This window comes from Paenibacillus sp. J22R56 (genome assembly GCF_056269375.1).
Genome location: NZ_JBWDNV010000014.1, coordinates 57,672 through 169,259, shown reverse-complemented (window position 1 = coordinate 169,259; position 111,588 = coordinate 57,672). Strand labels below are relative to the sequence as shown.

At 46.3% G+C, this 111,588-nt stretch carries 118 protein-coding genes, 9 tRNA genes, 1 rRNA gene and 1 pseudogene (1 of these 129 cut by a window edge); 104 read left to right on the top strand and 25 right to left on the bottom strand.

Annotated features, from left to right (window positions below; translation table 11 throughout):
• The 11 genes from AC0YNT_RS28740 to AC0YNT_RS28690 all read left to right on the top strand — a co-directional run.
• Positions 1 to 99: ribosomal RNA gene (locus AC0YNT_RS28740) — 23S ribosomal RNA — on the top strand; the annotation flags it as partial.
• 84 nt (positions 100 to 183) lie between these two features.
• Positions 184 to 258: transfer RNA gene (locus AC0YNT_RS28735), tRNA-Glu, on the top strand.
• Between the two features lie 14 nt (positions 259 to 272).
• Positions 273 to 348 (top strand) — tRNA-Val (locus tag AC0YNT_RS28730).
• A gap of 18 nt (positions 349 to 366) precedes the next feature.
• A tRNA-Met gene (locus AC0YNT_RS28725) sits at positions 367 to 443 on the top strand.
• A 29-nt stretch (positions 444 to 472) separates the two neighbouring features.
• Positions 473 to 549 (top strand) — tRNA-Asp (locus AC0YNT_RS28720).
• Positions 550 to 566: 17 nt separating this feature from the next.
• Positions 567 to 642 (top strand) — tRNA-Thr (locus AC0YNT_RS28715).
• 22 nt (positions 643 to 664) lie between these two features.
• A tRNA-Leu gene (locus tag AC0YNT_RS28710) sits at positions 665 to 751 on the top strand.
• Between the two features lie 3 nt (positions 752 to 754).
• Positions 755 to 829 (top strand) — tRNA-Gly (locus AC0YNT_RS28705).
• A 9-nt stretch (positions 830 to 838) separates the two neighbouring features.
• A tRNA-Arg gene (locus AC0YNT_RS28700) sits at positions 839 to 915 on the top strand.
• 19 nt (positions 916 to 934) lie between these two features.
• Positions 935 to 1,011, top strand: a tRNA-Pro gene (locus AC0YNT_RS28695).
• A gap of 107 nt (positions 1,012 to 1,118) precedes the next feature.
• Complete coding sequence (locus tag AC0YNT_RS28690) at positions 1,119 to 2,108, top strand: Gfo/Idh/MocA family protein (RefSeq protein ID WP_475807700.1); 990 nt, start codon at positions 1,119 to 1,121, stop codon at positions 2,106 to 2,108.
• Between the two features lie 52 nt (positions 2,109 to 2,160).
• On the opposite strand, the gene AC0YNT_RS28685 is transcribed toward AC0YNT_RS28690, so the two are convergent.
• Positions 2,161 to 2,649, bottom strand: a complete 489-nt coding sequence (locus tag AC0YNT_RS28685) for a YecA family protein (RefSeq protein WP_243865581.1) — start codon at positions 2,647 to 2,649, stop codon at positions 2,161 to 2,163.
• A gap of 188 nt (positions 2,650 to 2,837) precedes the next feature.
• Between AC0YNT_RS28685 and AC0YNT_RS28680 the strand changes: the two genes are divergently transcribed.
• The 5 genes from AC0YNT_RS28680 (at position 2,838) to AC0YNT_RS28660 (ending at position 8,122) form a co-directional block, all read left to right on the top strand.
• Positions 2,838 to 4,076: an aminopeptidase gene (locus tag AC0YNT_RS28680; RefSeq protein WP_475807699.1), complete on the top strand. Its 1,239-nt coding sequence runs from the start codon at positions 2,838 to 2,840 to the stop codon at positions 4,074 to 4,076.
• A gap of 53 nt (positions 4,077 to 4,129) precedes the next feature.
• Positions 4,130 to 4,399 (top strand): YqkE family protein, encoded by a 270-nt coding sequence (locus tag AC0YNT_RS28675; RefSeq protein ID WP_475807698.1) that lies wholly within the window; start codon positions 4,130 to 4,132, stop codon positions 4,397 to 4,399.
• A gap of 185 nt (positions 4,400 to 4,584) precedes the next feature.
• Entirely contained in the window at positions 4,585 to 5,208 is a 624-nt protein-coding gene (locus AC0YNT_RS28670; RefSeq protein ID WP_475807697.1) for a ribonuclease H-like YkuK family protein, read from the top strand.
• Positions 5,209 to 5,374: 166 nt separating this feature from the next.
• On the top strand, positions 5,375 to 6,106 hold the full coding sequence (locus tag AC0YNT_RS28665) for a metallophosphoesterase (RefSeq protein WP_475807696.1): 732 nt from the start codon (positions 5,375 to 5,377) through the stop codon (positions 6,104 to 6,106).
• Positions 6,107 to 6,247: 141 nt separating this feature from the next.
• The gene (locus AC0YNT_RS28660) at positions 6,248 to 8,122 is read left to right on the top strand and encodes an ATP-binding protein (RefSeq protein ID WP_475807695.1); all 1,875 of its coding nucleotides are present in this window, start codon (positions 6,248 to 6,250) and stop codon (positions 8,120 to 8,122) included.
• A 46-nt stretch (positions 8,123 to 8,168) separates the two neighbouring features.
• Here the strand turns inward: AC0YNT_RS28660 and AC0YNT_RS28655 are convergent, their stop codons facing one another.
• The 3 genes from AC0YNT_RS28655 to AC0YNT_RS28645 all read right to left on the bottom strand — a co-directional run bounded on the left by AC0YNT_RS28655 (position 8,169) and on the right by AC0YNT_RS28645 (position 10,132).
• Complete coding sequence (locus AC0YNT_RS28655) at positions 8,169 to 8,405, bottom strand: NHLP leader peptide family RiPP precursor (protein WP_475807694.1); 237 nt, start codon at positions 8,403 to 8,405, stop codon at positions 8,169 to 8,171.
• A gap of 75 nt (positions 8,406 to 8,480) precedes the next feature.
• Positions 8,481 to 9,413, bottom strand: a complete 933-nt coding sequence (locus tag AC0YNT_RS28650) for a class 1 isoprenoid biosynthesis enzyme (protein WP_475807693.1) — start codon at positions 9,411 to 9,413, stop codon at positions 8,481 to 8,483.
• Positions 9,414 to 9,439: 26 nt separating this feature from the next.
• Positions 9,440 to 10,132 (bottom strand): hypothetical protein, encoded by a 693-nt coding sequence (locus AC0YNT_RS28645; protein ID WP_475807692.1) that lies wholly within the window; start codon positions 10,130 to 10,132, stop codon positions 9,440 to 9,442.
• Between the two features lie 321 nt (positions 10,133 to 10,453).
• Between AC0YNT_RS28645 and AC0YNT_RS28640 the strand changes: the two genes are divergently transcribed.
• Complete coding sequence (locus AC0YNT_RS28640) at positions 10,454 to 11,020, top strand: hypothetical protein (protein ID WP_475807691.1); 567 nt, start codon at positions 10,454 to 10,456, stop codon at positions 11,018 to 11,020.
• A 21-nt stretch (positions 11,021 to 11,041) separates the two neighbouring features.
• Here the strand turns inward: AC0YNT_RS28640 and AC0YNT_RS28635 are convergent, their stop codons facing one another.
• Positions 11,042 to 11,914 (bottom strand): SDR family oxidoreductase, encoded by an 873-nt coding sequence (locus AC0YNT_RS28635; RefSeq protein ID WP_475807690.1) that lies wholly within the window; start codon positions 11,912 to 11,914, stop codon positions 11,042 to 11,044.
• Positions 11,915 to 12,141: 227 nt separating this feature from the next.
• Here AC0YNT_RS28635 and efeO point away from each other — a divergent pair, with 227 nt between their 5' ends.
• The 6 genes from efeO to AC0YNT_RS28605 all read left to right on the top strand — a co-directional run bounded on the left by efeO (position 12,142) and on the right by AC0YNT_RS28605 (position 18,733).
• Positions 12,142 to 12,999 carry an iron uptake system protein EfeO gene (gene efeO / locus AC0YNT_RS28630; protein WP_475807689.1) on the top strand — a complete coding sequence of 286 codons (858 nt, stop codon included), beginning with the start codon at positions 12,142 to 12,144 and terminating at the stop codon, positions 12,997 to 12,999.
• Positions 13,000 to 13,003: 4 nt separating this feature from the next.
• Positions 13,004 to 14,296 carry an iron uptake transporter deferrochelatase/peroxidase subunit gene (efeB, locus tag AC0YNT_RS28625; RefSeq protein ID WP_475807688.1) on the top strand — a complete coding sequence of 431 codons (1,293 nt, stop codon included), beginning with the start codon at positions 13,004 to 13,006 and terminating at the stop codon, positions 14,294 to 14,296.
• Between the two features lie 18 nt (positions 14,297 to 14,314).
• On the top strand, positions 14,315 to 16,150 hold the full coding sequence (locus AC0YNT_RS28620; RefSeq protein WP_475807687.1) for an FTR1 family iron permease: 1,836 nt from the start codon (positions 14,315 to 14,317) through the stop codon (positions 16,148 to 16,150).
• A gap of 43 nt (positions 16,151 to 16,193) precedes the next feature.
• Positions 16,194 to 16,391 (top strand): hypothetical protein, encoded by a 198-nt coding sequence (locus AC0YNT_RS28615; RefSeq protein ID WP_475807686.1) that lies wholly within the window; start codon positions 16,194 to 16,196, stop codon positions 16,389 to 16,391.
• 176 nt (positions 16,392 to 16,567) lie between these two features.
• The gene (locus AC0YNT_RS28610; RefSeq protein ID WP_475807685.1) at positions 16,568 to 17,959 is read left to right on the top strand and encodes a glycoside hydrolase family 26 protein; all 1,392 of its coding nucleotides are present in this window, start codon (positions 16,568 to 16,570) and stop codon (positions 17,957 to 17,959) included.
• A 69-nt stretch (positions 17,960 to 18,028) separates the two neighbouring features.
• Entirely contained in the window at positions 18,029 to 18,733 is a 705-nt protein-coding gene (locus tag AC0YNT_RS28605; protein ID WP_475807684.1) for a hypothetical protein, read from the top strand.
• Between the two features lie 50 nt (positions 18,734 to 18,783).
• On the opposite strand, the gene AC0YNT_RS28600 is transcribed toward AC0YNT_RS28605, so the two are convergent.
• Positions 18,784 to 19,629: a lipase family protein gene (locus AC0YNT_RS28600; protein WP_475807683.1), complete on the bottom strand. Its 846-nt coding sequence runs from the start codon at positions 19,627 to 19,629 to the stop codon at positions 18,784 to 18,786.
• A 437-nt stretch (positions 19,630 to 20,066) separates the two neighbouring features.
• Between AC0YNT_RS28600 and thrS the strand changes: the two genes are divergently transcribed.
• Entirely contained in the window at positions 20,067 to 21,980 is a 1,914-nt protein-coding gene (gene thrS, locus AC0YNT_RS28595) for a threonine--tRNA ligase (protein WP_475807682.1), read from the top strand.
• A gap of 4 nt (positions 21,981 to 21,984) precedes the next feature.
• Here the strand turns inward: thrS and AC0YNT_RS28590 are convergent, their stop codons facing one another.
• Entirely contained in the window at positions 21,985 to 23,130 is a 1,146-nt protein-coding gene (locus AC0YNT_RS28590; RefSeq protein WP_475807681.1) for a magnesium transporter CorA family protein, read from the bottom strand.
• A gap of 164 nt (positions 23,131 to 23,294) precedes the next feature.
• On the opposite strand from AC0YNT_RS28590, the gene AC0YNT_RS28585 reads away from it, so the two are divergent.
• Complete coding sequence (locus tag AC0YNT_RS28585) at positions 23,295 to 23,864, top strand: hypothetical protein (RefSeq protein WP_475807680.1); 570 nt, start codon at positions 23,295 to 23,297, stop codon at positions 23,862 to 23,864.
• 45 nt (positions 23,865 to 23,909) lie between these two features.
• On the opposite strand, the gene AC0YNT_RS28580 is transcribed toward AC0YNT_RS28585, so the two are convergent.
• Together AC0YNT_RS28580 and AC0YNT_RS28575 are read right to left on the bottom strand one after the other, a co-directional pair.
• Positions 23,910 to 25,169 carry an NAD(P)/FAD-dependent oxidoreductase gene (locus tag AC0YNT_RS28580; RefSeq protein ID WP_475807679.1) on the bottom strand — a complete coding sequence of 420 codons (1,260 nt, stop codon included), beginning with the start codon at positions 25,167 to 25,169 and terminating at the stop codon, positions 23,910 to 23,912.
• Between the two features lie 25 nt (positions 25,170 to 25,194).
• Positions 25,195 to 26,058 (bottom strand): AraC family transcriptional regulator, encoded by an 864-nt coding sequence (locus AC0YNT_RS28575; protein ID WP_475807678.1) that lies wholly within the window; start codon positions 26,056 to 26,058, stop codon positions 25,195 to 25,197.
• 186 nt (positions 26,059 to 26,244) lie between these two features.
• On the opposite strand from AC0YNT_RS28575, the gene AC0YNT_RS28570 reads away from it, so the two are divergent.
• The 4 genes from AC0YNT_RS28570 (at position 26,245) to AC0YNT_RS28555 (ending at position 30,784) form a co-directional block, all read left to right on the top strand.
• On the top strand, positions 26,245 to 27,414 hold the full coding sequence (locus tag AC0YNT_RS28570) for a galactokinase (RefSeq protein ID WP_475807677.1): 1,170 nt from the start codon (positions 26,245 to 26,247) through the stop codon (positions 27,412 to 27,414).
• 58 nt (positions 27,415 to 27,472) lie between these two features.
• Positions 27,473 to 28,459: a UDP-glucose 4-epimerase GalE gene (gene galE / locus AC0YNT_RS28565; protein ID WP_167282452.1), complete on the top strand. Its 987-nt coding sequence runs from the start codon at positions 27,473 to 27,475 to the stop codon at positions 28,457 to 28,459.
• Positions 28,460 to 28,495: 36 nt separating this feature from the next.
• Positions 28,496 to 30,085, top strand: a complete 1,590-nt coding sequence (locus AC0YNT_RS28560) for a UDP-glucose--hexose-1-phosphate uridylyltransferase (protein WP_475807676.1) — start codon at positions 28,496 to 28,498, stop codon at positions 30,083 to 30,085.
• Between the two features lie 231 nt (positions 30,086 to 30,316).
• Positions 30,317 to 30,784, top strand: coding sequence for a hypothetical protein (locus AC0YNT_RS28555; protein ID WP_441896270.1), 468 nt, complete (start codon positions 30,317 to 30,319; stop codon positions 30,782 to 30,784).
• A 229-nt stretch (positions 30,785 to 31,013) separates the two neighbouring features.
• Here the strand turns inward: AC0YNT_RS28555 and AC0YNT_RS28550 are convergent, their stop codons facing one another.
• Positions 31,014 to 31,241 carry a DUF1128 domain-containing protein gene (locus AC0YNT_RS28550; RefSeq protein ID WP_167282458.1) on the bottom strand — a complete coding sequence of 76 codons (228 nt, stop codon included), beginning with the start codon at positions 31,239 to 31,241 and terminating at the stop codon, positions 31,014 to 31,016.
• A gap of 160 nt (positions 31,242 to 31,401) precedes the next feature.
• Between AC0YNT_RS28550 and yyaC the strand changes: the two genes are divergently transcribed.
• From yyaC to AC0YNT_RS28445, 21 genes are all read left to right on the top strand, one after another.
• Entirely contained in the window at positions 31,402 to 31,938 is a 537-nt protein-coding gene (gene yyaC, locus AC0YNT_RS28545) for a spore protease YyaC (RefSeq protein ID WP_475807675.1), read from the top strand.
• A gap of 21 nt (positions 31,939 to 31,959) precedes the next feature.
• A complete protein-coding gene (locus tag AC0YNT_RS28540; protein WP_475807674.1) occupies positions 31,960 to 32,790 on the top strand; it encodes an alpha/beta fold hydrolase in 831 nt (276 codons plus the stop codon).
• A gap of 20 nt (positions 32,791 to 32,810) precedes the next feature.
• Positions 32,811 to 33,455 (top strand): DUF6483 family protein, encoded by a 645-nt coding sequence (locus AC0YNT_RS28535; RefSeq protein ID WP_167282462.1) that lies wholly within the window; start codon positions 32,811 to 32,813, stop codon positions 33,453 to 33,455.
• Between the two features lie 33 nt (positions 33,456 to 33,488).
• Positions 33,489 to 34,685, top strand: coding sequence for a class I SAM-dependent methyltransferase (locus AC0YNT_RS28530; RefSeq protein WP_475807673.1), 1,197 nt, complete (start codon positions 33,489 to 33,491; stop codon positions 34,683 to 34,685).
• A gap of 97 nt (positions 34,686 to 34,782) precedes the next feature.
• Complete coding sequence (locus AC0YNT_RS28525; RefSeq protein ID WP_475807701.1) at positions 34,783 to 36,462, top strand: histidine kinase N-terminal 7TM domain-containing diguanylate cyclase; 1,680 nt, start codon at positions 34,783 to 34,785, stop codon at positions 36,460 to 36,462.
• A 152-nt stretch (positions 36,463 to 36,614) separates the two neighbouring features.
• Complete coding sequence (locus tag AC0YNT_RS28520) at positions 36,615 to 37,700, top strand: HD-GYP domain-containing protein (protein ID WP_475807672.1); 1,086 nt, start codon at positions 36,615 to 36,617, stop codon at positions 37,698 to 37,700.
• Between the two features lie 88 nt (positions 37,701 to 37,788).
• Positions 37,789 to 38,139: a hypothetical protein gene (locus AC0YNT_RS28515; RefSeq protein WP_475807671.1), complete on the top strand. Its 351-nt coding sequence runs from the start codon at positions 37,789 to 37,791 to the stop codon at positions 38,137 to 38,139.
• A gap of 176 nt (positions 38,140 to 38,315) precedes the next feature.
• Positions 38,316 to 39,188: a YitT family protein gene (locus AC0YNT_RS28510; RefSeq protein ID WP_167282472.1), complete on the top strand. Its 873-nt coding sequence runs from the start codon at positions 38,316 to 38,318 to the stop codon at positions 39,186 to 39,188.
• Between the two features lie 22 nt (positions 39,189 to 39,210).
• Positions 39,211 to 40,257 carry a thiamine-phosphate kinase gene (gene thiL, locus AC0YNT_RS28505; protein ID WP_475807670.1) on the top strand — a complete coding sequence of 349 codons (1,047 nt, stop codon included), beginning with the start codon at positions 39,211 to 39,213 and terminating at the stop codon, positions 40,255 to 40,257.
• A gap of 16 nt (positions 40,258 to 40,273) precedes the next feature.
• Positions 40,274 to 40,774 carry a tRNA (adenosine(37)-N6)-threonylcarbamoyltransferase complex ATPase subunit type 1 TsaE gene (tsaE, locus tag AC0YNT_RS28500; protein WP_475807669.1) on the top strand — a complete coding sequence of 167 codons (501 nt, stop codon included), beginning with the start codon at positions 40,274 to 40,276 and terminating at the stop codon, positions 40,772 to 40,774.
• On the top strand, positions 40,761 to 41,561 hold the full coding sequence (gene tsaB / locus AC0YNT_RS28495; protein ID WP_475807668.1) for a tRNA (adenosine(37)-N6)-threonylcarbamoyltransferase complex dimerization subunit type 1 TsaB: 801 nt from the start codon (positions 40,761 to 40,763) through the stop codon (positions 41,559 to 41,561). The genes tsaE and tsaB overlap by 14 nt, the downstream gene beginning before the upstream one ends.
• A complete protein-coding gene (rimI, locus tag AC0YNT_RS28490) occupies positions 41,558 to 42,052 on the top strand; it encodes a ribosomal protein S18-alanine N-acetyltransferase (protein ID WP_475807667.1) in 495 nt (164 codons plus the stop codon). Before tsaB ends, rimI begins: the two co-directional genes overlap by 4 nt.
• Positions 42,046 to 43,092: a tRNA (adenosine(37)-N6)-threonylcarbamoyltransferase complex transferase subunit TsaD gene (gene tsaD / locus AC0YNT_RS28485; protein ID WP_475807666.1), complete on the top strand. Its 1,047-nt coding sequence runs from the start codon at positions 42,046 to 42,048 to the stop codon at positions 43,090 to 43,092. Before rimI ends, tsaD begins: the two co-directional genes overlap by 7 nt.
• Positions 43,093 to 43,743: 651 nt before the next feature.
• Positions 43,744 to 43,887 (top strand): hypothetical protein, encoded by a 144-nt coding sequence (locus AC0YNT_RS28480; RefSeq protein WP_475807665.1) that lies wholly within the window; start codon positions 43,744 to 43,746, stop codon positions 43,885 to 43,887.
• 99 nt (positions 43,888 to 43,986) lie between these two features.
• Complete coding sequence (locus tag AC0YNT_RS28475) at positions 43,987 to 45,528, top strand: 2-isopropylmalate synthase (protein WP_475807664.1); 1,542 nt, start codon at positions 43,987 to 43,989, stop codon at positions 45,526 to 45,528.
• 477 nt (positions 45,529 to 46,005) lie between these two features.
• Positions 46,006 to 46,734 (top strand): ATP-binding cassette domain-containing protein, encoded by a 729-nt coding sequence (locus AC0YNT_RS28470; protein ID WP_167282487.1) that lies wholly within the window; start codon positions 46,006 to 46,008, stop codon positions 46,732 to 46,734.
• Between the two features lie 46 nt (positions 46,735 to 46,780).
• Entirely contained in the window at positions 46,781 to 46,999 is a 219-nt protein-coding gene (locus AC0YNT_RS28465) for a hypothetical protein (RefSeq protein ID WP_167282489.1), read from the top strand.
• Positions 47,000 to 47,029: 30 nt separating this feature from the next.
• Entirely contained in the window at positions 47,030 to 47,950 is a 921-nt protein-coding gene (locus AC0YNT_RS28460) for a polyprenyl synthetase family protein (protein ID WP_475807663.1), read from the top strand.
• A 128-nt stretch (positions 47,951 to 48,078) separates the two neighbouring features.
• Positions 48,079 to 48,252 (top strand): competence pheromone ComX, encoded by a 174-nt coding sequence (gene comX, locus AC0YNT_RS28455; RefSeq protein ID WP_167282493.1) that lies wholly within the window; start codon positions 48,079 to 48,081, stop codon positions 48,250 to 48,252.
• A gap of 43 nt (positions 48,253 to 48,295) precedes the next feature.
• On the top strand, positions 48,296 to 50,689 hold the full coding sequence (locus tag AC0YNT_RS28450; protein WP_167282495.1) for an ATP-binding protein: 2,394 nt from the start codon (positions 48,296 to 48,298) through the stop codon (positions 50,687 to 50,689).
• A complete protein-coding gene (locus tag AC0YNT_RS28445) occupies positions 50,667 to 51,323 on the top strand; it encodes a response regulator (protein ID WP_475807662.1) in 657 nt (218 codons plus the stop codon). The genes AC0YNT_RS28450 and AC0YNT_RS28445 overlap by 23 nt, the downstream gene beginning before the upstream one ends.
• 252 nt (positions 51,324 to 51,575) lie before the next feature.
• On the opposite strand, the gene AC0YNT_RS28440 is transcribed toward AC0YNT_RS28445, so the two are convergent.
• Complete coding sequence (locus AC0YNT_RS28440; RefSeq protein WP_475807661.1) at positions 51,576 to 53,504, bottom strand: ABC-F family ATP-binding cassette domain-containing protein; 1,929 nt, start codon at positions 53,502 to 53,504, stop codon at positions 51,576 to 51,578.
• 138 nt (positions 53,505 to 53,642) lie between these two features.
• Between AC0YNT_RS28440 and AC0YNT_RS28435 the strand changes: the two genes are divergently transcribed.
• The 6 genes from AC0YNT_RS28435 (at position 53,643) to tatC (ending at position 57,376) form a co-directional block, all read left to right on the top strand.
• Entirely contained in the window at positions 53,643 to 54,239 is a 597-nt protein-coding gene (locus AC0YNT_RS28435) for a 5-formyltetrahydrofolate cyclo-ligase (protein WP_475807660.1), read from the top strand.
• Positions 54,240 to 54,258: 19 nt separating this feature from the next.
• Positions 54,259 to 54,726, top strand: coding sequence for a cyclic pyranopterin monophosphate synthase MoaC (gene moaC / locus AC0YNT_RS28430; protein ID WP_475807659.1), 468 nt, complete (start codon positions 54,259 to 54,261; stop codon positions 54,724 to 54,726).
• Positions 54,727 to 54,762: 36 nt separating this feature from the next.
• Positions 54,763 to 55,254: a MogA/MoaB family molybdenum cofactor biosynthesis protein gene (locus AC0YNT_RS28425; RefSeq protein ID WP_167282503.1), complete on the top strand. Its 492-nt coding sequence runs from the start codon at positions 54,763 to 54,765 to the stop codon at positions 55,252 to 55,254.
• A complete protein-coding gene (locus AC0YNT_RS28420) occupies positions 55,251 to 56,270 on the top strand; it encodes a molybdopterin-binding protein (protein ID WP_475807658.1) in 1,020 nt (339 codons plus the stop codon). The genes AC0YNT_RS28425 and AC0YNT_RS28420 overlap by 4 nt, the downstream gene beginning before the upstream one ends.
• A 37-nt stretch (positions 56,271 to 56,307) precedes the next feature.
• Positions 56,308 to 56,529 (top strand): twin-arginine translocase TatA/TatE family subunit, encoded by a 222-nt coding sequence (tatA, locus tag AC0YNT_RS28415; RefSeq protein ID WP_167282505.1) that lies wholly within the window; start codon positions 56,308 to 56,310, stop codon positions 56,527 to 56,529.
• A gap of 106 nt (positions 56,530 to 56,635) precedes the next feature.
• A complete protein-coding gene (tatC, locus tag AC0YNT_RS28410) occupies positions 56,636 to 57,376 on the top strand; it encodes a twin-arginine translocase subunit TatC (RefSeq protein WP_167282646.1) in 741 nt (246 codons plus the stop codon).
• A gap of 70 nt (positions 57,377 to 57,446) precedes the next feature.
• On the opposite strand, the gene AC0YNT_RS28405 is transcribed toward tatC, so the two are convergent.
• Positions 57,447 to 58,688: a glucose-1-phosphate adenylyltransferase gene (locus AC0YNT_RS28405; RefSeq protein ID WP_475807657.1), complete on the bottom strand. Its 1,242-nt coding sequence runs from the start codon at positions 58,686 to 58,688 to the stop codon at positions 57,447 to 57,449.
• Positions 58,689 to 58,963: 275 nt separating this feature from the next.
• Here AC0YNT_RS28405 and glgB point away from each other — a divergent pair, with 275 nt between their 5' ends.
• Both glgB and glgA read left to right on the top strand, forming a co-directional pair.
• The gene (glgB, locus tag AC0YNT_RS28400; RefSeq protein ID WP_475807656.1) at positions 58,964 to 60,994 is read left to right on the top strand and encodes a 1,4-alpha-glucan branching protein GlgB; all 2,031 of its coding nucleotides are present in this window, start codon (positions 58,964 to 58,966) and stop codon (positions 60,992 to 60,994) included.
• Complete coding sequence (glgA, locus tag AC0YNT_RS28395; RefSeq protein ID WP_475807655.1) at positions 60,991 to 62,421, top strand: glycogen synthase GlgA; 1,431 nt, start codon at positions 60,991 to 60,993, stop codon at positions 62,419 to 62,421. The genes glgB and glgA overlap by 4 nt, the downstream gene beginning before the upstream one ends.
• Before the next feature lie 51 nt (positions 62,422 to 62,472).
• Here the strand turns inward: glgA and AC0YNT_RS28390 are convergent, their stop codons facing one another.
• Positions 62,473 to 64,221, bottom strand: a complete 1,749-nt coding sequence (locus AC0YNT_RS28390; protein ID WP_475807654.1) for an alpha-glycosidase — start codon at positions 64,219 to 64,221, stop codon at positions 62,473 to 62,475.
• A 46-nt stretch (positions 64,222 to 64,267) separates the two neighbouring features.
• On the bottom strand, positions 64,268 to 65,071 hold the full coding sequence (locus AC0YNT_RS28385) for an SDR family oxidoreductase (protein ID WP_475807653.1): 804 nt from the start codon (positions 65,069 to 65,071) through the stop codon (positions 64,268 to 64,270).
• Between the two features lie 152 nt (positions 65,072 to 65,223).
• On the opposite strand from AC0YNT_RS28385, the gene AC0YNT_RS28380 reads away from it, so the two are divergent.
• The 4 genes from AC0YNT_RS28380 (at position 65,224) to groL (ending at position 69,228) form a co-directional block, all read left to right on the top strand.
• Entirely contained in the window at positions 65,224 to 66,408 is a 1,185-nt protein-coding gene (locus AC0YNT_RS28380) for a YhgE/Pip domain-containing protein (protein ID WP_475807652.1), read from the top strand.
• A gap of 26 nt (positions 66,409 to 66,434) precedes the next feature.
• Positions 66,435 to 67,025 carry a TetR/AcrR family transcriptional regulator gene (locus AC0YNT_RS28375; RefSeq protein WP_475807651.1) on the top strand — a complete coding sequence of 197 codons (591 nt, stop codon included), beginning with the start codon at positions 66,435 to 66,437 and terminating at the stop codon, positions 67,023 to 67,025.
• A 219-nt stretch (positions 67,026 to 67,244) separates the two neighbouring features.
• Positions 67,245 to 67,526 carry a co-chaperone GroES gene (gene groES / locus AC0YNT_RS28370; RefSeq protein WP_167282519.1) on the top strand — a complete coding sequence of 94 codons (282 nt, stop codon included), beginning with the start codon at positions 67,245 to 67,247 and terminating at the stop codon, positions 67,524 to 67,526.
• A gap of 67 nt (positions 67,527 to 67,593) precedes the next feature.
• Complete coding sequence (groL, locus tag AC0YNT_RS28365) at positions 67,594 to 69,228, top strand: chaperonin GroEL (RefSeq protein ID WP_475807650.1); 1,635 nt, start codon at positions 67,594 to 67,596, stop codon at positions 69,226 to 69,228.
• A gap of 97 nt (positions 69,229 to 69,325) precedes the next feature.
• Here groL and AC0YNT_RS28360 read toward each other — a convergent pair whose 3' ends face one another.
• The 4 genes from AC0YNT_RS28360 to AC0YNT_RS28345 form a co-directional block, all read right to left on the bottom strand.
• Positions 69,326 to 70,510 (bottom strand): tyrosine-type recombinase/integrase, encoded by a 1,185-nt coding sequence (locus tag AC0YNT_RS28360; protein ID WP_475807649.1) that lies wholly within the window; start codon positions 70,508 to 70,510, stop codon positions 69,326 to 69,328.
• Positions 70,511 to 70,616: 106 nt separating this feature from the next.
• A complete protein-coding gene (locus AC0YNT_RS28355) occupies positions 70,617 to 71,000 on the bottom strand; it encodes a hypothetical protein (protein ID WP_475807648.1) in 384 nt (127 codons plus the stop codon).
• Complete coding sequence (locus tag AC0YNT_RS28350; RefSeq protein WP_475807647.1) at positions 70,990 to 71,577, bottom strand: ImmA/IrrE family metallo-endopeptidase; 588 nt, start codon at positions 71,575 to 71,577, stop codon at positions 70,990 to 70,992. Before AC0YNT_RS28350 ends, AC0YNT_RS28355 begins: the two co-directional genes overlap by 11 nt.
• Before the next feature lie 119 nt (positions 71,578 to 71,696).
• Positions 71,697 to 72,062: a helix-turn-helix domain-containing protein gene (locus AC0YNT_RS28345; RefSeq protein WP_475807646.1), complete on the bottom strand. Its 366-nt coding sequence runs from the start codon at positions 72,060 to 72,062 to the stop codon at positions 71,697 to 71,699.
• 162 nt (positions 72,063 to 72,224) lie between these two features.
• Between AC0YNT_RS28345 and AC0YNT_RS28340 the strand changes: the two genes are divergently transcribed.
• From AC0YNT_RS28340 to AC0YNT_RS28285, 12 genes are all read left to right on the top strand, one after another.
• Positions 72,225 to 72,500, top strand: a complete 276-nt coding sequence (locus tag AC0YNT_RS28340) for a helix-turn-helix domain-containing protein (RefSeq protein WP_475807645.1) — start codon at positions 72,225 to 72,227, stop codon at positions 72,498 to 72,500.
• A 1-nt stretch (position 72,501) separates the two neighbouring features.
• Entirely contained in the window at positions 72,502 to 72,843 is a 342-nt protein-coding gene (locus AC0YNT_RS28335; RefSeq protein WP_475807644.1) for a helix-turn-helix domain-containing protein, read from the top strand.
• 15 nt (positions 72,844 to 72,858) lie between these two features.
• Positions 72,859 to 73,164 (top strand): hypothetical protein, encoded by a 306-nt coding sequence (locus tag AC0YNT_RS28330; RefSeq protein ID WP_475807643.1) that lies wholly within the window; start codon positions 72,859 to 72,861, stop codon positions 73,162 to 73,164.
• A gap of 138 nt (positions 73,165 to 73,302) precedes the next feature.
• Complete coding sequence (locus AC0YNT_RS28325) at positions 73,303 to 73,800, top strand: helix-turn-helix domain-containing protein (RefSeq protein ID WP_475807642.1); 498 nt, start codon at positions 73,303 to 73,305, stop codon at positions 73,798 to 73,800.
• A 381-nt stretch (positions 73,801 to 74,181) separates the two neighbouring features.
• On the top strand, positions 74,182 to 74,934 hold the full coding sequence (locus AC0YNT_RS28320) for a DnaD domain-containing protein (protein ID WP_475807641.1): 753 nt from the start codon (positions 74,182 to 74,184) through the stop codon (positions 74,932 to 74,934).
• On the top strand, positions 74,921 to 75,295 hold the full coding sequence (locus tag AC0YNT_RS28315; protein ID WP_475807640.1) for a hypothetical protein: 375 nt from the start codon (positions 74,921 to 74,923) through the stop codon (positions 75,293 to 75,295). The genes AC0YNT_RS28320 and AC0YNT_RS28315 overlap by 14 nt, the downstream gene beginning before the upstream one ends.
• Positions 75,261 to 76,655: a replicative DNA helicase gene (dnaB, locus tag AC0YNT_RS28310; protein ID WP_475807639.1), complete on the top strand. Its 1,395-nt coding sequence runs from the start codon at positions 75,261 to 75,263 to the stop codon at positions 76,653 to 76,655. The genes AC0YNT_RS28315 and dnaB overlap by 35 nt, the downstream gene beginning before the upstream one ends.
• Positions 76,656 to 76,678: 23 nt before the next feature.
• Complete coding sequence (locus AC0YNT_RS28305) at positions 76,679 to 76,951, top strand: hypothetical protein (RefSeq protein WP_475807638.1); 273 nt, start codon at positions 76,679 to 76,681, stop codon at positions 76,949 to 76,951.
• Positions 76,948 to 77,079 (top strand): hypothetical protein, encoded by a 132-nt coding sequence (locus AC0YNT_RS28300; RefSeq protein WP_475807637.1) that lies wholly within the window; start codon positions 76,948 to 76,950, stop codon positions 77,077 to 77,079. Before AC0YNT_RS28305 ends, AC0YNT_RS28300 begins: the two co-directional genes overlap by 4 nt.
• Positions 77,080 to 77,106: 27 nt before the next feature.
• Positions 77,107 to 77,475 (top strand): hypothetical protein, encoded by a 369-nt coding sequence (locus AC0YNT_RS28295; protein ID WP_475807636.1) that lies wholly within the window; start codon positions 77,107 to 77,109, stop codon positions 77,473 to 77,475.
• A gap of 188 nt (positions 77,476 to 77,663) precedes the next feature.
• The gene (locus AC0YNT_RS28290) at positions 77,664 to 78,053 is read left to right on the top strand and encodes a hypothetical protein (protein WP_475807635.1); all 390 of its coding nucleotides are present in this window, start codon (positions 77,664 to 77,666) and stop codon (positions 78,051 to 78,053) included.
• A gap of 249 nt (positions 78,054 to 78,302) precedes the next feature.
• Complete coding sequence (locus tag AC0YNT_RS28285; RefSeq protein ID WP_475807634.1) at positions 78,303 to 79,496, top strand: glycosyltransferase family 4 protein; 1,194 nt, start codon at positions 78,303 to 78,305, stop codon at positions 79,494 to 79,496.
• Between the two features lie 803 nt (positions 79,497 to 80,299).
• On the opposite strand, the gene AC0YNT_RS28280 is transcribed toward AC0YNT_RS28285, so the two are convergent.
• Complete coding sequence (locus tag AC0YNT_RS28280) at positions 80,300 to 80,491, bottom strand: hypothetical protein (RefSeq protein ID WP_475807633.1); 192 nt, start codon at positions 80,489 to 80,491, stop codon at positions 80,300 to 80,302.
• 95 nt (positions 80,492 to 80,586) lie between these two features.
• Here AC0YNT_RS28280 and AC0YNT_RS28275 point away from each other — a divergent pair, with 95 nt between their 5' ends.
• The 21 genes from AC0YNT_RS28275 to AC0YNT_RS28175 all read left to right on the top strand — a co-directional run bounded on the left by AC0YNT_RS28275 (position 80,587) and on the right by AC0YNT_RS28175 (position 98,077).
• A complete protein-coding gene (locus AC0YNT_RS28275; RefSeq protein ID WP_475807632.1) occupies positions 80,587 to 81,144 on the top strand; it encodes a tyrosine-type recombinase/integrase in 558 nt (185 codons plus the stop codon).
• A gap of 271 nt (positions 81,145 to 81,415) precedes the next feature.
• Positions 81,416 to 81,700 (top strand): HNH endonuclease, encoded by a 285-nt coding sequence (locus tag AC0YNT_RS28270; RefSeq protein ID WP_475807631.1) that lies wholly within the window; start codon positions 81,416 to 81,418, stop codon positions 81,698 to 81,700.
• A 91-nt stretch (positions 81,701 to 81,791) separates the two neighbouring features.
• On the top strand, positions 81,792 to 82,151 hold the full coding sequence (locus AC0YNT_RS28265) for a P27 family phage terminase small subunit (protein WP_475807630.1): 360 nt from the start codon (positions 81,792 to 81,794) through the stop codon (positions 82,149 to 82,151).
• 11 nt (positions 82,152 to 82,162) lie between these two features.
• Complete coding sequence (locus tag AC0YNT_RS28260) at positions 82,163 to 83,881, top strand: terminase large subunit (RefSeq protein ID WP_475807629.1); 1,719 nt, start codon at positions 82,163 to 82,165, stop codon at positions 83,879 to 83,881.
• Positions 83,882 to 83,886: 5 nt separating this feature from the next.
• Positions 83,887 to 85,080 (top strand): phage portal protein, encoded by a 1,194-nt coding sequence (locus AC0YNT_RS28255; protein ID WP_475807628.1) that lies wholly within the window; start codon positions 83,887 to 83,889, stop codon positions 85,078 to 85,080.
• Positions 85,073 to 85,645 carry an HK97 family phage prohead protease gene (locus tag AC0YNT_RS28250; protein WP_475807627.1) on the top strand — a complete coding sequence of 191 codons (573 nt, stop codon included), beginning with the start codon at positions 85,073 to 85,075 and terminating at the stop codon, positions 85,643 to 85,645. Before AC0YNT_RS28255 ends, AC0YNT_RS28250 begins: the two co-directional genes overlap by 8 nt.
• Positions 85,645 to 87,048, top strand: a complete 1,404-nt coding sequence (locus tag AC0YNT_RS28245; protein WP_475807626.1) for a phage major capsid protein — start codon at positions 85,645 to 85,647, stop codon at positions 87,046 to 87,048. The genes AC0YNT_RS28250 and AC0YNT_RS28245 overlap by 1 nt, the downstream gene beginning before the upstream one ends.
• Positions 87,049 to 87,053: 5 nt before the next feature.
• The gene (locus tag AC0YNT_RS28240; protein ID WP_475807625.1) at positions 87,054 to 87,212 is read left to right on the top strand and encodes a hypothetical protein; all 159 of its coding nucleotides are present in this window, start codon (positions 87,054 to 87,056) and stop codon (positions 87,210 to 87,212) included.
• A 15-nt stretch (positions 87,213 to 87,227) separates the two neighbouring features.
• Complete coding sequence (locus tag AC0YNT_RS28235) at positions 87,228 to 87,506, top strand: hypothetical protein (RefSeq protein WP_475807624.1); 279 nt, start codon at positions 87,228 to 87,230, stop codon at positions 87,504 to 87,506.
• Positions 87,503 to 87,808, top strand: coding sequence for a phage head closure protein (locus AC0YNT_RS28230; protein ID WP_475807623.1), 306 nt, complete (start codon positions 87,503 to 87,505; stop codon positions 87,806 to 87,808). The genes AC0YNT_RS28235 and AC0YNT_RS28230 overlap by 4 nt, the downstream gene beginning before the upstream one ends.
• A complete protein-coding gene (locus AC0YNT_RS28225; RefSeq protein ID WP_475807622.1) occupies positions 87,801 to 88,193 on the top strand; it encodes an HK97 gp10 family phage protein in 393 nt (130 codons plus the stop codon). Before AC0YNT_RS28230 ends, AC0YNT_RS28225 begins: the two co-directional genes overlap by 8 nt.
• A complete protein-coding gene (locus tag AC0YNT_RS28220) occupies positions 88,190 to 88,525 on the top strand; it encodes a hypothetical protein (protein ID WP_475807621.1) in 336 nt (111 codons plus the stop codon). Before AC0YNT_RS28225 ends, AC0YNT_RS28220 begins: the two co-directional genes overlap by 4 nt.
• Before the next feature lie 4 nt (positions 88,526 to 88,529).
• Positions 88,530 to 89,108: a major tail protein gene (locus tag AC0YNT_RS28215; protein WP_475807620.1), complete on the top strand. Its 579-nt coding sequence runs from the start codon at positions 88,530 to 88,532 to the stop codon at positions 89,106 to 89,108.
• A 6-nt stretch (positions 89,109 to 89,114) separates the two neighbouring features.
• Positions 89,115 to 89,483: a hypothetical protein gene (locus tag AC0YNT_RS28210; RefSeq protein WP_475807619.1), complete on the top strand. Its 369-nt coding sequence runs from the start codon at positions 89,115 to 89,117 to the stop codon at positions 89,481 to 89,483.
• Between the two features lie 177 nt (positions 89,484 to 89,660).
• Positions 89,661 to 92,090 carry a phage tail tape measure protein gene (locus tag AC0YNT_RS28205; protein ID WP_475807618.1) on the top strand — a complete coding sequence of 810 codons (2,430 nt, stop codon included), beginning with the start codon at positions 89,661 to 89,663 and terminating at the stop codon, positions 92,088 to 92,090.
• The gene (locus AC0YNT_RS28200) at positions 92,083 to 92,922 is read left to right on the top strand and encodes a phage tail domain-containing protein (RefSeq protein WP_475807617.1); all 840 of its coding nucleotides are present in this window, start codon (positions 92,083 to 92,085) and stop codon (positions 92,920 to 92,922) included. The genes AC0YNT_RS28205 and AC0YNT_RS28200 overlap by 8 nt, the downstream gene beginning before the upstream one ends.
• 10 nt (positions 92,923 to 92,932) lie before the next feature.
• A complete protein-coding gene (locus AC0YNT_RS28195) occupies positions 92,933 to 93,202 on the top strand; it encodes a hypothetical protein (protein WP_475807616.1) in 270 nt (89 codons plus the stop codon).
• Entirely contained in the window at positions 93,203 to 94,636 is a 1,434-nt protein-coding gene (locus AC0YNT_RS28190; RefSeq protein WP_475807615.1) for a hypothetical protein, read from the top strand.
• Positions 94,637 to 94,674: 38 nt separating this feature from the next.
• Positions 94,675 to 96,729 carry a phage tail spike protein gene (locus AC0YNT_RS28185; protein ID WP_475807614.1) on the top strand — a complete coding sequence of 685 codons (2,055 nt, stop codon included), beginning with the start codon at positions 94,675 to 94,677 and terminating at the stop codon, positions 96,727 to 96,729.
• 225 nt (positions 96,730 to 96,954) lie between these two features.
• Entirely contained in the window at positions 96,955 to 97,443 is a 489-nt protein-coding gene (locus AC0YNT_RS28180; protein WP_475807613.1) for a phage holin family protein, read from the top strand.
• The gene (locus AC0YNT_RS28175; protein WP_475807612.1) at positions 97,424 to 98,077 is read left to right on the top strand and encodes a glucosaminidase domain-containing protein; all 654 of its coding nucleotides are present in this window, start codon (positions 97,424 to 97,426) and stop codon (positions 98,075 to 98,077) included. Before AC0YNT_RS28180 ends, AC0YNT_RS28175 begins: the two co-directional genes overlap by 20 nt.
• A gap of 44 nt (positions 98,078 to 98,121) precedes the next feature.
• Here the strand turns inward: AC0YNT_RS28175 and AC0YNT_RS28170 are convergent, their stop codons facing one another.
• The 5 genes from AC0YNT_RS28170 to AC0YNT_RS28150 all read right to left on the bottom strand — a co-directional run bounded on the left by AC0YNT_RS28170 (position 98,122) and on the right by AC0YNT_RS28150 (position 101,916).
• Positions 98,122 to 98,964, bottom strand: coding sequence for an SGNH/GDSL hydrolase family protein (locus tag AC0YNT_RS28170; RefSeq protein WP_475807611.1), 843 nt, complete (start codon positions 98,962 to 98,964; stop codon positions 98,122 to 98,124).
• Positions 98,965 to 99,218: 254 nt separating this feature from the next.
• The gene (locus AC0YNT_RS28165) at positions 99,219 to 99,842 is read right to left on the bottom strand and encodes a hypothetical protein (protein WP_475807610.1); all 624 of its coding nucleotides are present in this window, start codon (positions 99,840 to 99,842) and stop codon (positions 99,219 to 99,221) included.
• A gap of 285 nt (positions 99,843 to 100,127) precedes the next feature.
• On the bottom strand, positions 100,128 to 100,517 hold the full coding sequence (locus AC0YNT_RS28160) for a YhjD family protein (RefSeq protein WP_475807609.1): 390 nt from the start codon (positions 100,515 to 100,517) through the stop codon (positions 100,128 to 100,130).
• Positions 100,518 to 100,575: 58 nt separating this feature from the next.
• On the bottom strand, positions 100,576 to 101,433 hold the full coding sequence (locus tag AC0YNT_RS28155; protein WP_475807608.1) for an ATP-dependent DNA ligase: 858 nt from the start codon (positions 101,431 to 101,433) through the stop codon (positions 100,576 to 100,578).
• 252 nt (positions 101,434 to 101,685) lie between these two features.
• Positions 101,686 to 101,916: a helix-turn-helix domain-containing protein gene (locus tag AC0YNT_RS28150; protein ID WP_475807607.1), complete on the bottom strand. Its 231-nt coding sequence runs from the start codon at positions 101,914 to 101,916 to the stop codon at positions 101,686 to 101,688.
• A gap of 138 nt (positions 101,917 to 102,054) precedes the next feature.
• Here AC0YNT_RS28150 and AC0YNT_RS28145 point away from each other — a divergent pair, with 138 nt between their 5' ends.
• The 4 genes from AC0YNT_RS28145 (at position 102,055) to AC0YNT_RS28130 (ending at position 105,706) form a co-directional block, all read left to right on the top strand.
• A complete protein-coding gene (locus tag AC0YNT_RS28145; protein WP_475807606.1) occupies positions 102,055 to 102,387 on the top strand; it encodes a hypothetical protein in 333 nt (110 codons plus the stop codon).
• A 180-nt stretch (positions 102,388 to 102,567) separates the two neighbouring features.
• Positions 102,568 to 102,924 carry a hypothetical protein gene (locus AC0YNT_RS28140; protein WP_475807605.1) on the top strand — a complete coding sequence of 119 codons (357 nt, stop codon included), beginning with the start codon at positions 102,568 to 102,570 and terminating at the stop codon, positions 102,922 to 102,924.
• An 85-nt stretch (positions 102,925 to 103,009) separates the two neighbouring features.
• A complete protein-coding gene (locus AC0YNT_RS28135) occupies positions 103,010 to 103,273 on the top strand; it encodes a hypothetical protein (RefSeq protein WP_475807604.1) in 264 nt (87 codons plus the stop codon).
• A gap of 15 nt (positions 103,274 to 103,288) precedes the next feature.
• Positions 103,289 to 105,706 carry a hypothetical protein gene (locus tag AC0YNT_RS28130; protein WP_475807603.1) on the top strand — a complete coding sequence of 806 codons (2,418 nt, stop codon included), beginning with the start codon at positions 103,289 to 103,291 and terminating at the stop codon, positions 105,704 to 105,706.
• 309 nt (positions 105,707 to 106,015) lie between these two features.
• Here AC0YNT_RS28130 and AC0YNT_RS28125 read toward each other — a convergent pair whose 3' ends face one another.
• Positions 106,016 to 107,236, bottom strand: a complete 1,221-nt coding sequence (locus tag AC0YNT_RS28125) for a site-specific integrase (protein WP_475807602.1) — start codon at positions 107,234 to 107,236, stop codon at positions 106,016 to 106,018.
• 50 nt (positions 107,237 to 107,286) lie between these two features.
• On the opposite strand from AC0YNT_RS28125, the pseudogene AC0YNT_RS28120 reads away from it, so the two are divergent.
• The 5 genes and pseudogenes from AC0YNT_RS28120 to AC0YNT_RS28100 all read left to right on the top strand — a co-directional run.
• Positions 107,287 to 107,475: pseudogene (locus AC0YNT_RS28120) on the top strand (helix-turn-helix domain-containing protein); the annotation flags it as partial.
• 519 nt (positions 107,476 to 107,994) lie between these two features.
• Complete coding sequence (locus AC0YNT_RS28115) at positions 107,995 to 109,146, top strand: collagen-like protein (RefSeq protein WP_475807601.1); 1,152 nt, start codon at positions 107,995 to 107,997, stop codon at positions 109,144 to 109,146.
• Between the two features lie 451 nt (positions 109,147 to 109,597).
• The gene (locus AC0YNT_RS28110) at positions 109,598 to 109,924 is read left to right on the top strand and encodes a hypothetical protein (protein WP_475807600.1); all 327 of its coding nucleotides are present in this window, start codon (positions 109,598 to 109,600) and stop codon (positions 109,922 to 109,924) included.
• 812 nt (positions 109,925 to 110,736) lie between these two features.
• Entirely contained in the window at positions 110,737 to 111,138 is a 402-nt protein-coding gene (locus tag AC0YNT_RS28105; protein WP_475807599.1) for a GntR family transcriptional regulator, read from the top strand.
• On the top strand, positions 111,135 to 111,588 hold the start of the coding sequence (locus AC0YNT_RS28100; RefSeq protein WP_475807598.1) for a DUF5808 domain-containing protein. The gene runs 632 nt beyond the window's last position; only the first 454 of its 1,086 coding nucleotides appear in the window; the start codon lies at positions 111,135 to 111,137; its stop codon lies off the right edge, out of view. Before AC0YNT_RS28105 ends, AC0YNT_RS28100 begins: the two co-directional genes overlap by 4 nt.

Here is a 111,588-nt window from a genome sequence, read left to right as displayed (position 1 = left end):
TAGTAAGACCCCTTGAAGACGACGAGGTTGATAGGTTCGGGGTGGAAGCACAGCAATGTGTGGAGCTGACGAATACTAATCGGTCGAGGGCTTATCCTAAAAGACTTATGAGTAGTTCATAAGCATTGCTTAAGGAATTCATTCATTCGCATCCAGTTTTCAAGGTTCAAATCTTGATAGCTAGGCCCGTTGGTCAAGTGGTTAAGACACCTCCCTTTCACGGAGGTAACAGGGGTTCGAGTCCCCTACGGGTCACCAATTTACACTTATATGGAGGCTTAGCTCAGCTGGGAGAGCATCTGCCTTACAAGCAGAGGGTCGGGGGTTCGAACCCCTCAGCCTCCACCATAGAAGTTTTAGTAATGCCGCGAGGTGGAGCAGTCCGGTAGCTCGTCGGGCTCATAACCCGAAGGTCACAGGTTCAAATCCTGTCTTCGCAACCAATCTTTTGGACAAGAGCCGAAAGTAGCATGGAGCTGTGGTGTAGTGGCCCAACATGCCTGCCTGTCACGCAGGAGACCGCGGGTTCGAATCCCGTCAGCTCCGCCATTTTTACCAAATATTATGCCGGTGTAGCTCAGTTGGTAGAGCAACTGACTTGTAATCAGTAGGTCGTGGGTTCGACTCCTATCGCCGGCACCATTTTTACAACTTTAATATGCATGCGGTCGTGGCGGAATTGGCAGACGCGCTAGATTCAGGTTCTAGTGGTGTAACAGCCGTGGAGGTTCGAGTCCTCTCGACCGCACCATATGCGGAAGTGGCTCAGCGGTAGAGCATCGCCTTGCCAAGGCGAGGGTCGCGGGTTCGATTCCCGTCTTCCGCTCCATATTTTTTTGCGGCCTTAGCTCAGCTGGATAGAGCGTTTGACTACGAATCAAAAGGCCAGGAGTTCGAATCTCTTAGGCCGCGCCATTTTTTCTTAATTGAATAACGGGATGTAGCTCAGCTTGGTAGAGCACCTGGTTTGGGACCAGGGGGTCGCATGTTCAAATCGTGTCATCCCGACCATTTCAATTCATTAGAAGTCAGCAGACGTACTTGATACGTTAGGCAGGCTTTTTTTTAGTTTATCGGCAAAATGGGATTTTATTAACGAAAGAAGAGGTGAAACCATAATGCTGCGTATTGGTATTATTGGCTCAAACTTTATCACGGAAACTTTTATGGATGCTGCTCGTCAGGTCGATAAGGTTAAGGTAGCGGCATTATATTCTCGTTCGGAGGAACGTGCTAAGGAATATGCAGCTGCTCAGGATATTCCACATACCTTTACCAATCTGGAAGCGATGGCGCAAAGTGATTTAATCGATGCGATTTACATAGCTAGTCCTAACTCGTTGCATGCGCAGCATGCGATTGCGTTTATGAACCATGGCAAACATGTATTATGTGAGAAGCCGATTGCTTCGAATGCTGCAGAAGTACAAGCCATAATCGAAGCGGCGAAAGCGAATAATGTGCTGCTCATGGAAGCGATGAAATCGACACTTGTTCCTAATTTTGACGCGGTACGTGAGAATCTGCATAAGATTGGGAAAGTACGCACGTTCTTCGCATCATTTTGTCAGTATTCGTCACGTTATGATAAATATAAAGCAGGAGAAGTATTAAATGCATTCCTGCCAGAGCTCTCAAATGGCTCACTGATGGACATTGGAACGTACTGCATTTATCCGCTTGTTGTATTGTTTGGCAAGCCGGATAGTGTGAAAGCAAGCGCGGTGATGCTGGAGTCAGGTGTTGACGGTAAAGGGAGTCTTATCTTGAATTATGGCGATATGGAAGCAGTGCTGCTCCATTCGAAGATTTCGAACTCGAATATGCCAACAGAAATTCAAGGTGAAGAAGGCAATATGATTATCGAGCGAATCAGCCAGCCTTCGAGCGTTCGTATTCAATATCGCGATGGTCGTGAAGAAGAGAATGTTAGCAGAGATCAGGTGAGCAATTCGATGGTCTATGAAATTCAATCGTTTGCTGAGTTAGTTGAACGTGGTGAGCTTGAATCGCCAATTAACTCTTTTGCAAACTCTCTTACGGTTATGGAAATTATGGATGAGGCTCGTAGACAAATCGGACTTATTTTCCCGGCTGATCAGAAATAAATGGATAAAAAAACAGGCTGTTCCGGAGTAAACTCCAGAACAGCCTGTCCCATTATTGTGCGACTTGCTCGTTGCTTTGTTCCAACTGCTGCATAAGGAATGCAGATAGTTCTTGGTAACGCTTCGTGATGGTTGAAGCAGATACTTCGTATTTGTCGGCAAGCTCGTTCTTAGATTTGCCGGATTCGGTAACCTCACAGACCATATATTCCAACGCGGCACAAAATGCGCCTGATTTACGATACGTTGGTTTCGTCATATTCGTGAAATCATGCCAGATCATAACGGCCATCGCGATATGGTTAGGCTTGTAATCCTGTTTCATGGAAGCAATCACTTCATGTGCGAGTTCTGCGTATTGTGGATTAGCCCACGTGGATTCGTGGTCAACCAAATGCACCAGCTCAGCTTCTGTAAAATGACGAATAGCATTGGAGGCTTTACTTGTTCTAGCCGATTGTTCGTCCTTGGACATGCAGCATTTTTTATATTTCAAGCCGCTGCCGCAATGACATTGATCATTTCTACCTAGTTTAGACATAATAGCTCCTTCATGCGAAAATCTTTTATGCAAGAGTACATTCCTATATAATAACATAAAAAGAGGGATGGAAAAACGAAAAACCTACATTTTCCATTCCTAGCCCCAGTGAAGTTCCAATATTCATAGGCCTGGGGCGGTAAGTGAACAATAAAATTATACATATCCAGAAAGGTGTGGAGTGAGCAATGACTAATGAAACATTCAAAAGCAATCTGACGAAGTATGCTGAACTAATCGTAAGAGTAGGCGTAAATGTACAGCAGGATCAAGAGGTTTTTATCACAGGAGCTGTTGAACAGGCAGATCTCGTTCGACTCGTTGCCGAGCAGGCCTATTTGGCTGGAGCAAGCAATGTACATGTGGATTGGACAGATGACAGATTGTCCCGCCTGAAATATGAGAAAGCAGCAGACGAGGTGTTTACGCGTTATCCAGAATGGGAAACAGCGAAGCGGAATTCTTTTGTAGAGCGTAATGCAGTATTTATCTCCATTGTCTCTTCGAACCCTGATCTGCTAAGTGGAATTGATTCGCAGCGGATTGCCAACTTCCAGAAGGCTGCAGGCCAAGGATTACAGCAGTTCCGTAGAGCTGTTCAGTCCGACAAAGTAAGCTGGACTGTCGTGGCTGCTGCAGGCAAAGCTTGGGCTTCTAAAGTATTCCCGAATACTTCAGAGGAAGAGTCAGTTAACTTGTTATGGGAAGCGATCTTTAAAGCGGTTCGTCTGCACGCAGCAGACCCTGTAAAAGCGTGGGAGGAGCATAACGCAACACTCCATTCCAAGGCAGAGGCGCTGAATGAGAATCATTTTACGAAGCTGCATTATACGGCTCCTGGCACCGATCTCACGATCGAGCTTGCAGATAAACATATTTGGGTGGCAGCAGGCAGTGAGAATCAGAACCATGTCTCCTTTATGGCGAACATGCCGACTGAGGAAGTATTCACAGTGCCTCTGAAGACCGGCGTAAACGGTCATGTATCCAGCACGAAGCCACTTAGCTATGGCGGTAATATTATCGACAACTTTAAGATTACATTCGAAGCAGGGCGTATCGTTAAGGTTGAGGCGGAGCAAGGGCAGGAGATTCTTCAGAAGCTGGTTGATACAGACGAAGGCTCACATTACCTAGGTGAGGTGGCTCTTGTACCTCATGAATCCCCGATCTCGCAATCGAATATTTTGTTCTACGAAACCTTGTTTGATGAGAATGCGTCAAACCATCTGGCGATTGGCAGTGGTTATGCTTTTAATATTGAGGGCGGTAAAAAGATGTCCCCGGAAGAGCTTGCCGAGAATGGCGTTAATGCCAGCATCACACATGTTGATTTTATGATCGGTTCGGCTGTGATGGATATCGACGGTATCAAGGCAGATGGCACGGTTGTGCCAATCTTCCGTAAAGGCAACTGGGCATTCTAAGCTGAGCATGCTATAATGTTCGGCAATGAATGGTTTCCAAGGAGATGACAGCAATGCCGAAAAAGAAAAATACAGCTAAAAATCATCGAGCTAGTTCCACCCCACAGCAGGAGCAAGGAACTACGCTAAAGGATTTGCTTGGCGCAGATGTGCTGCAGAAGCTGAAACAGCAATCTGACGAGATGAAGGCGGCTGAGGAGCAACGTAAGCAAGAGGTTAGAGCGCAGGCCGAGGAAGCCCGTAAAAAGGAACAGAAGCGGCTTGAGAGTGATATGGGTTACTTGCTGGAGAACAGCAAGCAGGATTGGCGGAAATTTAAATAAGAATCAATAGGAAATAGCCCCTGAGCTGCATACATTGCGGTGAAGGGGCTATTTTTCTTGTGCCTTGACCGTGCCACATTCGTGCTTGTTCACATATAACATTAATAATAAAATACAACTCCTTCTGCATACTCATGGGTATAGAGAGATGGAATTTAGGCGATTGCTGATAAGAAAGGGCTGAAATGTACATTGTACAGGTGACGATGATGAGAAAAAATCAATCGAATAAACGGCTCCTTCTACCGGAAGAGCTGAGGTTCCAGAACGTGACGGAGAACAGGCTGACCATTCAAGAGGTATATGATCGCATTTTGAAATTTATGGCGAGTGATCCACGGGCGGCGTATCATTTTGTAATTGGAACAGACAGCCAAGGGTTCAACGGATATACGAAGTTCGTAACAGGCATTATTATTCGGCGTATGGGAAAAGGTGCATGGGCCTGCTACCGGCAGGTAGTGGTGCCGCGTGAGCTGACCTCGCTGAAGGAGAAGCTGACGATGGAAACGGCGTTATCCCAGGAAGTAGCCTACTACTTCGTGGAAGGAGCTATTCAGCAGATGGAGGAGCTGCTGCTGCCTTTTGTATACCAAGGGGCATCACTTGATCTGTTTATCGATATCGACGCAGGTACAGAGCCTACAATTAATAAGACATACCTCTATGTAGACGAGATGATTGATCGGGTGAAAGGAATGGGCACGTATGCGGCCAGAGTGAAGCCGGATTCGTATGCTGCGTCAGCTTATGCCAATCGTCATACCAAAAAACCTGTCCATTTCAAAAAAAGACAAGAACTCGTATAAAGGAACATATTTTGCTCAAACACAAGGTAAGGTGCAGCTTGTATAAGCGCCGGACAAGTTGATAGTAGAAGAGCCGCAGGCCATTAGACCTGCGGTTTTTTTCGTGAGGAAGGTTTTTCCCTGTAGCTGTAGAATTCAAATACGTATAGGGGAAGGATGGGATGTCATGGGGAAGGAAAGAACGCTTGTTATAAGTGATATTCATGGCTGCTATGATGCTTTTAACAGGCTGTTGGAACGGGTGAATTACGAACCTGTAAGTGATCAGCTGATTTTGTTAGGAGATTTTGTCAGCAAAGGGCCGGATAGTAGGCAGGTAGTTGAGCAGGCATTCCATATGGTCAGAGATGACGGGGCAATCGCAATCCAAGGCAATCATGATGAACGTTTCGTAGATATTGTCCGTAACAAAACCAAAGATGCGAGGGACAAGTTCTTTCGTCATGGCGGTCGCCAAACCGTATACAGCTATTTGAGAGGACTCGATATGACAGGCAGCGAAGAGGATCTGCTGGCCAGGCTTAGAGAGACGGTTCTGGAGCTTTACCCGCATCATGCCGATTTTCTGGAGGAGCTTCCTTATTACTTCGAAGATGAACAATATATTTATGTGCATGCGGGTCTTAATCCGAAATATCCGAATTGGAAGGACCAGCCGAAGAGGGATTTTCTATATATTAAGGATTCCTTTCATAAGGAAGATACAATGGTTGATAAAGTCGTTGTATTCGGCCATACGAAGACGGTTGATTTGCATGGACGAGCAGATGTCTGGTATGGAAAAGGCAAGATTGGCATCGATGGTGGATGCGCGAGCGGCTTACAGTTGAATGCGCTTGAAATTATTAATAGCAAAGTCAGAGCGATATCGGTACCGGCAAGAAGAGCGGTAATATAAGGTGAAACAGAAGAGCGGAGATCCCGCTCTTTTTTTATGTAAGAAATTTAATTTCCAATGAATTGAAATGAAGGATTTGATCGAAATATGTCGAACTAGTGAGCATTAAGAACTATTTTCCAAATTCTGAGGTGTAAAGAAATGAAGGCAGTTATGAAGTATGCAATGTTCGCTCTTATATTCCTAGCAGTAATCACTTCATTGCGCCCAACAGTCACCTATGCGAATACAGATGAGGTTAAATCTGAGAACCAGATTACTGAATGGCAAATTAGTCCGGGGACGGATGATGAAGGAATGATCCCTCCAGACGAGGGCTGGATCACGGTTAAGAATGGAGCAGCACCTGAATTGCCGAAAGGGACAACCTCGTTATGGGTAAAGGTCGATCTGCCTGTTATTACGGAATCGCACGCAGGACTGCTTGTTGACAAAGCGTATGCTCAAAATGTCATTGTCTACGTTGATGGCAAGGGTGTTTATGAAACGACAAGAGATCATTCGTACGATGTGAATCGTTTTGTTATTCCGTTGGGGCATTCCACTGATGAAACCCTTTATGTTTATCTTTATAATGAAACAGGTAATATTGGGGTTACTGGCCTTGTTCTTGGTGACTATGAGAAGCTCTACCGTACGATGCTATTAAAAGAACTTGATAATATCATTCTTGGAGCAGCTTTTATTTTCATAGCTGCCCTAATGTTTATTTGTATGATCTTCCTGAAGAAAGTCCAGGTAGCAGGTTGGAAGTCACTTAGCTTAATTATCTTATCTATTGGGTTTATGTTAATTTTCTACTCCCCGTTTTTGTATACGGTGAATGATAAGTATGGTTTAATCTATGCGACTGGCTTTGATCTGGCATCAAATCTATTTTTACCTGCTTTATTCTTCTTTATGGAGACACTCTTTGGCAGAGGCAAATATTCATTGATCCGTATTTTTAAATATTATGCCTTGTACTCGGTACTCCTGTCGTCTATTGGTTTATTTTTGAACATTCTTACGGACAATGCTTTTTACTCTTTATACTACTCCATATCGACGGTCATGTTTGCTCTTGGTGTTGTCGGAGGCAGCCTGATTCTAATTGGAATTTTAGTCGTTTACAGTTTTAAGAAGCAGAAGGAAGCCTTTATTCTTTCTGCTGGCCTTGGTTTCTTTATCTTGTTTACGGTGGCAGACATCATACAGTATTATTCCCAGTCGAAAAATTATGAGTTCGTATATTGGAAATGGGGAATTGTGTGCTTTGTATTCTCCTTAGTGGTTATGCTGGGCAGACAGATTGTTATCAGCTTCGAAAAGGTTGTAACCTATTCAAGGCAGCTTGAAATCTATAATAATGAGCTTCAGCGCTCAGAGAAAATGGACATAATCAGTCAGCTCGCTGCTTCAGTTGCACATGAGGTGCGAAATCCATTGCAGGTTACACGTGGATTTTTACAGCTTCTGGAAGAAAAAAGCAACAGCAACAAAGAGAAAAATTATATGTTGTTGGCCATTAACGAGCTTGACCGGGCATCGGAGATTATTACGGACTTCCTCACCTTTGCCAAACCACAGCTTGAACATGTGACAGTATTAAATATTGCAAATGAATTTAAACATATAGGAACTATCCTAATTCCCTTAGCGAATTTACAGGGAGGTCAGCTTAAACTGAACGTTCCCGAGAATTTACAGATTCAAGGTAATTCTTCGAAATTTAAACAAGCATTTATTAATATGATCAAGAACAGCATCGAGGCGTTAAATGGTGACGGGGAAATAGAAATCAACGGCTATATGGAGGAGAACCGGGTTATCATTTGCATAAAAGATAATGGAGAGGGTATGACGGAGAACGAACTCGCCAAATTAGGAGAGCCCTATTATTCCAATAAGACAAAAGGAACTGGCCTTGGACTCATGGTTACTTTCAGCATAATTGAAGTAATGCAAGGAGAAATTGAGTTCAAGAGCAGCAAAGGGGTAGGGACAGAAGTTGTTGTTACATTCCCAGCAGCTTAAATAAAAACCCACTCCAGGATGGAGTGGGTTTTTTCATATGTTTCAATTACCAAGAAGGGAATTCTACTGCTGATGTGGCTTTCATTGCGGAAGGTTTTGGCGGAATAACCAGGTAGGCATGCTCTGGTGTTTCTTCAACGGCAGTAACCTCAATGCTCTCTGGAATATCTACGCCAAAAGCGTCTTTAATAGCTGATTTAGGATCTTGAAGTAACTGTTGCATGAATGCATCGTCTTCCCAAGCTTTTTGAATAATTTGATCCCGAGTAATTTGATTCGACAAAATAACCCCTCCAACTATGCTATAATAATACCACTTGAGTACTAGGAGTATAGCATAATTATTGGTTAATTTATACTAATTTTTCTGATTATTCGACAAAATATAATCAAATCCGCCTAGTAATAAAGACTTCTTTTTTTGTTCCACCTTTTCGGCATAGGAGGCAATGCCTTCGTGTATCAATTGGCTGAAAGATAGGAGTGGATTTAAGCGAAGCGGGCTATTAAATAGATGGTCCAGGACTGCCTTACTGCGATTACAATAAGGCAATAGAAGGCCACGATCATAGATGTAAGCTTTAACTTCTAGCACTTGAAGCGGGTGTGCTGATGCCTTCTTGAACTGAATCATCGACAACAGACAGTTGTAATTCCCCTCTTTCAAGTCATCCTCCCAATCGCTCAAATCATCAGCCATCTGGAGAAGAACGAGACTATAATCCACAAGCTTCTCTACCTGCTCAATAAGTTCTGATTGCTCAGCCAGCAGAAGTACACCTGTGCTTGCTAATTTGAGAGGAGCAGCTTTCTTTGCTATTTTCACAATATCTGTCAAAAAGTAGTCGTGCTTATCTTCGTTGACGACAGTCTGTGCCCATTCATTGACATATTGGTAACGATAGCTCCAAAAAGGCGAGTCAGCGGAAAATAGCTCCCGGAGGATCGCCTCTAGCTCAGCATGGCATAAGTGAGCGAGAGCAAGCTGCTCTTTCCAAGCCGAGGGGGCTTCATCCATTACATCATCCTGCAGAAAATAATAGAGCATGTTGAATACATTAGCGATGGCTAGACTACGGCATTGTTCTACTGGGATGGAGACTGCTTCATTAACCCAATAAGGCAGTAAATAACAGATGTAGTTTTTCGAACTGTCCGGTTTAAATACATCGAATTTATCCAAATAAGTTAACCCCGACTGCCTAAATGGTTCAGGGAAATTCGCTATTCGCTGCCTAGTTTCGGAGAAGACGATGTGAAGCTCGGATACATACGGTTCATAATAATTCATCTGCACGTTCCCCATTTGTTAGTTAATTACTTATCACTTTTCATAATCTCCATCAAAGCAATAATCTTAACGGAGTTAAACTCCTCTGTTGATAGCCGGTTGAGCAGTGTTTCTTTGATAGACTTCTTCTCCTCGGGCGTTAAGCCATCCTTCGCTTTATCCGCTAATCCTGTCAGTTCTTTCATAGAAAACTTGCTTAGCAGCAAGTCAGAGGCCTCGTCCTTTGTCTTGACGACAAGCTGATCATTTTCTGACGGCTTGTCCATTACTGTATCTGTTGTTTCATTTGTTTTGCTTGTTGAGGAGTGGTTCGTTTTACCAGATTGTCCCGCAGCTTTGTCACTGTCTTTGACAGTGGCAGGAATGGAGCCTTGAATCGCCTCGACCGCTTTTTTATCAAAATATTTGGAGTTGTCGGCAATAATTTTCTGAACTGCAGGATCATTCTTTAACGACTCTACTTCATCAGTGGTCAAAATTTGATCGGCCATTTCATTCATCATCTTGTTCGACAAATAATGAAACCCAATCTTATAGCCGGCGAATCCAATAACACCAATCACAATAATAATGGTCAGCAGCCGAGTCCATATGACTGTACTCTTCTTGATCGGCTTTCTTGAACTTCCAGGGTACTTGACCCAGGTTCTTCCGTCTTTGGTTCTGTACTTATGAATACCAACAAGCTGGAGGGGGGTGTTTACTTTTTTGAATTCCATGTTTATAGCAATCTCCTTCATATCCTGGGTGTAATGTGCCTTATTATACCATAATTCAGGAGGATACTAGAAATCGGGTTAGTACCAAATACTCATCATGAGCAACGTAAGAACTATAGAGAGTTTATTTACACTTATCTTCGGAATTGTTAAGTTATGGTTGAGAGATCCTGTTAATTCCATTAAAATAAAAGGAGAGATTAGTTAGAACAGGACCAAGGTCGTGGATAAGGACTGTACCTCAGAAGGTTATGAAGCCATGGCTCCTGCATTAAAGTTAGATATAGTAGCGTTACTTCTTTAATGTGGAGGTTATTAGGCATGACAAGTGAGTTGGAGGTTTACGTTGTCCTAACGGATACCGGAACGTTGTTTACGAGAACGATTAAGTGGTTTACGAAGGATGCGCTTAATCATGCATCTATTGCGTTTGATAGCGGTTTGAATGAGGTGTATAGCTTTGGCCGCAAAAATCCTCAGAATCCCTTTTTCGCAGGCTTTGTGAGGGAGAATATGCGAGGGGAGCTATTCGAGCAGGCTACATGCGCGTTATATCGTTGTCGGATTCAACCGGCCGCTTATGCGAAGATGCGCAGTGTCATTGCCGATATGGACCGAAACAGTGACCAGTATCGCTACAATTTGATAGGTGTCATTGGAGTAATGTTTAACATGCAGTTGATTAAGAGGGATTACGCTTATTTTTGCTCGGAATTTGTAGCATCGGTATTTGAGAAAAGTGGTGTTGATCTCGTAAATAAATCTTCTTTTCTCGTGAGGCCGGGCGATCTGGAGAATACGCCAAAGCTGGAGCTTATCTATGAAGGACGGCTCCAGAACTTATTAAACAATCGAATGGATGACGAAATAGGAAAGCGCCTTGCGTAAACTTCGCAAGGCGCTTATTTTTTACCCGTTTACGATTTCGCCGCCATTAATATGGAGGAATTGGCCGGTTACATAGCTGGAATCTTCAGCAGCCAAATAGACATAAGCAGGGGCAAGCTCATATGGCTGACCTGCGCGTTTCATTGGTGTATCTGAACCAAAGGTGGATACCGTCTGCTCGTCGAAGCTGGCGGGAATAAGCGGAGTCCAGATCGGGCCGGGGGCTACGCCATTTACACGTATACCGCGGTCAACAAGATTGGCAGCAAGTGCTCTTGTGAAGGAAACAATGGCGCCTTTTGTAGCAGAATAATCAATTAAGGTCGGATTACCTTTATATGCTGTAATGGATGCTGTGTTGATAATAGAGGAGCCTTGCTTCAGATGGGGAAGGGCGGCTCTTGTGAGATAGAACATGCCAAATACATTTGTTCGGAACGTCTTCTCAAGCTGCATGGCGGTAATATCCTCTAGACGCTGCTGTACATGCTGCTCGGCTGCGTTGTTAATCACAATGTCTAGTTTGCCGAAGGTCATCACCGTATGGTCAACGGCATGGCGGCAGAATGCCTCATCGCCAAGATCACCATGGATGAGCAAGCATCGCCTTCCCGCTTTCTCAATCTCCTGCTGAACAACCTTCGCATCTTCATGCTCATTATAATAGACAATGCTGACGTCACAGCCCTCAAGGGCGAAAGCTACGGCTACTGCTCTGCCGATTCCACTGTCGCCGCCAGTAATAATGGCTGCTTTATTCGCTAGCTTGTTCGCTGATTTATATTGTTCGGATTTATAGACGGGAAGCGGATTCATCTCTGCTTCTATGCCCGGCTGCTTGTTCTGGTGCTGTGGCGGGAATACCGCTTTTTTGTTGCTGGATGATTGTGACACAGGGTAAAGCCTCCTTTTTGAATACCATTCTTAGCTATTAGTGTGGGATGTTGGGAGGTCTGCTATACACTATGCATGAGCGGATGTGGAGGATTAGGCGGAAGCCTGTCTATTCAGAGAGCAGTAAACAAGACAATATTCTAATTGACAATGATTATCATTATGAATATACTCATTGGTAGTTCATTAACGAATTACATATTATTTGGATGAGGGGTTATCTAATCATGAGGATCAAATTAGCAGCCGTTTTACTGGCCAGCACAGTTGTAGTTGCAGGATGCGGCTCAAATAACAATAATCAAGCGAATCATGCAAAAGAAGCGTCGACCAATACGGAGCAATCAGCGTCGAAAGTAGAGAATTGGGATGAAATTACGGGTAAATACCGCGACTTCGCCTTGGATCAGACGGATAAGCTTGTAGCGGAGACTGATAAATTTGTTCAGGCTGTTAAAACAGGGGATGTAGAAACAGCAAAATCGTTGTATGCCCCAACACGTATGTACTATGAAAGAATTGAACCTATTGCGGAAGCGCTAGGTGATTTGGACCCGAACATCGATGCCCGCGAGAATGATGTAGAAGAGAAGGACTGGCGCGGATTCCATCGCATCGAGCAGGCTCTATGGGTGAATAACATGACATCAGGTGCAGAAGATTATGCTTCCCAGCTACTAGATGATACGAAGACCCTTCGTGCCTTAATTGAAACGGTAGAGGTAGAGCCAAGCCTTCTCGTGACTGGCGCGGTGGAACTGCTGAATGAAGTATCCTCCTCGAAGGTAACTGGTGAAGAAGAGCGTTACTCGCATACGGATCTGTATGATTTCGCGGCAAATGTGGAAGGCGCGAAAAAAATCTATGAGCTGCTTCAAGCAGAATTGAATAAACAAGATGCTGACCTGGAAGGACAAATCGGAACAAGCTTTGCTAATCTGGAACAAGCGCTTGCTGTATACAAGAGTGGTGACGGTTATGTTTCCTACCTCGATCTGAAAGAGGAAGATACGAAGAAGCTGAGCCAGCTGCTTGATGCCTTGGCTGAACCATTGTCGCAAATGGGAACAATCCTGGGAGCCTAAGAAAATGACAAAAGAAAAGAATAAGGACATTGCTGGAGACAGCATTCTGGAGAAACCAATTAGCCGCAGAGATATTCTGCGGCTGGCTAGTGTTGGCGGCGCCGGGCTATTACTTGGCGCTTCAGGCGTTGGAGCGATTCTTGGCGCGACAGGCAAGACTGCCCTAGGTGCAGCTAAACAAAGTGACCAAGAGGATATGATTGATTTTTACGGCAAGCATCAATCGGGTATCACGACACCAGCACAGGATTTTCTTATGTTCGCTGCCTTTGATCTGACCACAGATTCAGTCGATGATGTGCGGAAGCTGTTTAAGGCATGGACGGTGGCTTCTGCTGCAATGGCGAAGGGAATCCAGATTGGCGAGAATAATGAGAACTTGAATCTCCCGCCCTCCGATACAGGAGAAGCGGCTGGACTTAATCCGTCTAGAACAACGATAACGTTTGGTGTGGGGCCAACTTTCTTTGATTCGAGATTTGGTCTGGCAGCTAAACGGCCTGCGGCTCTAGTTGATTTACCGGCATTTGGCGGCGATGAGCTTCGTGAGGAATGGTGTGGCGGCGATATTGGTGTACAGGTGAACGCCAATGATATGCAGATTGCCTTTCACGCGATTCGTAATCTTGCCCGTATCGCAAGAGGAAAGGCTGTATTGCGCTGGACACAGGAAGGCTTCCAACGTACCAGCGGGTCAGATCCAGCGGGCGCGACACCACGTAATTTGATGGGCTTTAAGGATGGTACGGGTAATCCAGATGTGAAAGACGAATCGTTAATGAATGACGTTATCTGGGCGCAAAATGGAGACGGCACATCATGGATGGCTGGCGGGAGTTATATGGTTGTCCGCCGTATTCGTATTCGTGTAGAAGTATGGGACCGATCCACACTTGGAGATCAGGAAGCGACATTTGGCCGGCATCGTGGAAGCGGCGCACCAATTGGATCAAAGAATGAGTTAGATCCAGTTGACCTGAACAAGAAGGATGACAATGGCAAGCCGCTTATTCCTGTTCATTCCCATGTTGCATTAGCGCGGGGAGACGGCTCGATTAAAATTTTGCGAAGATCGTATTCGTATTCAAGTGGTATGGATAACCGTACGGGACAATTTGATGCGGGGCTCTTATTTATTTGTTATAACCGCGATACACGAAAACAGTTTATACCGATGCAGCAGAAGCTTGGACAAAATGACGCTTTAAATGAATATATCGTCCATAATGGCAGTGCCGTATTTGCTTGTTTCCCGGGTGTACGTGAAGGCGGCTATATCGGTGATACGTTATTGTAGAAGGGAAGATTGACTTGAATGGCAGCAACATATAAGGGCATAACGAGTTGCCTTCGTATCGTTTTTCTTTTCTCTGCCGTGTGGTTTGGACTTGGAGCCGGGGCAACCTCTGTTATGTTCGGTTTCAGTCAGGCAGTATATGCAGCCGAAGCGGGAGCAAGCAATCAGCTTGATAAGCTGCTTCCGCTCGTTGGCGGGGCACTGGCTGCTGCCGGGCAAGGTGACTGGCAGGATGCTAAGGATCATATCAAACAGGCTGAGGAGAGCTGGGAGCAGCTGAAGACAAAGACATCAGTGAACTCTGCAGATGTATCCTCATCGTTAGCACATGCAACAGAAGCACTTGACCAAGCAGCAGATAAGCCGGATGAAGCCAAAGCGTCTTTATCTGCATTAGCTAAAGCATTCAATACATTTGTGAAAAGCGAGAAAGCAGCGGAAGCGCCGGTCTTGTCTGGTAAAGACGCGGCAGCAAGCTTGCTGCCGCTGGCGGAAAAGCTGCTTAGCAGCATTCAAGGCGGGCAGTGGAAGCAGGCGAATGCCATCTACAAACAAATCAACGACAGTTGGCCGCCAATTGAGCAGTCGATCCGCAGCGAGAATTTTAACGTTTATGGCAAGCTTGAGACAGACATGAGCATGATTCGAATTGCGCTTCAAGCGGAGCCCCCGCGGGCGGAAGATGCACAGGCGCATACGACTACCTTCATTTCCCTCATTCAGGATTACAAAGATGGGAAAATCGCAGCCTCGTCTAGCGATTCTTCTTCTGATGACCTGACGATTGCTGACTTAATTAGCATGCTGAATCAAGCATCCAAAGATATAGCTGCGAGCCATTATGGTGAAGCAGATGGGCAGATGCAGTCGTTCATCAGCAGCTGGCCATCAGTTGAAGGACAGGTGCAGATCCGCTCAGCAGCAGCTTATCAGGATATCGAGATTAAAATGACCGACGTCTCAAAATATCTGCTTGCCGCCTCGCCGTCACCGGATAAGGCTGAGGTTGTTATTGAGCAAATCCGTAACCGGCTGGAGCCAATGACCTCAGAGGCTAAGTATACGGCATGGGATGCAGGAATGATTTTGCTGCGGGAAGGGCTTGAAGCGATTCTCGTCTTAGCTGCCCTGCTTGCCTACCTGAAGCGCACAGACAATCAGTCGAAAAATATTTGGGTATGGTCGGGTGTATGGACCGGTCTGCTCTTAAGTATCGGGTTAGCAGTTGTGTTAACAACGGTTATTGCAGAAGCAACAGCGGGCAGTACTCGTGAAGCGATGGAGGGGATTACCGGCCTTGTCTCTGTACTGCTGATGCTTTCCGTTGGCAACTGGCTCCACAAGAAGTCAAATTTGCAGGCTTGGAACAAATTTATTGATGATCGTATGAGCAATGCTCTGGCGAAAGGCAGCTTGTGGTCATTGTTTATTGTCTCTGGTCTAGCGATCCTGCGTGAAGGAGCCGAAACGACGATCTTTTATATCGGAATGGCAGGTTCTATTGATCCGATTCAAATGATTCTTGGGATAGTAGTAACTTTCGTGCTCCTGCTGATCATTGGCTTTGCCATCATCCGATTTAGTGCTAAACTGCCAATTCGGCCGTTCTTCCTTGTTGCTTCAGCTTTAATCTATTATTTGGTTGTCCGCTTCCTCGGCGAAAGTATTCACTCTCTCCAGGTTGCCTCGTGGCTGCCAGCTCATTCGTCGGGATCTCTCACGACTATTAGTTTCTTAGGTATCTACCCAACTTGGGAGACGACAATTCCACAGCTTTTGGTGCTTGTAGTCATTCTGACGCGAGTCAGCATCATACAACTTCGCAAAGTACCAGCCCGGGGGCTTGCCGATTGACGTAACACTTGGTATGCTGAGTACAATAAAGCGAGGTGATCATATGTCCGCCAATGAACATAATGAAGCTCAGGAGCAGGCAAAGCCGCTTACACAAGCTGAGCGTGCGAAGCAGCTGCTTCAACAGAAGAAACAAGGGAAAAACGGAGTTACCGGTCAAAATCATTCAACGACCACGCAGGCTATGAAGAGCCAAAACACTAAAAAAGTAAACAACCAACGTAAAAAAATGGGCGTTTAATGAAAACATGCAGAGGCTGTCTCCGCTAGTCAACTTTTGACTAGAGGAAGACAGTCTTTTTCATTCGTTTAGATACGTATATTTGCCTCTCCTTTGCCTAATCCTGTGAATAAGAAGAGGGGGAGGTTCCGCTGCTGAGCTATTGGTTATCGAATCGCCGCAAGCTGATTGGGCTTATGCTGGCATGCGCATTTCTCTGCATGATGGAGGGAGCGGGCAGCGCTGCCAGTCTGCATCGCCCACCTGCTGATGCAAGTGTATATGCGGCTGCGGAGGGGGAAGATGTAAGCTATTCGGAGTGGACGATTCATGTCACATCCACGCATCCGAATTATACGCTTGGGAAAATAGAGCCTGTAAGAGGCGCTTATTTGGGAGCGTATGTGCTGCAAAATCCACTGATTCATAACAGTATGGCGGAATTCAACCAAGCCACGGGCAAAACACATGCCAGCTTTTTCAAATATGTTGGTTATGGAGAGCCGTTCCCTTCCGAATGGGTGAAAGAAGTGAAGGCTGAAGGCGCCTTCCCGCATATTGCCTGGGAGCCAAATCATGGCTTGGCAGAAGTAAAGGATGATGCCTATTTGCGAGGCTTTGCTGATGCCGCACGTGAGGCGAATGTGCCACTTTTTCTCCGGTTTGCTTCTGAGATGAACGGGACATGGACGAATTACAGCGGGGATCCGGATCTCTATATAAAAACCTGGCGTATGGTGCATGACATCTTCGAAAAAAGAGCGCCAAAGACGGCAATGGTCTGGACGGTGCTGAATGTACCTGAACGACCTATTGAGGCTTATTACCCGGGTGATGATTACGTCGATTGGGTTGGTCTTAACATCTACAATGTTAGGTATCATAATGGAGATATCCGGCAGCCATCCGAATTCGAGGACCCTTTACAGATGATTGATTATGTCTATAACCGATTTAGCCGGACTAAGCCGATTCAGCTATCGGAGTTTGGCGTTACCCATTTCACAACGACCGATGGGATAAAGGATATTGAATATGCCGCTTCAAAAATAAAACGGTTATACGCCAATCTGTCGGAGCTTTATCCGAGGGTGAAGGCGGTGTTTTATTTTGATGTGAACAATATTACAGAACAAAACGAGACACGACGTATCAATGATTATTCCATAACAAATGAACAGCAGCTTAAGGATGTTTATCAACAGGTCATCTCCAGTTCGTATTATTTAAGCAGCCTGTCCGAAGAAGCTGGAGGAACACGGGCCAAAGTGACCCAGCCTTTCACTTACCGGGGACATGTGTTCGAACAGGATGGGGAGCTGTACGTGGATGAAGCTTTTTTCAGTCAGATCCTGCAAGCTGATGTGGAGATGCTCGAGGACGGGACTGTTCAATTAAGCAGATGGGACGGGGAGATGGTAAGAGTGGCGCGTGTGCCTTTCCTTCCGCATAAAATATGGAGCGGTTACAAAATAAACGGTTTATTCCCTTTGTGGCGGGAAATTAATGCACTGCCTTTGTTGACGGTTTCCCAAGAACTTGGCTATCAGATAAACTGGAATGGAATTCACATCTATATTCAGGAATGAAATCGCTTGTCCCCCCGCATAATGAAAGTACACAATTCCATTAACACAGCATGAACGGAGGGATGAATCATGACAGCGATCAGCGGCTCTTCCATACGGATTTACCTGCTTGCTGGCGTTGCAACGACCAAAGGCTACTTTGATGAATGCCGGAATGAGCTTGACCGAATGTTTCGGGCGGACGGGCGTGAGCCAATTATTCACATTCTGCACCCTTATGGAGACGCCAGCCGTAATCTTTACCGGCAAATTGTCGAGGTTGGCACTGACTTAACAAATCGGATGTCCATTGGACGGATAGGCGGACGCGCCGCATTTCAGCAGGTGAAGGAAACGATGCAGGGCGAAGATGAACCGATGTTGTTTATCGGGCATAGCGGGGGCGGAGCAGCCGCTTATCAAGCAGGAAAAATGCTGCATCAACAGCGTTTGAACCGGAACTTCCGTATTGTACAGGTTGGCTCGCCGCGGATTCCGATTCATCCTGAGCTGAGGGATAAGGTATGTTTCTTCCATTCCGTTGATAAGGAAGGGAAGCTTAGCGATCCAATCAGCCGGATTGGAACCTGGGGAGGCTGGACATCAGAAGGCTCATCTGTTCCGCACTGGAACCGGTATAAATATTCTCCTGCTATTGTTGAAGGGATTCCGTTAATCGGCGGACATGCCCATTATTTCAGCCATCAGACACCTTATGTCGATCAGGATGAAGTATGTAATTTGGATAAAACCATTAATCGGGTACGCAATTGGCTTCTGCAGTCCTGGTCCTAATCTGTTTAATCACAGAGCAAAACTCCGCTTCATATGCGGAGTTTTGTTTGTTATCCAGGCAATGGACACCAGCCGGGCGGCTCCGAGCAGATCGCTGTTGCAAATTGTGGTTCCTCGCTGCATAAATCGGCAAAGTAGCTGCTTAAGATATGGTTGCCGGAGACAGAGCCCATCCGGAAGGCACGTTTGACTTCGCCTTTTACATGCATATAGTAATAAGTCTTATTTGTATCCGGTGACTGGTATACGAGCGGCGGCAAGTGAGGAACGATATCAAATTCATTTTGCAGCCGCCAATGGGTCTCAACGGTATTGTTATAGAGCCGGATGAATCGTGGATCGCCAACACGCGGAGCACCAAAGGTGTAGACAATAGGTGCGGTGAAAGCTGTATTAACAGCGATATCAAGTGCAGCGAGCGTTGCGAGTGCTCCTCCAAGGCTGTGGCCGGTAATAAATAACGGTTTATCTGGTGGCAGCTGATTGACGAGATCCAATACCTGCGAACGGGCCGAGGTATAGATATCGGTAAAACCTTTATGGGTTTGCCCGGCATTTTTAACCGGACGATAGGTAGTTTGTTGGGCGATGAAGTCGGACACCCAGTCAACAGCCGAGCCAGAACCGCGGAAAGCAAGTACGGAGGAACGCTCGGATTGCAGCACAAAGCCAAATCGGTGTTCGGAATCGCCATAAGCTTTAGCCGAGAAGTCCCCAACTAGATGATAATCACGTGGAACAAGAAAAAGACCATCCTTATTCTCAAATTGGGAGTAAGTCTGTCCAGCAATACCGGCTAGAAAAATAGCGATGCGGAGATCAAATTGCTGCGGTTGGCCTTGTCTCATTGGCCGTGGGAGTGAAGGTGTATTACTCCTTCTCGTTGTTTTTGCCATTTCCGATATCCCTCCGCTCTTTCCATGGGCTGATTATGTATAGTATGTTTGGGCGTCTCTAAGGGTAACTAGTTCCTATTGACTTTTGAAAATAAAACGATGTAGTATATTACTAATTTCATACACAGGCAATGACCAAAGACATGATCGCGATCACAATAGCCGCTCAGAGAGAGAAGCCCTGGCTGTAAGCTTCTTCGGTGACATGGCGTAGATTACCCCTTTGCAGCTGTGACGTTGAACCCGTAATTCCTGAACGGAATACGGCAGTAAGTGATCGCCGATTCATCCTCGTTAGCGGATTCCAATGAAGCATCCTCGTGCCTAATGCACAGGATGGAATTAGGGTGGAACCACGAGCAGAACGCACTCGTCCCTTGCAGGGAGAGCTGCGTTTTTTTGCGTTCACAAAAATCATGAGAAATGGAGGAGCAAAGATGGAGATTCATGTTGTAAGGCCAGGCGGAACAAATGGGAGGTATGTGCAAGGCACAACGATTGCGCAAATTGCAGAAACAGTGGATGCCAATTGGAAAAAAACGATAGTAGCGGGGGCAATCAACGGAACGATCACCGATTTGACTGAGCCGGCCAGCGATGGCAGCAGAATCGACCTGATTGCTCTGGACAGTCCGGAAGGGCTTCAGATCTACCGTCATAGTACGGCTCATGTATTAGCGCAGGCGATCAAACGCTTATATGGCGGCAAGGCTGTAAAGCTTGGGATTGGACCTGTCATCGAAGATGGTTTTTATTACGATATGGAGCTTGCAGAGCCTCTTTCGACCAATGACCTTGAAGCAATTGAACAGGAAATGAGCAGAATCATTCAGGAGAACCTGCCAATCACACGTAGAGTGATTAGCAGGGAAGAAGCGATCTCCTTATTCACAGAGCGCGAGGAACCGCTGAAGCTGGAGCTCATTCAAGAATTGCCAGATGATGAGGTTATTAGTATCTATGAGCAAGGGGAGTTTATAGATTTATGCCGTGGACCCCATATGCCTTCAACTGGGCGAATCAAGGCATTTAAGCTGCTTAGTGTAGCGGGAGCTTACTGGCGTGGCGATTCGAATAATCCAATGCTGCAGCGTATTTACGGCACTGCATTCTTGACTAAATCAGAGCTTGCAGACTATTTGTATCAGCTGGACGAAGCGAAAAAACGCGATCACAGGAAGCTGGGCAAAGAGCTTGAGCTGTTTATGTTCTCGGAGGAAGCGCCGGGTATGCCGTTTTATTTGCCTAAAGGTATGGTGCTGCGTACCGCTTTAGAGAACTTCTCTAGAGAGCTGTTGAATCTTAATGATTACGAAGAGGTACGCACTCCACTCATGATGAACAAGCGGATGTGGGAGCAGTCGGGGCATTGGGATCATTACAAGGACAATATGTATTTCACTAAGGTGGATGAGGCTGAATTTGCCTTAAAGCCCATGAACTGTCCGGGGCATATGCTCATTTTTAAAAATGCTCTTCGCTCCTATAGGGAGCTGCCAATTCGGCTGGCAGAGTTCGGACAAGTGCATCGACATGAGCTCTCGGGGGCATTAGGCGGCATGATGAGGGTACGGACGTTTTGCCAGGATGATGCGCATTTGTTTGTCCGGCCGGATCAGATTGAAGTGGAAATCGGAAAAGTGATAGCTTTAATCGATGAGGTTTATAAGGTGTTTGGTTTCTCCTATTCCGTGGAGTTGTCGACTCGACCAGACGATTATATGGGTTCGGATAAGCTGTGGGATGCAGCTGAGCAGTCGCTGCAGAACGTGCTTGAAGCCCATGGCATGCATTATCGGATTAACGAAGGGGACGGGGCCTTTTATGGACCAAAAATCGATTTTCATATCGTGGATGCGTTAAAGAGAAGCTGGCAATGTGGTACTATCCAGCTTGATTTCCAAATGCCAGAGAAGTTTGATCTATCCTATATTGGAGAAGACAATAAGAAGCAGCGGCCGGTTGTTATTCATCGTGCGGTATATGGCTCGCTTGATCGATTCATTGGCATTCTGATTGAGCATTACAGCGGGGCATTTCCGATCTGGCTGGCTCCGGTTCAAGCGAAGATTCTCCCCGTTTCGGAGTATGAGCTTGATTATGCGTTACAGGTAAAAGCGGAGCTTATCCGTACAGGGGTTCGTGTGGAGGTAGATACGCGCAGCGAAAAGCTGGGCAACAAAATTCGGATAGCCCAGCTTGAGAAAGTGCCATATATGATTGTTGTTGGGAAAAAGGAGCAGTTAGCAGGAAATGTGTCCGTCAGAAAACGCGGCGAAGCGGATGCAGTGATGATGCAGGTATCTGATTTAGTGGAGGATATTATGGAACAACTCCACCATCGCAGATGAGTAATTAAACGGATTTGGTCCGTTTCTTACGCGACAGTGTTGAAATATCCAGTTCTATATCGCTCTTGGCAGGCTCTTCAAGCATCAGAATGCGTGCATGCTTCTTTTTATTAGATTCACGTCCGGTAAGCAGATCGCCGGTCCAGCCTTTTCGCCACAGCCATAAATAGATGAGCAGCGTAATGATTAACACGACGACGCACATACCGATAAAGCCAAGCCGGTGGGTGTCCCATGGGAGCGGATTAAAGTTCGTTCCCCAGAGGGCACCGATGACGGTCGCAGGTGTAAAGATAACCGTGAAGATCGTCAGTGTCTTCATAATATCATTGCCCCGGAAGCTGGATAAGGCATCATCCATGGAGATAAGGGTGTCGATCTCGAGAGCATAATGTTTCAGCAGTGATTCGATTCGGTCAAGCTTATGAGTTGTGCGCTTAAATACATCCGTATCAGTGAGTGTATCCATATAGGCCTCTTGCGCGGCACCGTATAGCTCTCTAATGGGAATAAAGAGATGGCTCCAGTGCAATAAATCATAACGTCTTTCAAATATAACATCAAGAAGCCCAGTTCGGTTCGATATACGCATCGATTGTTCAAGCTCACCAAGGCGTTTCTCAAAGCCGTCAAGTCCTTCATGGAAGGGCTCAAGCAAATGTCCCAGCATAACGAACAGGCCTTCTGGCGCTGTATTGCAATCTGTAAGGCGAGAGGCGACGATATCCGTTTGCAGGCGGATCATCAGGCGCAGATCGCTATGCAGAGTGACAAGCTTGTCTTCTGACAGCCAGAAATGAAAGGGCTGAACATCGGTTTGCTGCTCAGATGCCTGGAGCATGAGGGTGCCGGATACGATTGTTCCTTGCTTGGCTGAATGCGTAATGGTTACTTGATTCGCCGCTCTGTCCCAGCATTCATCGAGCCAACCCGCACATTCGGGCAGCAGCTGTTTGCTAGCCTTCCGTTCGTCGTCGGCTTCGTCAGTCTCTTGGGGCGTGATGAAGGTCATAGATGCTCTTGACGAGTCGGCCTTTTTTCGATTGTCTTTACGCTTTGGCAGTTCTTCAGCCGTCTCCAATTGAGGACGTTCGAGCTGGAGTACATGCCATTCCCATTTGGCGGGATAGCGGAGCATCCGATGAATCATCGATTTGCCTCCTGACCATTATTGTCTTAATTCCGAATTCCTTGTCGCTTACTCTTCATCATACCCCGAACGGCGTACTTACACAACCTTCCTGTAAGGGGAGATTGATTGCTGCTTAATAAGGGTATAACTACCTAGAAAGAAGTTAAAGGAGGACAAAAGCGATGGCTAAAATTATCGGCGCTTTTGCGTCACAACAGGAAGTTATCGATACTATTAATGCTTTGGAGCAAGCGGGTTTCGTCCAAGGGGAAATGAAGATTATCGCAAAGGACAGTGAGCATTCCCGGCGTATTGAAGCGGAAAGCGACATCCATGTTGATGAACTGGAGGAGCTGGCTTCGACAATAAGCGGGCAAGAAGGAGACGGTAGCCGTGGACAGGAATGGGCTGCAGCGGCGGCTATTCCGGCTATTGGACTTACGGGGGGCGGATCATGGAATCCGGGATTTGCGGCCGCAGGGCTCACAGCCATCGGCGGTAACTTGACGGGAGATTTCATCATTGGTGATGAAGATCGGATTCATGGCGCCTTAACCGCACTTGGGCTTGATGAACAAGAAGCCTCCTCTTGCCGGGATTCCATAAGGGAAGGTGCAACATTAGTTGTCATCGATACGGATGATAGCAAATCCCTTCTTGATAAGGACGGCGGGCCTGACTTATCCCGACTTGGTATTGCAGAAGGGATCTATAGACAAAACGGAGCTTCCCGGATATTTACAGGCTCTTGATCGATATGAAAAAAGGGGTTCGACCAGTGTCGAATCCCTTCTTTGTTATTGAAGAGTTGGACGAGAGAGTCCAACAATGCCGGCAAGCGGATGAGTACGTCCACAAATAAGATCACGTATGATATGAGAGGCAATCATGCTGTAGACGGTACCGTTGCCTCCATAACCGAGACAGTAATAGACACCAGGTACAGCAGGATCCTCTCCTATAAAAGGCAGGTTATCTCGTGACTCTCCGAAAGTGGCACTCCATTCATACTCAAAGGGAGCATCCAGCATAGGGAAGTGAGCGGTGAGTTTCTCATAAAGCTTGTCTATCCGTTTTTTTCGTGCCTGCTCGCCATCAATTGGATGCGCAGTCATTTCATCCAGACCGCCAATAACAATTCGGTCATCAACCGTGGTACGCATATAAAGATACGGCCGTGCCGTTTCCCAGATCATCATCTGCTCATACCAGTGCTGAAGTTGGGTTTTTTCTTGGACGCCTGTAACGGCAGCAAATGAACGATTGATATCTGATTTAATCAGCTTGCCGCGAAGCTCTTCGGGTTCATAACCGATGGCATAAATCACATTGTCCGCTTCTATCTCATGGCCGCCTGAGGTTGTGAGATGATGATTTCCATCTGCTGTACGTTCATGGGATACCACATCTGTATGTTCATAAATGCGTGCTCCGTCTGCTACGGCAGCATCTGCAACCCCGTGGACGAACCGGAACGGATTAATCTCAGCATCCCCATTCGTTGTAATTGCCCCGGATCGCTGGAATGGAAAACGCTTTGAGATCAAATCCGGTTCCCAGAAGCTGACGTCAAAGCCGTTCTGATGCAAGGTTTCGTACTCTTTCCGCAGCTTAGGCAGTTCTTGCTCCGTACTTGCGTAATAAAAACTGCTTCGTGGTATGAAATGAGGATCGATGGCTAATTTACTGGCGATCTCACCAATTTGCTTAACAGCTTCTACGCAGGCGGCGTAGAAATGGACAGCGGAAGGCTTGCCAATCTGATCGATTAAATCACAAAGCATGACATCATTAGAATATTGCAATAATCCTGTATTCGCGGACGTGCTGCCGCCGGCAATCGTATCTCTTTCGAATATTGCAGCTCGGATACCGCTTTTCGCCAGCAGATATGCGCACATCGATCCGGACATTCCGCCGCCGATAATGGCAACTTGAACCTTTGTTCCTAAAGAGAGTGCAGGGTAAGTCTTATGCTGCTCCCAAGTAGTCGGCCAGAACAAATGACCGGTATGCAGCTCCTTCATTTTGATCACCTCACCCGTTAATATGTCCAAATTTGAACTAACCCTTGTTTACCCATTAAGATTTCATTTGACGCATGGATTCACGGTAAGCGGATGGGGATAAGCCATAGAGGCGTCGGAATTGTTTGGAAAAATACAGCGAATCCTGAAGTCCAACAGAAGCTGAAATCTGCTCAATGGTGAGTCCTTCACGTTCGCGAATCATTTGACGTGCTTTGTCAATTCGAAGATTGAGCAGGAAGGTAATTGGCGACACGCCTGTATACCGTTTGAATAAACGTGAAAGATAAGCACGATTGTAGCCAAACGATTCTGCCATCTGTTCGATGGAGACGGGCTGTGCATATTGCGTGGAGAGGTAATGGATCATTTGCTGCATCAGTTTATCGCTGTCATCTACACCAGCTAGTGCTGTGTTATCCTCTGACATCTGATACACACTGCAAAATTCAGCAAGCAGGAGCTGCAGGTAACCAGCTGCTTTCATATGCGCGGCAGGCTCACTCTTACGGAAGACGCTGAAAATACTGTTATATAAAACACCAACACGTCTGATCTGCGACGTCTCGGTAACGGGATTAGCTATTGAAAATCCTGCGGCTTGCACAAGCTCGGCAGCCTGCGGACCATTAAAGGCAACCCAGCGGTACAACCAGGGTTCATCTGCATCGGACATGTAGCTGACAAGCTGCTCCGGTTCAATCAGAAAGGTATGTCCTGCCTGTAGGGAATAGCTCGTTCCACCACAGGTAAACTCTCCTTTGCCTTCAAGTACTGTATGCATGAGGTAAAAATCATATACTTTAGGTCCCCGCTGGTGGGATGGTTTGGTTTGACTTTCTCCTGCAAACAATACATTCATATGCTCGTTGTATGTAATAACGGGGTTTGAAGCTACTTTATACGTATCTTGCCTCATTGCAGCAGCACCTGCCTTTAGGTTAAGGTATCGGATAGCACCATCATATCATGCCCTACCGGTATCTAAAAGTCACATAAATCCATGTGAAAAGCATTTTGTGCCATTTTGTTCAGACGAATGGTTAAGGTATACTGAAGAAGAACAAAGGCTTCATAAATTATACAAAAAAGGACTGTTGCAAGCATGGCATCTATCGAGCAGCTTACACAACAATTTATACAGCAATTCGGCGGAGAAGCCGCTGAGATCAAAGCTTTCCATGCACCTGGACGCGTTAATCTGATTGGCGAGCATACCGACTACAATGGCGGTTATGTATTCCCTGCCGCACTTACATTTGGTACAACACTGCTTGTCCGCAAACGTGATGACCGTCAGCTTGGTCTCGCAACAACAAACTTCCCTTCCTCCAAAACACTGGCGATCGACACGATCGTATATGATGAAGCGGATGACTGGATGAACTATCCGAAGGGCGTCGTTTACGAGCTTCAGCAAAAAGGCATTACGTTCAGCAGCGGTTATGACTTGCTCTACCACGGTGAGATTCCGAATGGCGCAGGCTTGTCCTCTTCGGCCTCAATCGAAGTGGTAACAGCATTTGCTCTACTTACAATGGAAGGTCAACCGACCGACACGGTTGAGATCGCTCTACTGTCACAGAAATCGGAAAATGAATTCAACGGCGTTCAATGCGGAATCATGGACCAGTTCGCTGTTGCTAACGGCAAGAAAGATCATGCTATTCTGCTTATGTGCGATACGCTTGAATATCAACTCGTTCCATTCCAATCCGGTGCTTACAAGCTTGTGATCGGTAATACGAACAAACGCCGCGGCCTTGTAGACTCTGCTTATAACGAGCGTCGTGCGCAATGTGAGCAAGCAGTTGTTGATCTGCAGGCTGCATTCCCTGAACTGAAGCTTCTAGGTCAAATCAACCTGGAGCAGTTTAATAGCAATAAGCATCTGATCAAAGATGAAGTTGTACGCAACCGTGCACAGCACGTTGTGGAAGAGATCGACCGCGTACTTCGCTCGATGGATGCACTTAAAGAAAATGACCTGGCGACATTTGGTCAATACATGAACGGCTCGCATGATTCGCTCCGTGATTTATATGAAGTAACAGGTCCTGAGCTTGATGCAATGGTTGCTGCTGCACGCCAGGTTCCAGGTGTTCTTGGCTCGCGTATGACAGGTGCAGGCTTCGGCGGCTGTACGGTATCACTTGTTCATGAAGACAGCATTGAACGCTTTAAGGAAGAAGTAGGACGCAAATATACAGAAGCAACAGGACTTACGCCTGACTTCTATGTTTGCAGCATCGGCAATGGTGTTGAACAGCTCTAATATAATGGTGATTAACCTAAATATATAACAGACAAATAGAGAAAGTGGGATGAGGAGAATGGCAGTATTAGTAACCGGAGGAGCGGGCTATATCGGTTCGCATGCCGTAGCAGCACTTGCAGAGCGCGGCGAAGAGATCGTTGTTGTTGATAACCTGCAGCAAGGTCACCGCGAGGCGGTAACTGGCGGCAAGCTGTATGTAGGCGATCTGCGTGATGCCGACTTTATGGAGACTGTCTTCAAAGAGAACAATATCGATGCGGTCATCCATTTCGCAGCGAACTCTTTGGTTGGCGAGAGCATGACAAACCCTGCCAAATATTATCACAACAACGTGTACGGTACGCTGTGCCTGCTGGAGAAAATGATCGAGCATGATGTGAAGAAAATCGTCTTCTCTTCTACAGCAGCAACTTATGGTGAGCCAGAGAATGTGCCGATTGATGAATTCGACCGTACGCTTCCAACGAACACTTACGGAGAAACGAAGCTGGCGATGGAAAAAATGATGAAATGGTTCGATGTGGCTCATGGCCTCAAATTCGTATCGCTTCGTTATTTCAACGCAGCAGGCGCACATGCTGGCGGCAAAATCGGTGAAGACCATAGCCCTGAAACCCATTTGATTCCAATCGTGCTCCAGGCTGCACTTGGTCAACGTCCTCATATCTCGGTATTTGGCGATGATTATGCTACACCAGACGGTACTTGTATCCGTGACTACATCCATGTAAGTGATCTGGCAGACGCCCATGTTCTTGCGGTTGATAAGCTGCGTGAAGGTGCTGACAGCGCGATCTACAACCTCGGCAACGGCCAAGGCTTCTCGGTCAAAGAAGTAATTGAGATTGCCCGTACAGTGACCGAGCGTGAGATTAAGGCAGTCATCGAGCCGCGCCGTGCAGGTGATCCTGCTACTCTGGTTGCTTCCTCCGAGCGTGCACGCAAAGAACTCGGCTGGAAACCATCGCGCGACAACCTGGAGGATATTATCCGCAGCGCTTGGAACTGGCATGTCAATCATCCTAACGGCTACAAGGGCTAAGCTGCCCGGTTAGGAATGGAGAGGAGCTTTTACATCATGACAGACAAAGAAACGACCCTGGTTAGCTCAGAGGAAGCGCTCGTCCTTATCGAGAGGCTTGTCCAGTTCGCCCTTAACCAAGGGATGATTGAACCACTTGATGTGAGCGCTTCGCGGAATGCTTTGCTTGACTTATTCCGCTTCACGGAGCCTTACGAAGGCGGCATCCCTGATGAACAGCTGGACAGCCCGGTATCGCTGCTTGAGCCGCTGCTTGATTACGGCTATTCGATCGGCTTGATCGAAGATAATATTCTGACTTACCGTGATCTGCTCGACGCCCGCATTATGGGGCTGCTTATGCCGCGCCCATCCGAGGCGGCAGCGGCTTTCCGCCGGACAACTGCGGAAGCAGGCATTAAGGCGGCAACGGACGCTTTTTATAAGCTGAGCATTGATTCGAACTACATTCGGATGGATCGCATCCGCAAAAATAAATATTGGCTGCATGAAACCGAGCACGGCGAGCTGGAGATTACAATCAACTTGTCCAAACCGGAGAAGGATCCGAAGGAAATTGCGCTGCTCAAAACGCTGCCACAGGCTCATTATCCGAAATGTCTGCTCTGTGCAGAGAACGTTGGTTATGCTGGCCGTGCCGATCATCCTGGACGCCAGAACCTGCGCATTCTGCCGCTGACACTGGATAACCAGCAATGGTATTTCCAATACTCGCCGTATGTGTATTACAACGAGCACAGCATCGTCTTTAAAGGCGCGCATGAGCCTATGGTTATTTCTCATGGTACCTTCAAGCGTCTGCTTGATTTCGTTGAGCAGTTCCCGCATTATTTTATCGGTTCGAATGCTGACCTGCCGATCGTTGGCGGCTCGATTCTGAGCCACGACCATTTCCAAGCAGGAAGACATACCTTCCCGATGGAGAAGGCAAAAGCAATAGCTTCATTTGTTGATCCGACGCTTGAAGGCGTTCGCTTTAGTATCGTGAACTGGCCGATGTCGGTTGTACGTGTGAACGGCACTTCCAAAGACGATGTGCTGCAGGCGGCTTGCCGTATGCTTGATGCATGGCGCGGATACAGCGATGAAGCTGCCGACGTGCTGGCTTTTACCGAGAGCAGCGATGGCTCCCGTACGCCGCACAATACGATTACACCAATTGCAAGACTGCTTGATGACGGCATCTACGAGATTGATCTGGTCCTTCGTAACAACCGGACAAGCGAAGAGCATCCGATGGGTATCTTCCATCCGCATCAGCATTTGCATCATATTAAGAAAGAAAATATCGGCCTGATCGAGGTTATGGGTCTGGCAGTATTGCCGGGCAGACTGAAGTCCGAGCTGGAGCAAATTGCAGGTTACCTGACTGGGGCGACGGCTGCAGTACATGATGAGCTGCACAGTTCGAACCATCCGCTTCGTCTTCATGCTGAGTGGATTGAATCACTTGTAGCTCGTTACGGTACATCATGCTCGGAAGAGCAGGCTTTGGCGATCGTGGAAAGCGAGACCGGCGCTAAGTTCTCTGATGTACTTAAGGACGCTGGCGTATTCAAACAAACGGAAGAAGGAAATGCGGCATTCCATCGTTTCCTAGCCGCTTTTGGCTTGCAACCAGCTTAATAGAACTTTATTAGCCGTCGTATTGTCTATTTCGGACAGTATGACGGCTTTCGCATATGAGGAATGTGCAAATTTTAGAAATCTGTAAAGAAATTAATTTGTAAAACGAAAAAAATTATGGTATTTTTTATATGAAAATATAAACTATTCGCATTAGTATATATTTATTGAAAGATACGTGTTCTTTTCCTTAAAAGGTGTATCTGAATTTGGTTGAACGGAGGGGTCAATATGCCGGAAGCAATTATGCCATTAGATGATTTCTTGCAATTAAATGCCGAGGAACAGATTGAGAAGTTGAAGCGGTGGAAGATGGATTACACGCTGAAGGATATTCGTGAGGCTTGGAACTTCAAGCATTCCGCGCAATATTATATGCTTCTGAAGAAGCTTCGTATTTACGAGCGGGTTGTCAATAAATCGGACAAGTTTTATCCGATGCAAGATCAATTGTTAGTGCAGCAAGGCGGTTCCAAGGAACGCGCTTGGAGAGGTCGTCCAGCGTATGCTCAACAAGAAGATCAGCCTGCAGATCGGTTTAACTACCAGCTGAACACTGCGCTTACAGGTTCAGAATTGGCGGAGAAATTGGAACGTCTGGCCTTCTTCCTGAAGGGTGAACAGAAACAGGTTCAGATCAGTTTGACCATTGAATCGGCGGAGACAGCAACGTCTGGGTCGGAAGAAACAAACGAATAATGAACATTTGAGGAGCTCCTTAATAGGCATAAGGGAGCTCTTTTTAATGGTTTAAATCATTTGTCGAAAAATGCTATATACTGACTGTTAGTGGTAATTATTGTAATTAAGAAACTTACTTTTGATGTCAGATTTACACAATTCTAGGGATGTGGACTTTGTCCTTAAGTCTAATAGCACAGAAAGCACCGGGCGATGTAGCTGCCCGGTGCTTTCATGATCTTTTTGCTTATTTGCCGCGAAGTTTGCCGAGCTCTGACACAAGCGCTTCTACTTCGCTGATACTGAATTTTTCTTTCGAAGCAACGACCTCATACAATTCACGGATATCCTCGTATTGATCAACGTTAAAGTGAGAAGCCTGCATGGCTGCAGCTGTCGCCATTCTAAGCTTTGTTTTAATGGTTTCGATCATAAATTCAACATTTTGTTGAGTTGGTTCTTCCAGATTGACCATATATAGTCCCCTTTCCATGTGTGCGAAAAAAGCAAATTAAACTTTGTATTGTTCCGTCATTGTAACATATTTCACGCAGCCCATGCCTGTAAATTGAACCTTACCTCTTGATTCGGGTACAATGAGAGCAAACAACGAACAACATAAAGCAGGTGTATTGATGTTAGGGAAGACAGGCGACATACCGGATACTGGAACGGAAAGCCTGCACGGTTTTTTGGCAGAAGTCGCAACAAGGTATCCTGACCGCAGCCAGATCGTATTCCTATGTATCGGAACGGACCGTTCCACTGGAGACAGCTTTGGCCCCTTGGTCGGATCGAAGCTGGTGGAACGCGGCTGGCCTCATGTCATTGGGACCTTGAAACAGCCATGTGATGCTCACCGGGTGAGAGAGGCTGTGAAGCAATCAGAAGAGCATGCCGTTGTCATAGCGGTTGATGCCTGCCTTGGAAAGCCGCAGTCCATTGGACGATTTATTACGGCAGAGGGTCCTCTTACACCAGGTCGGGCGACAGGTGCCAAATTACCGGCAGTTGGACATTACAGTATTGCTGGTGTCGTGAATGCAAGCAGTCATAAGCCTTACATGACGCTGCAAACGACTTCACTTTATGCCGTGATGCAAATGGCTGAAGTGGTTGCGGAGTCAGTGGATAAAGCTTGGCAGGAGGCTTTTCGGACTACAATAGTATAGTGTGAATAATAAGGAGGATATATGATGACTCAATTGTCTATAGCAAATCAATCGGTGACACTGCCAAGCGGTGTTTCGTTAGCTTTTTATGACTCTTTGGATGCAAACAAACCTGTGGTGGTTTTGCTGCACGGCTATTGCGGAAGCTCAGCTTACTGGGAACAAGTCGTGGCATCGCTAGGTGAAGAAGCCCGCATTATTGCGCTGGATCTGCGCGGACATGGCCGTTCTTCGGATCAGACCGGAACGGAAGAGACGAACGCTATGGAATTGTATGCCGATGATCTAGCTGCCATGCTGGATCAGTTGAAAATAACCAATGCCTGTGTTCTTGGTCATTCGCTTGGCGGATATATCACCTTAGCCTTTGCTGAGCGATATTCAGAAAGGCTGTCTGCATTTGGCTTGGTTCACTCGACTTCGCTGCCGGATGGGGATGCAGCCAAGGAAAATCGGGATAATGCTGTCGCGGCTATTAAGAAGGATGGTGTGGCTTCGTTTGTAGAAGGCCTCGTTCCAAAACTTTATTCACCGGACAATAAACTTGCGATGGCAGAGCAAGTGGAGCGCTCAATTTCCATCGGCAAGGGGACAAGTTCTGCTGGAGCTATTGGTGCTGCAAAAGGGATGAAGGTCCGTCCTGACCGCACAGAGGTGCTGAAGCAGACGGCATTGCCGCTTCTTCTTCTTGCTGGCGAGCAGGATCAGATTATTCCTGCCGAGCGCACGTTTCTTGTTGAAGGAAGCCATGTTACTCAAGTGAAGCTGGCTGATGCAGGACATATGGGAATGATCGAGCAGCCGGAGGCTTTTTCAGAGGCAGTCTTGGGCTTTATTAAGAAGCTTGGCTAATTGAGAGGGTGGGGAAGCGGATGTTTCGTCGTGATTACTTAATGAATATGATCGAGCAAATGACAGAAGCAGTAGGGCAAATCCTGCAGTTGAAGAAGGAGCTTAAGCATCAGGAAGCACTTCTTGTTATAGATGAGTTCCTGGATAAAAGGTTTGGCATTAGCGGCAAGCTGATTCGCTCCTTGTCCGATAAGGATCTGATGGCTGTACTTACAACGAATGGTGTAATTGAGACGGATAAGATTCAAGCCATTGCAGTCACGCTCAAGCAAGAGTCGGATCTTCATGCTGAGACAGGAAATGATGACGCGAGCTTTGTGTCTGGATTAAAGGCGCTGCAGCTTTTCATGCGGCTGTCGCTTGTTGATGCTGAGCCTACAATCACGAACCCCTCGAAAGAAGCAGAGGAGCTGCTGGAAAGGTTTAAAACGTATGAACTGCCTTCTTATACGAAGCAGCTTCAAGCGGAATGGCATGAGGGAGAAGGACAGTACGACCGGGCTGAGGATGTCCTCTATGAGCTGATGGAAGATGGCGTAACCACGTCAGAGGAATTGGAGGCTTTTTACCGCCGCCTACTGTTTTGTGAAGATGGAAAGCTGGAAGCAGGCGGATTGCCTCGCGAGGAAGTCGAACACGGATTACATGCACTGGTGTCCAAATAGAGCCGGATAGTATTATTAGGAGTGAATGTAGGAATGACAGAAGAATGGCAGCAGAATATTAGCAAGGTAGTTGAAGAGGGAGAGCTGCTGCAAGGTACGCTTAGTCAGCTGCGCCGGAAGGATGGGGCAGCGGCTCCGAAAACAATCGTGCGTCCTGTACAGCTGAAGAACGGACTTCACCTGCAGTTCGAATACCACTATAGCAATAAAGTAACACATGAGAATGTGCTGCCGGATCTGGCAGGAGCCAAAATTATCGAGCTGCTGGAAGGTGACTATAAGCAGGCGTTGTTCAAAACAACTAAGGCGGATCTCCAGCTGTTGTTCAATAAGAAGGGAAAAGCCACGCTGCTTAGCAAGGCGCCAACAGGCAGTGTTAAAGCGGCGGATATGCAGCATAACCGTCAGAAGAACCGCGTCATCGCCGAAGGAACGGCGGCTCCGTTTCTGGTGGAGCTTGGCATTATGACAGCCGATGGTGCTGTCCATGCAAAGAAGCAGGACAAGTACCGGCAAATCAACCGGTTCTTGGAGATGGTTACGGATGTGCTTCCGAGCCTTCCTAAGGACAAGCCGCTGACGATCGTTGATTTTGGCTGCGGCAAATCCTATTTAACGTTTGCTTTATACCATTTGCTTGCGGTAGAGCAGAAGCGGGAGATCTCCATTATCGGGCTTGATTTGAAGGCAGATGTTATCGCCTTTTGCCAGCAGCTTGCCGATAAGCTAGGCTATGGCAATCTGAAATTCCTTGTAGGGGATATTGCTGATTACGAGGAGTTAAGCGAGGCGGATATGGTCGTGACACTGCACGCCTGTGATACAGCAACAGATGCTGCGCTTGCCAAGGCTGTGAACTGGGGAGCTTCCGTTATTATGTCGGTTCCATGCTGCCAGCATGAATTGTTCAAGCAGGTTCAAAGTGATGTGCTTGCTCCGATTCTGTCACAAGGATTGCTTAAGGAGCGTTTCGCTGCTCTTGCAACGGATGCAGCACGAGGTACGCTGCTTGAAGTGCTTGGCTATAAAGTGCAAATGCTGGAGTTTGTTGATCCGGAGCATACACCTAAAAATCTGCTTATTCGCGCAGTACGCAGCGGACAGACAGCATCGAAGGATAAATGGGAGCAGTATGAGCAGTTCCGCAGCTTCCTACATTTATCCCCTTCATTAGAGCATATGTTATCGGACCTATGGCCTACCAAAACCGACGCAGATGTCAAAAAATAATGATCTAGACCTATGGAAGTAATTGTCGATTGAAAAAACATTTGCTACAATGGTAATAGATGGATAGTCAATGGATGGGTGAACCGTATTGGAATCGATGATGTGGCTGGATTTTAGCATGTTCCTCGTACTGCTCGGTTTGTTTTTTTACGTGTTTGCTGTTGGTTCAATAACCGTGCTGCACAAGATTTACCTGGTCTTGCATCTCATACTTATCGTGTGGCCGTTAACTCAATTTATTGCTCAAACTATGCCTGGTTCTTCATACAGGCTTTTTTATCTTTCTGCTTCGTATGCATCGCTGTCGCTTATTGGCGTTGGCTGGTTTATCTTCGTCGTATTTCTAACGGGACAAGCCAATGTCATACGAGCACGCAGAATTATGATGCTGGCATTGCCGGCCTTGATTTCGGTCGTCTGTGTACTATGGAATCCGAATGAGCTGTTTCTCTCAATTAATGAACATCTGGGCGTAAAGCAGCAACAGAGTGGTCCTTTATTCTGGTATATGATTGTCCAGTTGTTCACGTATATTTTGGTATCTTTAATCGTGATGGGCTATTCGATCCGCCGTGGCGGTTCTGTCAGGCAGCAAATGCTGGTCAAGACAGCAATGAACGGTATTTTCGTTCTTGTGTTGTTTGGACTAGGTGATTTCCTAGTAAATATTATCTTTATTCATTATTTTTCCTCGTATTTCTCCATCTTCTCGGTGGGGATTACCTTATCTGCTGTTTACCTCGTACACGCCATTACTAGACACCGCGTATTCGACATCATTCAAATTGTACAGCGTGACGTAATGAACACGATCTCCACCGGTATTATTGTGCTGGATGAAAGCGGGACCGTACTTGAATTCAACAAAGCGATGAAGTCGATCTTAAAGCTTCGCATTGGCGAGAAGTTCACACCCTATGCAATGACCGTTCATTTCCCTAATCATATTAAGAAGGAATTTGACGAGTTTCTGGAAGAGCAGGGCAAGCGGCCGATGGAACGGCAGGAGCTTGAGGTAGCGCTTCTAAGTGACGGTCATTATCGCTATATTATTGTGCAGTCTGCACCTATATTAAGCCAGAAGAAAAAAGAGCTGCTAGGGCGGCTGTTAACCTTCCATGACGTAACCGAGCTGCGGATGCTTGTAGAGGAGACCAATTCGCAAAATGAGCTGCTGCAGGAACGGAACAATGAGTTGCTTATCATGCAGGATGAGTTGTTCCAAGCGAATAAAAAGCTTGAGCATATGGCTATTACGGATGGGTTAACGGGCTGCTACAATCGGCGGTATTTGCTGCAGCAGCTTGAGCATGAGGTTGCGGTAAACGTGCAATACGGCATTCCTTTCTCCATCTTCCTGTTTGATATTGATTTGTTCAAATCCATTAATGACAAGCACGGACATTTGGTTGGGGATGAAGTGATTTGTGCAACGGTTGATGCGGTCAGAAGTACACTGCGCGCAGCCGATATTCTTGCCCGGTATGGCGGCGAAGAATTTACGGTGTACTTGCCGCATACGAACCGTGAGCAGGCTGATAATATCGCGGATAGGGTCAAGGAGTCCGTTGAGCAGAATGAAGTGAAGACGGGACATGGCAGCCAGACGGTGAATGTGACAATTAGTATGGGCGTTGTTTCGGTCGAGCAGTTCGATCAGCGTGCGCTTGATAATCCAAAGGCCTTTCTAAAAGAGCTGCTGGCTCAAGCCGACGCGGCATTATACGAAGCAAAATACAGCGGACGCAACCGGATTGTAAAGCGGAAGCTGGCCTGAAGCTTACTCGGCATCTAGAAGGATATACAACCTTGAGATGCCGAGTTTTTTTACATGTGACACAGACCTTCCTCAAGATAGTCAGCCCAAAAAATATCTGATAAAATAGGTTTTATACAGGTGATTGAGTATGATCGAAAGAGGACTGAGCGATGAGAAAAATGCAAATTGGATCGGTCAAACCTGGGGATAAGCTTGCTAAACCGATATTTCAAGATAATGGACGGGTTCTGCTGGGTGATGGAGTAGAATTAAATGATCGTTATATAAATCGGCTTCAAAATTTAGGCATTGATATTGTTTATATTGAAGACGGCAAGACGGAGGATCTTATTCCTGAGGATTCGATCGGGGATGAGACACGCAGGCAAGCAGTAGAAGTGATCTACAAGACAATGAATTCTTTTAAAGACCAATCCGTTGTCATGAATGGCCGTGCAATTGCTCCAGACCTAGGACGGACATTCCGCTCGGTGTTTGGTCAGATTATGACCGACTTAACAGCCAGACCTAATATGATGGTGAATTTGACTAATATACATGTGGCAGATGCCTATTTATTTCATCATTCCGTGAACGTTGCCGTGCTCGCTGGGGTTATGGGAATAGCAAAGGGCTATAATCGTAATCAGTTAGAGGAGCTTGGAATTGGAGCGCTCTTATTTGATATCGGCATGACGAAGATCCCGCAAAAGCTGATTGAGAAGGAAGGTCCTCTCACGGCTGATGAACGTGTTATTATGGAGAGCCATACGAAGGAAGGCTTTGATATTTTACGGAAATATCATGATATTTCTATTGTTTCGGCCCATTGCGCACTCCAGCATCACGAACGTTATGACGGCTCAGGTTATCCTCGTCGGCTGAAGAAGGATGAGATTCATATGTATGCCCAGATCGTAGGGATTGCAGATGTCTATGATGCACTCACCTCACCAAGGCCGCATCGCAAACGGCATACGCCATCTGAGGCTATTGAGTTTCTATTTGCTGCAGGCAATACTTACTTTGACTTTGATCTCATTAAGCTGTTCTGCAAACATATCTCTATCTATCCGGTTGCTACTACCGTTTTGCTTAGCTCTGGACAAGTTGGTGTAGTCTCTCATAACAGTGAGCTTGCCCTTCATCGGCCGCGTATCCGTATCATTAAGGAAGCTGACGGCCGGGAGCCTGCCTCACCTTATGATCTGGAACTAAAAGATGAACTGCATCTGACCATCATTAAAGAATTATAAACTTTGGACGGACGGCATAGGAGTTTATCCACTCCAAGCTATCACTCTCGGAATATCCTATTAAAGAAATAGGAGGGAGAGTGAAAGTATGGCTTCTAGAGTGAAACCAAAGATGCTCGGTTCCTCTAAAGGGAAAGTTGTGAAAAGAGCTGTATTAGCTCCGCAGCAAACAGGTCCCATTTTCAGCCGTTTAACGGTTGTATGGGTTACTGAAGGCGGAATTCCATTTAATACGACAGGTTTTTTTGCTAGATTATCACGTGGTAATACGATAGTTTCAACCGCTAGTTTCGATCGCTTTGGTGTAGTACGGTTTAACAACGTAACAACACTTACGACGGCTATCTTTACGCTTCGAATCTTCCGAAGTTCAGATGGTGCTTTGTTCCGTACAAGAACGATTCCATCTGGTGTAGAGACGTTTGCTGTAATCGGCTAAGGAGCTAGCTATCCGGCACCTTCCATTTTTGAATGGGAGGTGCCGGATTTTTTTATAGAAAAGGACAAGTTTCGCGGATGATTGCTATATTCTGAGGATGCCGCTCTTTGAATATCTTGTTTATTAAGGTAAAATAATTATAATTAGCGAGTTCGGGGGGAGGAACAAGCTTACATATGCCAAGCCACTCACAGCATTTAAAGCTGCCTAAGCTGGAACTTCTTCGCCGGGTGTTGTTTATTACACTTGGAGCGGCGCTTGTTTCGGTGGGACTTGAAATTTTTCTTGTTCCCAATCATATTATTGACGGTGGTATCGTCGGGATTTCGATCATGGTATCCCATTTGACAGGACTGCCACTTGGACTTTTCTTATTCCTTTTAAACCTTCCATTTCTAGTGCTTGGGTACAAGCAGATTGGCAAAACATTTGCGTTATCGACTTTGTATGGAGTAAGTGTGATGTCACTTGGTACGTTTCTGCTCCATCCTGTTCCGCCTCTAACGGAAGAATATTTTCTGGCCTCGATATTTGGGGGAGTTATTCTTGGTATTGGGGTAGGTATCGTTATTCGATTCGGCGGCTCCTTGGACGGGACAGAGATTATTGCGATTTTGTTTAACAAACGTCTTCCTTTTTCGGTTGGCGAGATTGTTATGTTCTTTAATTTATTTATTCTTGGCAGTGCAGGATTTGTGTTTGGCTGGGATCGGGCGATGTATTCGCTGGTTGCCTACTATATCGCCTACAAGATGATTGATATTACGATGGAAGGCTTCGAAGAATCCAAGGCGGTCTGGATCATTAGTGAAGAGGCTAAGGAAATTGGTTCTGCTATTATGGACCGACTCGGGCGTGGTGTGACATATTTGCATGGGGAAGGCGGCTTCTCCGGCGGGCAGAAGCGTGTGATCTTCTGCGTCATTACACGTCTGGAAGAAGCGAAGATGAAGTCAATCGTTAATGATCTTGATCCAGCTGCGTTTCTCGCCGTTGGCAACATCCATGATGTAAAAGGCGGAAGATTCAAGAAACGCGATATTCACTAAGGGTTATAAAGGAGATCAGGCAGTGGATGAATTTGAAAGCATCCGTCATTGGACCTCAGGACGGCAAAGCGTGGAATGGCAGAGGGAACGTGGTGTCGTGCTTGGAATAGGCGATGATGCTGCACTCATTGATCCAGCCGCTCCCATTTCCGGAGTGGGATCCCCGTATGAATATATAATGGCGATGGACACGATGGTAGAGACGGTGCATTTCAATGCAGTGACAATGTCCTATGAGGATATTGGGTATAAAGCTCTGGCAGCGAATGTCAGTGATATCGCTGCTATGGGCGGTATTCCACTACAAGCGCTTATATCAGTTAGTGTACCGCGTAATCTTGGGCAGGAGCCGATGCGCCGACTCTATGATGGTCTGTATGCCTGCGCGGAGCGTTATGGCGTAGCAATTATTGGCGGTGACACAACCTCGTCGCCGCTGCATCTTGTTATTGCGGTGACGGTGACAGGGGCCGTCGAAGCGGGGAAGGGGCTGCGCCGATCTGGTGCAAAGCCCGGCGACGCTGTTATATTGACCGGTCCCGTCGGGAAATCGGCGGCCGGGCTGCAGTTCCTGCTCGCGCAGCAGGAACGCGGCATAGCTGCACTCGCAGGGGAGCGGGCGGAGTCGCTAGTTCTAGCCCATCGCCGCCCATCTCCTTCAGTGAAGGCGGGGCGATTGCTGCTTACGCGCGGGACCTGTCATTCGCTTAATGATGTGAGCGATGGTCTTGCTAGCGAGGCATGGGAGATCGCTGAAGCTTCGGGACTTCTTGTATTGCTTCGTGAGCAGCAGCTTCCAAGAAGCGGCAGCATGGCTGCGTACGCAGGGGCGGCAGGTATTGATCCACTCGAATGGATGCTGTACGGCGGAGAAGATTATGTATTGCTTGGCACGATGGAAAGCAGCGATGCAATCGCAGCACAGGCGGCCTTCCATGCGGAAGGGCTGCCCTTTTATATCATTGGGGAAACTTTGGCTGGTAAGCCCGGCGTGGAAATAATCCGGACAACGGATAAAGGCGATTTACGAATGCCGCTTATGAAGCGGGGCTATAATCATTTTGAGTAGTAAGCAGGTGTAGAGGATGACAATAAAGGGACAAGCGGTTTTTACAATCCGCAATGAACAGGAAACTGCATGGCTTGCTGAGCGTATTGCGAAGCTTATAAAGCCAGGAGCTGTTCTTGCGCTGGATGGAGATCTTGGTGCAGGCAAGACCACTTTCTCGCAAAAATTAGCAAAAGCGATTGGCGTAAATGATGTGGTGAACAGTCCAACGTTTACGATAATTAAAGAATACGAGGGGGCTTCCATGCCCTTTTATCATATGGATGTGTACCGCCTGTCGCTTGAGGAAGCATACGATCTTGGTCTAGACGACTATTTCTACGGCAGTGGAGTTACGATTGTGGAATGGGCAAGCCTGATTGAAGAGCTTCTGCCTCCGGAACGGCTGGAGATGTATATCGCGCATGAAGGCGGCGAGGAGCGGAACATTCGAATAACGGGGATCGGCGAGCCGTATGCATCTTGGTGTGGGGCTTTGGATGAGATGGGAGCAGGGAATAACGATGACAGAGCATAACGAACAGCCAATATTGGCATTTGATACCTCAACGGCAGCATTTGCGGCAGCTATTATAGACAAGGGCAGCATTCTTGGTGAAATGCAGTCTTTTGCTGAGAGAAACCATTCCGTCCATATCATTACTCATGTGAAACAGCTGATGACAGATGCCGGAGTTACGGCTGAAGACATAGGAGCAATTGCGGTTGGAAGTGGTCCAGGCTCCTATACCGGTATGAGAATTGCTGTTGCTGCTGCGAAAACATTGGCATGGGTGTGGAATAAGCCCCTTGTCAGTGTATCTAGCCTGGAGGCTATTGCCTACGGTGGCTGGCATCACGGAAGCGTATTGGAAGACCAAGCAGAGTCTGGCGAAGACTGGATTTTGCCTATTATAGATGCACGGCGCGGACAAGTATATACAGGTGGCTATGCGATGTCGGTAGACGGCCAGTGGCGCAGCTTTGCAGCAGATGGTGTTCGACTTATGAATGACTGGGTTGAGCGGATTGCTATAGAGGCGGCTGAGCTTTCAGGCCAAGTGAAGCGGATTTGGGTTATTGGCGATCTTACGATTCATGAGGGCGAAGCGAATCGTCTCAGAACGTTATGCGAGGATAAGATCGAAGTGCATTTGCTCTCTTATGAGCTGGAGGGTCGTGCGATTGCACAGCTTGGCCAGCATCGCCTGCAGGCAGGAGAAGTTGCGGATACTCATGGGCTGACGCCAAATTACACCCAGTTGGCAGAAGCGGAAGCGAATCTTCTACGTGCGAAGCAGCAGGGGGAGGCGAAGTCCTCATGATTAATAATCAGGCAAATCTCGTTTTCCGGTCGATGACCATGGCAGATATCAGCTCGATTGTAGCCATTGAACAGGAAGCCTTCACAACACCTTGGACTCAGGAAGCGTTCAAGAACGAGCTGACTAGCAACATGTTCGCCCGTTATATGATTATGGAACATGATGATGAAATCATAGGCTACGGCGGAATGTGGATCATTGTAGATGAAGCGCATGTCACGAATATTGCTGTACGCGCTGACCATCGAGGACAAGGGCTTGGGGAACGGCTGTTAGCCGAGCTGCAGCAGACGGCGGCTTTTTTTGGCGCGAACAAAATGACGCTTGAAGTACGTGTATCCAATGAGATCGCACAGCGCTTGTACCGGAAGCTTGGATTTAAACCTGCCGGTATCCGGCCAGCTTATTACTCGGATGATAACGAGGATGCGTTAATTATGTGGGCGGATCTGGAACGATACCGCTCCGAGGCAGAGGAGCAAGAATGGTGAGTCATACAAACAAAGATGCCGTTATATTAGCGATTGAAACGAGCTGTGACGAAACATCCGTTGCGGTTGTTCGTGACGGCAAGCATATATTATCGAATGTAATCTCGAGTCAAATCGAGGTTCATAAGCAATTTGGCGGGGTTGTGCCGGAGATCGCTTCGCGTAAGCATGTCGAGGTTATTACCCTGATGATCGAGCAGGCGGTAGCGGAGTCCGGTCTGACCTTAAAGGATATTTCTGCAGTAGCAGTTACGCAGGGACCTGGACTTGTTGGTGCTCTTCTTGTTGGGATCGTAGCAGCCAAAAGCCTTGCAATGGCGCTTGATGTGCCTTTTATCGGGACACATCATATTGCCGGACATATTTACGCGAATCAGCTTGTCCATGAATTGGAGTATCCGTGTATGGCGCTAGTCGTTTCCGGCGGGCATACGGAGCTTGTACTGCTGGAGAGTGAAGGTTCCTTCCGTATGATCGGCCGCACCCGTGATGATGCGGTTGGCGAGGCCTATGATAAAGTGGCTCGTGCGTTAAAATTCCCTTATCCCGGAGGTCCTCATATCGACAGGCTTGCCTCGGAAGCGGAAAAGGTTATCGAGCTGCCTCGTGCATGGCTTGAGCCTGATTCGTATGACTTCAGCTTCAGTGGGTTAAAGTCGGCTGTTCTTGCTGTAATTAATCAGACGAATATGAAGGGTGAGACCCTTGATGCAGCAGCGCTAGCCCGCGGGTTCCAGGAATCGGTTATCGAGGTGCTCGTCGAAAAAGCGCTACGTGCTGTCCGCGCCTTTGGCGCCAAGCAGCTGCTGTTATGCGGCGGTGTGGCAGCGAACCGCGGTCTCCGCGCAGCACTTGCCGTACGATGCGACAAGGAAGGTATGCCGCTTCTAGTTCCTCCGCATAAGCTGTGTACGGACAATGCGGCAATGATTGGTGCTGCGGCATATTTGAAATGGCAGCAAGGTGAATTTACATCGCTTGATATGAAGGCAGAGCCAAACTTCTCACTTGAAGGCTGGGCTAAGTCATCCGTGTCCTAAAATATAAAAAAGTTGTTTACGTGTGAAATATTTTTTTCTTGGAATTGACAGAATATTTATTGGGGAATATAATGGGTACCAATAGTTCAAACTCCATACTGTGCAAACGCAAAGAACAGGAGTAGTACGGATAATCCGGGTTTAGAGAGCTGCGGGACGGTGCAACGCAGTCGAAGGATACCAGAAACTCGCCTGGGAGCGGAGCAGTGGAAACATGCGGCTGACCATGTAAGGCCCATGAATACATTGCTACGGTTAACCCCCGTAAAAGGGTGCGCATTCGTCAACATCCGGAGTTGGCAATGTGCCTAAGGTGGGCATTAAGATGCTGTGTATTCAGCAGTATTGATGTCAACAAGGGTGGTACCGCGCAGGTTAATGATAGCCTGTCGTCTCTTGATTTATAAGAGACGACAGGCTTTTTTGGTTGTTTTTTTGGACTAGATTGGATTAGAGTGGCTAAATGACGTGACATAACATAACAGATGATAATTCATATATAAAACGCTATGAACAGGATCAGTAAAGCAATTAAGTGGGTACACGGCGCGATTGTTATAACAATCGCTGCTGCAGAGAGCTGCGGGTTGGTGCGACGCAGTCAAAGCTTAAGCTTGAACTCGCCTGGGAGCGGAATGATGGAGAAGCCGAGTGAATGCATGCGAAAAGCAGCAGGATCATGGCAGGTACATCGTTACGGTATACCTCCGTCATCGGGTGTTCAAGCGGGTTCGGATCTGCTTGCTGCAAAGCTACAAAACTTTATTATTGCAGCCTGAAGGGTTCGGCCAATGAGAGTGGTACCACGGCAGGCCTGTCGTCTCTTACACCAAAGAGACGACAGGTCTTTTCTATTTCTAAGATCAAAAAAACAACTATTCGGAGGGTATTCCCATGAAAAAAATTCAAATCTTTGATACAACATTACGTGATGGCGAACAATCGCCTGGAGCATCTATTGAGCCTGAACGCAAAATCATTATCGCACGCCAGCTGGCTAAGCTAGGCGTCGATATCATTGAACCTGGTTTTGCAATTTCTAGTCCTGGCGAGTTTTCGGCTATTCAACAAATCTCCCGTGAACTGCAAAACGTTGAAATTTGTGGTTTTGCACGTGCAGTGAAAGTCGACATTGATGCTGCGGTTAAGGCTACGCAGGATGCAGCGAAACGCCGTCTGCATCTGTTCATCTCTTCTTCGGATATTCATCTGAGCCATCAAATCCGCAAGACGCGATCTGAGGTTATCCAAATTGCAAAAGATATGATCTCTTATGCGAAGCAATTTGTTGACGAAATTCAATTTGCAGCCATGGACTCGACCCGTTCGGACAGGGATTTTGTAATTGAACTGGTGGAAGCGGCGATTGAATCCGGCGCTACCATTATCAATCTGCCTGATACACTGGGTTACGCGCTGCCAAATGAGATGGTGGATCTGTTCACTTCTGTCCGCCAGCAGGCGCGGGGCGGGGATAAGGTTCGTTACAGCACGCATAATCACAATGATCTGGGTATGGCAGTTGCGAATAGTATGGCTGCCATTCAAGCTGGAGCAACACAGGTAGAGGTAACCGTTAATGGTGTTGGCGAACGGGCCGGCAACTGCTCGCTCGAGGAGCTGGCGATGCTGATCGAGACACGCAAAGCGGCGCTGCAGATTGAGACAAATATTGAACAGAGCGAGATCTATACGACATCTCATATGGTCAGCCGGGCCATGCATTATCCGATTGCATATAACAAGCCCATTGTAGGTCGCAATGCCTTCCAGCATGAATCAGGTATCCACCAGGATGGCTTACTGAAGGACCGCAGTACGTATGAGATTATGGATCCAGAAGCGATGGGCATCTCCCGCAGCATGATCATATTAGGCCGTCATTCCGGACGCCATGCGATTAAACACCGTCTGTCGGAGTATGGCATTAACGTGGCTGACGAGGAATTAGTCGAGGTCTATAACCGCTTCAAACAAGTAGCTGATGAGAAAAAAATCGTAACGGATGATGAACTGATCCGCATTGCCGGTGAAATGACCGAGACTCAGCCTGACCCTTACAAGCTGGTTGATCTGCAAGTATTGGCTGGCAGTCAAAAGTCCCGTATTGCTTCAGTTACAATCCGCGAAAGCGCAGATGGTGCAGAACGATCATACTCCGGCATGGGAGAAGGGCCGCTCGAGGCTGTTATTCATTGCATCCAGCAGGCGATTCCAGTAGCAGCTCAATTCGAGGATCTGGAGCTGCATTCCTTATCGACCGGTGAGGATGCGCATGGCGAAGCAGTCGTTAGCATTATTATAGAAGGTGAGAGATTCCGCGGTACTTCTATCCATAAGGACATCATCTATGCAGCTGCTCAGGCGTACGTTGGAGCCTGCAATCAAGCCGTAATGACGGGCAGAAAACGCATCATGGAAGAGAATGCCGGATAATTGGAATACTTATCCACAAAAACAGCTGACCTGTGCATAAGAGGAAAAAAACGGATAAATACAACCTTTTCTCTGTGAATAAAAATGTGAGTGATTCGTGGATAGTTTCTACACAGGCACCTGTGGATAATGTGGATAAAGTGGATAAAATAATAGGCTAGGAAGCATTTGTAAGTAATTAGTGACGTTAACCTTTACAAATCACGCTTTGTTATCGACAGAATTAACTAACAATTCACGTTATTATGTGGATAAACCTGTGGACAAGGTGGACAGTTACCCCGAAAGCACGATTTTGTGCTTTCGGGTTTTTTTTATGTTTTTGGAGCTTTTTTAGTTCGATTGCGCTACCGCAATAAAATTGCGTGATTCTGCAGTATGGTTTTCGGTGAAAACACTTTCAATTTCAGTTAAGGTGGAATTACAAGAAAACGTTGCGGCAAATAGGCATTCCGGCCTGAATGGAGGATAACTACAGTGAACAAACAGGCGATCATTCAAGTAAGCTCAATATGCAAATGCTACGGTCCGTACAACGCATTAAATGAAATCTCTTTTGAGGTGAACAGCGGTGAGCTGTTCGGCATTATTGGGACTAGCGGAGCGGGCAAGACTACTTTGCTTGAGATGCTCATGGGACTTCGCAGACCGGATCAAGGTAAAATTGAAGTATTGGGCATGGATGCTATTTTGGAAGCAAAGCAATTGAAGGAATATATCGGTATGCATATGTACAGCAACTCACTCGTAGATAATTTGACAGTCCGTGAAGCGCTAGAACTATTCCAATCGTTTTATGTAAGACAAAACAATATTGATACCATTATCTCGGATTTGGGACTAGAGCCATATATGAATAAACCAGTTAAGAGATTATCCGGCGGCTGGCAGCAGCGTATTGCGCTTGCGTTCGCACTGGTGAATGATCCGAAGATTATTTTTCTAGATGAGCCAACTACCGGGCTCGATAAGCAGGCAAGAGCGGACTACTGGTCCCTTCTTATGAAGTTGAAAAGCCAAGGAAAAACCATTGTGATGGCCTCCCATGATATGGGGGAAATGCAGCGCAACTGCGACCGCATTGCGGTGCTGCGCAAAGGGGATATCGTGAAATGCGATTCGCCCCAGCAGCTCATCTCTCAAATTCCTGAAGGCTGCGTAACAATGGAGGGCGTATACGTTCATTTCGCTTACGCTGAAGTATAACCTTGTTTTAGATTATGCGGCTTAGCTTGAAGGAGGACTTCTGTACATGGATCATGGAAGCGACATCGAGAGTCCGTCAGTTCATCGAAGCCAAGTGATAGAGAAGCGAATGGAGATGATTGCTGCACTGCTTGATAAATTAAATGGGGAGGAGATTGTCCAACAATCCAAAACAACAAAGCACGTATCACAGAAGCGGAAGGGGCGAAATAATGACAGATTGCTGCAAATAGTTGCCGGCATTTTCTTCCATCGTATAAGATAAGGATGACACTACCATGATGGAGGTCATTAGATGGAAGACATTATGCCTATAATCGGGCAAAACATGCTGCGGATTTCCGATAAGTATTTTTGGGCGGAGCCGCTTGCTGAATATGCTCGTACCTTTATACGGGAAAAGCAGGCCGAATCCATGAGATTCGGTCTATTAACCGTGCTGCATTACCGTATGTTTGGAGGGAATTCTGAATCGATCTATCAGGCGGCAGCTGCAGTTGAGCTGTTTATATTAGCGTCTGATATATTGGATGATTTACAGGATGGAGATGCAGCACATCAAGCCTGGTCCCAGGTGCCGACAGCCGCTGCGATGCAGGTAGCTGTTTCCTTAATCGTGCTGTCGCAGCAGGCAATACTGGAGCTCGAATTTGGTCAGGCTGAGCTCATACGTGTGATGCGAATGATGAATGAGCAGCTGCTGAAGGCGGCAAATGGACAAATGCTTGACTTGATGAATGCTGTTACCGATGAGGAGTCATATTTGAGAGTAGTTCAGCATAAATCAGCTGCCCTTATCGTCTTTGCTTGTATGACTGGAGTCATGCTTACCGGACGGGACTGGCATCCTATTGTGGCCGAATATGCGGAAGAAGTAGGTATGGCGGCTCAAATTAAAAATGATATTAGAGACCTGCTCCGATGGGACGACAAGAATGATTTTATTCTGCGTAAAAAGACCCTGCTTACTTTGTTTCTTTTGGAGGAAATTGCGGAACAGGATCAATGGATCGCAGACTATTTCGAAGGCAGAATTTCGCTAGCGGATGTCTTGGATCGACAGCAAATGCTGGAAGAGGCATGTAATCGGACAGGGGCAGCTCTATATGGCTCCGTGCACATGAGAATGCACTTTAATCGGTTTCAGGAACTGCTGGATGAAGTTCCTGAAGCCGCGTCAGATAAGGACAAGCTCCTACAAATCTTCTCCAGCTAGGTCCTTACTGCACATACCGCAAAGAGGGTTGCGGGAAATACGGGAGAGATTGGCGTTTGCTGTCGAATGATTTCCTGCTATATTAGAATCAGAAATTGATTCTAATATAGCAGAGGAGGAATTTTAAAATGTTGAAAGATGCTATCCGTACGCTTGCTGCAAGCAAAGAAAAAATGTCGATGATGATGGGTGGACAACTCCAATTGGCTGGCGTATCCGCAGCTGAACACAAAGCACTCCAAGATGCGCTTAAGAATCAAGACGAGAAAAAAGGCAACTACACACTGGCTGTTTGGGGCTAATTAGCTAAAACGACTTCATGCGTGTGCAGGAGGAGATTAGACGATGTTAAAACCCACTTATAGAATTTCAGCACCTCTCTTCCTGGCTGCATTTCTCGTCATTTTGCTCTATTTGACCTTCACGATTATTAAAGAGCCTTTTATAGGTGTCGAATTGGTTGAAGGTTCAAAGGGAGAGTATTTCGTGAAAGCTCTCGAGCCTGCCGGACAAGCTGTCAGCAAAGGCATCTTAGTCGGCGATAGAATTATAACTGTGAATGGTGCACCGGCAGGTGATTATAGCAATGTGAAGAAGTTTTTCTCAATTGAGAAATCTAGTGCGGTGCTTGTTGAACATAGCAGTAAGGAGCAGCAATTAATCGTATTTAACCGGGGTTGGTACGGAGATCATTCTAGCTGGGAATTGTTCATACAGCTGTATATTCCGCTTATCTCTCTGATCCTGTTCGCAGGGTTTTCTTCTTTTCTATACTCGAAAAGGAAAAATGATAATGCGGCTTTAATGCTTATGCTGTTTTTTGCAACGATTGGCCTATGCTATTATTCTTCAGCTGCGTCCTATCGTAGTGATCCTGTCGGATTCTCAATTATTTATCTCATATTGCCGTCTGTGCCGATTATTTTCCTGCAGTTTATGAACCAGTATATGAAGCGGTATAATGTCGTATTTATTAGCAAATCCGGATTAATAGGCATGCTTAGTGCATTTGGTCTAGTTGAACTTGGTATGCTGCTTTACGTTTGGACGGATCTGATCTCCAACGATGCAGTTGTATACATACGAATGTTGTATTACGGGACACTCATTATCGGTAATTTCATTTGCATTTATCAGCTAGTCAGAAAGTTTATGCAATATCGCAATACGAAGTTTAACTCGCTTTTCAAAATAACGCTTGTATCGCATATTGTGGCGTTTACTCCATTTACGGCGATGAACCTGCTGCCATTATTTATTGGCGGAGGTCAGATTTTACCGGCTGCATTTACATCTTTGTTCCTGTTCGTGCTGCCGATTGTGTATTTCTACCTGTTAACATCTAACCAGCTCTTTGACATTGACTTCATCCTGACTAGGTTTAAATATTATACGCTTTTGTCAGTTCTGCCTGCTTTGCTGTTAACGCTTGCTATTATTGGGGTACTTAACGGAAGGGCAGAAGTATCGTGGGTTGGCTACATTCAGATGTTCTTGACATCGTATATTGTCATGACGCTCTTCTTGTACATCAAGGAGCAGATCGATCATAAGTTTCGTCCTAAGCTGTTTAAAGCGATGTACAGCTATCAGGACAGCTTGGATCGCTTCTCCCGTAAAGTGGCGACTGTTATGAAGAGAGCGGACTTGGAGGCTGTGCTCAAGCAGGAGATTAGTGATCTGCTGCCTGTTAATCGCATTGACTTTGTACTTGTTGATCAAGCTGACGGATCTGTTCAGAAGCTTGGTGAATCCGATGAGGAGAAAGGTACATCTTTATTCCTGCTCCAAGTCGCGGAATCACTGCAGGTTGGAGAGATGGTCGAGCTGCCTCACGGCATTGGACTTGTCATTGGCCGCCAACGCTCCAAATACCATGTCGTATGGATTGGTTCGAAGACGAATCACACCCGCTTTAACTCGGATGAGCTGCGCTGGCTGAAGACACTAGCGAATTATTCAAGCATCGTATTCGAGAATCTTTACTTGATTGAAGGTCTGATTGAGGATTTGGAATCGGAAGTGCGGAAGGAGCAGACGACTGCCCCTTGGGTGCTGCGTTTATTATTCTGCTTATCCGAGAATGAACGCAGGAAGCTGGCTGCCGATCTTCATGACTCAGCTTTGCAGGATCAACTGATCTGGTATCGAAAGCTAGAAGGAGTTATGAATGACTTTCCGATATCGGACAAGCTTGGCAATGAGCTGAATGAGATCAAAGAAGGCTTGCTCGATGTCATTCATCAGATTCGCGAAACGTGCAATGAATTACGGCCGCCGCTCTTGAAAGAAATGGGCGTAATTGAGGCTGTTGAATCTATCGTAGAGCATTCGCAAATGCGCGATAACTTTGCAGTTGATTTCCGGCCGAAGCCATTCACTCATCCACTTAACGAAGAGCAAATTACGGCTATTTACCGAATCGTTCAGGAATTGCTCCGTAATGCTGCTAAGCATGCGCAAGCTAATCAGGTTACACTGGAGCTTGAGCAGCGGAGAGGAAAAATCTTTTTCCGCTACAAGGATGACGGTATCGGAATGGATGTTGATTATATGAAAGCATCCTTCGAGCATATGGGGCTGTCCGGGATTAAAGAACGGGTGGCAAGTCTTGAAGGAGAAATCACGTTCCGGTCGAAGCGTGGAAGCGGCCTGGAAGTTGTGATCAACTTGCCGGAGACAATGACGACCGGTCGTTCGGAAAGGGGATTATTACGTGATTCGTATCTTATTAGTTGATGATCATCCATCCGTAGGAGAAGGCACTAAGACGATGATCGAGCAGGATCCTGAGATGAAAGTGACGGTTGTGTTATCCGCTATGGAAGCACTTGATACCGTAAACCAAGATCCCTTTGATATTATTTTATGTGATTTGAATATGCCGGGGATCAGCGGGCTAGAGCTTGCGAAGCGGCTCATTCAGCAGGATCCGGATCGCAGAGTCTTAATCTATACCGGGTACGAAATTAGTACCCACTACAACTTGCTGATCGAATGTGGTGTGTCCGGGTTTATTTCCAAGACGGTATCACGCGAACAGCTGCATAACACCATTCGCTGTGCCATGCGCGGGGAGGCAGTTATCCCGATTACCCTGCTTAAGCAGCTTCGCCGTAATGAAGTGAAGATTACTCGTGCGGAGAAGGCGATTGAAGAGGTCTCGATTAATGAGCGAGATCAAGATATTTTGCAAGAGGTTGCTAACGGCAGCAGCAATAAGGATATCGCCGCTAAGCTGCATATGAGCCAACGTACGGTGGAGTATAACTTAACCCGTATCTTCGAGAAATTAAGTGTTCGCTCGAGGTCAGAAGCGATTGTAGAAGCGAAGCGTTTAGGACTCATTCGAATGGAACAATTTTTAACTTAAATGTTGCTTACCCGATCATTGGCGATTCACATCAAGTGAACCGTGAATGTCTTCCTATATGGGATAACTGCAGCTTGAAGCGGCAGAATCGTATCCCCCATGTTTTAATTGCAATACCTTCCTAACTATTGGTTTCCCTCTCAATGCTTACGTCTATATGGCGTAAGCATCTTTTTTTGATCTATAGCAAAAGCCTCCCTAAACAATCGCTTGGATTGATTAAAGAGGCTTACCTATACACTTGATATACAGCTATTCACTTAAGGCTTCCCACTGCTCATAAGCGGTGGTTAGCGTGGTACGTTTGGCTTCGATTTGAGTCTGGATTTCCTGAATGGCCATGTAATCGTTGAAGATCGCAGGATCCGTCAGTTGTACTTCAAGCTCGGCAATTTGTTCTTCCAGCGAAGCGATATCTTGCTCCAGCTGCTCTAGCTTGCGCTGCCGGCTGCGCTCTTCACGCTTGGCTTGCTTATCTAATTCGTAGGATGTTGGAGCTTCGACAATTGGCTGATTAGTCTTACTAGCTAATTTAGCTTCAGCTTCTAGTCTTGCTTCTTCAAGCTCCGCTTTCTTTTCGATCATGTCATCGTAATTTCCTAGGAAATGCTCGGTTCCTGTCGGAGCAAGTTCGACAATGCGTTCCGCCATTTTGTTAAGGAAATAACGGTCATGAGAAATGAAGAGTAATGTTCCTTCATAATCGAGAAGGGCAGATTCAAGAACTTCTTTACTGAACAAGTCCAAATGGTTGGTAGGTTCGTCCAAGATCAAGACGTTAGCTTGTTCTAGCATCAGCTTGGCGAGCGATACGCGAGCTTTCTCCCCGCCGCTGAGGGAAGATACTCGCTTAAGGACATCTTCTCCGCTGAATAGGAAATTGCCGAGCACCGTGCGGATACGGGCTTCCTCCATATGCGGGTAAGTGCCCCAAACTTCCTCCAGAATGGTGTTGGAAGGCGTAAGTCCAGTCTGCTCCTGATCATAATAACCAAGCTTTACATTGGCTCCCCAACGGACGCTGCCGGTTTGCTGTTCTCTTTGTCCAACCAATACTTTCAGCAAAGTGGATTTGCCAATCCCGTTTGGACCAATAAGTGCAACCGTCTCGCTGCGCTGCAGCTTGAAGGAAACATGCTGGAACAGCTGACGTTCCTTTTCCGGGAATTTAACGGATAGATCTGTTACATCAAGCACGTCTTTTCCGGTCTGACGCTCGATCTCGAAGGAGAAACGGGCTTTCTTCAGATCCCCTAACGGCCTGTCGAGCACATCCATCTTATCGAGTGCTTTGCGGCGGCTTTGGGCACGCTTGGTCGTTGAAGCGCGGACGATATTACGCTGGATGAACTGCTCCATCTTGGCGATTTCGTCCTGCTGCTTCTCGAACACCTTCATATTTGCTTCGTATTCAGCGGCTTTAATATCGATATAACGGCTATAGTTGCCGGTATATCGTTTCGCAGCATGACGTTCAATTTCTATAATGGTTGTTGCAAGCGCATCAAGGAAATAACGGTCATGGGAAACGACTAGAATCGCGCCGGAATAGCTGCGCAGATAACCCTCAAGCCAAGTGAGAGTAGGGATGTCCAAGTAGTTGGTTGGTTCGTCGAGCATAAGCAGATCGGGTGCTTGCAGCAGGATGCGGGCAAGCGCAAGACGGGTCTTCTGGCCGCCGCTTAACGTGCTGATCATCGTATCAGCTGGGAAGGTTCCGAATCCCATCCCGTGCAGGACGCTGTTAATACGGGTATTGATTTCGAAGCCACCTTGCTCGCGGAACCAGTCGGATTTGCGAGAGTATCGGTCAAGGACCTCTTCATAGCGCTTCTGGTTATCATGAAGCGCAGGATCAGCAATTTGCTGCTCCAGCTCGCGCAGCTCTTTCTCGGTGTCAGTGAGATGCGCGAATACAGCACGCATTTCCTCGTCGATTGTGCGGTTGGATTGAAGACCGCTGTTTTGGGCCAAGTAACCGATACGTGTTTCTTTCGCCTTGTGAATGGCACCGGAATCATAGGAGAGCTCTCCTGCGATGATCTTGAGCAAGGTGGACTTGCCTGCGCCATTTACCCCAACAAGTCCAACTCGTTCACGTTCAAGGACTTGCATCGATATATCGGACAATATGACGTCTATGCCATAGTTTTTACTGATATTGGATAATTGAAGCAGCATGAATGATACCTCCAACAGATAATGACTCGTTCATTATATATTACCACAAACCGTTGTCGCCATTGGCGAAAGTTGCATAACAATGGTAAACTACAATTAAAGAAAAAGCATGTTTGGGAAGGCAGAGCTGGGTGCAAGATGAATGAACAGCCAAATGAGATAAATTTCGATAAGACAGCGCTGCGCAAAGCCATGACAAGGCTTCGTGACGGCATCGCCGTGGAAGAACGTGCCTTACGATCAGCTGCGGCATGTAGAAATTTATCAGAATGGATGAAGCAGCATCAAATGAATAGCTTTATGTGTTATATTCCGTTCCGTTCTGAGCTTGATACGCGTTATTTGATTGAGTGGGCTTGGGAGACCGGCGTCGAGGTCAGTGTGCCAAGATGCAATCCTGCCGATCGCTCGATGGCGCTGTATAAGCTTGAGAGCTGGGCCGAGCTTGCAGAAGGTGCTTACGGGATTATGGAGCCTGATCCGCTGCAATGTCAGCCGATGCCGGATTTATATGTCCCACAGTTGGTTGTAACACCAGGCCTTGCGTTCGACCTTAGAGGTGGTCGCCTTGGATATGGAGGAGGCTACTACGATCGTTACGCTGAGCGTCTTCGTGAGGATCGGTCGGTGAAGTGGCTCGGTATCGCATTCGAGGATCAACTGGTGGATGAGATCCCCATGCAGTTTCATGACAAACGGATGGATGGAATTGTAACGGAGATGAAAGTGAATTGAATAGTTGGAGTGAACGGGTATGGAAATGACACATTTTAATGAGCAAGGCCGGGCAAAGATGGTTGATGTAAGCGACAAGGAAATAACAGCCAGAACGGCAACCGCACGTACGATGGTCAAGATGAACCCGGGTACGCTGGCCCGAATTAAAGAAGGTACAATCGGCAAAGGGGATGTGCTGGCGGTGTCGCAGGTTGCTGCGATTATGGCTGCGAAGAAAACATCGGATTGGATTCCGATGTGTCATCCGCTTCCTTTAACGGGTATTAACGTCACCTTCGAGGATAATGGGACAGATGAACTTTACATAGAGGCTATAGTGAAGACGACTGGTAAAACAGGTGTGGAAATGGAAGCTTTGACCGCTGTATCGGCCGCAGCACTTACCGTATATGATATGTGCAAAGCGCTGCAGAAGGATATGATTATCGGTCCAACTTACCTGGTAGAGAAAACCGGGGGCAAAAACGGAGACTATCGGCTTTGACACCCATGAACGAATAAGGGATGGGAGGAATAATAGATGCGGTGGAAAGTAGCGATATTGACGGCAAGTGATAAGGGCTCACGCGGAGAACGCGAAGATACAAGCGCACAAGTCATTCGTGAATTGGTAGAAGAAGAATTAGGCGGAGAAATTGTTGATTATCGAATTGTGCCAGACGAGCAGGATGAGATAATTGCGGCAATGATCGAAATGACCGAGTATTATCAGGCTGATCTCGTTCTGACCACAGGCGGAACGGGACTGGCACCAAGAGATGTAACTCCGGAAGCAACATTAAAGGTAGTGGATCGTCTTGTGCCTGGTATAGCGGAAGCAATGCGGATCGGGGCGCTTAAAAAAACTCGCAGGGCGATGTTGTCCAGAGGCGTATGCGGTATTCGCGGTCAAGCGCTTATCATTAATTTGCCGGGTAGTCCCAAAGGTGTACATGAGGGCTTGATGGCCATTATGGATCAACTGCCGCATGCTTTGGAGATTGTTTCCGGCACACATGGAGATCACGAATGAGCAGAGCGCAGACGATTCTAAAAGAAGTCCCCGTACATGAAGCCATTGGTCTTAGACTTGCTCATGATCTTACCCGCATCATACCGGGGGAGTTTAAAGGCAGATTATTTACAAAAGGGCATGTCATCACGGAAGCGGATATTCCTAGCTTGCTTGATATCGGCAAAGAGCATATCTATATTATGGAGCTCGGAGATGATGAGCTTCATGAGGATGATGCAGCAAAACGAATGGCTATTGCGCTTGCTGGTGAAGGCTTAACGCTATCCGAGCCGCATGAAGGCAAAGTCAGCTTGAAGTCTCAAATGCTTGGTCTTGCACAGGTAGATCCGGTTATTGTAGAGGCTATTAATAATCTTGGTGAGATTGCGCTGGCGACGGTGAAGTCAAATTCAGTCGTTCAGGAAGGAAGGCCTCTTGCTGCAACAAGAGTGATTCCACTTATCGTTCCAAAAGCGAAAGTCGAAGAGGTAGAGAGGCTTGTAGCTGAATATAGAGACACTCGTCAAGGAATAGCTCCTCTAAGAGTACTCCCGTTCCGGAAATTCCGGGTTGGGCTGCTGACAACGGGTGGAGAAGTATTCTCGGGCCGGATTCAAGATAAGTTTGGACCAGCCGTTCGGGCAAAGCTTGAAGCCTTTGGTTCTGAAGTCGGAGAGCAGCGGTTCGCTCCAGATGACCGACAAATAATTGTCAAGGAAATACACTATTTGCTAGAGCAACGTTATGATATGATACTAGTGACTGGCGGAATGTCGGTAGATCCAGATGACCGCACACCTGGTGCTATCAAAGCATCTGGGGCAGATATCGTAAGTTATGGTACGCCAATGCTGCCAGGCTCGATGCTGCTGATGGGATATTTGAACAACGTGCCGATTATGGGATTGCCAGGCTGCGTTATGCATGATCCGTATACTTCCTTCGATGTACTGCTGCCTCGTATATTAGCTGGTCAGACTATCGTGAGAGAAGACATTGTCCGTATGGGATATGGCGGTTTGAACAACGGTTAGTTACATAAGCGTATAATGATTAGGAGGAAGATGAGCGATGTCAGGTATAGGCGCAACAGGATTTATTTTACTCGCACTTGTCGCTTTGCTGCTGTTTGGACCAAACAAGCTGCCTGAGCTGGGGCGTGCATTCGGCCGCACGCTGAAGGAGTTTAAAGCAGGAGCAAGAGATATGATGGATGATGATAAGGATAACAAACGTGTTGAAGTAAATCGGACTGAAAATATTGAATCGGATAATAAGCGGCTTCCGGACTAACCGGGCCCGCTTTTTTGCTGAAAGGGGGCCACTATAGGTGAGCACATCGCAAAACGAAGCTTCCGGACAGCCGTTCGATCGAGCTCGAATTCGGGAAGAAGGTTTAATGCCGCTGTTTGAGCATCTTGGCGAACTGCGGAAGCGTGTTTTTTACATGCTGATCGTTATCGTAGTAGGCCTCATAATTGGACTGGTTATCGCCGAACCGGCTTATAACTTCTTAATGGAACAAGAGCCTGCGAGAGGTTTGCAGCTTCATGCTTTCTCTTTGTGGGATGGTATCGGTATTTATATGAAGTTCGCATTTGTAATTGCCCTTCTATTAACGATTCCAGTTACGGCTTATCAGTTGTGGGCATTTGTAAAGCCTGCACTTAAGCCGAATGAACAACGTGCAACACTGAAATACATACCGTTAGCTCTAATTATGTTTTTGATTGGTTTGGCGTTTTCCTATTTTGTTGTTTTCCCGCTCGCCTTTCATTTTACACGTAAAATAGCTGGAAACTTGAATCTGGAAGAAACGATCGGAATTACACAATATTTTTCGTTTATGTTTAATATTCTGATTCCTATTTCCTTACTGTTCGAGCTGCCGCTCGTCATCATGTTTCTGACTGCTATCCGAATTCTGAATCCTACCCGGCTTCGTAAAATGAGAAGACTTGCTTACTTCCTTATGATTCTCATTGGTGTTGTCGTGACGCCGCCGGACTTTGTATCCGATAGCTTGGTTGCGATTCCGCTCATTATTTTGTATGAAATAAGTGTGCTGTTATCGGGCACTGTGTATAGGAAACAGCTTGCTGCTGCCGCAAAGCGTGAAGCCGAGTGGGCGGGGCAATAATATAGCAGGTAGAGATACGCATAAAAAACCTTGGATTATAATCCAAGGTTTTTTTGTTTGATGATTAAGCTTAATACCCGAATACCTTGCCTTTGTACAGCTCGCGGTCGCGACGGCCGGTTCCGGCAAGAAGCGCAGCTAGCGTGTCGCGGCTTGCAGACGCTGTCTTGCGTTCCGCGGTGACACGTTCGCCGGGACCAACTACGGTTATTTGCTCTGCCTGGGGAGCGCCAATGACAGCCCCGTCCTCAATTACTGCATTTTCCCCGATAATCGCTTTATGAATGCGGACCTGGCGTCCAATCCGTGCGCCGGGCATAATGATACTCTCATACACGAGGCTGCCCTTACCGATATCTGTACCGATGCTTATAATCGATCGTTGCGCACTGCCTTCCATCCGGCAATTGCCATGGATGATGCAGTCACGTTGTGCTGCTTCATTGCGAATATAGGGCCGAATTGAGTTTCGTGCATAGTTGGAATATAGCGGCCAATCAGGCTCAGAGAGCTGGAGTGTGCCGTTAATCAGCTCCATCTGAGCTTCCCACAAGCTGTCGACTGTGCCAACATCACGCCAATAACCTTCGTATGGATATGCGGTCAGTTGCTCTTGTTCCTGCAGCAGCATAGGAATAATGTCCTTGCCGAAATCATGGCTTGAAGCCTGAATGGCAGCGTCTTTCATGAGCGCTTCTATCAGCTTATCTGTACGAAAAATATAAATGCCCATAGACGCCAGGTTGCTGCTCGGATTGGCAGGCTTCTCTTCAAATTCAACTACGTTGTAATCCTCATTTGTATTCAAAATACCGAAGCGGCTTGCTTCATGCCAAGGTACCCGCTTGACCGCAATGGTAGCGGCTGCGCCGCTTTGGATATGCGTCTCGAGCATCGGGCGATAATCCATCTTGTAAATATGATCGCCGGACAAGATGAGGACATGTTCCGGATTATGTTGCTGGAGATAGGAAATATTGCGGAAAATCGCATCTGCAGTCCCTGAATAGACACCTCCCGGCGAGGCTTCGGAGGCTGGCAGCAGCGCAATTTCCCCAAGATGCTTGGTTGGTATAGCATTCAGCCAAGCATTCCCGTTGCCTATATAACTATGAACCGTGTCCTCACAATACTGCGTCAGAACGCCGATCCGGCGAATGCCCGAATTCATACAGTTGCTCAGCGGGAAGTCAATCATACGATACCGATCGCCGAACGGTACAACCGGTTTAGCTAACGCACTAGTGAGCGGTGCTAGTCTTTTGCCCTCGCCGCCTGCAAGCAGCATGGCCATGCAATCCATTTGTGTCATTTTATATTCCTCCAAACTTTCTCATATAGGTTTGTTGGCGTCATCCGATGCCTTGGTAACAATTGCTTACACGTAAAGACCATCGTCTGAAACAGCTGTTTCAATATAGCTTTCTGCGGGTAATAAACACTCTTAGTTGTGTTTGGATCAAAGGCAAATGCTTACGAAGTAAGAATGCTCACGAAGAACACGTGGCAATTCTTTAAGCGAATGCTTACGAAGTGAAGAATTGCCACCAAGAGCACGTGGCAATTCTTTTTAGGAGGTTGGACACATTGAAACGAAGCACCGAGCTCAGCTCTCAGGACATTTATCAATTCCATGAAGGCACATGGATGGACAGCTATCGAAAGATGGGGGCTCATCAGACTGAAGAGGCGGGACAAATGGGAACCCGTTTTACAGTGTGGGCGCCTAATGCCCGCCGAATTTCCGTTGCCTCCGATCACAACAGTTGGGACGGCTTTCGCGAAGTTGGCTATGAACTGCAAAAGATCGAATTGTCTGGTCTATGGAGCGGCTTTCTGGCAGGCTATAGCGAAGGTGACTTGTACAAATACGATATAGAGACGCAAGGTGGGGAGAGACAGCTGAAGGCTGATCCCTATGCTTTTGCAGCGGAGGTACGGCCTCATACAGCTTCGATAATCTGCTCTTTGGAAGGTTATGAATGGCAGGATAAGAGCTGGCTTCGCAGCCGTAAGCCGCCGCACGACAGGCCTCTTAATATTTATGAAGTTCACGCCGGTACCTGGAGACAGCATCAGGATGGAAGGCTGTATACGTATGAGGAGTTAGCAGAAGAGCTGCCAGCTTATGTGGCTGAGATGGGTTATACCCATATCGAGCTGATGCCCCTTGTGGAGCATCCTTATGATCGTTCCTGGGGTTATCAAGGGACTGGGTATTTTGCTGCAACAAGCCGATACGGCGAGCCGCATCAGCTGATGGCTTTTGTAGATCGATGCCACAGCCACGGTCTGGGTGTTATTTTAGACTGGGTCCCCGGTCATTTCGCCAAGGATGCGCATGGACTTCGTCTCTTTGACGGCAGCCCGCTCTATGAGCCCGCTGATCCGTTAATTGCGGAGAAGGAGCAGTGGGGCACCCTCTCCTTCGACTATGAGAAACCGGAGGTACGTGGTTTTCTTATCTCTAATGCCTTATTCTGGATGGAAATGTACCATATTGATGGAATAAGGGTGGATGCGGTATCAAGTATGCTGTTCCGGGACTTCGACAGCGGAAAATGGCGGCCGAATCGGCACGGCGGGAGAGAGAATCTGGAGGCAACAGCCTTTTTGAGACAGTTAAATACAGCGGTGCTGACGCGTTTCCCACATGCGCTTATGATGGCGGAGGAATCTCATGCATTTCCCGGCGTTACTGCTCCGGTGGAGCAGGGGGGGCTGGGCTTTACCCACAAATGGAACATGGGCTGGATGAATGATACGCTCAAGTACATTTCCCAATTGCCGGAGAATAGAAGTACCGGGCATAGTCTGCTGACGTTTCCGATCTGGTATGCCTTTGATGAACGGTTTACTCTGCCGCTGTCCCATGATGAGGTTGTACACGGGAAAAAGTCATTGCTTGATAAAATGCCTGGGAGCTACGAAGAGAAGTTTGCGGGACTTCGGCTGCTGCTGGGCTACATGATGACACATCCGGGCAAAAAGCTGCTGTTTATGGGCGGCGAATTTGGTCAGTTTATTGAATGGCGTGACGAGGCAGAACTGGACTGGCTGCTGCTTGAATATGAGCAGCATCGGAAGCTTCACAGCTTTGTGCGCACCATGAACCACTTATATTTGGAGCAGCGTTCATTATGGCAGCTGGATTCTCATCCGGGGGGCTTTGAGTGGATTGACCTCAAGGATGAAGAACAAAGCGTTATCGTGTACAGGAGAAAAGGCAAGGCGAAAGGCGAATCGCTAATTGCCATCTGCAACTTCCATACGCATGCGCATGCCCACTACAGAATTGGCGTTCCAAGCCAAGGCGGATACAAAATATTGCTTAACAGTGACAGCACCACATACGGCGGCTTTGATTATATGGAGTCATCTGCATCGGAAGGGACGGTTCTGCGATCGGAGCCAGTCGTCTGGCATGGCCGAAAAAATAGTATAGTGCTCCCTCTGCCCCCGCTGTCCATCGTTATTTTAAAGCGGGAGAAGGAGGCACGAGCTGCTGTCCGTAAGAAAAAGGAACCGCAAAACTTGCGCGAGGAGGTTGGCCTGATGCTTCCCGGCAAGCATCGTAACCGTCGAGAGAGGATCGCAAACAGGAGGGAATTGCGTTGAAGGTATTGTTCGTAGGGGCAGAATGTGTCCCGTTTCTGAAGACAGGGGGATTAGGCGATGTAATGGGCGCCTTACCTGCCGCGCTTAAGCCGCTCGGAATTGACGCGCGGGTTATGTTGCCGCTGTACGACTCTATACCAGATCGTTACCGTTCCGGAATGAAGGAGATTGCGAGTATCCGTGTTCCGGTCGGCTGGCGTAACGCCTATTGCGGAATTAAGGAGCTCGAGTATGACGGAGTTACTTATTATTTTTTGGACAATGAGCAGTATTTCAAAAGGGGCTCTGCCTATGGGCACGATGACGACGGGGAGCGTTTCGCCTTCTTGTGCCGGGCTGCGCTGGAGTCCCTCTCGGCAATTGGGTTTTGGCCGGATATCATCCACGGACATGATTGGCATACCGGTATGATCCCGGCGCTGCTGCGCCATTATTACAGCTGGCGGCAGGAATATGCGGGCATCAAGACGGTGTTTACCATTCATAATTTGCAATATCAAGGCAATTATCCTCCGCATGTACTTGGCGATTGGTTTGGACTGCCGCCTCATTATATGACCTATGATCATGTTGAGTTTCACGGATCGGTCAGTTTTATGAAAGCCGGTATTCAGCTGTCTGATCGTGTCACGACGGTCAGTCCGTCTTATGCTACGGAGATAGGGACGCCAGAATACGGATGTGGAATGCAAAATACACTCCGCAGCCGGGGCAGCAGCTTGATTGGTATTGTTAACGGCATCAATGATGTCTTATATGATCCAGCAGCCGATTCACAGCTTCCCGCTCGATATTCAGCCACTGCGTTCGAAACCAAAATCGTCTGTAAAACAGCACTGCAGTGGGAGCTGGGTCTGCATGAAGACGTAGAAGTTCCGCTGATCGGGATGGTTAGCCGGCTGACTGGGCAAAAAGGGCTTCCCCTTGTGCTGGAGCGGCTGGACGAACTGATGTATACCGAGAATGTTCAAATGGCGCTGCTCGGAACAGGTGATCCACATCTCGAGCATCTGTTCCGCGAGGCGGAGCGCCGTTATAAAGGAAGGGTCGTTTCTTATATAGGCTTTAATGATGGCTTGGCTCGGCGGATTTATGCTGGCTCAGACCTGTTTCTTATGCCATCACAATTCGAGCCTTGCGGTATCAGTCAATTGCTGGCGCTGCGCTATGGCAGCCTGCCCATTGTCCGGGAGACGGGAGGATTGCGGGATACTGTACATAGCTACAATGAATGGACAGGGGAGGGCAACGGCTTCTCCTTTGCACCTTACAATAGCTGGGACATGTTGTATACAGTTCGCCGGGCTTTATCCTTATGGAGGAACCAGGAAGTCCGTCATAAGCTTGTGGCAAGTGCTTTGCAAGGCGATTACAGCTGGAGCCGATCAGCGCAGCAGTACAAGGGATTGTATGAAGAACTAAAGTAATGACTAAGGCGGTACCGGACAAATCCGGCACCGCCTTTTACTGTTTCTGTACTATTTGATCGTGCGCCATAGAATCCTGTAGCCGTTCGGCTCCAGCTGAATAACCAGCTTGCCATCCTGTATATCCACTTGTTCATCACTCAGCGCATCGCGCCAGCCGCCCTCATTCATCGGGTGAGATAGCTCAGCAGACTCATCAGAGCGATTCATCCATATCGTAAAATGCTCTTTGCTATCCAGTCGTTCATAAATAAGCGAACCGCTATCTTCTTCTGCTGACAATACGCGGTACCGGCCGCTGCGGAGGGCGGCTCGTTCCTTCCTGAGTGCGATAAGCAGCTTATAGAAATCAAAGAGCTCCCTGTTCTGATCTTCCTCATTCCAGACCATACATTTGCGGCAGTCTGGATCTTCTCCACCTTCCATACCAAATTCATCGCCGTAATAAACGCAGGGTAAACCCATCGACGTCATCATATAGACAACCGCCTGCTTCAGCCTCCCCGTATCTCCATTGCAGCGGGTCATGACTCGTGGAATGTCATGGCTCGACAGCAGATTGAATAATGTTTCGTTCGTCTGCTGCGGATAGCGCATCAGCAGCCGGTTCATTTCCTCTGCGAAGCGGGCTGACGAGATTGTCCTGTCGGCGAAAAAGCTGAGTACAATCTGCGTAAACGGATAGTTCATGACCGAATCGAATTGGTCGCCTAGCAGCCAGGGAAGGGAATCGCTCCATACTTCCCCCACGATAAAAGCATCCTTATTACATTCCTTGACCGCTTTACGGTAATCACGCCAGAAGTGATGGTCGACTTCGTTAGCAACATCAAGCCTCCAGCCATCGATACCGGTTTCTTTCATCCAGTCTATCGCAGTGTCGATTAGGTACTGTTTTACATCCGGATTGGCAGTATTCAGCTTTGGCATATTGCCATAAAAGCCAAAGGTGTCATAGTTGGCTATGCCGTCCTGCACCTCAACTGGAAAGCCATTTAAATGGAACCAGTCCTTATATTCCGATTGCTCTCCATTCTTCAGCACGTCTTGAAACGGTGGGAACTGCTCACTCGAATGGTTGAAGACAGCGTCAAGGATGACACGGATGCCGTTGTCATGACAGGTTTGTACCAGCTTCTTCAGCAGCACCTTATCTCCAAACTGTGGATCGACCTCGCGGTATTCAATGGTGTCATATTTATGGTTGGAGGGAGAGCGGAAGATTGGAGTCAAATAGACGGCGTTTACACCCAGCTCATTCAAGTGGCCAATGCGATTAATAATCCCCTGAAGATCGCCTCCGAAAAAGGACTCTCCCTCTGGCTGTTCTCCCCAAGGCGACGTTCCTTCAGGATCGTTCGACCGATCTCCGTTCTCGAAGCGGTCAGGAAAGATCTGATAGAAAATGGCTGCCTTTGCCCACTCTGGCGCTTCAAACAGGTCGATAGCGTGAATATAAGGTGCCTCGAAATAACCGCCAGCTGGTACCGGCTGCTCTGACGAGAAGCCATCTTCGTTCAACCAGATCGTCTCATCGCCGCTCTGCAGCCGAAAGCCGTAGCTGAAGCGCTTGAATTCCGGCCGTATAACAGCTTCCCAGTAGTCATGCAGGCGGTCTGCCGCGATCTTTTCCATTTCGATTTCCTGGCAATGATGATCCCAGTCGTATTTATCTCCTGCAATAGCGAAAACCCGCTCAACATCGTCACGTTTGGTTTTGAGTCGCAGATGGAAAGTTTCTGAATTATAGGCGTAAGCCCATCTATGGTTAGGGGAATGGTAGATGCTCTCTAATTGCATACGGGTTCAGCTCCTTTTCTCTCTATACGCATTTGCAAAAGTACTTCTAGCCGCGAAGCAGCGACTCCGCTCCATCGACATAAACCGAGGTTCCTGTAATATGGCTGGCTTCGTCCGATGCAAGAAACAATACAAGGCTGGCGACCTGCTCGGGTTTCCCCGGCCCATTCTCAAGCGGATGATCTCCTTCCGGGAACTCAACAGGTATGAGCACCTCCTCCAGCTCAGGCTGGGGCTTGCTGGACTTGTCGATATTAGTTGAGATGGCGCCCGGGCAAATGGCATTCACACGGATACCGTATTCCGCCAGTTCCAGCGCAGCCATGCGGGAGAATGCAGTCTCTCCAGCCTTGGAGCTGCTGTATGCACTGAACCCAATGTTGGAGAAAACACGATTACCGTTGATGGAGCTGGTAATGATAATACTTCCACCCTTCTCTTTCATGTGAGGAATAGCATGTTTCACTGTCAGGAAAGTGCCGGTCAGGTTCACACCAATCGTCGCTTCCCATTCTTCCTTGCCCATATACTCGATGGGAGATAGTGTGCCGTTAATGCCTGCATTGGCAAAAACAATATCAAGCTGCCCAAACTCGGAGATTGTCTTGCGGTAGGCATCGGCTATCGATTGCTCGTCGGAAATATCCGCTTCAACAGTTATGTACCTAGCACCGAAGGATTTGGCCTCTTGACCGATGACATTAAGTGTTTGTTGGTCTCTGTCGATCAGCACCAGATGGGCTCCCTCCTTGGCAAACCGGATCGCGGCAGCTCGTCCGATTCCAGAACCCGCACCTGTAATGAACGCGACTTTTCCTTCAATACGTTTTGTAGATGGATGACTAGACATAAACATCTCTCCTTTTATGCTTTTCTAGTTAGTTAGTACACTCGTTTTAACTGTTCTTAAACATGTAGTGTCGGTTGACAGGAGGCTAAGGTACTGATATTGTTTAAACAGATGTTTTAAACAAATGTTTAACATACAAGAGAGATAGAGGAGTGGAGAATTTGAAACAGGCACTACAGGCATTTATGAAGCGTCCGACGACATGGGTTGGGATCATTACAGCTTTAACGTTCCAAATTGTATTTTCTCTGATTTGGATGACAGGGTATGACGGGGTTACAGATCGTACAACTCAACTGCATATCGCAATTGTTAACAAGGATGGGCAGCTTGGAGAGCAGGTTGCATCTAATCTTATGAAGGAACTGCCGTTTAAGATGTCACAGATCGATAATCTCGAAGAGGCGAAGAGTCAGCTAGATGCGCGAAAGCTGCAAATGGTTATTTATATTCCGGAGGATTTCTCGCAGAAAACGGCATCCCCGGACGGACACGCCAATATTCAATATTGGATTAATGAGTCGAACCCTGCTTTAATTAAAAGTATGATGAGTGGGGTTGCGGAGCAGGTGACGGCCGAAGTTAACAAGCAAGCTGTTGCCGCAGGTGTCACCGCAACGCTTGGAGAGGCAGCCCAGATGCCAGAGGAGCAGGCCGCTTCAGCAGCACAAGGCCTGGCAGAAAGAGTGACTGCGGATATTCAATCGACGAATGCCATTCACGGCATGAATAATCAAATGGTACCGATGATGATGGTGCTTGCTTCGTACGTGGGAGCTATGATTATGGGTATGAACTTGGAGCAGTCGGCTATGGCGATTCAAGGGAGCGTTAGCCGCTGGAGACGATTCGCAGCAAGAAGTGTCATTAATATAGCTGCTGCAGTTGTTGTATCATTGGTAGGCTCGACGCTGTTATATTCACTAGGCGGGCAAATTGAGCAGGGCTTTATCCATCTTTGGTTATTTGAAATGCTGTTCTTGCTCACCTTTATGTTCGTCTCGCAAATGTTCTTATACTTGTTCGGAATGGCAGGCATGCTGTTCAATATTATGCTGCTGTCGGCTCAATTGGTGTCGTCTGGAACAATTGTACCGCGCGAGCTGTTGTCAGATTTCTATGTTGGTTTAGGTGCTGTTCTGCCCGCAACCTATGCGGTGGAAGGGAATATGAATCTGCTCTTTGGTGGTCCAGGAGTTGGCCAGGAGGCAGCAGTCCTGTTCTTAATTACGGCAGTTGCCGTACTGATTAGTGCAGCTGCTGTAGCAGTGAAGGGAAGCAGTAGCAGTAGCAGTAGCAGTAGCAGGCAGTCTGAAGCAACGATTGCATCAAAATAATTAGTTTGGCTGGGGGATTTCACGGGATGAATACGAATGAGAGCGATGTGAAAATACGTCTATTGCTTGCGGCGAAAAAGCTATTTGCCAGTCAAGGCTTCGAGGGGACAACAGTAAGGCAAATTTGTGAGGCGGCGGGCGGGGCGAATGTCGCTCTTATCTCGTATCATTTTGGCGGTAAAGAGAATATGTTCGCTGCGTTGTTTGATCATTTTTTTCCATTCAATCAGTTTGCCGAAGTGGACAAGAACTTGCCGCCTATGGAAGGCGTCAAGCTGGTCATTAGGGAAGTAACCAGGTTCCGCTATTCTGATCCAGAGCTTATTCATATTATCCAGCATGAAATATTACTGAACACTTCCCGTATTGAGAAAATCCAATATTATGTCATGCCTATTTGGCAGTCACTGCGTCACTGGCTGGAAGTTGGCCGCGATCAAGGCATCTTCGAGATTAGATCGCTTGACTTCGCTTTATTCTCGATTGCTGGGGTGTTGTTATTCAATCGCAACTCGGACTATTGGCAGCTCGTAATAAGCGATGAGCCATATAGTCTGGAGACGACAATCGAAGAACTGACATTTTTTATTATGAATGGCATCATGCCAAAGCAGTAATTGAAGACGGTAAACGCGATTTGCGCGTATGCCGTCTTTTGGCTAGGGCTATAATGGTGAAGGCATGATTGAGAGGTTGTTAAATAACTGCAAAAATGACCGCAGACACTTGAAATTAGGCCCGAAAATGAGTATGATAAAAATGGTTGTTAGCACTTCAAGGTTACGAGTGCTAATAAAAAACAATAAGCGACAAATTTTTTAAGGAGGCTATTTTCAATGATCAGACCTTTGGGTGAACGCGTATTGATCGAACCGATCGCAAAAGAAGAAACGACTGCCAGCGGCATCGTTCTGCCGGATACGGCTAAAGAAAAACCGCAAGAAGGTAAAGTGGTGGCAGTAGGCAGCGGTACAGTGAAAAATGGCGAACGTCTTGCGCTCGAAGTTCAAGTCGGCGACCGCGTTCTTTTCTCTAAATATGCGGGAACAGAAATCAAATACGAAGGCAAAGAGTATTTGATTATGAAGGAAAGCGACATTCACGCGATCTTTGGATAAGCCCGTTTCTTAACATAGAGGGCAGGAAGCAAGATACTTATTATATTTTTTTGGGAGGTAACTGGTAATGGCAAAGGAAATTAAATTTAGCGAAGAAGCTCGCCGCGCAATGCTGCGTGGTGTTGATCAACTTGCAAATGCGGTTAAAGTAACGCTTGGTCCTAAAGGCCGTAACGTGGTACTGGAAAAGAAATTCGGCAGCCCGCTCATCACGAATGACGGTGTTTCCATCGCGAAAGAAATCGAGCTGGAAGATGCATTCGAGAACATGGGTGCTCAACTGGTTAAAGAAGTAGCTACAAAAACGAACGATGTTGCCGGCGACGGTACTACAACAGCAACAGTTCTGGCTCAAGCGATGATTCGCGAAGGTCTGAAAAACGTTACTGCAGGCGCTAACCCTATGGTTATCCGCAAAGGTATCGAAAAAGCGGTTAAAGCTGCAGTTGAAGAACTGAAAGCAATCGCTAAACCAATCGAAGGCAAACAATCGATCGCACAAGTTGCATCGATCTCGTCTGCTGACGACGAAGTTGGCCAACTGATTGCAGAAGCAATGGAAAAAGTGGGCAACGACGGCGTTATTACCGTTGAAGAATCGAAAGGCTTCGTAACGGAGCTTGAAGTGGTTGAAGGTATGCAATTCGACCGCGGTTATGTATCTCCATACATGATCACTGACACAGATAAAATGGAAGCTGTCCTCGACAATCCATACATTCTGATCACTGATAAAAAAATCTCGAACATTCAAGAGATCCTTCCGGTTCTGGAGAAAGTTGTTCAATCCGGCAAGCAGCTCCTGATCATCGCAGAAGATATCGAAGGTGAAGCGCAAGCTACGCTCGTACTGAACAAACTGCGCGGCACCTTCACTTGCGTAGGCGTTAAAGCTCCAGGCTTCGGCGACCGCCGCAAAGCAATGCTGGCTGACATCGCTGCTCTGACTGGCGCTCAAGTTGTTACAGAAGAGCTCGGCCTTGAGCTGAAATCGGCATCTGTGGACCAACTCGGTTCCGCTCGCCAAGTTCGTATTACAAAAGAAAACACGATCATCGTTGACGGCAGCGGCAACCCTGCTGACATCCAAGCTCGTGTTAACCAAATCCGCGTGCAACTGGAAGAAACAACTTCCGAGTTCGACCGTGAGAAACTGCAAGAGCGTCTGGCTAAATTGGCTGGCGGCGTAGCGGTTATCAAAGTCGGCGCGGCTACTGAAACAGAACTGAAAGAGCGTAAGCTCCGCATTGAAGATGCCCTGAACTCGACTCGCGCAGCGGTTGAAGAAGGTATCGTATCCGGCGGTGGTACTGCTCTGATCAACGTATACAAAGCTGTTGCAGCTGTTCAAACAAATGGCGACGAGCAAACAGGCGTTAACATCGTATTGCGCTCCCTTGAAGAGCCGCTTCGCACAATCGCTGCGAATGCCGGCCAAGAAGGTTCCGTAATCGTTGAGCGTCTGAAAAACGAAAAAGTGGGCATTGGTTACAATGCCGCTACTGGCGAATGGGTGAACATGTTCGAAGCGGGTATCGTTGACCCTGCTAAAGTAACTCGTTCCGCTCTGCAAAACGCAGCTTCCGTAGCAGCTATGTTCCTGACAACTGAAGCAGTAGTTGCTGACAAACCTGAGCCGAAGGGCGCAGGCGCTGGCATGCCAGATATGGGCGGCATGGGCGGTATGGGCGGCATGATGTAAGAGGTTTATAAAAACCCAGTAATAACAGGGTTTAAGGGCTCCTTCGGGAGCCCTTTTTTTATTAACATCACAAAAAAATCACATTTTCTGCGGAGTTTTAGATGTTTAGGAGGTCTGCGAAGTGTTCGTGTATCTTTTCATTAGCGTTCTTCTTCATTTTATTGGTGATGTGTGTGTAAATCTTCAAGGTCGTCTGCATATCATCATGACCAACTCTTTGCATGATTGTAGCTAGATCGACTCCTGCCTGCGTCAACATGCTGATGTGAGTGTGTCTGAAGATGTGCGGTGTAGCTTCTTTCTTAATTGAAGTCTTATCAAGGATCCGCTGCATGCGACGATTCACTGTCTTAGGAACAAAAGGAGTACCGTTCTCTCTGCAGAAAATAAAGCAATTATCAATCTTATCTGCACCAAAGATCACAGTCATAACTTCTTTGAGGTTTTTAAGCAATCCATTAACTTTAGGATCTATGCTTACGACTCTTATTGATGCTTTAGTTTTAGGTGGAACCAGTTCATATTCATGTTGATTGTTATTAGGGTTGTAGAGGGTCTTTGTGATTCGGATTTCATTCGTTTCAAAGTTATCATCGGACCATTTAAGCGCGCATACCTCGCCTACGCGGAAACCAGAGAATGCTAATAAATAAAATTGTTCCATATCCAAGGGCATTCCGTATTTTTTGACAGCTTCAAGAAATTCAGTCACTTCTTCCTCTTCAAGGTATGACTGCTCAATTGGATTGTTCTCGATCTCCTCGACAGTCAACAGCTTTTTAGGTATGATCGCATTGACCGTAGGATCTTCTTTTACATACTTCTCTTGTAATCCATAGCGGAATATCATGCCGGCCGTCACATCAACGCCCTCGATTGTAGTCCGCGCATATCCCTTCTCATCCATGTCAATGAGAATTTGTTGATACATTTTTGATGTAATGTTTTTGGAGTTCGCATTCCGGAAGTAGTTATTTAAGTGTTTCATCTCAATTTTCCGAATTCGAATGGTTCCCTTCTTTACATCCCCCAGGGAATACACCTTAAGCCACTCATTAGCTAGCTCTTCAAAGGATATGCTCTTGTTCTTAGCTCTTACTCCTTCTACGGCCACAAGCTCCCCTAGAGCTGCCTCGGCGCGAGCTAATGCCTCCTTCTGGGTGTTTCCCCGACGTGCGATCTGATTACGTTTACCAGTTAACGGATCCGTAGGACCATCGATAGTGCATATATATTTATAACCCTGTTTGTTGTTCGCAGGTATTTTTTTATACGATGCCATATATTAAAAAACACTCCTTCTTAAAACAAAAAGCCGAGAAGATCCCTTAAGCATCCGACTAATTTTTTTTTGCAATTTCCCACCTCTTTTCATGAAGCTTACCACCTTATCCCCTCCTCAGGTTATCTACAAAAAATGGTGAGATGTTGTACTGCAGCGAATCCTCTATATCCGTTATACGGAGCACCAAACGTTCAATCTGCTGTATATCAAATTCTGCATTTAAAAAGTTAATGGCATATTGATAAACGGCCGGCAAAGAGATACCAAGGATATCGTTATTTTCATCATTGCGTATATATGCAAAATCCGGAACTGTCACAGATATAATCTCAAATTCAAGATCATAAAAATGCAAACGTTCAAAAGGAGCAGTAATATTGAGGTATAGCGTTTCATCCCATTTAAATGATGTGCTTTCCAGTATCATCCAGACGGGGGATGAGTAATCGTTCTCACCGGCCTCTTCACAGATAACTCTAACGTCCAATATATTGCTCCCTCCTTTGAGAAACCTGCTGTTGTAGTTGATTTAAGAGACTCTTTGTAACGTCTGTATATTCATAAACAGCTTGGCGAGGCAAATGAATTGATCTTTGGTTACGATCCTGATATTCGCGTGATATTTTAGCTGCTATTTGATTCATTCGTCTTTCGACAAAAGCATTTGGATAACTGAAAGCCTCAGCAATGGAGTTTATATATTCTGGCCAATAATTTGAAGGCTGCACTTGCTCGATCAGGTAAAAGGGTAGTGCCGCGATCATTTGAAATTGAGAGGCCTGAGCCTCTTGAAGCTCTTGAAATAATAAAGGCATATTTTCTTGGATACCGACATGTCTCAGAGGGTGGCAAAGCTCATGGAAGAATTCCTGGCGCTGTTCTTGATGTGTCATATCATTATTTAGGAAAATAAACGCATAGCTATCTTCTTCCCATTCTGCAAAACAAGGACCAGCGTAAAAATGTACATTAATATTAAAAAGACCTGCAACAGTATTAATCGTTAAATCAGATGGAGAAAATATTTCGTTTTTTTTATAAAGATCGCATAGATCAAGCTCCAATTCTGACGGCTTATATAACTCAAAATTAAAGCTATGAATAGTAATCTCCCCCAGAGAATTAGAACGTATGTTCTGTTTTTTGGTTAAAAAATATAGCCGTTATATGGCCATATTAATTTTTATTTCTTTTTCTGCGCTTTTCTATATGCTTCGACTGCGGCCTTAGCTGCCGCTCTAGCTAGATCTAATTCCTCTTCGCTGTATTTTTCAGCTCCTCCGAGAAATGCCCTACCAACCCGAGGATCATCTTTTGTAATGATATCTGAATGGCTAGGAGAAGGGTCATCGGTACGGCCAAGCAAATAGTCAGCAGTTGTATCTAAAGCGTCTACGAGCCTCTTGAGTGCATCTGGATCAGGTTTCCGGTCATTTGTTTCATATCTAGACAGTTGAACTTTTGTTAACCCTGATTTTTCGCAAAGTTGTTGTTGAGTCCAATCTAACTTATCCCGCAGATACCTTATCCGATCCCCCAATTCAAACATTTAAAATACCTCAATTCTCTTAATGAATACCACAATAATAACATTACCGATATGGTAATTAAATATACATGCCAAAACGGTATTTTTTTCGTTGACATTGCCAATTCGGTAACATATAATCAAATCAAGAGTTACCGAATTGGTATCAAAGGAGGGTTGTTTTTGAGGAAAATTGATCTTAAAAAAATCAAATATCTACGTAAAAAGGGCGGCATCTCTCTTGATGAGATGGCTCGCAAATTGGGATATGAAAGCCAAAATGGATATTACTACTTAGAAACCGGTAGAAATAAATTTTCAGCAGAGCATCTGATGATGGCTGCTTGTATTCTCGATGTTGATATAAATCAGCTTTTTTTTGTTGAGAAAGTTACCGAATCGGATACTTTCTTTCGAAAGGCACTGGCTAATCACAAGCCAGGAAAAGGAGGTAATTAACATGTTCACGGTTGACTTAGACCTATCCCTTTTACAAAAAGCAATTGCAGAAGTCGTGCAACGGGAAGTGAAAAACGCATTACAAGAACTCAATATTAAGAGCTTATATCCACCAGTACTGAACAAAGAGCAGTTCATGGATTTCTTAGGAATTAGCTCGACGAAGGCGTCTGAATTGATTAATAGAAAGGATTTTCCAGTCTGCAAAAAGATAGGTCATCCGAGAATTTCGACGGATCTTCTAATCGAATGGATTAAAGAAAACTCGGAATGGGTAGGAAATAACGCAAAAACTGATTCACCGGCATTGTCACTACGTAAGGCCAAAAACCAAATTGCATAAAGGAGGAATATACATATGGCTACAATTCCAGCCGAGCTTCTGAAAGATCGTTACTGGCGTGGTACGCTTCATCTGTTTTTGAATCACGGAAAACTTAATTGTTTTCTCAATTCCGGTTATTTCGAATTGGTTAGCCATCGGATCTACGGCGACAAGCTGAAGAAGATATCTGCCCCTTGGTCACAAAGTGAAAAATTCATGTTGAATTTGGCCCTTCACTTGTTTAACGAGCGGTTCAAAGTGAACTTATCGGATATGGATTATCTTGATCCAATTAACAAACAGATGGCTCTTGAAGCTATCAAACTTCGTTTTTCTTAACAAGAGGGCCTGCCGTACCCGTTGGAAGGCAGGCGGTAAGGTAATGACTTTGGCAATTAAATTGTAACAAATTCGAACGACACATATCGATTGCGTCCTGTTCCAATTTGTCACGGAAATTAGAAAGGAGATCGAATAATGACAATCGGGCAAGAAATTAGAGCAATGCGTGAAGATTTGGATCTTTCACAAACTGAGTTTGCAAGTAAATTAGCTATTGACCGTTCATTACTTTCCAAATTCGAGACTGGCGAACGCGAAGTTCCAGCTTCAGTAAAGCAGAACTTAGCACGTATGAGTTGGAGGATGGCTCTCACAGTAGCAGATGAAGCAACAGGGGGGTACTTTTCAAATATCCTGCATGATGTTCCAAATCTTGATTTGCACCCAGCAGCCGTAAAAGATGTTCTGCTAAAAGAGTTAGCTGAAGCTGAGGAAGCATTGGGGGAGTTAGCTATGGCCAAACATCTTGATCCAGAAAAACGTCGACAATCAGCTGAAAGAGTATGGCATGAAACACGAGACGTTCTTGAAAAAGCAGCAGTTATGATGGGCGTCCTAGAGGAAGAGTTTGGTCTAGATCGGAAGTGCTTAACACAGAAACACGAAATGGAAATCAAGCAGGGTAAGCGATGATTTACGAGTGGTGGTGGCGAGTATTAGGTGGGTTGTTGTTTCTCGGTACGATTGGGGCGATGTTTTTGCTCATGTTCGAGGTTCGGATAGTAACGATAAAAATAGAAAAAGCCCAGCGGACACTGGACTTTTTCAGAACGAAATAAATCGAACGACTAAAGATTACCACAGATTAATATTATCGGCAATGGAGGGCTGAAATGGACAAGCTCACTGTAAATTTTTCATTTTACGCATGCGGAACATGCGACAAACCTTACGGGATCGATGCGGATGTCACTGAAGAGCCGTTGTGTCCTTATTGCGGGCAGTCTTATTTCTCGCATATTTCTGACCAAGTAGTTATCTTGACTCCAGCTACTTTAGAGGGGTGAGGAAGCATTGAACCAGGAACTTGAGTTGCACGCCTTCATCGATTGGCTCGAAATCAACCCACTGGAGCCAACCGCACAAACTTTGTGGTTACACCTCATAGTGATTGCAAACAAGAGCGGTTGTCCGGAGTGGTTTACAGTAACCAATCCCCTGTTACAGGCAAAAGTCGGCGTGACGGAAAACACATTGAACAAGCATCGAAACTATCTTGTTCAGAAAGGCCGCATTGAATATAAGTCAATGGGTAAGCAAAAAGCAGGGAAGTACAAAATCATACCTTTCAGCACCTCAAATTTTGAGGTAAACCGCGAGGTAAAAGGTGCGGTAAACCGTGAGGTAAAAGGTGAGGTAAAAGGTGCGGCTTTATTAAAAGATCTTTCTTCTTCTAATTCTTCATCATCTTCTATACCGGATTATGAATCTTATTACACTGCACACAAGAGATTGTTCGGATTCGATTGTAACCCTTGGCAAGCCCAAAAACTTGGAGTATACATTGACCAGGACGGGCTAGACGAGGAAGTTGTTATCCGCGCCATAGAGCGAGCTGCTTCTAAAATGGAGGGTTACAATTTCAATCTTATCTCGACGATTCTTGATGATTATTTCCATGCCGGAGTACGAACGGTTGAACAGGCAATGGCTCTAGACGCATCATTTGATGCTCGCAAAAAGTCCTCACAACAGCAACGCAGCAACGATCGGAAGGTTGTTGATTTTAACGAGATCGCGAGGGAATTAAAACATGCGGAAGGCTGAAGTCGCAGAACTCTTCGAAAAAATCGCCCTTTATTATTCATCGTTTCGGAATACGGACAAAGCCTTAGAAAAAATTAACGCTTGGCATGATGTACTGACAAATATCCCATTAGAACAAGCGCTGGAAAATCTAAAGCGATACGTTGCGCAGCCGGAGAATAAATATCCGCCGCATCCAGGTGAGCTGGCAGCACCACTGGAAACGAAAACAACTGCCATGCGCTATCACAGTTACATGAAAGAGTCCGGTCAATCAACCCTGGCTGGAATCGATGAGATGAGCAAGTGTGCTGTATGTCCGACTGAAGACCAACGTAGAAGGGTGCGTGAATATTGTGGACGAGCGACTCCTACCACATAGCATAGAGGCAGAGCAATCTGTTATCGGCGGGATCCTGCTGAATGGGAAGATAGACGAAGCTGAGCGTATCCAACCTGAATATTTTTATGACGCGGGGCATCAGATCCTGTTCGCCTGTTTAAGGGAACTCAGGGACTCCAACACTCCGATTGACGTTATATCTCTTACAGGTTTACTCCAGGAGAAAAAAAAGATTGAGAAGGTCGGAGGGGTAAGCTACCTTACGCGAATGATGGAAGCTGTCCCTTCCTCCATTCAGGTCGAACATTACAGCAAAATAGTGTTTGAACGATTTTTACATAGGCAGACTATTCTATCGGCTCAGGAAAGCTTAAAACGTGCGTGGGAGTCTGAAGGAGCCTATGAAGCGATTGCAGGAATGCAGGTATCAGCGACAAGATTATCTGAACAAGCCGGTGCGAGAAAAGAAGTAAAGACGATACGTGAAATCGCCATGAATGTTTTTGAGCAGGTCGAGCAACGGAGTGCAAATAAAGGGATTAAAGGTATAACAGGGATACCATCAGGTTTTCCAGACCTAGATAAGATGACAAGCGGATTCCAAAACAGTGATTTAATTATTATTGCCGCCCGTCCCTCTGTAGGGAAAACAGCTCTTGCACTGAACATAGCTCAAAACGTAGGGGTTAGAGAAAAGCGACATGTTGGCATATTCAGCTTAGAAATGTCAGCCGAACAGCTCGTGCAGAGGATGGTAAGCTCAGAGCAACATATTGAGGCAACAAAGCTTCGTACTGGCTATATGGAAGGCGAAGATTGGGAGAGACTTACCCACGCAGTGAGCTCGTTATCAGGAACAAATATATATATCGATGATACTGCTGTCCAGACCGTTCAAGACATTGCCGCAACCTGTCGGACACTTAAGAAACAGTACGGTCTAGATCTTATCCTTATAGACTATTTGCAACTTATTGCCGGACGAGGAAAAGGTGAAAACAGGCAACAGGAAGTTTCTGAGATATCACGTACATTGAAGCAGTTGGCTCGGGAATTGAATGTACCAGTGATCGCTCTTTCCCAGCTTAGTCGTGCGGTGGAGCAACGTCAGGACAAACGACCAATGTTATCTGATCTCCGAGAGTCCGGATCAATCGAACAGGACGCGGATATCGTTGGTTTCCTCTATCGGGATGATTACTACGATAAAGAGTCCGAGAAGAAGAACATCATTGAATTCATTCTTTCAAAGCAGCGGAATGGGCCAGTCGGAACGGTGGAGCTGGTGTTTATGAAGAACTACAACAAATTTGTCAGCCTCGATCGGTCACATGATTCGGTTTACAAACAACAAGAAGCAGCCTCTACAGTACCTGATATGTACCGGCGAGCAAACTGAACTAATTAAAAGCGGGTGGTAACGTGACAGCTGAACAGAAATTTGAATGGATTCAAAAAGCGATAAAGAACTGTGGTGTTGAAATAGAAATCATCGCCTTAGCTGATGACAATCAATTCGCAGGCATACTGAACGGTCAACTAAAATGCTTTGTAGCATCGCCATATTGTAACGCCAAATATACATGGCATAGCGCTGCGGGAAGCATAGTGGATCGAGGGGGGCTGGACTCCATCCCTGATAACTACGGCTTTGTAGAGGATATAATCGGCGGGCAGATGGAGCTCCAGCTATGAACTGGGATGATGCCGATATTGAGCAGCTAATGAACATCGCTTATGACGATATCGCGCTTCCAATCGAGTTGCGTATATCGGCCGGAGTAGAGCTGAAGCGTCGAGTTCGTGAGAAATTGGAGGGATAGAGGTAAGATGAAGGGAGGTGACATAGGTTGGTTGAAGAATTAAAGGGTTTTCTGCAGATAGTTAAGAAAATGTCACCTAATGCATTTATAAATCTTAACAATGAATTAATTTTAGATTCGAAAAACAACATCTATTTCAGATTGGATAACATCGATAGCGAATTGGAATTAAAATGCAAAGTTATTGCTTGGCTTTCAAGACCAAGTTGCAAAGGAGTAAGTAATTACTGGCAACGTAAATTCTTGCATATCGTAAATGAGTTTTTGGGGACGGATTTCACCACGGAACAGATTTCATATGTATATGCCTATCTTGGTATGGATTGTAACCGACTACTCACTGTGAAGTTTATAAAGTCTGGTTATGATCTATCGATATTGCCGCAAGTAACATAACATAATGAATAACTGAAATACTTGAGGAAGGTGCATGGTATGTGTCACAATTTTATTGTGAAACAAAAAAAGGGCGGTATTTAACGAAGGGAACAAATAAGAAAACCTCCGGACTCTGTTGGGGAACGGGCTCCGGAGGCGAATGTACATTCTCATCCTTATTATACACAGAAAAGAGGATGAGGGGAATGACGGCTTTGGCAAAGGAATTATATGAACAAATCGAGTTATTTCCTCGGGCAAATGAATCGGATATATTAGCAGCCAAAGAGTTGCTTGAGGAATACGAGAAAGCTTGCAAATTACGGATTAGTTTTGAAGAAGAGCCGTTTGAAGAGTTCAGCGAATTGGGACAAGCATCCTATCGCAAATGCTTGAGAAAGATCAAACGCATTGAAAGGGCAGCGAAGTTGATACTTGACGGCGAGATCAGAGAAATTGTAGAATTTCGATATCTTCAGGGCAATTCGTATACAACGACCATACAGCATTTCACAAAAATGATGGACGATAGAACCGTTGATCGTAAGTTGAACAAAGGAATTGAATCGATTGCCGAGACCTTGAAACTTTTTTGATAATGACGACTTCAACAGCAGGTCTAAGGACGTATATATGCCATTTGCATTTAACAAAAAGGTACAGTGGAATTACAAAGAGCACAGTACACTATGCTCAGGTAATATCTACTGTACCTTTATTATTCTAGCACTCGGAATTATCTTAAATATTGCATATGTTTAGGCAACAAGAAGTATCCAAGCGAATTTACAAAAAACACCAACATACCTATAATAAAGATAGATATTTTATAGGGAGGAATTGAATTGAAGAATTTAAAAGTGGGTTACTTATGGAATTCTTACCCCCACAAAAGAAATATAATTAACATAATCGAAGATTTTGATTATGTCAAAGTAACAGATTTTTATAAAATAGCTACCTTGGGAGTTAAAGTATTACAGAAACTAAAGATTCGTGTCAGTGGCGATCTTTTCACAAACATCTACCACAGATTTGATGATTTAGAAATAAATAAAAAGGTAGATTTATTTCATTTTTTTAACAATGTAAGCTACGGCAAAACTCCATGGGTTTCAACTTTTGAAACGCTAATACCAAGATATCCAGTTTTAATGCATCATCAAGAAAATAAGATACCCAAAGATAACCACGTTGAAAAAGCTCTTCAGATGATTTCCAGCAGTTCGTGTAAAAGAATTATTGCATTATCAGAATGTACATTGAATTTCCAAAAAGAATTACTAAATTCGTACCCTCAATATAAAGAGAAGATAGAAAATAAAATGTGCGTTATCCATCCTCCACAACAGTTATATGTAAATGATTTTAGTGAAAAAGAACTGGATATCAATAATGAGGTTTCTTTTATTTTTGTAGGTGGTGATTTTTTCAGGAAAGGAGGATTGGAAGTTTTAAAAGTATTTAGTAAATTAAGAAATACTAATAAACTTCCGATAAGATTAACTATAATAAGTGCATTATCCGGAAATGATTATGCATCCAAAGCTGGAATTAACGAATTAAATTTGGCGAAAAGGATCATGGATGATAATAAGGAGTGGATACATCACTTTCATAGGTTGCCTAACGATCAAGTAATGAAAATGATGAAAAAGCATCATGTAGGGTTGCTCCCTACTTGGGCAGACACGTACGGTTATTCCCTGCTTGAAATGCAAGCCAATGGCTGTCCCGTGATTTCCACAAACATAAGAGCTTTACCTGAAATCAACGATGATGAAAAAGGTTGGATAATTAATGTCCCTAAAAACTCATTAGGGGAGGCGTTTTATTCAACGGAAGAGATGCGCGTAAATTTAAGCAATATTATAGCAAGGCAGCTCGAAAATATTGTAATTCAAATATTCAATAATAAAGAAGTTATTTATAATAAATCTCAAAAATCTATTGATAACATTAAAGAGAATCACTCGTTAAAAAAATACTCAAAAAGAATGAAAGAAATTTATATGGAATCTCTAAAAGTAACAGTTTAGCTTATATCTTTCTCCACTAATTCAACAATAGTATAAACCTAACTGTGGCCATCTGGTATAAGGTGGTCTTTTCTGTTTATCAAAATGCAGCAGATCATTACGCAGTTAAGAAGCGTTATCGACACGGTAGATCTCGTGGATATAGACGCCTTCCCTGACGATATCCAACGCGAGCTATTCGAAACAGCTGCGGAGCTCGAGCGCTTGGAACGTATCCACCGCGGAGAATCGGACCCAATGTACTGTCCCTTAAATTGTTCTGGAAATGACGGTTCTCAGACGGATAATGGACGGATATACGCCAGTCAAATTAAAACATCAAAAAGGTACAGTTAGATCATAAGAAGAGCGAAAGCTCGGGTGATCCTACTGTACCTTTATTAATTGTAGGACTCGGTCATGCGGTGGGTCTTTGACCTTAGGCGCTAGTCGCCAAGCGTGTGATGATGAGGTGGGGTTCAATGCCCCTTAACAAGGTCGACTTGTCCCTTGTTCATATAGCCTGAATTAATTCTGGTTATATGAACAAGAGATAAGCGGAATAGTTGCGTTTCAGAAAACGCCATTAATTGGAGTTTTTTTATTTTATAGAAAGGCGGTGGTCGGATGCGCTACACGCGACGAAAATCAAAGGGTAACTACGCTGACCAGTTGCAACCAGTCAAGTGTCGAGGGTGTTTATGGGGAAGGTTCGAAGGCTCGAAGCAATTCTGTAGCAAGCCGAAATGCCCGAAGGACCTAAATATTCAAAATCCCAAGCGTTTGGGATTTTGAATAAAAAAGAGCCTAACCGTGTCAGCATTTTACGCAGTCTCAATATTTTGGTATTTCAGTTCAATATGACCACATGATGGACAACCATAAGCTTGAACCGGAAGAATAGAACCAATTTGAATATCAACTTCACCGTTCGGACCTTTAGTCCATGCGACAAGGCCATTGTATCCTTCGTTCTTCTGCAAAACACCGGTCTTACAACGCAAACAATTTTGCATATAGAGTACCCTCCTTCACTATAGGAATATTTAACCAAGTCTATTATACGACAAAATAGGAGTTTTGAAATAGCTAACGAGGGTAGGTGAGAGATTTGAATACAGTACAGCCGATAAGGAAGGAAGAACTGATTGAGGAGATCAAACGGTTTCTAAAGAGTAGATGCGATCGGGATTGCTTCTTTTTCGTCTTTGGAATAAACATTGGCCTACGGATTAACGACTACCTACATCTCAAAGTTAAGAGCGTTCAAGGTAAGTACGAACTGGTTATCCGGGAGAAGAAGACAAAGAAAGAAAAGATCATCCCGATCAATGCTACTTTAAGGAAAGCAATAGCTGAGTATACAAAAGACATGCAGCCGAATGATTATCTTTTTCCATCGCGGCAACGTGATGAGCATAACCTTCCAAAACCAATTACCAGGGAGAGAGCTTACCAGATACTACAAGATGTAGCGGACAGGTTCAACCTTGAACGAATTGGCACACATAGTCTTCGGAAGACCTTCGGGTTCCATCTATATGAGAAGACCAAGGATATCGCCTTATTGATGTATATATTCAATCACTCAACTGAGAAGATCACGCTTCGTTATATTGGCAAAAATCAAGAATCATACAGTAAGGCTATGGCGGGGTTTGGTCTATGAGTTTTACTCAATTATCAATTGTTAAACTCCATAACAACAAAACCCAAAGAGCCTTGTCCTTACTAGTAAGAATGGCGCTCAATGACTTTAACAGAATATAAGATATGTTAAACTCTCCATTTATGCAGAATATACAGTTTTCGAACAGAAATTGGAGAGAACTGTTCGAAAGGCAATCGCTTTTAGGCCAGTAAAATCAAGGGCTCTCGGAGGATTTCCAGCAACCAAAATAGCCTGCATATTTATACACGAGTGAATGGAGGTGAGGAGAATGACGCTGCCGTTCTACAAATCCACCAAGTGGAGGCAGAAGCGAGAGCGAATTCTAAGAAGAGATGAGTATCTCTGCCGGGAGTGCAAGCGATATGGTAAGAGCACGCCAGCCCAGACAGTGCACCACATTAACCCTCTTGAGCATCATCCTGAATTGGTGCTGGTGACTTGGAATTTGCTTTCACTTTGCAACAAATGTCACGATACGATGCACGATCGTGTAACTGGAAAATTAACAGAAAACGGAAAAAGATGGAAAGAGCGAATAACCCCCCCTCCTTAGAAATAAAAATTTCAAACCTTTCGGGACCGGTAAGGGGAGCTTTTTCCACGCACGGAGTCCCCACAAACTTTTTTTTGAAGAGGTGGTGTCAATGTCCAATGAGGCAAAGCACTTAGATAAAGATGTAATCAGACGGGCAACCATCAAGGACATGAAAGCCCTTCGGATTTACAAAAAGCAGTATGACCGACTCATCGACATATATTCGGATCTGGTCGCTCAATATAATCGATTGACTGAGGATTGGGCAGACAACGGGTACCAGGTCGAATCTGAAACAGCTCAGGGTGGAGCGAAAAAGTCGCCGATTGTGGCTACACTGGAGACATTGAGGAAGGATATTTTGGCATACTCAGACAGGTTGTGCTTAAACCCTAAATCACTTGAGACAGTTACAGCGGAGAAGTCGGAGACTTCCAGGCTCACGGCCCTGATCAATAAGCAACGATGAAGCAGCTGAAGATGCAGAAGCCTAAGAACTACGAGGTTGTCATGGATTACGCCGTTAGCATCGTGAGCGGCAGTAAAGTTGCGTGTGTCGAGCTTATAGAAGCGGCTCAGAGATTCTTGGACGATCTTTCATCTGGGAAGTACGACTTCAATCCTGCTGATGCGGAATACGTAATCGAGATAATTGAATCGACGTTCGTGCATGAAAAAGGAGAACGACTGGACGGGACACCGCTCAGGGGTTCTCCTTTTTTATTGGAGCCATGGCAGAAGTTCATCATCTATAACTTGCTCGGATTCTATCAAAAGGGCACGATTCTTCGCCGGTTCCAAGAAGCCTTTCTCTATGTCCCGAGGAAAAACGGTAAGACACCATTCTCGGCGGGATTAGCTTGGGCGCTTGCACTTCTAAGTATACGGTCCAGTTCCACAATTTATATTGTAGGAGCTGCCCTTCGCCAAGCATTGCAAAGCTTTAACTTCATCGTTTACAACCTTCAGCAGATGGGTGAGGACAAGAACTTCCGGATCCTGGACAATAACCAGAATCATAGTATCTCCGGACAGTTTGGCGAAGGCTCGCTTAACATAGAGGCGTTGGCTGCGAACCCTGATGCTCAGGATTCCTTAAACTGCAACTATGCGATTGCCGATGAGCTGCATGCTTACACTCGTCCTAAGCAATACAACATCATTAAAGAGGCGATGAAAGCTTACGCCAATAAGCTGATGATCGGCATTACGACAGCAGGCGATAACATGTCTAGCTTCTGCTACCAACGTTTCCAGTATTGCAAGAAGATCCTGAACAGGACTATTAAAGCGGAACACTATTTCGTTTTTATCTGCAAAGCGGATCAGGACGAGAAGGGCGATGTCGAGTACACCTCTGCTATTGAGCATGAGAAGGCCAATCCGAACTACGGCGTGAGCATCCGGCCATCAGACATTATGAAGGAAGCTGAAGAGGCACAGAATGACCCGCAGCAGCGTAAGGATTTCTTAGCGAAGTCGCTCAATGTCTACACAGCGGCATTACTGGCTTACTTTAATCTCGACGAATTCAAGGCGAGTGATAGGAAGTACACTTGGACCCTAAGCGATTTGGCCAAGTTGCCGATTGATTGGTACGGCGGTGCTGACTTATCCAAGCGTCATGACTTGACGGCGGCGGCATTGTACGGAACTTATGGGGATGTTGACATCGTCATCACTCATGCATGGTTCCCGATTGTTGCAGCAGCGTCCAAGGCAGAAGATGATAACATTCCGCTCTTCGGTTGGAAGGACGATGGCTGGTTGGACATGTGTAATTCGCCGGTTGTGAACTATTCGGATGTCGTAAATTGGTTCAAGAAGATGAAGACAGCAGGCTTCAAAATTAAGCAAGTAGGTTTCGACCGGAAATTCGGACGGGAATTCTTCATGGGCATGAAGAAGGCTGGCTTCCGCATTGTAGACCAACCACAGTATTTCCATAAGAAGTCCGAAGGGTTCCGACGAATCGAAACCAAGGCGAAAGAGGGCAACTTCTACTATTTGCATTCGCAAGCTTTTGAATATTGCTTGCAGAATGTCCGAGCCATCGAGAAGACGGATGACATGATTCAGTATGAGAAGGTTACGCCAGAGCAACGCATCGATTTATTTGATGCGGGGGTGTTCGGAGCGATCCGATTACTTGAGAACTTGGAGACTTCACAAAATGCAGGCGATTGGCTAGGAGGCTGATAACATTGGGTGGGAAAAAGAAACGGTCTGCTAACCAGACGCGGGCTGATACGAAGACAACGGTAGGCTGGTTTATGAATGACGACAATACGTCCATTCTTATTCCGGGATATACTCGCCTTTCCGATAATCCAGAGGTGAGAATGGCGGTAGATAAGATCGCCGATCTGATCAGCAGCATGACGATTCATCTCATGCGTAACACTGAAGAAGGAGACTTGCGAGTTAGGAATGAGCTGTCTCGCAAGCTGGACATTAACCCGTATAGCTTAATGACCCGTAAGTCTTGGATGTACAATCTAGTGTATACGATGCTGCTGCCTGGCGATGGAAATAGTGTCATCTACCCGGGGATTCGAGACGGTCTGATAGATGAGCTTATTCCCCTAAAGCCTTCCGGCGTCTCATTCATAGATACACCGGATGGGTACAGCGTATTGTATCAAGGATCGACGTATCAATATGATGAAGTTCTTCACTTTACCATCAACCCTGACCCAGAAAGGCCGTGGATTGGCACTGGTTACAGGGTTGTACTGAAGGATATCGTTGACAACTTGAAGCAGGCGACAGCTACTAAAAAGAGCTTCATGAGCGACAAGTGGAAGCCCTCCATAATTATATCGGTTGATGCTATGACGGAGGAGCTGTCCAGTTCTGAAGGACGAGATCAGATTCTTAACAAGTACGTGTCGGAGACTTCAGGCGGTAAGCCTTGGGTTATTCCGGCCGATCTGTTGAAGGTTGATCAGGTACGGCCCCTCTCTCTTGCTGACCTTGCGATAAATGACGCTGTGCAATTGGATAAACGAACTGTAGCCGCCCTCATTGGAGTGCCGGCTTTTTTTGTTGGCGTTGGCGACTTCAAGAAGGACGAATACAACGCCTTTGTTAACACAAGGGTCCTGCCGCTTGCTACCGGCATTGTACAAGAGTTAACGCGGAAGCTTCTCTACGCTCCGGATCTTTATTTCAGGTTCAATCCGCGCAGTCTGTATGCTTACGATTTGAAAGAGCTTGCTGAAGTTGGCAGCAACCTTTATGTACGTGGATTGTATCTGGGCAATGAAATTCGCAATTGGCTTGGAGATTCACCGCTCGAGGGCCTTAATGAGCGGGTCATTCTAGAGAACTACATCCCCGCTGGCATGATTGGAGATCAAAAGAAACTGAACCAAGGAGGTGATGATGATGGATAGAGAGATTCGGCAAACGCGTAGCATCGTTACAGAATTAAAGACACGGGCAGCTGACGGGGAGGATTTGACGATTGAAGGTTACTTTTCCGTTTTTGGACAACAGACGGAGTTATGGCAGGGCGCTTATGAGGAGATCGCTCCCGGCGCTTTTGACAATACACTCGGCAATGATGTCCGTGCCTTGGTTAATCATGAAACGATGTTTGTGCTAGGGCGGAATAAAGCGGGCACGTTGGAACTTCGAACTGACAGTCATGGCCTATGGGGCAGCATCAAGATAAATCCGGACGACGCGGATGCTATGAACCTCTATGCGCGGGTAAAGCGGAGGGATGTCGATCAATGTTCATTTGGGTTTAATATTGTCCGCGAAGAAGCGGACTGGTGTGCTGACGGTAGCGTTAAATGGACTATTCTTGAAGCTGATTTGCATGAAGTGTCAGTTGTCACTTTCCCGCAGTACACAGATACAGGTGTTCAGGCTAGAAAAGCAGAAGTCGCCCAGCATCGAGATCGACAACTGCAGCAACGTAAAAACAATTTGAAAGCGAGGTTGAATAAATAATGGCACTGAAGCAACTGATGTTGACAAGAAAGATTCAGCAGAGGAAATCCTCACTGGAGGAATTATTGCAGCGCGAAGCGCAGCTTAAGACGAGATCGGAAGAGTTGGAGGCTGCTATCGAAGAAGCGAAAACTGATGAGGAAATCGCGGCTGTCGATGAAGAGATCGTTGCTCACGAAGCCGATCAAACGAAATTGAACGAGGATAAGGGTGCTATAGAGGGCGAGATCGCGGATCTTGAAGGTGAGCTTGAACAGATCAAAAGCAACGAGCCGACAAACACACCACCTGCTCCCGTAACATCAGCTTCAACAGAAGTAAGAAACCAATATACTGGAGGCGAAAAAAGAATGAGTGTTTTCAAAGGTTTGGCGATGGAACAACGTACGGCGCTTGTCGCTCGCGGTGAAGTTAAGCAGTTTCTGGAACAAGTTCGTTCGGCAGGAAAGGAAAAACGTTCTGTATCTGGATCTGAATTGACTATTCCAGAAGTCATGCTGGAGTTGCTGCGAGACAACATGCATCGTTACAGCAAATTAATCAGCAAAGTCAATCACCGGCCAGTAAAAGGTAAGGCTCGACAAAACATTACAGGCGCAATTCCTGAAGGTGTGTGGACAGAAGCAGTTGCATCATTGAACGAGCTTTCACTAGCTTTCACTCAAATTGAAGTGGATGGGTATAAGGTTGGTGGCTTCATTCCAATTCCAAATTCCACATTAGAAGACAGCGACTTGAACCTTGCTGCTGAAATCTTGGACGCAATTGGACAAGCAATCGGGCTTGCAGTTGATAAGGCTATTCTCTATGGTACTGGAGCGAAGATGCCGATTGGTATTGCAACTCGTCTTGCTCAAGCAGCAAAGCCGAGCAGTTGGGGGGCTAACCGTGCAACATGGACGGATTTGCATCTGAAGAACATTCTTAAAATTGATCCTAGTAGCATGTCAGCAGAGCAATTCTTCGCTGCACTTATTCTGAAACTCGGTGTAGCTCGTGCGAATTACAGCAATGGGAACCGATTCTGGGCAATGAATAGTAATACGTTGGCTGCACTTCAAGCCAAGGCAATTACTTTCAATGCAGCTGGCGCTATAGTTTCCTCTGTTAATGGAACAATGCCAGTTGTCGGAGGAGACATTGTAGTCCTTGATTTCATTCCAGACAATGACATCATCGGTGGTTACGGATCCTTATACCTCTTGGCTGAACGCGCGGGTATTCAATTGGCTCAATCAGAGCACGTGCGGTTCATTGAGGATCAAACTGTATTTAAAGGTACTGGTCGTTTTGACGGGCAGCCTGTCTTCGGTGAAGCCTTCGTCACTGTAAATATTGCGAATGTAGCACCTACTACAACAGCGACATTTGCGCCTGATGATGCTAACGAGCCGGAGGTGTAATATAGATGGCTAAAGTGTTGAAGGCGTTTCGAGATAAAGTCACAAAGAACCGATACCAACCGGGAGACACATATAAAGGCGATCGTGCAGAAGAGCTTGCTGAACTAGGCTTTGTTGAAGTGAAAAAGCCGAAGAAGCCTCCGACCAATTCTGAAACAGAGTAAGGAGAGGGATGCCAAGTGGACGAAACATCGGTCGTCAACCTCGTGAAAGCTAGGCTTGGCATTACTTCAACTGTCCGAGACACGTATCTAACTGCTATTGCCAAAGGCGTAATACGAGAGCTAGAAGATGAGAAAGGCGTTGTCCTTGTTGAAGGAGACGCTTCTCATCTTCTTTTTGTTTGTGACTACGCAACTTGGCGATATCAAAGCAGAGACAGTGTCGGAGCGATGCCAAGGGATATACAATTTCGCCTTCATAACCTGATTATCCATTCAGGTGGTGCGAGCGTATGACATACGACTACGAGTTAACTCTTATCGGCGAGACGATCACCGAGGATGATATCGGAAATCAAATTGCTACCGAAATTCCTACTGCCATCCTCTGCGACATCAAGTCAGTCGGGCGTGGGGAGTTCTACAACGCAGCAGCTAAGGGCCTTCGACCGGAATATATCTTCGTCGTTCATAAGTTCGAATACAACGGAGAGCAACTGGTGGAATTCGAGGGTAAAAGGTATACCGTGCTGCGCTCATATGCAGTTAATTCTGAGGAACTTGAATTGACCTGCGAGAAGGTGCTGGGGAATGGCTAACATTCGAATTGATCAATTAGCAGAAGCCATCACATCAGCAGTGAGGTCTTATACAACAGACGTTTCTGAGGCCATTGAGAAGAAGGTCGACGATGTTGCCGAGGCCGTCCTGCAAGACACAAAGCGAACCGCTCCAGTCAGGACCGGAAAGTATAGAAAAGGCTTTGCAAAGACCAAACGGACGAAACCCGGCCAAGGCTACAAGGGCTACTACATTTGGAACAAGAAGGATTATCGCCGGGTCCACCTGCTGGAGTTTGGACATGCCAAACTTGGCGGCGGGCGTGTAGCGGCAAAGCCTCACTTGCGTCCGGCTTTTGATAGGAATGCGGAGCAGCTACAGGAAGACATTAAGCGGATTATCAGGAATGGAGGGGGAAGATGACATTACAGGAGCTTAACCAGGCACTTAAAAGTACCGGAATGCCGGTTGCTTATAGCGAGTTCAAAGTCACAGCAAAGACTCCAGCCCCTCCTCCACCTTTCATTACCTATCAGCTTGCCTATAACTCGGACGTTATCGCTGACAATCTCAATTATCTTGAGATCGGGAATTATCAGGTCGAGCTTTATACAGCCAAGAAAGATCCTGTAGCCGAGAGCTTGGTGCAATCCAAGCTAAAAGAGCTGCAACTGCCTTACAGCAAAGTCGAGGCTTATCTTGACGATGAGCAACTATTTCAAATCATTTATCAAGTACAACTGATCGGAGGCTAACAATATGCCCGAAAATAAAGTTACGTTTGGTTTGGAGAAAGTCCACATCGCTTTCTTTGACGCTGATAGCCTTACCCCTCCTACGTGGGAGGCGCCTACGCCTATTCCCGGTGCTGTTCGTTTTACTCCTGAAGCGCAAGGCGATACCTCCACCTTCTACGCCGACAATGGCGCTTACTTCGTTGTATCAGCTAACAATGGTTATACAGCTGAATTGGAGATGGCACTCATTCCAGACGCCGTTAAAGCCCGCATGCTAGGTTGGGAAGTCGACGATAATGGAATGCTTGTGGAAGTGACAGACGGCATCCCTGAAAAATTCGCTCTGCTCGGACAAGTCAAAGGCGATCAGAAGAACCGCCGGTTCATTTACTACGATTGCCAAGCAAGCCGCCCTGCTAAAGAACACGCGACAAAAGGCGAGTCCGTAGAAGTCGCTACAGATGTCCTCGAAGTTTCCATCTCCCCTATCGAGGTTGATGGGAAGACGATTGTTAAGGGTGACATCGAGCTCAACACTACTAATGCTACGGCATACAACGCCTTCTTCACATCCGTATACACTCCACAATTCGGAGGTTAATCATAGATGAGAGAACTTAATTTTGGTGATCAAATCGTTAGAGTCAAGGCGACGCCCTTGGCTCTTCTTTTTTATAAGCAGGAGTTCGGCAGCGACCTCCTCGGTGACATGACAAAGATGGGTGAGTGGCAGAAGGATCCATCTAGCTTGGATACCGTGGCTATTCTGCAGATCATCTGGGCAATGGCAAAGGCTGACGCATTCGGCGGCCAACCATTTCCGTCATTTGTGAACTGGCTGAATTCGTTGGATGGAGCGGATTTCTCCGACGTTTCCTTGATGAAGGGCGCAATGGAGGAAGCGGCGCATGGCTTTTTTCGTAAAGGCCTCCAAGCACCAACAGAAGGACGGAAACCGCGCAAACCTCGGGGATAGGTTGGAGATTGAATTAATCAGAATCGGCAAAAAGATGAACCTCTCTCTTGCTGAAATGAATGAGTTTCGGGTAAGTGATTTATTTGACCTAGGTCATTCTTATTTCGGTGAAGAAGACGGCTCGCCTAAAGAGGCAACACAGTCCGATATAGACGCTTTCTACGGGAGGTGAGGTAATTGGCAGAAAGTATTAAAGGTATTAACGTCGTCATCGGCTCAGACACAAGCGGCCTATCTGCTGCGCTCGGTGACGTAAATAAACGAAGTCGGGACATTCAGTCAGAGCTTAAGCAAGTCGAGAAGCTCCTGAAGTTTGACCCGGGCAGCACAGTGCTGATCACGCAAAAGCAGAAACTCCTGGCGGACTCAATCGAGAACACCAAGGAAAAGCTCAGTCGTCTCAAGAGTGTTCAGGACCAGGTTGCTCAGCAGTTCAGTAGCGGAGATATTTCTGAAGGACAATATCGTGCTTTCCAACGGGAGTTAGCTCAAACTGAACAACAACTACAGTCCTTCGAGCGGGCTTTAGAATCAACCGGTCAGCAAGTGGATGAATTCGCCGATAAGACTGGAAAAGCCGGAGACAAGCTGAAGAATGTCGGCGATGGCATGAAGAATTCTGGTGCTAACATGACGGCAGGCGTTACCCTTCCCCTTGTTGGTATCGGGTTGGAAGCAATGAATGCTGCAGCCCAGGTTGAGGGCGCTTCGAGTATGATTCAGGCGAGACTTGGAGCTACAGCAGAGGAAGCGGACCGTCTTTCTGAAGCAGCTCGCGGTATTTGGGAACAGGGCTTTGGTGAGAGTATCGATGACGTAACTTTGGCACTGACAACCGTTGAACAGAGCTTTAAAGACCTGAATGAAACCGATCTCAACCAGATAACCACAAGCGCCCTTCTACTCCAGCAATTATTCGGGGCTGACGTGACAGAGTCCGTTAGTACCGCATCTGTTATGATGAAGAACTTCGGAATTGATGGAGCTACTGCCTTCGATCTGATGACTGCCGGCTTCCAAAAGGGCGGGGACTTCTCAGGAGAACTGCTGGATACACTTCGGGAGTATTCCCCGCAGTTTGCTTCAATGGGCATATCTGCAGCAGATGCGATGGGCATCCTTATTGCTGGAGCAAATGCTGGTGCCTTTAATCTAGATAAGGTCGGAGATGCGCTGAAGGAGTTCAACATCCGGGCGCAGGACGGAAGCAAAACAACGGCAGAGGGATTTGCCGCGATTGGGCTGGACGCCACCACAATGGCTAATGCGATTGCTGCAGGCGGAGATACGGCGAGTAGCGCCTTCCAGGCTACGATTGCGGCACTGGCCGGCATGAAAGATCCGGTGCAGCAGAATATAGCCGGTGTTAACCTATTCGGTACGCAGTGGGAAGACCTGCGCTCCAAGGTTGTCTTGGCGATGCAGGACGGTATAGGTTCCCTTAATGACTTCGAGGGGGCAACTGATAAGGCCGGAGCTGCGTTGCAGGGTTCACCACTCGCGCAAATGACAGCCCTATGGCGGCAACTTCAATCTGACTTAGTGCCACTCGGCAATGCTCTTATTGAGCTGGCGCAGACTGTTTTGCCGCCGTTAATCGCCGCAGTCTCCGCTCTGGCAGGTTGGTTCTCGAATCTATCCCCCTCTGCACAAAAAGTTGTCGGTATTATTGGTGCCATTGTGGCAGGGATAGGACCACTATTAATTGCATTCGGGGCCATCGTCTCCGCTCTCGGCACATTGATGCCGGTTTTTGCGGCGCTGACTGGCCCCATTGGATTGGTAATCGCAGGAATCGCTGCTTTGGCGGCAGCTGTTTACTTGGTCGTCAAGAATTGGGAAACGATTAAGACATTCTTTTCTGGGTTATGGGCTTGGATGGTCGACTTCTTCAAGAAGTGGGGCGTTGAGATCCTGGCGATTGTCGCGCCATTCATCGGAATTCCGCTGCTGATTGTGAAGCATTGGGATGAGATCAAAGCTGGATTATCCGCTGTGTGGGACTGGATCCGCACCACGGCAAAGAAAATTTTCGGTGACATAGTTGACGGAATCAATGACAGATGGAACAAATTGCGGGAGGGCACAGTCAACCTTTGGAACACCATTATTGGCGTCATAAAGAACGCTATGGACTCCCTGAAAAATCTGCCAAGCCAGATGCTTGAGATTGGTAAGAACATCGTGCAGGGTATTGTGGACGGCATAAACAGCAAGATCAGCGCGATAAAGGACAAGATTAAAGAGATTGCCTCGACGATCACAGACGGTATTAAGGGCCTGCTTGACATCCACTCTCCTTCCCGGGTCATGATGGCTATCGGTGAATACACCGGTGAAGGTATGGCGCTGGGCTTGCAAAACTCGGTTGCGGAAGTTTCTAGGCAGGCTTCCTCATTGGCGAAGGTTGCTGTTCCGAAGGCTTCAGATTTTTCTCAAGCTACTGGAGGCGGCAGTGCAGCGGCAGGAGGATTTTCGGCTGGTGGCAGTCAGCAGCATGTTGTGGTTCCGGTATATCTGGATAGCCGTGAGATTGCTCGAGCTACAAACGGCCCGATGGCGGATATGGCCATGACAAGAGCAAGGGGGTTGGGACGTAATGGCTAACAACAACGGATTCACTCTAACCCCGGTATCAGCCCCATCTGACGTCCGGACAGCTAAGGCGCTGGGACTTATCATGCTTCGCCAATCAAGGCGCCCTATGCTTGCCACAACGGTCGACAGCACGGCAGACGTAGCAGGCATGCACGGCGCGTATGACTTCGGGGCTAAACTCTCCCCTATGCAGTTCGGGCTTGAATGTGCGATGATCACGCCGAATTACAAGGAATTGCAAGCGGCAGCGGAGCGACTAGCAGAGTTCTTGCTGGACGCGTCCGGACGGCCTCGGCAGCTAGAGGTAATCTTCGACAACAAGCCGAGCAAAAAGTATATAGTTCGATATTCCGGTATTTTGGACATTGAACGCATTATGGGGCTGGGGAGATTTATGCTGCCGTTCACGGCTTTCGATCCGTTCTCTTATCAGACGGAGCTGTCGACTGAGGAGTTTGATTGGGATAGCGACATCCTGATGGATAACGAGCGGATCACCTTCGACTACGAGCCGCCAATCTACATGGTTACAGCGCCGGGAACGGTCGAAGTTGTCAACTATGGAGCCTTCGAAATATGGCCAGTTATTCAGGTGGTTGGCAGCTTCACAAGCCTATCTTTGACCGTAAACGGCCGGACGTTGGTTTATGGCGAGGCTGTTGCCTCCGGAACGGTAACAATCGACTGCCAGCGCTTGCAGGCAAAGCTTGGCACAACCAACAAGAACAACAAAGTATCCGGCCAGTTCATCAAGCTGCAGCCTGGAACAAATAGCGTTCAGATCGGCGGCACAGGGCTCAATTGCTCTGTGTCTTTTGTATTTAGAGCGAAATATACGTGAGGTGATGGGTATGGCTGATTTGATACCTGCAGGAACATCATTAGATGCTGGAAGACAAGCGATTAATCAAAAAATAGCTCAATTGGATAACCGAGTAGGCATGATTCTTGGTCCGGTAGAGGGAGATATCCCCGTTACTGTAACAGGGAGCAGCATGGAGTTGTACGGGAAGTCCACAGACACCAAACCGACTGTAGGTGTTAATATCGGAACCACATTTTTTGAAATTGACACAACAAGCGTCTTTATGTGGGACGGAGAGATTTGGAGGGCGATCTAAATGGACGTTGCTAGCTACTCGAAGTTGAAACGAACTCTGGGTTATATGGCAAACATGGCAAACAAGCCAGCCCAAGCCCATTTAACACCGGTTGCTTTCAGAGACACAAACATCAATATAGATAGCAACGCGAACCAGACAGGGACAACGCGAATGCGTATTTTCCCGAAGTTTTTATCTCAGGACATCGTATTAGGCTATGCAAACTATTATAACGGGGGGATCGGCACTCCTTCTCCGCGTTCAAATAGCATTACCGTGAAAGCATCTATAGAGATTAATGGAAAAATCATTCCGGCTTATTTTAAGGGGAGTCGTTCAACGACAATTCCATCTGCTGGAGTGGTATATTGTGACCCAATCCCATGTATCATTGGGCCAACCGATTCGGTGTTTATACGAACCTATTTTGATGTTGGTGTCGGCGGGTATCTTCCGATTAATACAAGGCTTTGCCTCCTTAATGATGTTAAAGATGGGGTGACATATGGCTCTGATTTGACAGATAGCGGAACAGTGACTGATACCTCCCTAGCCGATAGTTATACGGCAAGTATTATTTTAGGATCCACAAAGATTAAAAAAGACGCTGTAGTAATACTAGGCGACAGTATCGCAAGTGGTACAGGAGACTACATTCAGGCAGCAAATGGTGCCACAGGGTTCATAGCCAGGGCACTAACCACAAAAGGCATACCGTGGAATAAAGTTGCTATGGGAGGCGAAAAGGTAGCTGACTGCTTGACGAGCCTATATATTAGAAGGTCGTTCTTTAATGACCATAACAAGGTAGTCGTTAACTACCCCACCAATGACATGTCAGCCTCTGCACAGTTAGCCCCAATTCAACAGAACATGTTGAAGCTATGGGAGTATCTTTCTAACTTAGGGCTGATGGTGTACCAGTCCACTATCACACCAAAAACTGGTTCCACGGATAGTTGGACAACTTTACAGAATCAAACGTTATCGAGCGGGACAACTGAATCGGTCCGCCTAGGATTCAATGCATGGCTTCGTGATACCGGGCTTAATGGCGCTATAGCTCAAAGTAATGGCAGTTTATTAAAGGTATTAGACGCAGCAGCCAACGTAGAGGATACGACAACAGGCAAATGGAAAGTGTTCACCACTCCTCTTTATAGTGGGACAGTGTCTTCAGCTACAAGCAACACGTTAACCTGCACGTCAATGCCATTCGCTTCTAGAGATTTAGACTATGGAACAGTCGTCAAAATTATAAGCGGAACAGGCGCTGGTCAAACAGTTCAAGTGGATAACAATTCGACACCGACACAAATTGTAGTGAAAACTAATTGGACAACCATTCCGGATGTAACCTCTCAATTTTCTGTTTTTAAAGTGCCTACTTATGACGGAGTTCACCCATCACGACATGCTCATGTGGATATGAGCGCAGCGATTGATGTATAACCGTGTGAATAAAATTTTATAAGGGAATGGTCAAATGTATGGTGGATAATATCATTATCGTTTATGACAAACTTGAAACGGACTTTAACCACTATGGTTTTGCTGTGATAACAACAACACTTGACCCAGGGCCGCGTATCTTCGAGCGGATGAATGCTGAGTATACCTGCGAATTCACAGTGCCTTACACCGATCCGGCTGCCCAATATCTTTTCGAGGAAAATATCGTCAAGGTTGATGGACGACTGTTCATCCTTCGGACGGTCAATGAGGCACGGGACGCCAATGGGCGGCTGCTTGCGGACGTCTTCGCCGAACACATCAGCACCGAGATGCTAAGCGAATACGTTCCGCTGCTTCAATACACCAATGCGACAGCAACAGCTATCATTAACGGACTATTCACAGGCACTCGCTTCTCAGGTGACGCAACGGCAATCACAACCAATCACGATTTTACAGTCGAGCGCAATATGGTGGCGTGGGGCATCAATCATTTCCTCGTGCTCTCGAATGGCGAAATGAAACGTGATAACTTCAACTTCACCTTTAAGCCACAGATCGGCGCTGATAATGGTGTTCGAATCAGCTACCGAAAGAATCTTAAATCCATAAAACGAACCAAGGAGAGTCGTGGTATCATTACCCGGCTCTTTGTTTATGGAAAGGATGATTTTGCGCTGCCAGAGCCAATCGACAGCCCCAATATTGACCTCTATCCTCGGCCTAAATGTGGGACTGTCACCTTCGACGATGTTGAGGATTTAGAGACGCTACAGGCCAAGGGCGAGGCTTATCTGGCTACCGTGGACATCCCTTCTCTCGCTTATGAGGCTGACGTAATCGAGTTGAAGCATGCAGAAGGCTGGGACGAATCAGAGGGCTTTGAGCTAGGGGATACGGTTCATATTGATGATGAGGACTTGGGCATCCTTGTGGCAGCCCGCATCGTGGAATACGAGTACTATCCTTTCAAACCGGAACGTTCCCGCGTCACACTGGCGAACTTCCTGCCAAGCCTAGTCGATACCGTTACCCGACTACAGGAAAGCAGTCGCGTTATCGAGAACGTGACGACCGCAGGCGGGAGCATCAAAAGCAACTGGATTGAAGGCAAGATTAATGTCCTGAAGAACCAACTTGTTGCTAGTGGGGCATACGCTTCCTCTGATGTGTTGGAGAATCAAGGCTTCTTGCTTGAAAACACCGACACCAATAGTCCTGATTACGGTGCTATATACATCGGCCCCGGCCTATTCGCAATAGCGTCCGAGAAGGTTGGCGGTGACTGGAACTGGCGGACATTCGGTAAGGGAACAGGCTTCACGGCTGACCTGATCAACGCCGGCACAATTCAAGCGTCTTTAATCCGTATTGGAGCCAACACAACATACGATCCGGGGTATGATCCAAGCGACAAAGAGACGCCAGCAGGGGCGCAGGCAAAGGCTGATGCGGTGAAGGATGAAGCTGTCACCGATGCGGTTGACGCTGTTAGTGACGTTGCAGTCATGAAGGGCGTAAAATACATGTCCGTCTACATGGACGTTAACGGATTCCATATCGACGACGCAACGGGCGAAGCTGTCCGCATGGGCGAATGGATACCGGGGCGATACGGCGTTGCAGCGTACCATACAGACGGCAGCATAACAGCAATTGGGCCTGAAGGGCTGACTCGAATTAAAGCAGGCGTCGAAAAGGAATACCACTACCTAAGCGCAAACGGAAGTTCTGAGACCGGATCTACCGGTAATTACTTTGATGGCGGCGGCGGGCAGTATTCAAGCGGAACAGATAATGGTGACGGAATACCAAACGTCACGATTCAGCTGCCAGATGATTTCAAGGGCAAAGATTTTAAGGTTTCACTGTCGTTGACGTCAGCATCGAGTTACGCTATGGCTATTCGTGATGGCGACTCGTATTATGTGCCTTACGCTGATTTCGGGACAAAATTAGAGATCGTAAGCATCGACTACGTTAACGCAAGGTTCACGGTCAAAGGGTATGGGAGGTATATCGTCGTCAACCTGCCTAACTTCTACAACAAATATTACGCTGTTCAATTCTCGTATATGGCGGTGGCTTAATGTTCAATGTGCTTTTTCGCGGTGGGATGCAGAGCTTTCGAAGTGAGTTTAGACCATTGCTGGTATCGGTTTTACAAGAAAGAAGCGAGGGCGTAATGATTAACGAGTATGACGACTGCCTCTTCTTCCTTGAGGATGTCCGAGAGTATGAGGACGAGAACGGAAATATGGTATCGGTCGGCTCCGCTTAGGCCGGGCTTATTAAATTTAAGGGGGATGACTTTGGTGAAGGATATATTCGCTATTAGTGTTACACCAAGCAAGGCGGCTGTAATCGCTGTTGGAGCAGCTGTGGGTCCATGGATTGAATTGTTTTACGGGGATGGACGTCTGCTTCCAATTCTACTTTTGGTTGTTGTTATAGTGATTGATTGGATTACTGGTGTTGCTGCAGCACAGAAGGATAAGACGTATTCTTCAGATTATGGTCTGCGGAAAGGCTTGCCGCGCACGTTGTTCCTGCTGGCGCTGCCGATCATTGCAAATCTAATGGATACAATGATTAGCTCTCCAGGCTTATTCTTTTATGCAATTACTCTCGGCATGATTTATCATACTTGGCAATCACTTACTGCCAACGCACTTCGAGCTGGCTGGGGGAAATGGATCCCGACAGCTGTTTTTAGTTTGATCGAGAGCGAATTGAAGGCAAAGACCGATCGAGCCCAGAAGCGTGTTGAGGAGGCGAAGAACAATGACACTGCAGCTCAGTAAGGCGGCCTTCTTTCCTTACCTTGCGGCAACGGTTATCAAGGTGTGGAAAGAAGGATCTCCACTCATACCTTCTGTTCGGCTTGCTCAGAACTGGCTGGAGACTGGCGGCATGCTCCATGACTGGAACAACCTCGGCGGCTATAAGGTAGGCAGCGGAAAGCCCTCTCCGTTCTGGAGCGGTAAAAGCGTTAGTACAGCCACCTGGGAAGTATACGCCGGTAAGACGGTCAATACATCAGCCAACTGGCGGGCTTATGATTCCATCTACGACTTCTACAAAGACCAAGACCTGCTCTTCGGTATAAGCCGTTATGATCGTGTACGAGCTGCGAAGACTCCAGAGGAGCAAACGGCTGCACTGTATGCCTGTGGGTATGCGACAGATCCGGACTATGCCAGCAAGTTAATGTCGATCATCAGAACCAACAACTTGACGATTCATGACAAAGTCGAGGAGGCAGAGGAAGAAATGGAGAAGATTGCTGTATACGTCAATGGCAAGAAGTTCACAGACGGTCTATACGACGATAAGGCGGGCATCACCTATGCCCCAGTCCGTTCTATCGCGGAGTCGCTTGGAGCGTCTGTGAAGTGGGATAACAACACAAAACGCGTCGATCTGACTAAGAAATGATAAAAGCCCACTGGCCTTCGCGGCTGGTGGGCTTTTATTTGTTATTATTTCTTTCTTTCAAACTCAGTTTTCAAAATCTCAAACCACAACTCATAACCCTTATCATTCGGATGAGCACTATCCGATAGATAATCTTTCATATCAACTTTACGTGACTTGAACCCTTCGTAGATATCTACAAAATCCCAGTCATTTTCTTCTGCTAATTGCTTAGCTCCATTGACGTAGTCAGAAAGCGTTAGGCCAATGCTGTTTTTCCCTTCGACCAGTAATGGGTTAGGAGAAAGCAGAACGACCTTCGTATCTGGTAAGCTTTTATTTATTAAATTGACGATGGTTTCAATGTTTTTAGTTGTCTGCTCAAGAGGTACGGATTGATCAACATCATTGAGAACACCGATTTCAAAGAGAACCATATCAGGTTTCAGCTTAATCAACTCTTCTACCTTATCCTCAGCGAGAAGCATGCCTGAAGTGTAACCTCCGTAACCTTTGTTGCTGTAAGAAATTGAAGTGTAACCATCCACCTTTTTTAAGTCCTTCACCAGCAATGGGAACCAGCTGGTGCTTTTTGAGTCACTTGCACCTGTTCCGTAAGTAACACTACTTCCGAGGGCAGCTAATCGAAAAGATTGGTTATCGTGAGTGGCTTTAAAGTACTTAATATCCTCTATGTAAGAACGAGGAGAACCATTAGGTTTTAGTGCCTCTAATTCAAACGCTGCTTTTTTATCGGCCTCCGCTTTAGCTATATCTAATAATTCCTCTTGCTGCTGAATAGCAGCTTGAACTTTTTCTTGATGATTAATGCCAATTACGATGAAGATGACAAATATTGCACAAACAATAATTAAACTAGATACAATAGCAAATTTCTTTCCGTTCAAACGAAACACCTACCCAATATTTGTTTATAGTAGGGACATTATACCATTGCACTACTTACTTTAGTATCAAAATTTTACAAGTATGATAAGCCAAGTGTCCTAAAAGTTTTATTCTCGTGGCCTTAATTAATGAATACATACTTCCACTTTCCGTTTATTTCAACTGCAGTAGGTAAACTAGGTATCAGGCAATCTCATCAGCTCCTTTTATAAAATAAAAAGCCACTCAGGAGAGTGACTTTACATTCATTTATTTATTCAATCTCGGGCATCGTAACCTTCAGATCACCAAGTCCTAAACTAAATTCCTGTACAAATTTCCTATCTTCTCTGTCTTGATATGTCAATTTGATCTGCACTTCTTGATTTGAGTAATCTTTCATAAGATGGGCGTAATAGGGGAAATCCGAACCCTTTACTTCCGTACCTTTTACATATTGGAGTATCTTAGTTTCCTTGATTTCTCCTGATCCGGGTAGCACATACATAACCCGATTTGTTTTGAAGATTAGATCCTTAAATAATACTTCAGAAACGAGCTCAACATTTAACGCCGCCCCACCACCGACATTCGTAATGAGTAGGATCATATCCTTTCCATCTTTCACTGTTTCTACAGAAAGATGAGGTCTGATGCTTAACTCGGAGTCTCTTCTTTGCAAATTAATCGTATAGACCAAACCAGCGAAGGCAAACCCTGAGAACAAGGCGTTTACTGCGCCAAACATATCGCCGAATGTCCCTCTGTTATTAGCATCTGAGTCCGAACCGTAATGCTTTTGAATCAAGAACCACGACATTGACCAAAAAAAGATGACCGCAAGGCACATATATAATAAAACTCTGTATTGCTTATAAAAACGCCTTACATTTTTCAATATCTAATCCCCCCTGAAATTCCATGAACATCAATTCGATAACTAGGAAGGAAATTCCTTTATTCTGGCGAATTGTGTCGTTCAGGAGGCGATACTATTGGACTACGAACTCATAACCGATGAAGACTTTAAATTCGCTATCGAAAGTGGCAAGGATGTCAAATTCTTATCATTGGACCGCATCGGGTCCGGTAAGATTAAAAAATTCAACGACCTGTTTGTTATAATCGGCGACGAAAGCCTCGTTCGACAACGATTTAAATTCTTCATAGAAATAGCCATCCTTTAATGGGATGGCTTAAACATTCCTGCTATATAATCTGCGAGCCGCACGCTCATTTCTGAGCGAACCACTTCTTTCATTAATCCGAATTCATTGTGATATCCCCGCAACCAAAATTCAAAATGCACAGCAGCTGGATCGTACTTATCTTTCATTTCATTCACTTTGCAGCCGATTCGTTTGAGTTCTTTTCGGATCTCGTATAGATCAACGTGAATCTTTTTCGACAGCGCCTCAGCTGACTTAATGTAAAGCCTCTTCAGCGTGTGATTCTCGAATTCCATGTCTTTACGATTCTTCTCTACAATATCGAGCAGCATCGGCATGAGGCAGTAATCTCGAATCAACTCAAGTTCCTCTTTGCTCGGAATCGCTGGTCTTTGTCCGTCCAATTCAATCACCTCACGGCAATTATAATGCGAACGAATGTTCGAAAACAAGAGTTGACATTTAGACTACGAACTTCACGAATTCGGGCGACCGCATCATGCCTGACTTGTACCAATTCCGCATCCGTATCCGCGCTGTAATCACCGGCTTAACGTAAACGAAATTCTTATCCTCGCCAGTCACGATGTCCTGTGCGATCCTGTAGAATGCCTTCTTATGATCTGCAGGTACCGCCAGTTCAATCATTCCAACCGAGCGACCTTCATGCTGCGCCAGCCATCCGAACTGCTCTTTGCGGTATCCGCTGATCTTCACGTCAGCATAGGTGTAATTAATCATCTTCAACCATCTGTCTGATCGTCGGCCGACATAGCTGCTGTCTTTACGCTTAGCGACGATCCCCTCGAGCTGTTGTTGCTGAATGACCTGGAACAAATCCTTACCCATACCATCAATCTGCATCAACCGTCTGAAGTGGTTGTTCTCCGTCATGATCGAATCTAGAATCCCCATGCGCTCCACAAGTGGCAGCCGGCGAACGTCTTCCCCATCAACCTCAAGCACATCGAAGACGAAGTATTGCACTGGTAAGCGTCTCATACCCTCGAGGATTTTCTCCGGCTTCGCCATCTTAAACCGTTCCATAATCGCTTCAAAGTCAATCATTCCCGTTGCTGGGTCGACATATGCAACCTCGCCGTCGAGAATAGCACTGGAGCAGTTTAACGGTGGAGCATGCAACTCTGGATATTGCCGCGTCACTTCATTATCATGTCGCGTCCAGAGTTTTAATGAATCACCATCCTTAGCAAGTAGCAATCTATGTCCGTCGATCTTTGGCTCAAATACATAACGCGGATCGTCAAACGCTTCTTCTCGCTTCATAAGAAGCATAGCTTGAGGTGGTGCGGTATTCATAATGTCTTCACTCTCCCATACCATCCAATTGTATCATCGATACTAAAATTGGAGGAAAGGGAAGTGTTGGCACAATTTAACGTCGAACTCTCATTTCTAACGTTATAAGTACATTATTTGTAATAAAACACAAGCCATGCCGAATACGCTAGGGGTAGCGTAGCCCCTACGGGCGTAGCGCTGGGAGCGAATATGGAACATAGTGGAGCGAAGGTCAGAGGCTAGCGCCTTTGTCTTCGCTCCTTTCGTCGTTTATACGTCCCAGAAGTCCGATTCCTTGACGCGCTTATTCCCCGTCAACTCTCGTACTGCCTCTACTAACGCCTGTCTAGTAATAGAGCGTAGGGTAGCGTCATCTTCGTTACATATCCTCGATAACGTCTTCTTATTAAGACCGGTTGCTTTACGCAAATCCTCCTGCAATATACCGCGTTCATCTATAAAAGCCCCGAACTTGCTGCGTTTCTTTCCTAATCTGTACATAGTCGATTCGCCGTCCTTAATTACGCTTTCTATTAAGTTTGGACGAGTCTATTGAAATAAATACGTAGAATGCGTAATAATGACCGAGCCTTACTCCGTATCCTCTAACATCAAACGTTAAAAGGAGGTCGCGGCGGCATGGATAAGGCGCTTTTAAAACGGATGGCTGGAGAAGTTTCTATTAAAACACTCGGTGGAATGCTTGTTAATTATGCGCAATCAGCAGCGGCTAATAATGCGGTAACCAACGAATTACTGGAAGATATCGCGTCAATTGAAACACTAATTACTGAGCTCAAATCGCGAGGCGGTCTAGCGGAGAAACAACGTCGTGAAAGACGTAAAAAGCCAACGGAAGGTGATGACGTAAATGGATCAGTACATCCGGAAAGCGGTCAGCTTCAACGCGAACAATCCGAAGCAGCAGGAACTATTCGATTGGGTAACGGAGCAGTGCGGGAACAACTTTAGCGGATATGTAAAGGCGGTCCTTAACGCACATATGAGCGCCGAGAACCGCCGAGTGTTAGAAGATGTGCGTAAGAGCTCCAATAGCTCCTCCGATAATAAGACCGATGAAAAAGTGCATAAAACTTCGCCTCCTTTTTCTAGTATAGTTCCCGCTAGAAAGCGTAATTATACCGGGAAGGAATGATCGTTATGGCACGTATTGAAACGTTAGATTGGGCGGGTTTTATGCGCGGTAATGTCGTTGAAAAAGATCGTAATACGGTAAGTCGCGTTGCTAAAACTGCCAGCGCCGTACACCTTGCGTTGTTGCCTACGACTGTATTCGCGGCGGTACCTGGGCAGGATACGTGGACGGAAATATTTACAACGGTACTCAATATCGCGGATTGGTTATGTGCGGGTGTTATCGTATACGCCGGCGTAACTTGGATGTTCAATAACCGTACCAAGGCGATCGAATTTATTATGGGCGGCAGTATCGGATACATCATCGTCAGGCACGCGTTAGATATCCGTAACTGGCTGAAAACGTTGTAGAGGCGGTGGTCGCATGTTATTACGAATTAATGGAACTTTAGTACCGAGTGGTGGCTCGTCAGATCCTACGGGTAGCAGCGGTATTATGGAGCAACTCAACAACTTTGCGGATTGGTTCATCGGTCAAGAAACGGAATTACTTGTAAAACCCGCGACGAATACATTCTCTGCATGGGCGCACCACATTGCGGATGTACTTAACGCTAATTCGGCGGAAATCGCTACACTCGCAATCGTTGTTTGCGCAGTCGGCATGATGGTCGGTCCGTTAATCGGTGCGGGTGGTAAGTGGGTCGGCCGTCTGTTTGTTACGTTTTGGGCTGGCGTAATATGGAGTGCGTTTACGTAGAGGAGGAGGTGACCGATGGTGTACAATACTTTCCGAATAATTCCGCATCATACTGCACTCAACTCCGCATCTCGTAGCTTTCAGCGCGCACTCTACGAATTGTTCAGCGTCAGACAAAAGCCGCGACGTGAGGGCTTACGTATCATAACGCAGCCGGCTCCGGACTTCTATTGGATAACGAAGCTAACCGCGGAATCAATTGCGTTCTATGTGAGAGTGCCCGCTGAATTTGCGGACGCATTCCGTACTAAATTCCGTAACCACGAGCAATGGCGGAAGTCTACGATCGAGGTCGCGGAGGACTTCGAGTTGATACGGGAAGACGTTAATACGGACTTGTACGCGCTCAAGTATAAACGTCACGACATGTTCTCGCTCGACTTCCGTTATAACGAGCAAGCCACGCCGGTCCGCGATGTTCTTAGCGTTGTTCACGAGTTAAGCGGTAACGAAGCAGTCACGATATTAATACACCAGCAGGAAACAATTAACCGCGGTAAGTGGAAACGCCTAGTTGATTACGCGTGGGAATCGTGGGATAAAGGGGGCGTACCGCAGAAGGCAGGCATTGATCCGCTGAGAGTACTGCGCGGTGCGGCTAATGGGGTTGTTTACGTTCTATACGAAGCACATGCGCTCGTCGCCGATATAATGTCCGGCATTGAAAAAACATTCTTCCATGGTGCTGGATCGCGCTCGAAAATAGAGCGGCCAACTTTCCGCAATCCCGAACGCGCTGAGCTATTAGTTAACGGTGATTTGTCCGCGATGACGAAGAATAAGCGGAATCTACCCGTATTCAAAACATCAGTTCGTTACTCAGTTACGGCAGAGGACGCAGTAAAACGTGGTATGTTGGCGCGGTCAGTGGCCGGTGCTTACGCGTCACTAGCTGGCGATAACCGGTTGGAATCCGTAAAGGTTAAAATACGTAGTCGTCGAGATTTCACACCGACGATTATGTCCGTTGACGAACTCGGTAAATTAACGCAACTACCGACGGCGGAGATACAAACGGAATTTGCGGATGTATTACTGTCAAATCAGCGCGTTGAGATAGAATTACCACGTGTGTTCCTAGACGATAGCGGTATACTGGCGGGCACGGCTACAGATCGAGGTCAGACGCACAACGTTTATGTATCAAAAAAGAATCCGGACCGATTGTTTTACGGGCGTGCTTACGTTGGCATGCAGGGAATGGGTAAGGACCAAGCGATGATTAACCTTATCGTAGAGGCTAAACGCAAGCACAATATAGGCGCAGTCATACCGGACGTTATTAATGAACAAAATGGTCACCGTGGGATGGCGGATGCGCTGCGTGATCATTTACCGGCTGAGGACGTAATTGATATCGATCTGGCCAATACGGAGCATCCGATATATCTCGGACTGCAGAGCATCGTCCGAAACGTGAAGGACCAGCGGATCGCAGCGGATCGCATAGCGGAGGAGATTACGCAGTTTTTAATGGCGGATGCGGATGACGATAAGTTCCAAACGATGGACTTTTTACGTGAGGCAGCGAAGGCAACTATGGGCGATCTGCAGGATATTAAGTATATGTTTACATCGCGGCTGTTTCGGAATCGGAAGATCGCGGAACTAGAAGACATATTCGATATGGATACGTGGCGCGATTATGATCGGATGACGGATAAGGACGGAGGTATGAGCGGACGGCAAGGTCAGATATACGGACCGATTCAGCGGCGGCTCGGTCAGATCATTAATAGCGAGTTCTTGAAGCCGATATTCTGCCAACAGCCAAACCCTGCGATGGACTTATATCGGTGGATTGACGAAGGTAAAGTCGTTATTTTCCGGTTTCCGAAAGAGGACGTGATTTCGCGGCGGGTTATCGAGCTACTTATGTACTGGATCGTATTAAATGTTTTCCTCATTAAAGTAGCACAGGATGGGAAGACGAAGGCACTCGGTACGTACCTTGTGCTAAATGAACCACATCAGTTTTTGTCGCCTGGACTCATCCATTTCATGAAGCGGATGTTGACGGAAGGAAGGAAGAAACGGTTAGCTCCGATATTCGCGTTCCATAACTTTAAGCAATTCCGAGAGTATCCGGGCTTCGTCGATATTCTTAAAACAGGCATTAACTGGCACATATTCAAAAATGAGAATATCAAGATGTACGAAGAGCTAATGCCGCAGCTATCGAAAACGTTTGTTGACGCTCAGCAAGCGATGGACGCTACGAAACAGTACCAGTATATAGCGTGCTGGATTAACGATGAGGGAAGCGGAGAAAGTCCTTTCGTAGTCGATGCGCTGCCGCTTGTAAGTAAACGTTATAACACAATGAATAACGAGTTATTAACGAAGATACACGCCCAGAAGTACGGCCGGTCAATCACGGATGTCATAGCAGAGATAAAACGGAAGGAACTCGAGGTGCGCGGAAGGAATTAGGGGCAGCCAATATTTTTCTTCATTAATATAAAGAACTGGTTAAGATCCCCGTGATGTTTTTAAAAAGATAAGAAAATCACAAGAAAATCACAAAATGTGCGTTCTAATGTGAATGAAGTCATATTTTACGACCATACATCATATACGAGCAGTGAGTATTTTCAACGAATTTGATTAATTATGAATAAAAATGAGGACTGGGGCTGTATGGGCGGCATGATGTAATAAATGCCTTGAGCCCTTGATTTATAAGGGATTTAAGGTGTCGGGGTATCCTGAGGGTAACTAAAGGGTAACATCGGCGGAAAATTAGAGGCTTTTCATGAGTTCACCGAACTTATGGGAAGCCTCTTTTTTCTTTGGTTTGGTGACGTGCAAATACACGTTCTTAGTCGTATCATCGTCTTTATGGCCAAGTCGCGCCATAATCGTTTCTAAGCTTACTCCTGCTTCAGCCAGCAATGAAGTGTGTGTATGGCGCAGGGAATGGGGCGTTAGCTCAGGGTTGAGTTTAGCTTGTTTCAGCAGCCTAGCCATTCGGTGTTGAATTTGCTTGAGGTACTCCGGGTAGCCTGCATTCTTTTCATCGGATTTAGCGAATATAAAATCATGATCATGGTAGCTCTTACGGTATCGCATCTTAATGGCGTTCTGTTTTACCCGCAGGCGCTCAATCTCATTAATAACAATATCCTCAACGTCGATGACACGTTTCGAGGTTTTCGTTTTTGGTGGTAGGATATGATATTCTTTCGTATTGTTCGTCGGGTTGTAATACGTCTTCGTGATGTTTATTGTATGTTCTGTAAAGTTGATATCCCGCCATTTCAGTGCACATAGCTCTCCAGCGCGAATGCCTGTGTATGCTAAAGTCAAGAAAATGACATAGTCACCTTCTAAACCATATTCCTTGGCAGTATCCAGAAAGAGCTTAAGTTCTTCCTTCTCTAGATATTTTGGAACCTCTATCTCCTGTTCAAGCTCTTCTACCGTCTTCTGGGTCTTAGGGACAAATGAATACTCGGTAGGGTCGCTCTTGATTATCTCAAGCTCAACGGCTCGCTTGAAAATCATACGCCCCGTACGATGGATACCGTCAATAGTATTATCGGCGTAGTCTTGCGATTTCAGGTGAAAAAGAGCATCTTGATACTGCTTCTTTGTGATGTCCCGCAGCCGTAGCTTGCCGAAATAAGCCATCAACTTGCTGATTTCATGTTGTCGTACTCTGATGGTGCTAATTTTGATCTTCCCTGTACCTTCGTACACGATTAGCCATTCCTGAGCAAATTTCTCGAACGTAATGTTGTGTTCCTCGATATAGGTTCCTTGCGAAAGTTCAGCCTCCATAATGGTTGCAGCTTGCTCTGCTTCCGTCTTTGAATTGAAGCCGCCTTTCTTTTTCTGCTTACGTCGTCCTGTCTGGGGGTCGATCCCGATATTGATCATATACGACCAAGATGCACCGCATGAGCATTTCTTGGATTGCTTGCCGGGACATTTGCAATGAGGTTTGTATAAGTATGCCATCCAACTATCCTCCGTTCTAATGTTTTGATGGTATCGCTTCAAAAAGGTAGATCCTTGAACGCACACAGGAAGGTAAGGCTGTTGCCAAACTGAAGCCAGGATTCACTGAAGGCCGTCCAAAGAAATACACGGAGAAACAGCTTGATCATGCATTAGAACTGTTGAACGACAATTCTTATACGGAGGTGGCAGATATGACAGGTATCAGCAAGTCTACGTTGATTCGTGAGGTTAGAAAGGTCTTAACACAAGAGGAAATCGTCATTAAAGCTTTCGAGGCTATGGGAGGCGAGAGACGCCATCAAGAGATTGCGGCTTGGGCGAAACAACATGGACAGCTGGACAAGAACTTTTCAACAGTAATGGCTGACATGACACATCCCGATTTTGGTGGAAATCAGAAATCACCCGGAAGACGTCTTGTTCTTGCAAGGACACGGATTGGTGTATATAGATTACTTACATCGGAAGAACTTGCTGGGAAGCAAACAGCTTTCAGCCCTAACGAATAAATTGACGGTTACTTCCACGAGCATGACGAGAATTATTAATTTGATTACGAAGGAATAGGTAGACAGCAGCCGATTAGGGCTGCTGTTTTGTTAAGCTAACGGGCAGGTTACTTACAAAAAGAACCACCCCTATCATTAACCTGTTTTTCTATAAATAGTTTCTAGTCTAGCCAATAGTTAGCTATTAGTCCATGCTTAAGAAAAACCTCTCACGTACACTAAACAATCTTTATAGGAGGTGTCGTGTTGAGTGGTCCCGCTATAAAAAACCGACGCAAAAGGAAACCCATTATTGTATGTCATCCAAAAGGAAAAAAAAGAAAACATCATCCACGATGTATTAAGAAGAAAGTTTGTATAAAATGTCCCCCGCTTAACGGACAGCAATTACTTCGTGAACTTGCTGGAGCAATTGTAGAGGCTGGACCTCAAGGAGTTGCAGGTGCACTTGGACCCCAAGGACTAACAGGGCTTGTGGGAGCAATCGGCGCACTTGGTCCCCAAGGACTTGCAGGAGCACTTGGACCCCAAGGAGCAGCGGGTCTTGCAGGAGCACTTGGCGCCCTTGGCCCCCAAGGACTTGCAGGAGCACTTGGACCTCAAGGAGCAGCAGGCATTGCAGGAGCGATTGGTTCACTTGGACCTGAAGGACTTGCAGGAGCACTTGGACCTCAAGGAGCAGCAGGCATTGCAGGAGCGATTGGCGCGCTTGGACCTGAAGGACTTGCAGGAGCACTTGGACCTCAAGGAGCAGCAGGCATTGCAGGAGCGATTGGCGCGCTTGGACCTGAAGGACTTGCAGGAGCAATTGGACCTCAAGGAGCAGCAGGCATTGCAGGAGCGATTGGCGCGCTTGGACCCCAAGGATTACAGGGGCTTGCAGGAGCACTTGGCGCAACTGGATTGACAGGTCCACCGGGAGAAGTGGGACCAGCGGGACCAGCGGGACTAACAGGAGCCACAGGTGCAACCGGAGCCACAGGTGCAACCGGAGCAGTTGCAACAACACAAAACGGGCTTTTTCTTGTTAGTGTATCACCTATTGCAAATGGTACAGATATTTCATATGTAACCTCATTTATTAATGGCCCTAATATTTCACATCCAACAGCCACAACCTTTTTATTAGCAACAGGGCACATTTATTTGGTTTCCTATACTTTCAGGGCAACTAGTTCAGTAGCTGGAAACATTACTGTTACACCAAGGCTTAATTTAGTATTTAAAGGTGATTTTTCAGGTAAAGCAAATACTGGTACTTTAGATGCTAATGCAAGTGTTTCTGGTACGTTCTTAGTTGACGCTACCGCAGGTGCTGTAACAGTAGATTTTCTTTATAATGGCTTGGCCCCAGCTAATCCGACTGATGGTTCTGTTTCGATTATTCAGGTTCAGTAAAATATGAGAGGCTAATATTTGCCTTCCCTAATTAAAACTAATTGGAAACTTACGACTTACACGATAGCATTGTAGAGCAAATTGAATACTTGGTCGATGAGAAAAAGGTTCAATTAAAGCTGGAATTATGTCAGTGGAGACAAAAACATCATGATACTTCCGAGCCCGAAATGAACTGAAAATGGGAGAATCGAGTTTACACTTATGGGTTCTGTTGATGTGGGAATGGTAAAGATTCTATCACAAGATATTTCTTGGGAAGAGCGCTGAATGCTAAGCACATATATTTGGCTGAGGAGTTAAGCTAACGGGGAACGATAGTTCAAACCAACACGACAGCAGCCGAAAGTAATCGGCTGCTATTTTTGCTGAAGTAACGGGTAGTTTAACGTAACTAATAGAATATACTTAACGTCTATATAGCTATCCGAAAACTCGGAGGTGAACAAATTTGAATAAAGCATTACCGTTGATGGTCATGTTAGCTTTGTTCATACTCTCAGGATGTTCAATTAACCATGATGCCAATAATAGTGTTCGTTATGTTTATACTGTTACAATAAAAAACAAAATCTATGGTTTTACTAATACAGAAGTACCCAAAGAAGAAATAGGTGAAAAAATTGGGGATTTTCCAATAGATTGCAGTGTCTCTGAATGTGCTGCACCTCCGGGAAATATCTTTTATAGAATTAAAGGGAATCAGAATAAGAAATACGTTGCAGTTTTTAGTGAATCTGAAAAGAAGTATTACAGATGGACTAGATTAAATAATTAAGCTTTAACGAGGGAACGTTAGTTCAATAAAACAGCAGCAGTCCGGCTTACAATGTTACTATGTTCTTGTTACCCGACAATTTCCTGCCATATTATAGTTCCGAAACAAACTAGAGGAACTCACTCCATCACGAAGAAATATCGGCACGGATGGGATATACGAGTATGGTGTCAACATTGGCTACTTTTTTTGGAATATGACAGGTGATTTTACATAATGAAACAGTGTGTTTTAGTAATCAAAATGACGGATGCTTCTCGGCACTAGATGCCGTAAGCGTTCGTTTTTTTGTTTCTGGCCATTAATACTAATGATAGTATCCTAGAGTCAAGAAGTGTAATTTGTAGATTATTCTTTTCTAACTGGAAGGTTCATCAAACTCTGTTCATTGTAATGATTAAAAAAATCAAGAGAGAAACACCATTTAGTTGTTATGAATGCTAAATTGAATAGGTCTGGTGGAAGTTGGTATAATATGCGGCTGACTAGAATATCAGCTGCCTTTTTCATGTAGTTACGGTAGGTTTGTTCAGTGCTATAGCATATGGAAGCTCATTTGAAAAGGTAAAATTTTAAAATGGGATATTGTGTAAATTATTTATATCTGTTATATATGTAATATAACAGATAAGTAAACGAGAAGGGTGGTGCGATTAGTCAGGGGTCTATTCGAGGAAGTCGTGCTTCGATTGTTCACGATGTCGCTGTAGTAGCGGTCACAATCGTACCGAACTCGGAGTACGACATTTGGTTCAGCGGCCCCCTTCGCTTTCTGAGGACGCACAGTAACTGGCATAAGGAGGGATATATTCTTGTTTATTGAGCTTGATCTGCAATCCGAAACTCCGATTTACGCACAACTGGTTAACCAAATCGTCGAAGGGATCGCCTCCGGTGCCTTGCAGCCGGGAGATCCGCTTCCGTCGGTCCGTGGCTTGGCGGAGGACTTGGGAATCAATCTCCATACCGTCAACAAGTCCTATAATTTGCTCAAGCAAGAGGGCTTTCTACAAGTACACCGAAAGAAGGGCGTTATCGTTCAGCCTGACGGAATGCCCGGCGTGACGGAGGCGTTCGAGGAGAAGCTCCAGCAGCAGTTTCGGTCGCTTGCGGCGGAAGCAGCGGTACGAGGCATGACGGAAGAGGAATTCGCGCAGATGAGCAGGTCGTTGTACCGGAATACCATTACGAATCGAGGAGGGGAACAACGTTGACACAACAATCGATGATCATGATGTCGAGCGGTTATTTGATGTTTGCGCTGCTACTCAGCGTGCTGGTCTATTTAGGCTCGCGGACCCTGTTGTTCGGCATCGCGCTGCCGGCGAAGGCCGTGCAGGATGCAGCCGTCCGAGGTATTCGCCGGAAATACGTTTTGCTCACCGGCGGTTTTGCTGTTGTCATCGGAGGAGCTTGCTATTTATGGATGCGACATCAATCGGCTGGTCGGAGTATCCTATGGTGTTGGGCGATTGCCCTCTTGCTTTTAGCGATTGCGTCAATTTTCGTCATTCGGATCAGTCGGATGTCCGCGCAACGCTTGAAGGCGGCCAGAGGCTGGCAGGTTGTCGTGCAGACGAAGCGCGCAGCGAGCCTCGCGGCCGGTCAGACGTATGGCTCGGTTCTGAACGCTTGGTGGTATTCGGCGCATGTCGCAGTAATGG

Excerpts from the sequence above, each read along its gene's own strand:
- AC0YNT_RS28690 (WP_475807700.1), top strand. The coding sequence starts at position 1,119 with ATGCTGCGTATTGGTATTATTGGCTCAAACTTTATCACGGAAACTTTT.
- AC0YNT_RS28685 (WP_243865581.1), bottom strand. The coding sequence starts at position 2,649 with ATGTCTAAACTAGGTAGAAATGATCAATGTCATTGCGGCAGCGGCTTG.
- AC0YNT_RS28680 (WP_475807699.1), top strand. The coding sequence starts at position 2,838 with ATGACTAATGAAACATTCAAAAGCAATCTGACGAAGTATGCTGAACTA.
- AC0YNT_RS28675 (WP_475807698.1), top strand. The coding sequence starts at position 4,130 with ATGCCGAAAAAGAAAAATACAGCTAAAAATCATCGAGCTAGTTCCACC.
- AC0YNT_RS28670 (WP_475807697.1), top strand. The coding sequence starts at position 4,585 with ATGTACATTGTACAGGTGACGATGATGAGAAAAAATCAATCGAATAAA.
- AC0YNT_RS28665 (WP_475807696.1), top strand. The coding sequence starts at position 5,375 with ATGGGGAAGGAAAGAACGCTTGTTATAAGTGATATTCATGGCTGCTAT.
- AC0YNT_RS28660 (WP_475807695.1), top strand. The coding sequence starts at position 6,248 with ATGAAGGCAGTTATGAAGTATGCAATGTTCGCTCTTATATTCCTAGCA.
- AC0YNT_RS28650 (WP_475807693.1), bottom strand. The coding sequence starts at position 9,413 with ATGAATTATTATGAACCGTATGTATCCGAGCTTCACATCGTCTTCTCC.
- AC0YNT_RS28645 (WP_475807692.1), bottom strand. The coding sequence starts at position 10,132 with ATGGAATTCAAAAAAGTAAACACCCCCCTCCAGCTTGTTGGTATTCAT.
- AC0YNT_RS28640 (WP_475807691.1), top strand. The coding sequence starts at position 10,454 with ATGACAAGTGAGTTGGAGGTTTACGTTGTCCTAACGGATACCGGAACG.
- efeO (WP_475807689.1), top strand. The coding sequence starts at position 12,142 with ATGAGGATCAAATTAGCAGCCGTTTTACTGGCCAGCACAGTTGTAGTT.
- efeB (WP_475807688.1), top strand. The coding sequence starts at position 13,004 with ATGACAAAAGAAAAGAATAAGGACATTGCTGGAGACAGCATTCTGGAG.
- AC0YNT_RS28620 (WP_475807687.1), top strand. The coding sequence starts at position 14,315 with ATGGCAGCAACATATAAGGGCATAACGAGTTGCCTTCGTATCGTTTTT.
- AC0YNT_RS28615 (WP_475807686.1), top strand. The coding sequence starts at position 16,194 with ATGTCCGCCAATGAACATAATGAAGCTCAGGAGCAGGCAAAGCCGCTT.
- AC0YNT_RS28610 (WP_475807685.1), top strand. The coding sequence starts at position 16,568 with ATGCTGGCATGCGCATTTCTCTGCATGATGGAGGGAGCGGGCAGCGCT.
- AC0YNT_RS28605 (WP_475807684.1), top strand. The coding sequence starts at position 18,029 with ATGACAGCGATCAGCGGCTCTTCCATACGGATTTACCTGCTTGCTGGC.
- AC0YNT_RS28600 (WP_475807683.1), bottom strand. The coding sequence starts at position 19,629 with ATGGCAAAAACAACGAGAAGGAGTAATACACCTTCACTCCCACGGCCA.
- thrS (WP_475807682.1), top strand. The coding sequence starts at position 20,067 with ATGGAGATTCATGTTGTAAGGCCAGGCGGAACAAATGGGAGGTATGTG.
- AC0YNT_RS28590 (WP_475807681.1), bottom strand. The coding sequence starts at position 23,130 with ATGATTCATCGGATGCTCCGCTATCCCGCCAAATGGGAATGGCATGTA.
- AC0YNT_RS28585 (WP_475807680.1), top strand. The coding sequence starts at position 23,295 with ATGGCTAAAATTATCGGCGCTTTTGCGTCACAACAGGAAGTTATCGAT.
- AC0YNT_RS28575 (WP_475807678.1), bottom strand. The coding sequence starts at position 26,058 with ATGAGGCAAGATACGTATAAAGTAGCTTCAAACCCCGTTATTACATAC.
- AC0YNT_RS28570 (WP_475807677.1), top strand. The coding sequence starts at position 26,245 with ATGGCATCTATCGAGCAGCTTACACAACAATTTATACAGCAATTCGGC.
- galE (WP_167282452.1), top strand. The coding sequence starts at position 27,473 with ATGGCAGTATTAGTAACCGGAGGAGCGGGCTATATCGGTTCGCATGCC.
- AC0YNT_RS28560 (WP_475807676.1), top strand. The coding sequence starts at position 28,496 with ATGACAGACAAAGAAACGACCCTGGTTAGCTCAGAGGAAGCGCTCGTC.
- AC0YNT_RS28555 (WP_441896270.1), top strand. The coding sequence starts at position 30,317 with ATGCCGGAAGCAATTATGCCATTAGATGATTTCTTGCAATTAAATGCC.
- AC0YNT_RS28550 (WP_167282458.1), bottom strand. The coding sequence starts at position 31,241 with ATGGTCAATCTGGAAGAACCAACTCAACAAAATGTTGAATTTATGATC.
- yyaC (WP_475807675.1), top strand. The coding sequence starts at position 31,402 with ATGTTAGGGAAGACAGGCGACATACCGGATACTGGAACGGAAAGCCTG.
- AC0YNT_RS28540 (WP_475807674.1), top strand. The coding sequence starts at position 31,960 with ATGATGACTCAATTGTCTATAGCAAATCAATCGGTGACACTGCCAAGC.
- AC0YNT_RS28535 (WP_167282462.1), top strand. The coding sequence starts at position 32,811 with ATGTTTCGTCGTGATTACTTAATGAATATGATCGAGCAAATGACAGAA.
- AC0YNT_RS28530 (WP_475807673.1), top strand. The coding sequence starts at position 33,489 with ATGACAGAAGAATGGCAGCAGAATATTAGCAAGGTAGTTGAAGAGGGA.
- AC0YNT_RS28525 (WP_475807701.1), top strand. The coding sequence starts at position 34,783 with ATGATGTGGCTGGATTTTAGCATGTTCCTCGTACTGCTCGGTTTGTTT.
- AC0YNT_RS28520 (WP_475807672.1), top strand. The coding sequence starts at position 36,615 with ATGAGAAAAATGCAAATTGGATCGGTCAAACCTGGGGATAAGCTTGCT.
- AC0YNT_RS28515 (WP_475807671.1), top strand. The coding sequence starts at position 37,789 with ATGGCTTCTAGAGTGAAACCAAAGATGCTCGGTTCCTCTAAAGGGAAA.
- AC0YNT_RS28510 (WP_167282472.1), top strand. The coding sequence starts at position 38,316 with ATGCCAAGCCACTCACAGCATTTAAAGCTGCCTAAGCTGGAACTTCTT.
- tsaE (WP_475807669.1), top strand. The coding sequence starts at position 40,274 with ATGACAATAAAGGGACAAGCGGTTTTTACAATCCGCAATGAACAGGAA.
- tsaB (WP_475807668.1), top strand. The coding sequence starts at position 40,761 with ATGACAGAGCATAACGAACAGCCAATATTGGCATTTGATACCTCAACG.
- rimI (WP_475807667.1), top strand. The coding sequence starts at position 41,558 with ATGATTAATAATCAGGCAAATCTCGTTTTCCGGTCGATGACCATGGCA.
- tsaD (WP_475807666.1), top strand. The coding sequence starts at position 42,046 with ATGGTGAGTCATACAAACAAAGATGCCGTTATATTAGCGATTGAAACG.
- AC0YNT_RS28475 (WP_475807664.1), top strand. The coding sequence starts at position 43,987 with ATGAAAAAAATTCAAATCTTTGATACAACATTACGTGATGGCGAACAA.
- AC0YNT_RS28465 (WP_167282489.1), top strand. The coding sequence starts at position 46,781 with ATGGATCATGGAAGCGACATCGAGAGTCCGTCAGTTCATCGAAGCCAA.
- AC0YNT_RS28460 (WP_475807663.1), top strand. The coding sequence starts at position 47,030 with ATGGAAGACATTATGCCTATAATCGGGCAAAACATGCTGCGGATTTCC.
- comX (WP_167282493.1), top strand. The coding sequence starts at position 48,079 with ATGTTGAAAGATGCTATCCGTACGCTTGCTGCAAGCAAAGAAAAAATG.
- AC0YNT_RS28450 (WP_167282495.1), top strand. The coding sequence starts at position 48,296 with ATGTTAAAACCCACTTATAGAATTTCAGCACCTCTCTTCCTGGCTGCA.
- AC0YNT_RS28440 (WP_475807661.1), bottom strand. The coding sequence starts at position 53,504 with ATGCTGCTTCAATTATCCAATATCAGTAAAAACTATGGCATAGACGTC.
- AC0YNT_RS28435 (WP_475807660.1), top strand. The coding sequence starts at position 53,643 with ATGAATGAACAGCCAAATGAGATAAATTTCGATAAGACAGCGCTGCGC.
- moaC (WP_475807659.1), top strand. The coding sequence starts at position 54,259 with ATGGAAATGACACATTTTAATGAGCAAGGCCGGGCAAAGATGGTTGAT.
- AC0YNT_RS28425 (WP_167282503.1), top strand. The coding sequence starts at position 54,763 with ATGCGGTGGAAAGTAGCGATATTGACGGCAAGTGATAAGGGCTCACGC.
- AC0YNT_RS28420 (WP_475807658.1), top strand. The coding sequence starts at position 55,251 with ATGAGCAGAGCGCAGACGATTCTAAAAGAAGTCCCCGTACATGAAGCC.
- tatA (WP_167282505.1), top strand. The coding sequence starts at position 56,308 with ATGTCAGGTATAGGCGCAACAGGATTTATTTTACTCGCACTTGTCGCT.
- tatC (WP_167282646.1), top strand. The coding sequence starts at position 56,636 with ATGCCGCTGTTTGAGCATCTTGGCGAACTGCGGAAGCGTGTTTTTTAC.
- AC0YNT_RS28405 (WP_475807657.1), bottom strand. The coding sequence starts at position 58,688 with ATGACACAAATGGATTGCATGGCCATGCTGCTTGCAGGCGGCGAGGGC.
- AC0YNT_RS28390 (WP_475807654.1), bottom strand. The coding sequence starts at position 64,221 with ATGCAATTAGAGAGCATCTACCATTCCCCTAACCATAGATGGGCTTAC.
- AC0YNT_RS28385 (WP_475807653.1), bottom strand. The coding sequence starts at position 65,071 with ATGTCTAGTCATCCATCTACAAAACGTATTGAAGGAAAAGTCGCGTTC.
- AC0YNT_RS28375 (WP_475807651.1), top strand. The coding sequence starts at position 66,435 with ATGAATACGAATGAGAGCGATGTGAAAATACGTCTATTGCTTGCGGCG.
- groES (WP_167282519.1), top strand. The coding sequence starts at position 67,245 with ATGATCAGACCTTTGGGTGAACGCGTATTGATCGAACCGATCGCAAAA.
- groL (WP_475807650.1), top strand. The coding sequence starts at position 67,594 with ATGGCAAAGGAAATTAAATTTAGCGAAGAAGCTCGCCGCGCAATGCTG.
- AC0YNT_RS28360 (WP_475807649.1), bottom strand. The coding sequence starts at position 70,510 with ATGGCATCGTATAAAAAAATACCTGCGAACAACAAACAGGGTTATAAA.
- AC0YNT_RS28345 (WP_475807646.1), bottom strand. The coding sequence starts at position 72,062 with ATGTTTGAATTGGGGGATCGGATAAGGTATCTGCGGGATAAGTTAGAT.
- AC0YNT_RS28335 (WP_475807644.1), top strand. The coding sequence starts at position 72,502 with ATGTTCACGGTTGACTTAGACCTATCCCTTTTACAAAAAGCAATTGCA.
- AC0YNT_RS28330 (WP_475807643.1), top strand. The coding sequence starts at position 72,859 with ATGGCTACAATTCCAGCCGAGCTTCTGAAAGATCGTTACTGGCGTGGT.
- AC0YNT_RS28325 (WP_475807642.1), top strand. The coding sequence starts at position 73,303 with ATGACAATCGGGCAAGAAATTAGAGCAATGCGTGAAGATTTGGATCTT.
- AC0YNT_RS28315 (WP_475807640.1), top strand. The coding sequence starts at position 74,921 with ATGCGGAAGGCTGAAGTCGCAGAACTCTTCGAAAAAATCGCCCTTTAT.
- AC0YNT_RS28300 (WP_475807637.1), top strand. The coding sequence starts at position 76,948 with ATGAACTGGGATGATGCCGATATTGAGCAGCTAATGAACATCGCTTAT.
- AC0YNT_RS28290 (WP_475807635.1), top strand. The coding sequence starts at position 77,664 with ATGACGGCTTTGGCAAAGGAATTATATGAACAAATCGAGTTATTTCCT.
- AC0YNT_RS28280 (WP_475807633.1), bottom strand. The coding sequence starts at position 80,491 with ATGCAAAATTGTTTGCGTTGTAAGACCGGTGTTTTGCAGAAGAACGAA.
- AC0YNT_RS28270 (WP_475807631.1), top strand. The coding sequence starts at position 81,416 with ATGACGCTGCCGTTCTACAAATCCACCAAGTGGAGGCAGAAGCGAGAG.
- AC0YNT_RS28265 (WP_475807630.1), top strand. The coding sequence starts at position 81,792 with ATGTCCAATGAGGCAAAGCACTTAGATAAAGATGTAATCAGACGGGCA.
- AC0YNT_RS28260 (WP_475807629.1), top strand. The coding sequence starts at position 82,163 with ATGCAGAAGCCTAAGAACTACGAGGTTGTCATGGATTACGCCGTTAGC.
- AC0YNT_RS28250 (WP_475807627.1), top strand. The coding sequence starts at position 85,073 with ATGGATAGAGAGATTCGGCAAACGCGTAGCATCGTTACAGAATTAAAG.
- AC0YNT_RS28245 (WP_475807626.1), top strand. The coding sequence starts at position 85,645 with ATGGCACTGAAGCAACTGATGTTGACAAGAAAGATTCAGCAGAGGAAA.
- AC0YNT_RS28240 (WP_475807625.1), top strand. The coding sequence starts at position 87,054 with ATGGCTAAAGTGTTGAAGGCGTTTCGAGATAAAGTCACAAAGAACCGA.
- AC0YNT_RS28230 (WP_475807623.1), top strand. The coding sequence starts at position 87,503 with ATGACATACGACTACGAGTTAACTCTTATCGGCGAGACGATCACCGAG.
- AC0YNT_RS28225 (WP_475807622.1), top strand. The coding sequence starts at position 87,801 with ATGGCTAACATTCGAATTGATCAATTAGCAGAAGCCATCACATCAGCA.
- AC0YNT_RS28220 (WP_475807621.1), top strand. The coding sequence starts at position 88,190 with ATGACATTACAGGAGCTTAACCAGGCACTTAAAAGTACCGGAATGCCG.
- AC0YNT_RS28215 (WP_475807620.1), top strand. The coding sequence starts at position 88,530 with ATGCCCGAAAATAAAGTTACGTTTGGTTTGGAGAAAGTCCACATCGCT.
- AC0YNT_RS28210 (WP_475807619.1), top strand. The coding sequence starts at position 89,115 with ATGAGAGAACTTAATTTTGGTGATCAAATCGTTAGAGTCAAGGCGACG.
- AC0YNT_RS28200 (WP_475807617.1), top strand. The coding sequence starts at position 92,083 with ATGGCTAACAACAACGGATTCACTCTAACCCCGGTATCAGCCCCATCT.
- AC0YNT_RS28195 (WP_475807616.1), top strand. The coding sequence starts at position 92,933 with ATGGCTGATTTGATACCTGCAGGAACATCATTAGATGCTGGAAGACAA.
- AC0YNT_RS28190 (WP_475807615.1), top strand. The coding sequence starts at position 93,203 with ATGGACGTTGCTAGCTACTCGAAGTTGAAACGAACTCTGGGTTATATG.
- AC0YNT_RS28185 (WP_475807614.1), top strand. The coding sequence starts at position 94,675 with ATGGTGGATAATATCATTATCGTTTATGACAAACTTGAAACGGACTTT.
- AC0YNT_RS28175 (WP_475807612.1), top strand. The coding sequence starts at position 97,424 with ATGACACTGCAGCTCAGTAAGGCGGCCTTCTTTCCTTACCTTGCGGCA.
- AC0YNT_RS28155 (WP_475807608.1), bottom strand. The coding sequence starts at position 101,433 with ATGAATACCGCACCACCTCAAGCTATGCTTCTTATGAAGCGAGAAGAA.
- AC0YNT_RS28150 (WP_475807607.1), bottom strand. The coding sequence starts at position 101,916 with ATGTACAGATTAGGAAAGAAACGCAGCAAGTTCGGGGCTTTTATAGAT.
- AC0YNT_RS28145 (WP_475807606.1), top strand. The coding sequence starts at position 102,055 with ATGGATAAGGCGCTTTTAAAACGGATGGCTGGAGAAGTTTCTATTAAA.
- AC0YNT_RS28140 (WP_475807605.1), top strand. The coding sequence starts at position 102,568 with ATGATCGTTATGGCACGTATTGAAACGTTAGATTGGGCGGGTTTTATG.
- AC0YNT_RS28135 (WP_475807604.1), top strand. The coding sequence starts at position 103,010 with ATGGAGCAACTCAACAACTTTGCGGATTGGTTCATCGGTCAAGAAACG.
- AC0YNT_RS28130 (WP_475807603.1), top strand. The coding sequence starts at position 103,289 with ATGGTGTACAATACTTTCCGAATAATTCCGCATCATACTGCACTCAAC.
- AC0YNT_RS28125 (WP_475807602.1), bottom strand. The coding sequence starts at position 107,236 with ATGGCATACTTATACAAACCTCATTGCAAATGTCCCGGCAAGCAATCC.